Annotated in this window: 86 protein-coding genes (1 of these 86 running past the window's edge); 24 read left to right on the top strand and 62 right to left on the bottom strand. The window is 56.9% G+C overall.

The features are described 5' to 3' along the window. Window positions 1-257 precede the first annotated feature (257 nt). Window positions 258-1208: an aromatic acid exporter family protein gene (locus QWJ34_RS18930; RefSeq protein ID WP_302730489.1), complete on the bottom strand. Its 951-nt coding sequence runs from the start codon at window positions 1206-1208 to the stop codon at window positions 258-260. 166 nt (window positions 1209-1374) lie between these two features. After that, window positions 1375-2898 carry a carboxypeptidase M32 gene (locus QWJ34_RS18935; RefSeq protein WP_302730263.1) on the bottom strand — a complete coding sequence of 508 codons (1524 nt, stop codon included), beginning with the start codon at window positions 2896-2898 and terminating at the stop codon, window positions 1375-1377. Window positions 2899-3042: 144 nt separating this feature from the next. Here QWJ34_RS18935 and QWJ34_RS18940 point away from each other — a divergent pair, with 144 nt between their 5' ends. From QWJ34_RS18940 to QWJ34_RS18960, 5 genes are all read left to right on the top strand, one after another. After that, the gene (locus QWJ34_RS18940; protein WP_302730264.1) at window positions 3043-3399 is read left to right on the top strand and encodes an iron-sulfur cluster biosynthesis family protein; all 357 of its coding nucleotides are present in this window, start codon (window positions 3043-3045) and stop codon (window positions 3397-3399) included. 104 nt (window positions 3400-3503) lie between these two features. Further along, a complete protein-coding gene (locus QWJ34_RS18945) occupies window positions 3504-4103 on the top strand; it encodes a beta-class carbonic anhydrase (protein WP_302730265.1) in 600 nt (199 codons plus the stop codon). Window positions 4104-4298: 195 nt separating this feature from the next. Next, window positions 4299-4838: a PadR family transcriptional regulator gene (locus QWJ34_RS18950; protein WP_302730266.1), complete on the top strand. Its 540-nt coding sequence runs from the start codon at window positions 4299-4301 to the stop codon at window positions 4836-4838. A 160-nt stretch (window positions 4839-4998) separates the two neighbouring features. Then, window positions 4999-5463, top strand: a complete 465-nt coding sequence (locus QWJ34_RS18955; protein ID WP_302730267.1) for a hypothetical protein — start codon at window positions 4999-5001, stop codon at window positions 5461-5463. Between the two features lie 3 nt (window positions 5464-5466). After that, window positions 5467-5745 carry a YxcD family protein gene (locus QWJ34_RS18960; RefSeq protein ID WP_302730268.1) on the top strand — a complete coding sequence of 93 codons (279 nt, stop codon included), beginning with the start codon at window positions 5467-5469 and terminating at the stop codon, window positions 5743-5745. A 103-nt stretch (window positions 5746-5848) separates the two neighbouring features. Here QWJ34_RS18960 and QWJ34_RS18965 read toward each other — a convergent pair whose 3' ends face one another. Next, on the bottom strand, window positions 5849-6931 hold the full coding sequence (locus QWJ34_RS18965; RefSeq protein ID WP_302730269.1) for a glycoside hydrolase family 172 protein: 1083 nt from the start codon (window positions 6929-6931) through the stop codon (window positions 5849-5851). A gap of 132 nt (window positions 6932-7063) precedes the next feature. Here QWJ34_RS18965 and QWJ34_RS18970 point away from each other — a divergent pair, with 132 nt between their 5' ends. Next, the gene (locus tag QWJ34_RS18970) at window positions 7064-7957 is read left to right on the top strand and encodes an AraC family transcriptional regulator (protein ID WP_302730270.1); all 894 of its coding nucleotides are present in this window, start codon (window positions 7064-7066) and stop codon (window positions 7955-7957) included. Window positions 7958-8016: 59 nt separating this feature from the next. Here the strand turns inward: QWJ34_RS18970 and QWJ34_RS18975 are convergent, their stop codons facing one another. After that, window positions 8017-8730 carry a rhamnogalacturonan acetylesterase gene (locus QWJ34_RS18975; RefSeq protein WP_302730271.1) on the bottom strand — a complete coding sequence of 238 codons (714 nt, stop codon included), beginning with the start codon at window positions 8728-8730 and terminating at the stop codon, window positions 8017-8019. A gap of 162 nt (window positions 8731-8892) precedes the next feature. Between QWJ34_RS18975 and QWJ34_RS18980 the strand changes: the two genes are divergently transcribed. From QWJ34_RS18980 to uxaC, 4 genes are all read left to right on the top strand, one after another. Beyond that, a complete protein-coding gene (locus QWJ34_RS18980; RefSeq protein ID WP_302730272.1) occupies window positions 8893-9771 on the top strand; it encodes an AraC family transcriptional regulator in 879 nt (292 codons plus the stop codon). A gap of 263 nt (window positions 9772-10034) precedes the next feature. Beyond that, window positions 10035-11459: a tagaturonate reductase gene (locus QWJ34_RS18985; protein ID WP_302730273.1), complete on the top strand. Its 1425-nt coding sequence runs from the start codon at window positions 10035-10037 to the stop codon at window positions 11457-11459. Between the two features lie 7 nt (window positions 11460-11466). After that, on the top strand, window positions 11467-12954 hold the full coding sequence (locus tag QWJ34_RS18990; RefSeq protein ID WP_302730274.1) for a UxaA family hydrolase: 1488 nt from the start codon (window positions 11467-11469) through the stop codon (window positions 12952-12954). After that, window positions 12951-14423 carry a glucuronate isomerase gene (gene uxaC / locus QWJ34_RS18995; protein WP_302730275.1) on the top strand — a complete coding sequence of 491 codons (1473 nt, stop codon included), beginning with the start codon at window positions 12951-12953 and terminating at the stop codon, window positions 14421-14423. Before QWJ34_RS18990 ends, uxaC begins: the two co-directional genes overlap by 4 nt. Window positions 14424-14802: 379 nt before the next feature. Here the strand turns inward: uxaC and QWJ34_RS19000 are convergent, their stop codons facing one another. Continuing rightward, window positions 14803-17607 (bottom strand): FAD-dependent oxidoreductase, encoded by a 2805-nt coding sequence (locus QWJ34_RS19000; protein ID WP_302730276.1) that lies wholly within the window; start codon window positions 17605-17607, stop codon window positions 14803-14805. 180 nt (window positions 17608-17787) lie between these two features. Beyond that, window positions 17788-18666 carry an AraC family transcriptional regulator gene (locus QWJ34_RS19005; RefSeq protein ID WP_302730277.1) on the bottom strand — a complete coding sequence of 293 codons (879 nt, stop codon included), beginning with the start codon at window positions 18664-18666 and terminating at the stop codon, window positions 17788-17790. 222 nt (window positions 18667-18888) lie between these two features. On the opposite strand from QWJ34_RS19005, the gene QWJ34_RS19010 reads away from it, so the two are divergent. Continuing rightward, window positions 18889-20919, top strand: coding sequence for a beta-galactosidase trimerization domain-containing protein (locus QWJ34_RS19010; RefSeq protein WP_302730278.1), 2031 nt, complete (start codon window positions 18889-18891; stop codon window positions 20917-20919). Window positions 20920-20945: 26 nt separating this feature from the next. Here the strand turns inward: QWJ34_RS19010 and QWJ34_RS19015 are convergent, their stop codons facing one another. Further along, window positions 20946-21212 carry a DUF6809 family protein gene (locus tag QWJ34_RS19015; RefSeq protein WP_302730279.1) on the bottom strand — a complete coding sequence of 89 codons (267 nt, stop codon included), beginning with the start codon at window positions 21210-21212 and terminating at the stop codon, window positions 20946-20948. A 110-nt stretch (window positions 21213-21322) separates the two neighbouring features. Between QWJ34_RS19015 and QWJ34_RS19020 the strand changes: the two genes are divergently transcribed. Further along, complete coding sequence (locus QWJ34_RS19020; protein WP_302730280.1) at window positions 21323-21535, top strand: helix-turn-helix domain-containing protein; 213 nt, start codon at window positions 21323-21325, stop codon at window positions 21533-21535. A gap of 63 nt (window positions 21536-21598) precedes the next feature. On the opposite strand, the gene QWJ34_RS19025 is transcribed toward QWJ34_RS19020, so the two are convergent. Next, entirely contained in the window at window positions 21599-22450 is an 852-nt protein-coding gene (locus QWJ34_RS19025) for a LysR family transcriptional regulator (protein ID WP_302730281.1), read from the bottom strand. A gap of 113 nt (window positions 22451-22563) precedes the next feature. Between QWJ34_RS19025 and QWJ34_RS19030 the strand changes: the two genes are divergently transcribed. Beyond that, the gene (locus QWJ34_RS19030; RefSeq protein ID WP_302730282.1) at window positions 22564-23121 is read left to right on the top strand and encodes a DUF4865 family protein; all 558 of its coding nucleotides are present in this window, start codon (window positions 22564-22566) and stop codon (window positions 23119-23121) included. On the opposite strand, the gene QWJ34_RS19035 is transcribed toward QWJ34_RS19030, so the two are convergent. Further along, complete coding sequence (locus tag QWJ34_RS19035) at window positions 23109-24932, bottom strand: SGNH/GDSL hydrolase family protein (protein WP_302730283.1); 1824 nt, start codon at window positions 24930-24932, stop codon at window positions 23109-23111. The two genes, QWJ34_RS19030 and QWJ34_RS19035, sit on opposite strands and share 13 nt — an antisense overlap. Window positions 24933-25122: 190 nt before the next feature. On the opposite strand from QWJ34_RS19035, the gene QWJ34_RS19040 reads away from it, so the two are divergent. Continuing rightward, window positions 25123-26115, top strand: a complete 993-nt coding sequence (locus QWJ34_RS19040) for a D-cysteine desulfhydrase family protein (protein ID WP_302730284.1) — start codon at window positions 25123-25125, stop codon at window positions 26113-26115. A gap of 163 nt (window positions 26116-26278) precedes the next feature. Here QWJ34_RS19040 and QWJ34_RS19045 read toward each other — a convergent pair whose 3' ends face one another. The 7 genes from QWJ34_RS19045 to QWJ34_RS19075 form a co-directional block, all read right to left on the bottom strand. Continuing rightward, window positions 26279-27802, bottom strand: coding sequence for a sulfatase family protein (locus tag QWJ34_RS19045; RefSeq protein ID WP_302730285.1), 1524 nt, complete (start codon window positions 27800-27802; stop codon window positions 26279-26281). Further along, window positions 27780-30203, bottom strand: coding sequence for a helix-turn-helix domain-containing protein (locus QWJ34_RS19050; protein ID WP_302730286.1), 2424 nt, complete (start codon window positions 30201-30203; stop codon window positions 27780-27782). Before QWJ34_RS19050 ends, QWJ34_RS19045 begins: the two co-directional genes overlap by 23 nt. Window positions 30204-30249: 46 nt before the next feature. Next, complete coding sequence (locus QWJ34_RS19055; RefSeq protein ID WP_302730287.1) at window positions 30250-31128, bottom strand: carbohydrate ABC transporter permease; 879 nt, start codon at window positions 31126-31128, stop codon at window positions 30250-30252. Beyond that, window positions 31125-32126 carry an ABC transporter permease gene (locus QWJ34_RS19060; protein ID WP_302730288.1) on the bottom strand — a complete coding sequence of 334 codons (1002 nt, stop codon included), beginning with the start codon at window positions 32124-32126 and terminating at the stop codon, window positions 31125-31127. The genes QWJ34_RS19055 and QWJ34_RS19060 overlap by 4 nt, the downstream gene beginning before the upstream one ends. Window positions 32127-32148: 22 nt before the next feature. Next, a complete protein-coding gene (locus QWJ34_RS19065) occupies window positions 32149-33744 on the bottom strand; it encodes an extracellular solute-binding protein (RefSeq protein WP_302730289.1) in 1596 nt (531 codons plus the stop codon). Window positions 33745-33894: 150 nt separating this feature from the next. Next, on the bottom strand, window positions 33895-35178 hold the full coding sequence (locus tag QWJ34_RS19070) for an FG-GAP-like repeat-containing protein (protein WP_302730290.1): 1284 nt from the start codon (window positions 35176-35178) through the stop codon (window positions 33895-33897). A 114-nt stretch (window positions 35179-35292) separates the two neighbouring features. Beyond that, a complete protein-coding gene (locus tag QWJ34_RS19075; protein ID WP_302730291.1) occupies window positions 35293-35781 on the bottom strand; it encodes an SMI1/KNR4 family protein in 489 nt (162 codons plus the stop codon). 188 nt (window positions 35782-35969) lie between these two features. Between QWJ34_RS19075 and QWJ34_RS19080 the strand changes: the two genes are divergently transcribed. After that, the gene (locus QWJ34_RS19080; RefSeq protein ID WP_302730292.1) at window positions 35970-36374 is read left to right on the top strand and encodes a CBS domain-containing protein; all 405 of its coding nucleotides are present in this window, start codon (window positions 35970-35972) and stop codon (window positions 36372-36374) included. Window positions 36375-36468: 94 nt separating this feature from the next. On the opposite strand, the gene QWJ34_RS19085 is transcribed toward QWJ34_RS19080, so the two are convergent. Then, on the bottom strand, window positions 36469-37377 hold the full coding sequence (locus tag QWJ34_RS19085) for an MmyB family transcriptional regulator (protein ID WP_302730293.1): 909 nt from the start codon (window positions 37375-37377) through the stop codon (window positions 36469-36471). A 153-nt stretch (window positions 37378-37530) separates the two neighbouring features. On the opposite strand from QWJ34_RS19085, the gene QWJ34_RS19090 reads away from it, so the two are divergent. Further along, window positions 37531-38481 (top strand): zinc-binding dehydrogenase, encoded by a 951-nt coding sequence (locus QWJ34_RS19090; RefSeq protein ID WP_302730294.1) that lies wholly within the window; start codon window positions 37531-37533, stop codon window positions 38479-38481. A gap of 157 nt (window positions 38482-38638) precedes the next feature. Here QWJ34_RS19090 and QWJ34_RS19095 read toward each other — a convergent pair whose 3' ends face one another. From QWJ34_RS19095 to QWJ34_RS19120, 6 genes are all read right to left on the bottom strand, one after another. After that, window positions 38639-40540 carry a bifunctional homocysteine S-methyltransferase/methylenetetrahydrofolate reductase gene (locus tag QWJ34_RS19095; RefSeq protein WP_302730295.1) on the bottom strand — a complete coding sequence of 634 codons (1902 nt, stop codon included), beginning with the start codon at window positions 40538-40540 and terminating at the stop codon, window positions 38639-38641. Beyond that, on the bottom strand, window positions 40540-42978 hold the full coding sequence (gene metE, locus QWJ34_RS19100) for a 5-methyltetrahydropteroyltriglutamate--homocysteine S-methyltransferase (protein ID WP_302730296.1): 2439 nt from the start codon (window positions 42976-42978) through the stop codon (window positions 40540-40542). Before metE ends, QWJ34_RS19095 begins: the two co-directional genes overlap by 1 nt. A 466-nt stretch (window positions 42979-43444) precedes the next feature. Further along, entirely contained in the window at window positions 43445-44410 is a 966-nt protein-coding gene (locus QWJ34_RS19105; RefSeq protein ID WP_302730297.1) for a copper amine oxidase N-terminal domain-containing protein, read from the bottom strand. Between the two features lie 155 nt (window positions 44411-44565). After that, window positions 44566-45516, bottom strand: a complete 951-nt coding sequence (locus QWJ34_RS19110) for a DUF6612 family protein (protein WP_302730298.1) — start codon at window positions 45514-45516, stop codon at window positions 44566-44568. 262 nt (window positions 45517-45778) lie between these two features. Continuing rightward, window positions 45779-46126 carry an Imm51 family immunity protein gene (locus QWJ34_RS19115; protein WP_302730299.1) on the bottom strand — a complete coding sequence of 116 codons (348 nt, stop codon included), beginning with the start codon at window positions 46124-46126 and terminating at the stop codon, window positions 45779-45781. A gap of 61 nt (window positions 46127-46187) precedes the next feature. Continuing rightward, window positions 46188-47075: a LysR family transcriptional regulator gene (locus QWJ34_RS19120; RefSeq protein ID WP_302730300.1), complete on the bottom strand. Its 888-nt coding sequence runs from the start codon at window positions 47073-47075 to the stop codon at window positions 46188-46190. A 148-nt stretch (window positions 47076-47223) separates the two neighbouring features. Here QWJ34_RS19120 and QWJ34_RS19125 point away from each other — a divergent pair, with 148 nt between their 5' ends. Then, window positions 47224-48135, top strand: coding sequence for a DMT family transporter (locus QWJ34_RS19125; protein ID WP_302730301.1), 912 nt, complete (start codon window positions 47224-47226; stop codon window positions 48133-48135). A gap of 23 nt (window positions 48136-48158) precedes the next feature. On the opposite strand, the gene QWJ34_RS19130 is transcribed toward QWJ34_RS19125, so the two are convergent. From QWJ34_RS19130 to QWJ34_RS19160, 7 genes are all read right to left on the bottom strand, one after another. Then, on the bottom strand, window positions 48159-48797 hold the full coding sequence (locus QWJ34_RS19130; RefSeq protein WP_302730302.1) for a hypothetical protein: 639 nt from the start codon (window positions 48795-48797) through the stop codon (window positions 48159-48161). Between the two features lie 154 nt (window positions 48798-48951). Continuing rightward, a complete protein-coding gene (locus QWJ34_RS19135; protein ID WP_302730303.1) occupies window positions 48952-49560 on the bottom strand; it encodes a DUF4241 domain-containing protein in 609 nt (202 codons plus the stop codon). 270 nt (window positions 49561-49830) lie between these two features. Continuing rightward, on the bottom strand, window positions 49831-50352 hold the full coding sequence (locus QWJ34_RS19140; protein WP_302730305.1) for a MarR family transcriptional regulator: 522 nt from the start codon (window positions 50350-50352) through the stop codon (window positions 49831-49833). A 189-nt stretch (window positions 50353-50541) separates the two neighbouring features. After that, the gene (locus QWJ34_RS19145; protein ID WP_302730307.1) at window positions 50542-51606 is read right to left on the bottom strand and encodes a phosphotransferase; all 1065 of its coding nucleotides are present in this window, start codon (window positions 51604-51606) and stop codon (window positions 50542-50544) included. A gap of 54 nt (window positions 51607-51660) precedes the next feature. Next, on the bottom strand, window positions 51661-52026 hold the full coding sequence (locus QWJ34_RS19150; RefSeq protein ID WP_302730309.1) for a YhjD family protein: 366 nt from the start codon (window positions 52024-52026) through the stop codon (window positions 51661-51663). Window positions 52027-52059: 33 nt separating this feature from the next. After that, complete coding sequence (locus tag QWJ34_RS19155) at window positions 52060-52401, bottom strand: YolD-like family protein (RefSeq protein WP_302730311.1); 342 nt, start codon at window positions 52399-52401, stop codon at window positions 52060-52062. Next, window positions 52398-53642: a DNA polymerase IV gene (locus tag QWJ34_RS19160; RefSeq protein WP_302730313.1), complete on the bottom strand. Its 1245-nt coding sequence runs from the start codon at window positions 53640-53642 to the stop codon at window positions 52398-52400. Before QWJ34_RS19160 ends, QWJ34_RS19155 begins: the two co-directional genes overlap by 4 nt. A gap of 283 nt (window positions 53643-53925) precedes the next feature. Between QWJ34_RS19160 and QWJ34_RS19165 the strand changes: the two genes are divergently transcribed. After that, window positions 53926-54726 carry an SDR family oxidoreductase gene (locus QWJ34_RS19165; RefSeq protein ID WP_302730315.1) on the top strand — a complete coding sequence of 267 codons (801 nt, stop codon included), beginning with the start codon at window positions 53926-53928 and terminating at the stop codon, window positions 54724-54726. A gap of 183 nt (window positions 54727-54909) precedes the next feature. On the opposite strand, the gene QWJ34_RS19170 is transcribed toward QWJ34_RS19165, so the two are convergent. The 12 genes from QWJ34_RS19170 to QWJ34_RS19225 form a co-directional block, all read right to left on the bottom strand. After that, complete coding sequence (locus QWJ34_RS19170; RefSeq protein ID WP_302730317.1) at window positions 54910-56448, bottom strand: methyl-accepting chemotaxis protein; 1539 nt, start codon at window positions 56446-56448, stop codon at window positions 54910-54912. A gap of 247 nt (window positions 56449-56695) precedes the next feature. Further along, complete coding sequence (locus QWJ34_RS19175) at window positions 56696-57946, bottom strand: glycoside hydrolase family 88 protein (RefSeq protein ID WP_302730318.1); 1251 nt, start codon at window positions 57944-57946, stop codon at window positions 56696-56698. 68 nt (window positions 57947-58014) lie between these two features. Then, the gene (locus tag QWJ34_RS19180; RefSeq protein ID WP_302730320.1) at window positions 58015-61344 is read right to left on the bottom strand and encodes an alpha-mannosidase; all 3330 of its coding nucleotides are present in this window, start codon (window positions 61342-61344) and stop codon (window positions 58015-58017) included. Window positions 61345-61711: 367 nt separating this feature from the next. Continuing rightward, window positions 61712-64387, bottom strand: coding sequence for a heparinase II/III domain-containing protein (locus QWJ34_RS19185; RefSeq protein ID WP_302730322.1), 2676 nt, complete (start codon window positions 64385-64387; stop codon window positions 61712-61714). Between the two features lie 102 nt (window positions 64388-64489). Continuing rightward, window positions 64490-66121, bottom strand: coding sequence for an extracellular solute-binding protein (locus QWJ34_RS19190; protein ID WP_302730324.1), 1632 nt, complete (start codon window positions 66119-66121; stop codon window positions 64490-64492). Window positions 66122-66177: 56 nt separating this feature from the next. Then, window positions 66178-67053 (bottom strand): carbohydrate ABC transporter permease, encoded by an 876-nt coding sequence (locus QWJ34_RS19195; protein WP_302730325.1) that lies wholly within the window; start codon window positions 67051-67053, stop codon window positions 66178-66180. Between the two features lie 33 nt (window positions 67054-67086). Continuing rightward, complete coding sequence (locus QWJ34_RS19200) at window positions 67087-68049, bottom strand: ABC transporter permease (RefSeq protein ID WP_302730327.1); 963 nt, start codon at window positions 68047-68049, stop codon at window positions 67087-67089. Between the two features lie 1058 nt (window positions 68050-69107). Continuing rightward, the gene (locus tag QWJ34_RS19205; RefSeq protein ID WP_302730328.1) at window positions 69108-69377 is read right to left on the bottom strand and encodes a hypothetical protein; all 270 of its coding nucleotides are present in this window, start codon (window positions 69375-69377) and stop codon (window positions 69108-69110) included. Between the two features lie 9 nt (window positions 69378-69386). Next, the gene (locus QWJ34_RS19210; RefSeq protein ID WP_302730329.1) at window positions 69387-74369 is read right to left on the bottom strand and encodes an RHS repeat-associated core domain-containing protein; all 4983 of its coding nucleotides are present in this window, start codon (window positions 74367-74369) and stop codon (window positions 69387-69389) included. Window positions 74370-74392: 23 nt separating this feature from the next. Next, on the bottom strand, window positions 74393-76000 hold the full coding sequence (locus QWJ34_RS19215; protein ID WP_302730331.1) for a hypothetical protein: 1608 nt from the start codon (window positions 75998-76000) through the stop codon (window positions 74393-74395). Window positions 76001-76244: 244 nt separating this feature from the next. Next, window positions 76245-76547 carry a YtxH domain-containing protein gene (locus QWJ34_RS19220; RefSeq protein WP_302730332.1) on the bottom strand — a complete coding sequence of 101 codons (303 nt, stop codon included), beginning with the start codon at window positions 76545-76547 and terminating at the stop codon, window positions 76245-76247. Between the two features lie 268 nt (window positions 76548-76815). Then, window positions 76816-79677 (bottom strand): AraC family transcriptional regulator, encoded by a 2862-nt coding sequence (locus QWJ34_RS19225; protein ID WP_302730334.1) that lies wholly within the window; start codon window positions 79675-79677, stop codon window positions 76816-76818. A 476-nt stretch (window positions 79678-80153) separates the two neighbouring features. On the opposite strand from QWJ34_RS19225, the gene QWJ34_RS19230 reads away from it, so the two are divergent. The 3 genes from QWJ34_RS19230 (at window position 80154) to msrB (ending at window position 82757) form a co-directional block, all read left to right on the top strand. Continuing rightward, window positions 80154-80876: a cytochrome c biogenesis CcdA family protein gene (locus QWJ34_RS19230; protein ID WP_302730336.1), complete on the top strand. Its 723-nt coding sequence runs from the start codon at window positions 80154-80156 to the stop codon at window positions 80874-80876. 80 nt (window positions 80877-80956) lie between these two features. Further along, a complete protein-coding gene (locus QWJ34_RS19235; RefSeq protein ID WP_483314291.1) occupies window positions 80957-81526 on the top strand; it encodes a redoxin family protein in 570 nt (189 codons plus the stop codon). A gap of 13 nt (window positions 81527-81539) precedes the next feature. Next, window positions 81540-82757 (top strand): peptide-methionine (R)-S-oxide reductase MsrB, encoded by a 1218-nt coding sequence (msrB, locus tag QWJ34_RS19240; protein ID WP_302730340.1) that lies wholly within the window; start codon window positions 81540-81542, stop codon window positions 82755-82757. A gap of 92 nt (window positions 82758-82849) precedes the next feature. On the opposite strand, the gene QWJ34_RS19245 is transcribed toward msrB, so the two are convergent. Then, window positions 82850-83083 (bottom strand): DUF1450 domain-containing protein, encoded by a 234-nt coding sequence (locus tag QWJ34_RS19245; protein WP_302730342.1) that lies wholly within the window; start codon window positions 83081-83083, stop codon window positions 82850-82852. After that, entirely contained in the window at window positions 83080-84342 is a 1263-nt protein-coding gene (locus QWJ34_RS19250) for a HEAT repeat domain-containing protein (protein WP_302730344.1), read from the bottom strand. The genes QWJ34_RS19245 and QWJ34_RS19250 overlap by 4 nt, the downstream gene beginning before the upstream one ends. Window positions 84343-84484: 142 nt before the next feature. On the opposite strand from QWJ34_RS19250, the gene QWJ34_RS19255 reads away from it, so the two are divergent. Beyond that, complete coding sequence (locus QWJ34_RS19255) at window positions 84485-86041, top strand: ABC-F family ATP-binding cassette domain-containing protein (protein WP_302730345.1); 1557 nt, start codon at window positions 84485-84487, stop codon at window positions 86039-86041. Between the two features lie 323 nt (window positions 86042-86364). Here the strand turns inward: QWJ34_RS19255 and QWJ34_RS19260 are convergent, their stop codons facing one another. Both QWJ34_RS19260 and QWJ34_RS19265 read right to left on the bottom strand, forming a co-directional pair. Further along, window positions 86365-87264 carry a fumarylacetoacetate hydrolase family protein gene (locus QWJ34_RS19260; protein WP_302730347.1) on the bottom strand — a complete coding sequence of 300 codons (900 nt, stop codon included), beginning with the start codon at window positions 87262-87264 and terminating at the stop codon, window positions 86365-86367. Between the two features lie 271 nt (window positions 87265-87535). After that, window positions 87536-87733, bottom strand: a complete 198-nt coding sequence (locus QWJ34_RS19265) for a hypothetical protein (protein WP_302730349.1) — start codon at window positions 87731-87733, stop codon at window positions 87536-87538. 337 nt (window positions 87734-88070) lie between these two features. Here QWJ34_RS19265 and QWJ34_RS19270 point away from each other — a divergent pair, with 337 nt between their 5' ends. Continuing rightward, on the top strand, window positions 88071-89078 hold the full coding sequence (locus QWJ34_RS19270) for a BMP family lipoprotein (RefSeq protein ID WP_302730351.1): 1008 nt from the start codon (window positions 88071-88073) through the stop codon (window positions 89076-89078). 22 nt (window positions 89079-89100) lie between these two features. Continuing rightward, window positions 89101-90759: a methyl-accepting chemotaxis protein gene (locus QWJ34_RS19275; protein WP_302730353.1), complete on the top strand. Its 1659-nt coding sequence runs from the start codon at window positions 89101-89103 to the stop codon at window positions 90757-90759. Window positions 90760-90881: 122 nt separating this feature from the next. On the opposite strand, the gene QWJ34_RS19280 is transcribed toward QWJ34_RS19275, so the two are convergent. The 16 genes from QWJ34_RS19280 to QWJ34_RS19355 form a co-directional block, all read right to left on the bottom strand. Next, window positions 90882-93539, bottom strand: coding sequence for a glycoside hydrolase family 78 protein (locus tag QWJ34_RS19280; protein ID WP_302730355.1), 2658 nt, complete (start codon window positions 93537-93539; stop codon window positions 90882-90884). Between the two features lie 47 nt (window positions 93540-93586). Next, the gene (locus tag QWJ34_RS19285) at window positions 93587-95191 is read right to left on the bottom strand and encodes a response regulator (RefSeq protein WP_302730357.1); all 1605 of its coding nucleotides are present in this window, start codon (window positions 95189-95191) and stop codon (window positions 93587-93589) included. Beyond that, window positions 95188-96924 carry a sensor histidine kinase gene (locus QWJ34_RS19290; protein WP_302730359.1) on the bottom strand — a complete coding sequence of 579 codons (1737 nt, stop codon included), beginning with the start codon at window positions 96922-96924 and terminating at the stop codon, window positions 95188-95190. Before QWJ34_RS19290 ends, QWJ34_RS19285 begins: the two co-directional genes overlap by 4 nt. Before the next feature lie 134 nt (window positions 96925-97058). After that, complete coding sequence (locus QWJ34_RS19295) at window positions 97059-98360, bottom strand: ABC transporter substrate-binding protein (protein ID WP_302730361.1); 1302 nt, start codon at window positions 98358-98360, stop codon at window positions 97059-97061. Between the two features lie 121 nt (window positions 98361-98481). Then, window positions 98482-100923: a glycoside hydrolase family 3 N-terminal domain-containing protein gene (locus QWJ34_RS19300; RefSeq protein WP_302730363.1), complete on the bottom strand. Its 2442-nt coding sequence runs from the start codon at window positions 100921-100923 to the stop codon at window positions 98482-98484. Continuing rightward, window positions 100916-101992 carry a family 43 glycosylhydrolase gene (locus QWJ34_RS19305; RefSeq protein WP_302730365.1) on the bottom strand — a complete coding sequence of 359 codons (1077 nt, stop codon included), beginning with the start codon at window positions 101990-101992 and terminating at the stop codon, window positions 100916-100918. Before QWJ34_RS19305 ends, QWJ34_RS19300 begins: the two co-directional genes overlap by 8 nt. Before the next feature lie 43 nt (window positions 101993-102035). After that, window positions 102036-102716, bottom strand: coding sequence for a carbohydrate ABC transporter permease (locus QWJ34_RS19310; protein ID WP_302730366.1), 681 nt, complete (start codon window positions 102714-102716; stop codon window positions 102036-102038). Window positions 102717-102950: 234 nt separating this feature from the next. After that, window positions 102951-103901 carry an ABC transporter permease gene (locus QWJ34_RS19315; protein WP_302730367.1) on the bottom strand — a complete coding sequence of 317 codons (951 nt, stop codon included), beginning with the start codon at window positions 103899-103901 and terminating at the stop codon, window positions 102951-102953. 72 nt (window positions 103902-103973) lie between these two features. Then, entirely contained in the window at window positions 103974-105503 is a 1530-nt protein-coding gene (locus QWJ34_RS19320; protein ID WP_302730369.1) for an ABC transporter substrate-binding protein, read from the bottom strand. 280 nt (window positions 105504-105783) lie between these two features. Beyond that, window positions 105784-106197, bottom strand: a complete 414-nt coding sequence (locus QWJ34_RS19325; RefSeq protein WP_302730371.1) for a glycoside hydrolase family protein — start codon at window positions 106195-106197, stop codon at window positions 105784-105786. A 395-nt stretch (window positions 106198-106592) separates the two neighbouring features. Beyond that, complete coding sequence (locus tag QWJ34_RS19330; protein ID WP_302730373.1) at window positions 106593-108086, bottom strand: glycosyl hydrolase family 28 protein; 1494 nt, start codon at window positions 108084-108086, stop codon at window positions 106593-106595. Further along, window positions 108083-109636, bottom strand: coding sequence for an extracellular solute-binding protein (locus tag QWJ34_RS19335; RefSeq protein ID WP_302730375.1), 1554 nt, complete (start codon window positions 109634-109636; stop codon window positions 108083-108085). The genes QWJ34_RS19330 and QWJ34_RS19335 overlap by 4 nt, the downstream gene beginning before the upstream one ends. A gap of 139 nt (window positions 109637-109775) precedes the next feature. Further along, the gene (locus tag QWJ34_RS19340) at window positions 109776-110648 is read right to left on the bottom strand and encodes a carbohydrate ABC transporter permease (protein WP_302730377.1); all 873 of its coding nucleotides are present in this window, start codon (window positions 110646-110648) and stop codon (window positions 109776-109778) included. Between the two features lie 23 nt (window positions 110649-110671). Then, window positions 110672-111640 (bottom strand): ABC transporter permease, encoded by a 969-nt coding sequence (locus QWJ34_RS19345; protein WP_302730379.1) that lies wholly within the window; start codon window positions 111638-111640, stop codon window positions 110672-110674. A 218-nt stretch (window positions 111641-111858) separates the two neighbouring features. Further along, window positions 111859-114075, bottom strand: a complete 2217-nt coding sequence (locus QWJ34_RS19350) for a helix-turn-helix domain-containing protein (protein ID WP_302730381.1) — start codon at window positions 114073-114075, stop codon at window positions 111859-111861. Window positions 114076-114301: 226 nt separating this feature from the next. Then, window positions 114302-115343, bottom strand: the end of a protein-coding gene (locus QWJ34_RS19355; RefSeq protein ID WP_302730491.1) for a putative Ig domain-containing protein. The gene runs 2240 nt beyond the window's last position; 1042 of the gene's 3282 nt are visible here — the last part of the coding sequence; the start codon falls outside the window, past its right edge; its stop codon occupies window positions 114302-114304.

A 115343-nucleotide genomic window follows, 5' to 3' on the forward strand; every position in this document is an offset into this window, starting at 1 on the left:
CACCGGAAAGCCGTATGAGGGAAAACCTCACGTACGGTTTGATGAGGAGGGGCAGAAAAAAAATGGAGACGTTTTGATCTGCCTTTTACTCTAGTATGCGGTAGCGTTCGCCTTTGAAATCGGGAAATCTCCGCCTTAATCTCATCCAATTTCCCGATTTCAACACGCGACCTAAAGTCTTTCGAAGAAAGACACGCCGAAAGCATACGCTACGAATTTCTCCTGCAGCGCCCCTCCCAACCACCCAACCCAACTTTTCAAACATGATGAGGAGCCTTACTCCTCCTCGACATCTCCAAATACCCCTTCAATTCCCGGCACAACTGAAGAATCGCCGCCCGCACCTCGAATTCCTCGCGCGTTTCCGGCAGCTTCATCTCTTTAAATTTTTCCTCCAGCTCGTGCAGCATCGCCGCCGCTTTGCCCGTGTAATGCTCCTGCCTCACATCGCGCTCCAGCTGGTCGAACAATTCCGCCGTCAGTTCCGCCTGCGAAATCTGCTCGTATACCTGCGACACCAGCTGCGCCATCGTCTGGATCGATTCCAGCTGCTGCTTGCGCATATAGAAGTACACGCTCCAGAACTCGTCGGCTTTCATCAGCTGGTTTTCCAGCGAACGGTGCGCCAGGACCAGACCCTGCGCCACTTTCTTGTCCGCTTCGATCAGCTCTTTGCCGTCCCACAGATAATTGGGGTTGCGCAGCGTGCGGGCGAACTGGGCGAAGATCTTGGAGAAACACTGGTCCGCTTCGCTGCGCACTTTGGACAGCGCTTCTTCCGGATTCGGCATATAGACCAGATTAACCAGCATCGCCGAACCGAGACCGATCACCAGCAGCTCCACTTCCGTCAGCAGCACCGGCCACGAGATCACGCCGGCGTTGAACACATGGAATACCACGACCGCGTTGGTCACGATTCCGCCTTTGAACGAAGCGCGGACAATGAGCGGGAAAGCGAGCAGAATATAGATCGGCACCACCCAGTAGTGGAAACCCAGCAGACCGAACAGCGTACACGCCACGGCCAGGCCCACGATCGAAGCGAAAAAGCGGTCGACCACCGTTTTCACGCTGCGCTTGATCGTCGTGTCCAGGCCGAGAATCGCCAGCAGGCCGGCGGACGTCGCGGACGGAATGCCGACCCAGTGCGCGATCATAATGGCGGCGAACGCCGCGATAGCCGTTTTGACGACCCGAAATCCCACCATGCGACCACCGATTCCTTTCTTCTTTTTTCAGAAACGTTCACTGAATTTTCAAAAATGCCATCAGCCTGACATCCGGCGCGCGGAGACAAAAATCCCGCCGTCCCCTTATAAGGAATCGGCAGGATTTGTCAGAGCCGCGCGGCGGATGCCGCGGCGTTCGGTCCTACAGTTTCAAATTATACAGGCTCGCATACTTTTTCTCCAGATAATCGGCCAGATAATCCGGATTCAGTTCCTCGCCGGTTACGTCTTTGATGATTTCGGCCGGTTTCTTCGATTTGCCGAAACGGTACACTTTGTCCGTCAGCCATTCTTTGATCGGCAGCAGATCGCCCTGCTCGATCAGCTCGTCGATATTCGGCAGTTCTTTGCGCAGCGTGTTCATCATCTGGGCCGCGTACATGTTGCCCAGCGAGTAGGACGCGAAGTAGCCGAACGAACCGCCCGACCAGTGCACGTCCTGCAGAACGCCTTTAGAGTTGTTCGGAGGCGTGATGCCGAGGTAGTCCTCGTACTTCGCGTTCCAGACTTCCGGCAGCTTGTTCACATCGAGATCTTCGTTGAACAGCATCTTCTCGATCTCGTAGCGGATAATGATATGCAAATTGTACGTCAGCTCGTCCGCTTCGATGCGGATCAGCGAGTTCTCGACCCGGTTGGCCGCAAAATGGAATTTCTCCGGCGTCACGCCCGTCAGCTGGTCCGGGAACTGCCGCTGGAGTTCGCCGAAATACCGCTGCCAGAACGGCAGGCTGCGCCCGATCATGTTCTCCCAGAAACGCGACTGCGATTCGTGGATGCCCATCGACGTGCCCTGCGCAAGCGGCGTGCCCGAGAGCTTGGGATCGACATTCTGCTCGTACAGCGCGTGGCCGCCTTCGTGCAGCGAACTGAACGCCGCGCTGAGCAGGTCTTTTTCATGATAATGCGTCGTGATGCGCACATCGCCGATATTCAGCGTCGTCGCGAACGGATGCACCGTTTCGTCCAGACGGCCGGCGTCGAAGTCGTAGCCCATTTCATTCAGAATGTAATGGCTGAACGCTTTCTGCCCTTCGATCGGGTAGCTTTCGTCCAGGAACGGCAGTTCCGGGCGAATCTCCGAGGCGGCGATGGCTTCGGCCAGCGGCACGAGACGCTTCTTGAGGCGGTCGAACACGGAGTCCAGCTTCTCGACGGTCATATCCGGCTCGTACATGTCCAGCAGCGTATCGTAAGGCGTGTCTTTGGCGCCCCAGTAGCCGATAAATTTGCGCAGCGTGCCGACGATCTCGGTCAGGAACGGCTCGAACGAATCGAAATCGCCGCTTTCCTTGGCGTCTTCCCACTGCGTTTCCGATTTGGAGGTCAGGATGGTATAAGCTTTGAATTCGTTTTCGGGAATCTTGCGGTTTTGGTCGAAATCTTTTTTGACCGTATCCACCAGACGGCGATCCAGATCGTCAAGCTGCGCCGCGTTTTGCTGCTGCGTAAACAATTCCAGGTATGTACCCATCTCGTCCGACGTTTGCAGCTTGAATGCTTCCGTGGACAGCAGGCCGATCGTTTCGGCGCGCACGCCCGCTCCTTTGCGGGGCGCTCCGGTGCGCAGATCCCAGTACATCAAAGCGATCGCTTCGTTGTAGCTGCCGATCTTGGCCACCAATTCGCGAAATCCGTCCCACTGCTTGCTCAACTGTTGTTCCATGCGAATATTACCCCCGTCCGTTTGATCGTTACATAATTTTGGTAAAAAACAACACCCGCCTCTTGATCATACGTTTTAAGCGGGGTATAATCAATATCAACGAAAGGTTTTGCAAAATACAATTTCGAAAAAGGAGTCCTCATCATGCCGCTTACAATGAAACTGTCTCCCGAAGCGCAAACCTTGTTTGAACAAAAATTCGCCGGCCGCCCCGGTTATATCCGCCTCGCTTACGATAACGAAGGCTGCGGCTGCTCGCTGAGCGGCGCCATTGCATTGTGGCTGATCGACGCTCCGGTCGCGACGGACGAAGCCGTCGAATCCGCAGGCGGACTCCGATTTATCGTGGACAAGAACGACGCCGTGTATTTCGACCGGAATCTGTCCATCACGATCAGCGGCTTCGACAAAACGTCGGTGCGCCTCGCCAGCGACGGCCAATCGTACGGCTCCAGTATCCGCATCGAAGACCGCCGCGCGGGAGCCGAAGTCGGCGCCTGAAACGCATCCGGGATTTTTCGGCAAAATTCGGGCTTGAATTCTTCCCCGTTCTTTATGTAAAATTCGGAATAACGCTGCGAGGACCATAAAAGGGGGAACGGATTTTGAGTCAGATTAACGAGATTTTGGAACATAACCAGGCTTTTGTCGAGAACAAGGAATACGAAACGTTTATCAGCGGCAAGTTTCCGGAAAAAAAAGTCGTCGTGCTTACCTGCATGGATACCCGCTTGACGGAGCTGCTGCCCCGCGCCATGAATCTCCGCAACGGAGACGCCAAGATTCTGAAAACGGCCGGAGCGGTCATCTCTTCGCCGTTCGGCAGTATCATGCGCAGCATCCTCGTCGCCCTGTACGAACTGCAGGCGGAAGAAGTGATCGTGGTCGGCCATTACGAATGCGGCATGGCTTCGCTGAACGCCGAACATATCATGGGCAAAATGCGCGATAGAGGCGTGACCGAGGAAGTGCTGACGACTTTGGACCATTCCGGCGTCAATCTGGCCCAGTGGTTCAAAGGGGTGGAGAACGAAACGCAGGGCGTCATGCACAGCGTGAATATGATCTCGAAGCACCCGCTGATGCCGCCCGGCGTTCCGGTGCACGGCATGCTGATCGATCCGAAAACCGGCCAACTGGAGCTGGTTTCCGATGGTTACGAACGACTCAAAGGACATGAAACGGACTCCCCCGCTTCGGTTTGATCCATGCCTTTTCGAAAGTTCGGATTCACCCGGCGCGATTCCCTGCGGAATCGCGTTTTTGACGCGCCGTTCGCTTTCCGTTTCCTTCCTGTAATCCCCTTGGTTGCCGCCGCTCTCTTTTATGTGTACACTTGAAACTACGGAATGTGCTCGTCCGCACCGGAGCGCCTTCGAATTTAGAGAACGGGTGATTTCATGAATACACTTTCCTACGGCCTGCTCGCTCTGGTTTCGCGCAAAGAAGCTTCAGGCTACGATTTGATGCTCAAGATTCAGCCCTTCTGGCAGGCCAAACACAGCCAGATCTATCCGCTGCTCGGCGGCATGGAAGAAAAGGGATTGCTCAGCGCCAAATGGGTACAGCAGACCGACAAGCCGGACAAGAAACTGTACTCGATCACGCCGGAAGGCACCAAGATGCTGCACGAATGGCTGTCCGAACCGACTTCGGCTCCGGTGATGCGGGACGAATTCAATCTCAAATGTTTCTGCATTCATATGGCCGACCCGGCGGAAGTGCATCGGCTGTTCGTCGAACGCCGCAAGTATCATATCGACCGCATGAAGTACTACAAGGATATCCAGGAATCGATTCCGCCGGAACACCGCAATCCCGGTCATATCGCATTCGAAGATTACATTTTGCTGCAAAAAGCGTATATGCGCACCAAAGCGAGCGTCGATTGGATCGACTGGGTGGAAGAATTGGTCGGGCAGTGGCAACCGCAGGCGTAAACGGGAATCGATCGGGGCTTTTCCGCCCATTTTCGCGATTACACAAATTTATCCTTAAAAATTGAAACGTTAGCGAAGTTCCTTCGTATATAGACGAAGATGGATGCGAGGCTCAGGCCGGTCGTCCCTACTATCTGTCCATATGGGAGGAACTTTTTGTATGCGCAACCGATTCAAAAAAGGATTTACGATCGTTCTGTCCGCGCTGATCCTGTTCGGCGCTTCGGCGATCGCGCCGGATCAGGCCGATGCCAGACGCGGCGGGTTCAGCTCCGGTCCGAGATCGTACCAGAGCACGCCGAACAAATCGCAAAATACCGACAGCATCAACTCGGGCACCCGCTCGAACTCCAATACGTCGACCGGCAGCGGTTATAACCGTTCGACGACCAACAATCGCTCCGGCTTCGGCGGCGGACTGTTCCGCGGCTTGTTCTTCGGCGGCATCGCCGGTCTGATGTTCGGCAGCCTGTTCGCCGGCATGGGCGCGTTCGGCGGCCTGCTCGGACTGCTGGTCAACGTATTCGTCTTGTACATGCTGTTCGTTCTCGTTCGCACCGTATACCGCAGCGTCAAAGAAAACCGCCGGCGTTCGCAGGAACGCGAGCGCGAAGGACGCTTCTAAGACATGCGGCTGTCGATGGACGAGATCGTCAACGCCGTCTGCCTGAACGTCGCGGAGCGCCGGCAGATCCGGCCTACCGACGTTACCGTCGAGCTGCTGTGGGACGAAGAGCTCGGTTTCAGCGCCGAAGTGACCGTGCAGGGGCGCAGCTGGTATCTGGTCGAAGGCAACCTGATCGAAGCCATCCTGCGGTATCTGGGCACGGAGTACGGGATTCGGACGTTTCCGGACCGGGTGCGGCTGGAGCTGACGGACGAGATTGTGGCGGAAGTGGCGGAGTAAATAAAGTCGCGCTCCCCGAGCGCTTTCGGATACAAAAAAAGACTTCGGTTCCCGCTTCGGCGCGGAATTCGAAGTCTTTTTTTGTATGGATGCGAACCGGCGGTCAGATCACTTCGAGGCCGTCCCGTCCCGGCAGCGGCGGATAAGGGGTATGAGGCTCGGACTGGTACCAGAACGCGACCGAAGCGATATCGTCTTGAAGCGGCAGATAGCGTCCGCCCGACCGCCAGCCGAGCGCCTGGATCGTCACCCGCAGGTCGCGCTCGAACCGGATCGGGTCCATCACATGCCAGCGGTACATCCCGAAGCGCTGCTGGCTGCGGTACAGGCCGTCCGGCCGGGTCTGCTGGTGGAAGCCCAGATAAGCGGTCGAGTACGGCGCGTACCGCCCCTGCGGCTGCTCGAAGTTCCACGCCCCGCCGAAATAATCTTCGGTTCCCGTTCCGCAGATCGTCGGGTATTCGTCGTCGCCGTCCAGATAGAATTTGATCTCGCCTTCGCCCCACCATCCGTCGTTGTTGACCTGCCAGGCCAGATACGTCCCTACATAATGTCCTTGACCGGCAGCGTCGTCCAGGATTATGTAGGGTTCCCGGTAAGCCAGCGGATTGCTTCTTCTCCAGCGGGCGTGAAAATAAGCGGCGTCCTCCGGCACTTCCGTCAGCGTATAATCGACCTGGTAGTACAGAACCGCCGGCGCTTCCGCCCGGTTCTCGACCGTAATCCGGGCTTTGCGCCGAAACGGCATGATCCAGTAGCTGTTCATGCCTCCGGCCGGATTGACCGCGATCGGCAGGGAATTGACATCGCTGCGCTCGCACCAGCCGTTGCAGAAGAAATCGCCCAGCGGCGTTTCCACGCTCGGTTCGCTTTCTTCGTCCCAGTACATGCGGATAATCAGGTCTCTCCAGGTCTGCGGCGTACTGGTCAGCCAGATATGCTGAATCGCACCGGGGCCGTCGATATCCGCGAGCGTAAATACGCTTTCCGGCCGGATCTCAACCGAAGGCGAGACTTTCCATCCTTTGCCCAGATCGCGCGAAGCCGCGGCGCCCGTTCCTTCGACCGCCCGCGCTCCGCCGCCTTTGGCTCCGTCGAAGTTCTCCGCGCTGATCGACCGCGTTTGCGCGGACGACAGCCGAAACAAGTTTCCCAAATTCATGGCCAATCCGTTAAAATGAGTCATGATCCCCGTGTGCCTCCCGTCGAAGTAAGATGCCCTGCTTTATATTGTAGGCGCTTTCTTCCATAGAAGGGATGTCGGAACCGGGGAACCGTTATCCGATCTTGCTTTTTGCAAAAGGAGGTCTGTATCGATATGGATCAAGCAGCGCAGCGGGCGGCGGAAAGCCGGCAGTTGGCCCATCGGCTGTCTCCCAACGTCCGGATCGCCTGGAATCACCGGGTGCGCCGGATGAAGCTGAAATCGCGGATTATTTTCGATTACGAACTGCTGTATGTGGAAAAAGGCGAGCTGACCGTTCGGCTGGAACGAGAAACGGTGCTGGCGGGACCCGGCACCATTCTGCTGTTCAAGCCGGGTCTGGAGCACGAGTTTCTGCGCAGCGACGGCGAATGCTGGATGCCCCATATTCATTTCGACGCGCTGTACTACGAGGATTACGAGGAAGTGCCGATCGGCTTCAAGCAGCGGCACGAGTACAGCGAGCGGGAAATGAAATGGCTGCGTCCCGACGTGCTGGGCTCCGTATTCGAGTTTCCCAGCGTGTTTCGGATCGGGAATCACGGCGAAGTCCATCAGGCGCTGATGCAGCTGATCCATGCTTACGAGCGGCGCGACGCCGATTATCCGTTGATCCAGAAAAGTCTGGTACTGCGCATTCTTCATCTGCTGCAAACCGGTCTGCGGAGCGGCCGCGACGGCTCGCTCGGCCGGCACCGACCCGCGATGGAGCGGGCGGCTTCTTATATTGCGGAGCATTACAGCGAAACGATTGCGCTGGAGACCCTGTCCAAACAGAGCTGCCTCAGCGTGCATCATTTTTCGCGAATCTTCAAAGCGGTCTTCGACGTGTCTCCGCACCAGTTCCATATCCGCTGCCGGATCGAAAAAGCGAAAGAACTGATGGCGTTCAGCCCCATGTCCCTGTCTTCGATCGCCGAGCAGGTCGGCTACGGGAACGTCTATGCGTTCAGCAAAGCGTTCAAACGGATCGAAGGCATCTCGCCGAGCCGGTTTGCAAACCGGTAAAAAGCCCGGGCGCGCGCAGTGCTTCCACCATTTCTCCGAATTTCTTGTCCGATCTTAGGTCATGCGCGATTGCGTCCGGTCGATCCCGGCAAAGATTCCCGTTCGGGCGTATTCGACGTAATCAAACCGCAGCGTTCAAGCCCGTCCGCCACCAGCGCCGCGACGCTTCGCGCGCCCTGTTCGTTCAAATGCGTATTGTCCTGGATTCCGTCCGGATAGTTCGGATGTTCGCCCGGCTTGAACTGCGTGAACCATTCGCGCGACCGGGCGTCGCCCATTTCTTTGAACGCCGCCGCGCTGCGGCCGGTCAGGTCGATCAGCGGCACACGCTCGCGCACGGCCAGCGATTCGACCGCGCGCGGATAATCGCCGTGCGTCGGCAGCAGCAGTCCGTTTGCGTCGAAATAGCGGCGGCACAGCGGCGTAATCAGCACAGGCTGCGCTCCTTTGTCGCGCGCGCCGTCGATGTACCGCTTCAGCGTCTGCGGATACGTGCTCCACGGACAGGTATGCCGCAGCGGATCTTCTTTGTTGTCGTTATGCCCGAACTGGATCAGCAGCAGATCGCCGGGCGAGATGTGTTCCAGAATCCGGTCCAGCCGGCCTTCGTCGATAAAACTTTTGCTGCTGCGTCCGCAGATCGCTTCGTTGACCACCCGGACCGACGGCGGCAGGAACGAAAACAGCTTCGCTCCCCAGCCTTCCATCGGAGCACGGTCCGGCGTGTACGAAGCCATGGTCGAATCGCCCGCCAGGTAAAAGGTTTGCGTCATGCGCTTTCCCTCCTTCCGATTACTCGCTGTACAGACTCAGCTTATCCGAAAATTGCCGGGATTTCTCCGTTTATTGACGCTGTATCGACTCTACCCCGCTTTTTTTGCTACAATCGACGCAGCAGGACCGCCCTGCCACTTCCGCGACAAGGAGGATTGCCTATGCCGCTTAGACAGCTTCCCGACCGGCTCCAATTCGGCGAGCCGAAGGACGTACTGCGCGCCGAGTTCGACCGCCGAACCGGCCATTATTCGATGACGGAGAACCATTACCACCGCAATTACGAGTTGTATTATTTGTTCAGCGGCGAACGCAATTATTTTATCAAAGACAGCGCCTACCGCGTTCTGGCCGGAGATCTGGTGCTGATCGACTCGAACGCCGTGCACAAGACTTCCGATCTGGGCATACCGGATCACGAACGGGTCGTGTTTTATTTCGAGCCGCGGTATTTCGACGAGTATACGGAAAGCGAACGCGAACTGCTGCTGGCTCCGTTTACGCGGGATCAGCCGCTGATGCGGCTGAATTTGCAGGAGCGGCACCGGGCCGAAGAGCTGCTGCATTCGCTGCTGGCGGAGCTGCGGGACCGGCCGCCGGGCTATCGTCTGCATATTCGCCATATGGCGGGCGAGCTGCTGCTGCTGGCGGCGCGGCATTCCGGCGAACGGACCGAACGGACGCCGCGCGACGAGCCGACGCCGGTTCAGCGCAAAGTATCGGAAGTGGTCCGGCACATCAACGGCCATTTCGCCGAACCGCTCGAACTCGGCGGGCTGGCCCGGCGCTTTTATATCAGCCGAAGCCACTTGAGCCGGACGTTCAAAGAGGTGACCGGCTTCGGCTTCGCGGAATATATCAATATCACGCGGATCAAGGAAGCCCAGCGTTTGCTGCGCGAGACTCCGTACAGTGTAACGCGTGTGTCCGAGCTGTCGGGCTTCGACAACTTTTCGCACTTCGGCAAAATGTTCAAACGGCTGTCGGGCCTTGCGCCGAGAGAATACCGCAAGCTCAACCGGCGGCGTGAAGAACGTTGAACGAAGCGGCGATGAAGATTTTCGAGTCTTTATTTTACGTGCGCTTTTCCTGCCGCTCGCTTGACAACGCGCTTTTTCAATCCTAAACTGAAACCGTTAACAATACGATAATCCGAATGCACCGCAGCGCCTGAAGCGCAGCGAACCGGCGCGGGTCGGCTGCTTTTTCCACGGCGGACGAAGGCTGAAACTTTTCGGCTTTCGAACTTTTTTAAAGCAAAATGTTCACGTGTGCATTCTATCGAAACAAAGGAGCCTAGCCTATGAAAACGAGCTTCAAATTGTCCCGCAAGACCGTATCCGGCCTGCCGATCCATCCCGAGCGCGTAATCCAGTTCGGCACGGGCAATTTCATGCGGGCTTTCGTCGACTGGCAGCTTCAGCAGATGAACGACCGGGGATTGTTCGCCGGCAGCGCGGTGGGCGTCCAGGCGGTCTCCGAGCAGCCCGATCCGGAATTCGCCGCTCAGGATTATCTGTACACCGTGCTGCTCCGGGGGATTCAGGGCGGGGAAACGGTCGATACGGGCGAGATCGTTTCCAGCGTCAGCCGGGTAATCAGCGCCTATACGGATTACGAGCAGTTCCTGGCGCTGGCCGAAGACGAGCGATTGGAGTTTATCACTTCGAATACGACGGAAGCGGGCATCGTATACCGGCCGGAAGACCGGCTGGAAGACGCTCCGCCCGCCGGCTTTCCCGCCAAGCTGACCGTTCTGCTGCACCGGCGCTACAGGCTGGGCCGCAAAGGATTTACCGTGATCCCCTGCGAGCTGATCGACCGCAACGGCGAAAAGCTGCTGGAGATCGTAAAGCTTCACGCCGCCGACTGGGAGCTGGGCGAAGGCTTTCTGCGCTGGCTGGACGAGGAAAATACGTTCTGCTGCAGCCTGGTGGACCGCATCGTGCCGGGTTATCCGCGCGAGCAGGCCGAAGAACTGGAGCAAAACCTCGGTTATAAGGACGAGTTTATGGTTGCCGCCGAACCTTTTCTGCTGTGGGTGATCGAAGGTCCCGATCGCCTGCGCCAAACACTGCCGCTGGCCGAAGCCGGATTGAACGTCGTCGTGACGAGCGATATGACGCCGTACCGCGAGCGCAAAGTCCATCTGCTCAACGGTCCGCATACGGCGATGGTGCCGCTCGGCCTGCTGGCCGGGCTGGAAACGGTCGAAGAAGTCATGCACGATGCCGATCTGTCCGCGTTCGTCCTTGAGCTGGTCGAGCGCGAGCTGATTCCGATGCTGGATCTGCCGGAACCCGAACTGCGCGCTTATTCGGAAGCGGTGCTCGAACGGTTCCGCAATCCGTTTATCCGGCACGAACTGCGCTCGATCTCGCTGAACAGCATCTCCAAATTCAAAGCCCGCCTCCTTCCTCTTCTCCGGCGTTACGCGGCGGAACGCGGCGAGCTGCCTCCGCTGATTACGCTCGCGTTCGCGGCGCTGCTCCACAGCTATCGCGGCGGCAAGGTACGGCGGCAGGACGAAGCGCAGACGCTGGAGCTGTTCGACCGGGCCGCCGGCGATCCTTCCACATTCACGGCGACCGTACTGCGGCAGCAAGAATGGTGGGGAAGCGATCTGAACGAACTGCCGGGGCTTGCGGACAGCTTGAACGCAAGGATGGACGAAATCGGGCGGAGCGGCGTTCGTTCGGCGCTGCGCCGAATTCTACGGGGAGAGTGAACGGAAAATGAAACATTTGACGAAAATGAACGTCCGCGACAATGTCGCGGTGGCGCTGCGTCCGATCGGCGGCGGAGAACGGCTGGAGCTTGAAGGCGCGGCGGTCGAAACGCTGCAGGACGTGCCGCAGGGGCACAAGATCGCGCTGGCCGACATCGCCGAAGGCGGCCTCGTGCTTAAATACGGCGCTCCGATCGGTTATGCGACCGAGGATATTCCGGCCGGCAGCTGGGTGCATACGCATAATGTGCGCACGACGCTGGCCGGCGAAGAGCGATACGAATACGCGCCGGAGCTGCATCCGGCGGTGTATCCGCCTCGCGGCCTGACTTTCGACGGCTACCGCCGCGCGAGCGGCAAGACCGGCATCCGCAACGATCTGTATATCGTCCCGACCGTCGGCTGCGTCAACGGCGTGGCCGAGCTGATGATCGCCGACTACAAAGCGCTGCACGCCGACGACAGCCCGTTCGACAATGTCACCGTGCTCAAGCATCCGTACGGCTGCTCCCAGCTCGGCGACGATCACCGCATGACGCGCAGCATTCTGCTGGACGCGGTCAACCATCCCAACGCCGGCGGCGTACTGGTGTTCGGACTGGGCTGCGAGAACAATATCGTCGCCGAGTTCCGCGAGCTCCTGGGCGATTACGATACTTCGCGCGTCAAATTCCTGGTGGCGCAGGAGGTCGGCGACGAAGTGGAAGCGGGCCTGGAGCTGTTGGAAGAACTGCACGCGGCGGCGCTCGGCGACCGGCGTCAGCCCGTTCCGCTCAGCGAACTGAACGTCGGCCTCAAGTGCGGCGGCTCCGACGGTTTCTCCGGCATTACCGCCAACCCGCTGCTCGGCGCGTTCTCGGACTTCCTGATCGGCCAGGGCGGCAGCACGGTGCTGACCGAGGTGCCCGAGATGTTCGGGGCCGAGAAGATGCTGATGGCCCGCGCCGAGAACGAACAGGTCTTCGAACAAATCGTGTCGCTGATCAACGATTTTAAACAGTATTTCCTGTCGCACGGCGAAGTCGTCTACGAGAACCCTTCGCCCGGCAACAAAGCGGGCGGCATTACGACGCTGGAAGACAAATCGCTCGGCTGCACGCAGAAAGCCGGCACCTCGGCGGTCGTCGATGTGCTCCAATACGGAGAAAAGTTGTCCAAAAAAGGGCTCAGCCTGCTCCAGGCGCCGGGCAACGATCTGGTCGCTTCGTCCGCCCTGGCCGCCGCCGACTGCCAGCTTGTGCTGTTCACGACCGGACGCGGCACGCCGTTCGGCAGCTTCGTCCCGACGGTGAAAGTCGCCACCAACAACCAGCTGTTCGAGAAAAAAGGACACTGGATGGACTTCAACGCCGGTCCCCTGCTGGAACGGCCGATGGAAGACGTGCTGGAATCGTTTATCGCTTACATCATCGAGGTCGCCAGCGGCCGCCGGACGCGCAACGAGCAGAATCAGGTCCGGGAACTGGCGATCTTCAAAACGGGGGTTACATTATGAAAACGAAGATTCAAACGACAAACGAAACCGCGGCGAACGGAACCGCCGGAAACGGATCGGACGTTTTCCTGAACGAAAATTTCCTGCTGTCCACCGAAACGTCGCGCCGGTTGTTCCACGAACATGCCAAATCGATGCCGATTATCGATTACCACTGCCATCTGGACCCGAAAGAAATTTACGAAGACAAACCGTTTGCCAATCTGACCGAAGCCTGGCTGTACGGCGACCATTACAAATGGCGGCTGATCCGCGCCAACGGCATTGCCGAAGAACGCATTACCGGCGAAGTCTCCGATTACGACCGCTTCCTCGCCTGGGCGGAAACCGTGCCGAGAACGGTCGGCAATCCGCTGTACAGCTGGACGCATCTGGAGCTGCGCCGCTTCTTCGATATCGATACGCCGCTGAATCCGCAAAACGCGCCGGAGATCTGGGAACGCGCCAATGCCAAGCTCGCGCAGCCGGAATTCTCGCGCCGTTCGCTGATCGCGGGCTCCAACGTCAAAGTCGTCTGCACGACCGACGATCCCGCCGACAACCTCGAATATCACCGGCTGCTGGCCGAAGAAGAAAGCCGCTTCGCGGTTTTCCCGACGTTCCGGCCGGACAAAGCGCTGAATATCGATGCGGCCGGATTCCCGGATTGGCTGGCGCGGCTCGAAGAAGCGGCCGGACGCTCCGCCTCCACATTCGCCGAACTGACGGATATACTCGAAGAACGCGTATCCTTTTTCCACGAGCGGGGCTGCCGGCTGTCCGACCACGCGCTCGACACGCTCAAATACGGTGCGGCCGAACCGGAAGCGGTCGAAGACATCTATGCCAAACGGTTGACCGGCGCGGAACTGTCCGAAGAAGAAGTCGTCCGCTACCGCACCGCGCTGCTGGTCAGACTCATCGCCATGTACGAGCGCAAAGGCTGGACGATGCAGCTTCACCTGCACGCTTACCGCAACAACAATACGCCGATGTTCCGCAAGCTGGGGCCGGATACCGGCTACGACGGCCTGAACGATCTGCCGCTGACCGCCTCGCTGTCGGCGCTGCTGGACCGCGCCGAGACCGAATCCGGCCTGCCCAAAACGATTCTGTATTCGCTTAACCCGGGCGATTATCCGGCGCTGCTCGCGCTGATGGGCTGCTACCAGCGGGATGTGCCCGGCAAGATCCAGCTCGGTTCCGGCTGGTGGTACAACGATACCCGCGACGGCATGCGGCGTCAGCTGACTCTGCTGGCCGACAACGGGCTGCTGTCCCGCTTTGTCGGGATGCTGACGGATTCGCGCAGCTTCCTGTCGTATACGCGGCACGAATATTTCCGCCGGGTACTGTGCGAATGGATCGGCGAGCTGGCGCAGCGCGGCGAAGCCCCGGACGATATGGAGCTGCTGGCGGAGATGACGCGGGATATCGCTTACGGAAACGCGGCTGCGTATTTCGGGTTCAAGCTGCCGCAGGACGCTTGAGTCGGCTTTGCCAAGATAGCCTCTTGGGATACGCGCCGCTTAAATCGAATGTTGCGTAAGTGCATCATTTTCCCTATAGAGAGTTGATATTGTGCAGAATGTTGCGGTCGTGCATCATTTCCCGCCTTTTTTGGCCTTTGGAGCGGGAGAACGGTGAAAATGATGTACATGCGCAACATTTTCGAATAGATCGGCTATTTTCTATTAAGATGATGCACCCTGGCAACATTTCCTTACCACGCGCCTCTTGCAAGCTATTTGGCCCAGATCTTCTTTCAAAAGATATCCAAAAAACGCAAAACAAAAAGGCTGTCCTCCCGTTTAATTGAAAACGGGAGGACAGCCTTTTTTGCAATTTGTCTTCTCTCTGCCGCTTCGCTTACACTTTTTCGCGTTTGCCCGCTTCGACGCCAAACTTCTCCAGCATCCGCCCGGCGGTTTGGAGGCCGGATACGAAGCGCTGTTTTATATCGGCTTCTTCCAGTTCCCGTTCGAAGCCGGAAGCGCAGGTGTTTTCCGGGGAGCAGGGACGCGGTCGGTCCGCGATATAAGCGAGTACGGCGTTGGCCGGGACGGCGCCGGTCCGCCGCAGGGCTTCGAGCGCCGGCGGGACGAAAGCTTCCAGGCGGCCTGCCGCCCGGGAATCGCCGGAGGCCGACGGAAGGTTCCGGCAGATGTCGAGATAAGCTTCGCCCGGATAGAAACCGGGACGGAGGCGCACATCCAGCTTGTCCGCGCCGATCCGCACCGGGCGGCGGACTTCCTGCCCGCCGAGCTCGCTGTCGGCGTTCAACAGCAGCGCGGTCAGCGTGGCGCACTGCGTGCCGCTTTTCTCGGCCGTCGTACGGCAGTCCGCGCTCTGCCGGGCCATCAGCAGGGCCGGGCCGTTCTTGCCGGCGAGATGCAGCCGGGTTCGGCCGTCTTCGCCTGCTTCTTCGCTCAGTAGGCGATGTTCGTACAGCACGCTTACGCCCGCTTCCCGCAGCAGGCGGTCGACGGTCAGTTGAAGCCGTACCGGCTCGGCTTCGCCCGGATTGCGGATGCCGCCCAGTGCGCCTTCGGATCGCAGCCTTGCGATCCACGCGCCGAGAATCTCATGCTCCGGCGCGGAGAAATCTTTCTCGCCGGGAAAGCGGGTCATGCGCGATCCGGTAGTCTCCGTCAGCAGCCCGCTGCCGCTTTCGATCAAGACCGTGCGCATGCCCGCGCGCCCGAGCGTCAGCGCGCAGATCACGCCGGCCGCCGTTCCCCCGATCACCGCCGCTTCGAACTCGCCGAGCGTCGGGCCCGTGTCCGCTCCGCCTTCTTGGGACCGGTCTTCGCCGCCGTCCGGCAGCAGCTTTGCCGCGGCCAGCCGCACATAGCTTCGGCGGTTCGCCGCCGCGCGTTCCTTAATGGCGCGAACCGTTTCTTCTTCGCCCGGACAGCCGGCCAGAAAAGCCGCCGCCCGCAGCTCCAGGCTCCAGCGCAGCGACTCTTCCCGTTCGCCGTGCATCCGGTAATCGCGTCCCGTGCCCGGCCGGCCCAGCCACTCTTTGAGGCTGTATGCGGCGGAAGCCCGCTGAGCCGGAGCCAGGCGCGGCGAGATCGCGCACAAATAATCCAGCAGATACGTACTGTGCGCGGCGCTTGCGCCTTCCGCCAGAGCCGCCGCCGCTTCGGCCGCGGCCGCCGGGCTTTGCAGCAGGCGCAGCAGCACGAACGCAGCGATCCAGAGCGGCACGCATTTCGGATGATCGCTCAGCTTGCCGGGCAGCCGCGCGTTAATGACGCCGAGCAGAAAAGACGCCGCTTCGCTTCGTCCCAGCATGCACAGCACGATGGCCGCGCAGAACTGCGTTTCGCGATTCCCGCTTTCCAGTGTGCCGATCAGCCGCAGCACGGTATCCGGCTCGGCTTCGCCGCTGCGGGTCAGCAGCCGGATCGCTTTCCAGCGTTCGTCCGTATCGAGGTAACCGATCAGTTCCGGCACGCGCCGCGCCGTTCGATCCGGACTTTCTTCCAGGCCGGCCAGCGGGCCGGAACGAAAGCGCAGGTTCCGTCCCTGCGCCCGGTTCAGGTCGCCGGCTTCCAGCACGCCCAGCTCGACCAGCCGTCTCCGAAGTTCCTGCCGGCCCAGCTCCCGAGGCGTACAGCCCGCCCGAAGACCGAGCGCCGCCGCGACGCCGGCGGCTTCGCCGACTTTGTGCATGTCTTTTTGCATCCGCACACCCATCCCTACGTCCCGTTCGACCGACAGCGCCCGGCCCGCGACCAGGATACCGTCGAGTCCCCGGGGCAGCAGCGCGCCGTACGGAATATCGCACCAGAGCCCTTTGACGAACAGTCCCAGCACCCCGATCCACAGCTGGCTGAACGGACTTTCGCTGCCGGTGTCGAAGCCGTGGTTGTCCAGATGCGAATAGCTGCGGCAGATCGCATCGGGCAGCGGCGTGTCTTCGATATAGGCTTTGACGTCGAGCGTCGCGTCGCCTTCGATCAGCCCGCCTTCGCGGACGCCCAGCATGGACGAGATGCCGAAATAGCGTTTGCCCCGCGAAACTTCTGCTTCGATCCATTCCCGGCCGCGCTCGAACGCTTCCGACACATCCCACGGATCGTACGGATCGACCCAACCCGCGTCCAGATTGTCGTAACCGATCCGACCGTCGACCAGGCCGCGCGGAATCAGCGAATAATTGTGATAAATGCCGTCGAGACCGCGTCCGTACCGCAGCCGTCCTCCGGCCATACGGACCACATGCGCGTTGCCGGTGCAGTCGATCGTGACGCCCGCCCGGATCTCCAGCCGACCGGCCGGCGTCAGCGCGCGCACCCCTTCGATTGTACCGCCCCGCGCCAGTACGCCGTACACCGCCGAATCCGTATACACGCTTACGCCGCGTTCCTCGCACATCGCCGCAAGCACCGTCCGCTTCGCGTCGGGATGAAAACCTTTGGTCGTGCCGCCGAATACGCGCGCCGTTTCCTCCGCCCGCCGGTCGATCTCTTCCTGCAGTCCGCCCGGCGATCCGTAATAGTAACGGTGAATCCCGCCGCGCGTCGCCACTCCTCCAAGCGCGCAGTCGTACTCCGCCAGCACGACGGACGCTCCTTCTCCCGCCGCGGCCAGCGCGGCTACGCATCCCGCCGTTCCGCCTCCGACCACCAGCACATCCGTCCGAATCGTTTCTTCCCCATCCATGTTCCTCTCCCCTTTCGCGCAAAGAGACAAAAGCATACAAAACAGTAAGAAGAATATCTTCACAGCCTTTTTAACCCTTAATTTCGCGGCGAAATCACGATTTTCTTCCTTTCGGAAAAAGGAGCTGCCACGCGTCTTCTCCGGCTTTTCGCTTTGCGCCGCAGAAAGGATGCCGAAGCCTTATTCCTTTTGAAAAACGCCGTATCGGCGCCGGTATTCGCCGGGCGTCAGCCCGCTTTCCCGTTTGAACAAACGCGCGAAATAGTTGGGGTCCGGGAAGCCGCAGCGTTCGCCGATCCGGGCCAGCGGCTCGTCCGAATGCGCCAGCAGCCGCTTGGCCCGCTCGGTTTGCAAACGGTGGCGGTAAGCCAGCGGACTCAGGCCCGTGTACTGCTTGAGGCAGCGCGACAAATAATCGAAATGGTAATGCAGATCCCGCTCCATCTCCGCCGAATCGAACGGATGCTCCAGCCGCTCCGCCAGATACGCCGCCGCCTGCTCGCCGAGCCGTTCCGCGCGCGAACGCGGCGAAGACGCTTCTTTGCTTTTTTGCAGTTCGAGCAGCAGAAGCCCGAAGTTCAGGTGCAGCTCGTAGGAGCGCTGAATCGTCAGGTTGTCGCGCAGCTTCAGCATCTGCTTCAGCAGCGGACGGATCGCGTGGAGATCGACCGGACCGAATTTGGGAATCGAGACGGCGCCCGGGTACGGCTCGGTGTCCTGGTCGGTGCGCCGCTCCAGCGGCCGGCCCGGTCCGCCCCCGTTCTCCTGCGGCCGCCGGCGATCGCGCGCATGGCAAAAATGAATCCAGTACACTTCCGTTTCCGTATCGGTCGGGCGGTAGCCTCCATGCGTTAGACCCGGCTCGAGCACGAGCATCGAACCCGCCTCCACCTCGTAGCGTTCACCGTCTTCTTCCAGATACAGCGCGCCTTCCGCGCAAACAATCAGATCGTAGGCTTCAAATATCCGCTGCGCATGCGTCATCCCGCGCCGCCAGACGCCGTGCCCGATCGCCGCGATCTGCGGGATAGGCGGAACCTGGAATTCCAATACGCGCATCCTGTTTTCCTCCTCCCCGAGGGCCGCCCGCCCAGGCCGTATACGCAAACTCGGCGACGTGCATCTTTGCCTGCCTTCGGAGTATGCGTATACGCTCTGGATCGTTCAAGCGGCGCTCAAGATGTAGAGATTGTACGATACACGGTCGAGATTGTCAGCTCCGTTTGCGGTTTTTCTTTAGTACAGTGGTAGATATCGTACGATTAACAGGAGGTCCAATATATGCGATTACGCCAGGTTCATCTCGATTTCCACACGTCCGAACATATTCCGGATATCGGCCGCGACTTTTCCAGAACGCAGTTTCAGGACATGCTGAAGCTCGGCCGCGTCGATTCGATCACCTTGTTCTCCAAATGCCATCACGGCTGGGCGTATCACCCGTCGGACGCCAACGAGATTCATCCGAACCTCGAGTTCGACCTGCTCGGCGCCCAGATCGAAGCCGCGCACGAGATCGGCGTCCGGACGCCGGTTTATCTGTCCGCCGGACTCGACGAGAAGCTGGCCCGCCGCAAACCGCAGTGGCTGATCCGCGACCGGGAGGAGCGCATGAGCTGGACGGCGGACTTTATGCACCCGGGTTATCATCAATTCTGCATGAACACGCCGTATCTGGATATTCTCGCGGACCAGGTGCGGGAAACGGCCGGACGCTACGACGCGGACGGCATCTTCCTCGATATCGTCGGCGTGCGCGAATGTTACTGCCAGTCCTGCACGGCCGGGATTCGACGCCGAGGTTCCGATCCGCGTCATACCGAAGACATGCGGGCCATGTGGGAAGAAACGTATTTTCGGTACACAAAGCGGATGCGCGATGCGGTCGATTCCGTCAAGCCGGGACTGCCGCTGTTCCATAACAGCGGGCACGTTGCGCGCGGACGGCGCGAGCTGGCGCGTGTGAATAGTCATCTGGAGCTGGAATCGCTGCCGACCGGCGGCTGGGGCTACGATCATTTCCCGCTGTCGGCTCGCTACGCGCAGGGGCTCGGCATGGACGTGATCGGGATGACCGGCAAGTTCCATCATTCCTGGGGCGAGTTCGGCGGCTTCAAACATCCCAACGCGCTCCGGTACGAAGCGGCGCTGAGCCTGGCCAACGGAGCGGGCTGCTCGATCGGCGACCAGCTGCATCCGTTCGGCGCCATGGAGCCGGCGACCTACGCGCTGATCGGCGAAGCATACGCGGAAATCGAAGCCAAAGAAGAATGGTGCCGGGATACGGAGTCGGTGGCGGAGATCGCGCTGCTGTCGGCCGAAGCGGCGGGTTCGGACTTCGGACTGCGCGAAACGGGTTCGGCGGCGGGCAGCGAGTCGATCGCCGACGCCGGCGCGGTGCGGATTCTGCTGGAAGGCCATTATTTGTTCGACGTGGTCGATGCGGAGAGCGAGCTGGACCGTTACCGGGTTGTCGTGCTGCCGGACTGCATCGAAGCGTCGCCGGAGCTGGAACGTAAACTGCGCGGCTTTGTCGAAAAAGGCGGCAAACTGCTCGCGACGGGACGTTCGGGGCTTAGAAATGTACTCGAATCGGATCAAAAACCGTCCGGTCCTCTGTTGGCGTTCGCCTTCGATTTCGGCGCGCGCTGGGAAAGCGAATCGGCTTACGCTCCCTCGTATATCCGGCCGGATTTCGAACTTCCTTCGCTGCGCCCTTCCGCCTACGTGGTATATTCGGCAGGCCAGGAGATCTCGCTGAAGACCGGCGGTCGTCGATTCGGCAGCAGGGAGAATCCTTTTTTCAATCGCGAACTGTTCGCTTTCTCTTCCCACCAGCACACCCCGTCCAATCCGCAGGACGCCGGTCCAGGCATCACGGAAGGGGCGGACGGCATATATGCGGCGTGGAATCTGTTCGAAGAATATGCGCTGCACGGCAGCCTGCCGGTCAAGCAGATTCTGCTGCATATGCTGGATCGTCTGCTGGACACGGCCGGCGGAGCGCGCATCCTCCGGGCCGATCTGCCGGCGCAGGGTATCGTTACGCTTCAGCGCCAGCCGGCGGAGAAGCGCTGGATCAACCATCTGCTGTACGCTTCGCCGGTTCGGCGCGGACGGAATACGGAGATCATCGAAGACCTGCCGGAGCTTGAAGCAACCAGGGTCGCCCTGCATGTCGATCGGCCCGTTGCAGACGTGTATCTCGCGCCGCAGCGCACGCCGATTCCGTTCGAGCAGACAAACGGGCAGGTGTCTTATACGGTGCCTAAGTGGTCGTGCCATCAGATGGTCGTGGTGCAGTTCGGGTAGTCCGATCCGGGTACGCCGCTTCTTTTTTACTTCATGGATACTTCAACGATAAGCTTCGCCCCGTCGCGAAATCCGTGCATATAAGAAGAAGCCGCCTGTACCGAGATCATCTGGTCGAACAAATCCAGCAGCCGCTCCAGTTGTTTGAACTCCGTTTCCGGCAACCGCTTGCGCCATTGCTCCGTTTCCAAAGCGATCTCGCGGTTCAGCGAAAAATAATCCGGCGAGTCGGGAACCGGCCTTTCGCTCGGATTGATTTTGCCGTAATAAAGCTGCTCCAGAAATGTTTCCATCTCGTTCACCCTTTCTTCCCTCTGCCTGTATTTTTAAATTTTATACGAAAACCGCATAAATCTCAATATGCGCTTTTTGCATAAAGTAAGCTTGATCCAGGTGATGAGGGATGTATAGAAGAATTAGAGATTTGAGAGAAGACCGGGACTTAACCCAGCAGCAGGTAGCGGCCAGCTTGAATATCACACAGGCCACTTATTCGCGCTACGAAAACGGAATTCTCGATGTACCCAGTGTTATGCTGATCAAGTTGGCCGACTTTTACGGCGTCAGCATCGACTACCTGCTGGGCCAAACCGACTCTCCCAAGCGGCGAAAATAAAAACCGACAGAACGCTTCCTTTTGGAATGCGCTTCTGCCGGTTTCTTTTTGCCTGACAAACGGTTATGCGCGCGCTTGCGTCAGAATCTTCTCCAGCCCTTCCGCCAGCTCTTCGAAATCCGCCGGCTTCCTTCCCTCGCCGATCCAGATGCGGATAAACGTCTGCCGCAAACCGTCTGCTTGAAACACGCGCACCCGGCCGTTCTCCGGTACGGCGTGCGCCGGCAGCAGCGAAATCCCCGCGCCGAGCGACACCGCGCGGACGATGCCTTCCACCGTGTCGAACTCCATAATTTCCGGGGCAGCCGAACACTCCGAAACGTTCCAGTCCAGCAGCGCGTTCCGGTACGGACACGACGGCAGGCGGTTGACGACAAGCGGAAGCAGGCACAGTTCTTTTTCCGTTTCGCACGAAGCCGGCGCGACGATCCGCAGACGTTCCGGCATACGCCGAATTTCCCGCGAACGGGCAAACGAATGTATGCTGTTGGTCACGACGCAATCCAAACTTCCGTCGGAAAGCCGCCGCTCCATGTCCCGCTCGTCCGGCGTTTCGACCGACAGGCTTGCGCCGGGATGCTCCCGCCGGTAAGCGACGAGCAGCGGCGGCAGCAGATAACCCGCGATCGTCTGGGTAGCGCCGATTCGCAGCGACGACGCGGCGGGCTTGAACAGCGCGGCCGTCTCGTCCAGCAGACTCACAATCCGTTCCGCGCGCCGCAGCAGCTTTTCCCCGTCCGCCGTCAGCGTCACGCCCCGGTGATGCCGGATCAGCAGCGCGGCGTTCAATTCGTTTTCCAGCCTTTTCATATGCGCGGTTACGTTCGACTGCACATAGCCCAGCCGCTCCGCCGCTTTCGAGATCGAGCCCGCGCGCGCCACTTCCCGGAAGATCCGCAGTTCCAAACTTTCCATATCGCGTCCCTCCCATCATTTCCAATGATACCCGGTATCACAAACAGCCGCTACCGCCGTCCGCGGAGCGCGCGTACAATATCCCCATAAACTCCGAAAAGGAAGTGTTTGCGATGATCGCCATGCAGTACAAAATCGCTTTTCCCGACGATTACGATATGAACCTGATTCGCCAAAGAGTCGAACACAACGGCGCGAAAACCGACGGTTTTCAAGACCTGCTGTTCAAAGCGTATCTGATCGCCGACAAATCGCGTTCGCCAAAGTCCGCCAACGAATACTCGCCGCTGTACCTGTGGGCGGACAGCGGCGGCATGAATCGTTTTTTGTTTGACGGTTTTTACGACAATATCCTGAATTCGTTCGGCTGGCAAAAGGTGCAGATCGGCGTGCCGCTGAACTGCGAGCTGACCCCGCATTTTGCCGAATCCAGGTTCGTCGCGGAGATCGAACACGAAATTCGGCCGGTCGGGCGGATGGAGCGAATGGAGTTTTCCCCGGAGCCGGACGGCTGCACGGGCAAGATGCTCATTTACAATCCCGACAAATGGCGGTACGCCGAGTACTTTTTCTCCGCAAACAAACCGGAACTTCCCGCTTCGCCGGACGCGTCCGTTTACGAGGTGCTGCATCTGTCTTTGCCGCAGAGCGGCGCGCCTTATTCCGTATAGCCGAAGCACAGAATCGTAAACCGCTTGTCTTCGTCTCCGGGCGCGATGCGAATCTCCACCGTATGCTCGGCCGCAGTCTGCTTCATATACAGGATCGCGGGGTTGCAGTGCGTCCAGTTGTTCTCGTGCGGATCGGCGGTCAGCTTCAGCGCTCCGTCCACGTAAACTTCGGCCTTACCGAAATCCGTACTGCCGGAGTCTTTGAACACGAGCACCAGATTGCGGCTGCGGATCTTAAGGCGGAACGGTTCTTTATCGCGGCGCCCGGCCGAACCGTTATACATCCAATTGTGCGGAAACTGCGGCGTGCCGAGCGGATCGGCGTCGAGCTCGACCATTTGCAGCTCGGCGTCCGATTCCGCGAATCCGCCGGCTTCGATGATCGCCGCTTCCGCTCCGTTTGCGCGATCCAGCAGGCGTACGCGTTCGAAATCCGCGCCGTAAACCGGCTGCGGCAGTTCGGACCGCTCCGGCGCTGAAGGAGCTTCTTCCGCCGCCTGCGCAAACAATTCCGCCAGACTGTCCGCCATAATCCGGTGCCCGTCGTTGGTCGGATGATACGTATCGTAGAAAAACTGACGTTTGGAAATAACCCCGCCTTCTTCCCGCGTCAGGCCGAACTGCGGCACAATAGCATTTTTCACGCTGACCATCGGCAGACCGCAGCGTTCCCCGATCGGGATCAAGCGCTCCTGCAAATTCCAGTCGTTCATAAACACGCTGAACAGCAGCACGACGGCCGGACGGTTCGGCGCATTAAGAATGCTGCGGCAGAGACTTTCGTAGCAGATTCCCCGGGTCTCGTCGCCTTCGTCGTTGACCGCGAATTCCACAACCACAATGTCCGGCAGCACTTCCCCGCCCCGCAGCACATCGCGCTCGTAGCGGATCATCCCCAGCTGTGAAGGCGTTCCGCCGACTCCGGCTTTGACGAACCGGACGTTGGCGATTTCTTGCGAACCGGCTTCGCTGCCGCTCCCGAACGCCGCCGCGAAATCCCGGTACGACAAATGCGCATAGCATTCGGTATGGATCGGCTTGGCGCCGGCGCCCTGCGTGATCGAACCGCCGATGTATCCCAGCGTCACTTCTTCGCCCCGCCGCGCCCGGTCGATCGCCGCCCGCAGCCGTCCGGTGCGGTCATGTTGAATCAGCGAGCGCCGGATCATCGCCCTGTACGCCGCCGAGCCGGTTTCGACCGGCGGCTCCATCTGCGGTTCCGGGACGGCAAAGCCGTCGTTGAGGTAGAAAGCGACGCTGACTTTCGCCAGCTCGCCGGGCCGGTCGAACTCGAAGGCCAGCTTGCCGGGCACGTCGTCGTCTTCGTTCCACTCGACGCCGCCAAGCTCCAGCACGCGTTCCGCCCCGTCCGCCGGGCAGTCCATGCGCAGCGTCGTGCCGGTTTCGTAGCGGGAGGTACGGCCCCAGTTTTGCAGCACGAACGTGAGCGTATGTACCGAATCTTTCAAATCCCCGCCTTCCGTCTCCGCCGTAATCCCGATGCTGTGCACCAGCTCGCGAAATCCCGCGCACGTATGCAGCCGCTCCAGAACCGATTCGTCTTCGACGCCGCCGGTGAACCGGACTTTCTCGGCCAGGCGGCCGCTGTCCAGATACACTTCCTGCGACGGCCGTCCGGCCGCACGCGGCGTCGCTTCGATCTGCGCTTCAAACAGCACATAGCAGAAGCTGCGGCGCTCGGCGGGATCTTTCGGCGCTCTGGGCGCGGACTTTCCAGTCTGTGCGGTCTGTCCGGTTTGTACGGCGCCGCGTCTTCTTTGTTCGGCGATTGGGTTCGTGTTGCGCTCCATGCCATCATCTCCGCTTTCCGATAATTTCGGTTTGTTTCTTCCACTATACCGCCGGCCGCCGTCTGATGAAAAGGCTTTCTTCATAGAAACGCAAAACTTGTATACAAAGGAAAACGATGCGAAGCCGGCGAAAGAGGTTAAAAAAGGAAACAAGGCTTTTCGTCAATTGATCGCAAAGGAGCTGCAAAATATGACCAGAATGCCTTCCCGAATTTCTTTTGCCAATCTGCCGACCCGCATCGACAAGCTGGAGCGGCTGTCCAAGCGGCTCGGCGGCCCGGAGCTGTATATCAAGCGCGACGACCAGACCGGCACCGAGTGGTCCGGCAACAAGATCCGCAAGCTGGAATACTGCCTGGGCGAAGCGCTGAACGAACAGGCCGATACGCTGATTACCTGCGGCGGCATCCAGTCCAACCACTGCCGATCCACGGCCGCCGCGGCGGCGAAACTCGGGCTGCGAACGATTCTGGTGCTGCGCGGAACGCAGCCGGAAGCGCCGCAGGGCAATCTGCTGCTGGACCGGCTGTTCGGCGCGGAGATCCGCTGGATCGGAGGCGACGATTACCGCGACCGGCGCGATTCGATCATGGCCGGCATCCAGAACGAGCTGGCCGCGCAGGGCCGGCGCGCTTACGTGATCCCGGAAGGCGCATCGAGCGGACTCGGCGCGATCGGCTATATGCGGGCGCTGGAAGAGATCGCCGAACAGGAGCGGGAGCTGGGCATCCGCTTCGACGCGATCGTAACCGCGATCGGTTCGGGCGGAACGTACGCGGGACTGCTGCTGGGGCGCGAGAAGCTCGGGACCTCGCACGAGATCGTCGGCTTCAACGTCAGCGCCGACGCCGCCTATTTCGAGAATGCGGTCCGGCGCATTCTCGACGAAGCGGGCGCTTATCTGGACGAACCGCTGCCCCGGGCGGCCGAAGCCATGCGCATTGTGGACGGCTATGTCGGGCGGGGCTACGGCCTGGGGCGGCCGGAAGAACGGTCCCTGATCCGCGAAGTCGCGTCACTCGAAGGGATCGTGCTCGATCCGGTTTATACGGGCAAAGCGTTTTACGGACTGACGCGGGAGATCGAGCTGGGGCATTTTGCGCGCTTTAAACGCATCTTGTTTATCCATACCGGCGGATTGTACGGGCTGTTTCCGCAGCACGGGGAGTTTGCGGCGGAGTGACCGACGCACAACCGTCGGATTGGAGCGGTATGGGAGCGTTGAACGACGCACAAATTTCGGTCACACGGGAAAAACGCTTTTTGCCGGTTCGATCGTATCGGCGAAAAGCGTTTTTCGTGTTTGCCTGCTTCGTTCGGGATTCTTCGATCCGGCCCGCCAATGCTTATTCCAGCGGCTGCGTTCCCCGCCGGTCGTAGAACGCCGGCCCTTTCGCCCAGGCCGAAGCCAGGTACATCAGCAGCTCCGTTTTGAGCCGTTCGCGCACGCCGGCAAGCTCCGGCTCGTCGTATCGGTTATGCCATTCGTGCGGATCGGCGGTCAGATCGTAAAGCTCGCCCCTGGCTTGATCCGCGCGCGTTCCGGCTCCGCTCGACGGACCTTCCATATACAGAATCAGCTTCCACTCCGGCGTTCTCCACATATAGGCGGGCGCGGAATACGGCGCATCTCCGCCTTTGCCGTGGAATTCGCAGAAAGCGCCGGGACGCCTGCTTTCCGAGAGCAGATCCAGCCCGGGCAGCCGCGGATCGAGCGGCAGTCCCGCAGCCGCGGTCAGAGTCGGCAGAAGATCCAGCAGTTCCGCCGGACGGTCGTCCAGCGTCCCCCGCCTCTCCGGCGGAATCGCCGAGCCCGCCAGAATCATCGGCACCCGCACGCTGGAATCGTACAGATTGTATTTGGTGAACCGGTAGCGCCGTTCGCTCAACATCTCGCCGTGATCGGAAACGAATACGATCAGCGCATGCTCCAGGCGTCCCTGCGCGCGCAGTTTGTCCAGCGCCAGACCGAAATAATGGTCCAGCCAGGAGCAGTTGGCCCAGTAGCGCAGCGTAGTGCGTCTGCGTTCGAGCGGCGCCATCGCTTCCCAAATTCCGCGCTTGTGCAGATACCCTTCCCGGCTGGACGCATTGACTTCGTCCGCCGCCGATTGATGGGTGTCCGCTTCTTCTTCCCAGGGCGGCTGTTCGATATCCGGGATGTCTTCCAGCCTGTACAGCCGCTCGAATTCTTCCGGCACATTGAAGCCCGCATGGGGCTTGAGAAAAGACAGGTAGAAGAACAGCGGCCGATCCGGGTCGATGCCGGTATCGAGGAATTCCAGCGCCCTCTCCGCCACCCAGCCGTCGCGATGATAATGGTTCGGCAGCCGGCTGGTCGAGCCGATATAACCGTGCTCGTTCTCTTCCCCGCCGCCGAAATGCCCGGTCTCTGCCTGATAAGCCGCCAGCCGGTCGGGAGCTTCGTCGCCCATCATGAAGGCTCCGCTCTCGTAATGGCCGCTTTCCCGCGACAGCCCGATCGCCCGGACTTCGAATCCGCGCGAAGACGGTTCTTCGACGCCCTGCGCATGGTTCCAGTGCGTTTTCCCGAAACCGGCCGTCTGATAGCCGGCCCCTCGCAGCCGCTCCGGCAGGGGATCGCCCGGCAGCTTTTCTTCATCGAACAGTCCGCTGCCGTTGGTCAGCACGCCGAGCTGCGACGGGTAATAGCCGAACATCATCGAGGTGCGGCTCGGCACGCACATCGGCGCCTGGCAGACCGCCTGCCCGAACGTAATCCCTTCCTCCGCCAGCGCATCAAGCGCCGGCGTATGAATCCGGTCGTTGAAGCGCCCGATACAATCCCAGCGCTGCTGGTCGGTCATCAGGAAAATAATATCGGGCTTAGCTTCCCGCGCATCGGTCATCTTCTTGCCCACCTCCTTCTTCGTATTCTTCCCGGCCGCCCGGCTCCGGGGACGATTGCATCCGGCTGCGGTAGCGGCTCGGCGTCGTGCCTTCGAGCTTTTTGAACTGCCGGTTGAAATAGCTCGGACGATAGCCGACCCGTTCGGCGATCTCGTTGATTTTCAGGTCCGTTCCGGCAATCAGTTTCTTCGCCCGGTCCATCCGCACGCCGGTCAGATAATCGACGAAATTGATCTCGAACAGCTGACGGAACGACTTGCTCAGCGTATAAGACGTCACGCCGTAGCGGTCCGCAAGCTCTTCCAGACTAAGCGCCTCGGCGCAGTGCCGATCGATATGATCTTTGATCTCGATCAGCACCCGCTCGATCCGGCGCTCGTCCTGCTGCGCGGCTTCCCGGATAAAAGGAAGTACCGCCCGCGCGCGGAACCAGGGCAGCAGTTCTTCCGGGCGGTCCAGCTCCAGCAGCTCCTCCAGCGTTTTCAAACCGCCGAACAGCCGGACCGGATCGTGTCCCAGCCGGATCGCCGTATGCCGGATGCTGGAGAACAGCTGGTACAGACCGTGATGCACGGCCTGTTCGCCGTCCGCTTCGCCGCCGAGCCGCCGCACAAAGCGGGAGATCGCTTCCATCGCTTCGGCTTCGTCTCCGCCGCGCAGCGCTTCGAGCACTTCCTGCTCCAGCTCCAGCGGATAGACCGACGCTTCGCCTCCTCGAACCGACCGGCTGTCCAGCAGGTCGATCGCTCCGCCCGGCTCCGACAGTCCGTAGCGATTCAAAGCCGGCCGCGCCGCGGCGAACAGCGCCGGAATCCCCGCCAGCCTGTCGGCGTACCCGCCGACCGCGGTCGTCAGCCGGATCCCAAGCCGCTTCCGCGCTTCGCCGCTCCAGCCTGCCGCCGCTTTCAGAAGCCGGCCGCGAAGCACGGATCGCTCTTCTTCCCCGCCTTCCGCCGCAATCAGAATACCGAGCAGCGAATCGTGAAAATGCAGCAGTTCGGCAGACGGCTCCAACTTCCGCAGTTCGCGCTCCAGCCATTCGCCGACCGCGAAATCGAGCAGCTCGCCCTCCCGCGCGCCGCGCGTCGAAACTCCGGAAATCTTATACGCCGGGAAAGCCGGACGAAGCTTGACCGTCACGGCGACAAACGACCGGTCCCGCGACGGCCAATCGAGCTGTTCCAGCCGTTCGCGCAGTTCATGCTCGGGAACGGAATGCAAATGCCCCTGCGCAAGCTGGAGCAGTAGGCTGTGCCGGAGCTGCGGCCGATGCATTTCCAGCCTGTCGCGAAGATCCGCGCGTTCCTCCTCCATGCCTTTCCACCTCTTCTCCAGCTGTCGCAGCTCGTCGCGTCCGCCGCGTTTGACGGAGACGGACGCTTCGGCTTCCGCGTTTTCTTGAAGGGCATCCGACGCGCTCAGCGCGGCCAGCAGCCGGCGCAGGGGCGCGTACAGCCGCAGCGAACCCGCCCAGGAAAGCAGCAGCGCGATCAGCAGTCCGGCGATATTGACCAGCAGAATGATCCGCGAAGCGTTCTGCACCGGAGCGACGATCGCCGTCAGCGGAACCGCGGACACCACGGTCCAATCGGCGCCGGTTCGCCGGAACGTTTCGTACTGAACCGAATAAGTCAGGCCGCCGTCTTCGAGCAGCAGCGAACCTGCGCCGCCGGTGCCCGAATGTCCGGCCTCGCCGAGCATTTCGGTCAGCCTGTCCGTCAGTTCGCGCCGCTGCTCGCCCGAAGCGAACAGCACCTTGTTGTCGCTGCCGAGCAGCAGCGAGATTCCTCCGCCGTATCCGTTCAACGATCCGATCGCGGCGGAGATCCGGCCGCCGTCGAGCGTGGCGGTCAGCACGCCGAACGGACTGCCGCTTCCGCCGGACAACTGGCCGACCAGCAGCGGCGAACCGTCTTCCGCGGCGCTCCAGAATAAGCCGCGTCCGGCTTCCGTCAGCTCGTCGTATGCCCGGACCTGTCCGGGGTCCGTTATGTAATCGTAGCGGTCCGGCGCCATGACGAGCGGGGCCGGCGTTCGCAGATACAGCCGGACCCGCCCGATCAGCGAATCGGAATTTTGCACCAGCAGCAGCGAGCGGTACAGCTCGTGCACCTGTTTGTATTTGTAACGAAAGTCGATCCGGCTCAACCGGTCGTCGAACGCGGGATCGAACGCCCACTGCGAGAACGACAGCTCCAGATCGTCGAACTGCCGGGCGATCGACGCCATGCGCTGCTCGACTTGACGCGTGTGCATCTGCCGCAGCGCGCTCTCCATTTTGCCGCTTACGCCGCCGTAGACCGCAAGCCCGGCCAGAATGCCCGGAACGCAAGCGATCAGCAGCAGCAGCCGGAGGCTCCGCCGATAATACAGCCCCGCGGGAAAGATTTTGCGTTTCATTACGATCGGAACCTCCTTTTTTATCCCGCCCAAACGAATACCGGGATCAGCCTTTTACCGCGCCGACCATCGCTCCTTTGGCAAAATGTTTTTGCAGAAAAGGATAAACGGCCAGCACGGGCAGCACAGCCACGATTACCGCGGCCATTTTCAGCATTTCGTTCGGCGGCGCCTGCACCTGTTCGCCCGGCTGGGCCAGATCGACGTTCGAAGCGCTCAGCAGCATATTTTGCAGCAGCACCTGGATCGGCCATTTGTCCGCGTCGTTCAGGTACAGCAGCGCCGAGAAGAACTGGTTCCAATAGCCGACCGCGTAGAACAGTCCGAACGCCGACAGCGCCGGCATCGACAGCGGCAGCACGATCGAGATCCAGGCGCGAAACGCCCCGCCTCCGTCGACCGCCGCCGATTCGCCGATTTCCGCCGGAATACTGTCGAAGAAATTTTTCATCAGCAGCACAGTCCAGCCGTTCGCCAGCGATGGCAGAATCAGCGAAGCCAGATTGTCGATCAGACCCAGCTCGCGGATCAACAGATAATTCGGGATGATGCCGGGACTGAACAGGATCGTAACCATAATCAAGATCAGCACCGCGCGGCGCAGCATCATCCGTTTCTGGGACAGCGCGTAGGCGAGCGAAGCGGAAACGGCCAGGCTGCATGCCGTGCCGACCGTCGCCAGAAAGGCGCTGTTGCCGAGCGAGCGCGGAAACGCGTCGGTCGACAGCAAATACCGGTAAGCGTCAAGCGACCAGTTCCGCGGAAACCAGACGAATCTGCGCGCCAGATATTCGCCGGGATCGGTCAAGGAGACGACGAACACGTAATACAGCGGAAAGAACATCGCCAGCGCCAGCAGTCCCAGCAGCAGCGCGTTGAGAAACGAGCCTATTTTGTCCGCAAGCGAACGTTTGACGGTATTCAATAGACGCCCTCCTCTCCCATGCGTTTCGCCAGCCGGTTCGCCGCAATCACGAGCACCAGGCCGACCAGCGATTTGAACAGACCGACCGCCGTGCTGTAGCCGAAACGTCCCTGTTCGATGCCGGTGCGATACACATACGTATCGAACACTTCGGCCACCTGCGACACGGCTCCGTTGTACATCAGGAACACCTGCTCGAAGCCCACTTCCAGCACATCGCCCAGCCTCAGGATAAACAGCACGATCACGACGCCGCGAATCGCCGGCAGCGTCACATGCCAGATCTGCCGCAGCCGTCCGGCTCCGTCCATGCGCGCGGCGTCGTACAAGCGCGTATCCACGCCCGCGATTGCCGCCAGAAACACGATCGTGCCCCAGCCCGCTTCTTTCCAGATCGATTGGGCGGTCAGCAGCAGCCAGAACGTATCGGGATCGGTGAGCACGCCGACGCGGGCGAGTCCCATCGATTCCAGCGCCAGATTGACCAGTCCTCCGCTTTTGGCAAACAAGATCAGCGTGAGCGCGGCGATGATGACCCACGACAGAAAATGCGGCATATAGATCACCGTCTGGATCAACCGTTTGTAGAACACGCTTCGCAGTTCGTTCAGCGCAAGCGAGATCAGGATCGGCACCGGGAAAAACAAGAACAGATTCAGTGCGCTGATCGCCAGCGTATTGCGGAACAGCAGCGCGAAGTCCGGCGCGGAGAAGAATTCGGCGAAATTGTCCAGTCCGATCCACGGACTTCCGCTTATCCCCGCAAACGGCGAGTAATCCTGGAACGCGATCAGCAGACCCCACATCGGGACGTATTTGAAAAACAGGAAGAACGCGATGCCGGGCAGCGCCAGCAGATACAGCGAGCGGTCGCGGTTCAACCGGGCAATCGCCGCACGGGCGCGGCTCCTGCCGCCGGTCTGGCCCGCTTCGTCGTCCAGGCTCTCCGGCGTTCGCGGATTGCGGCGGCCCGGCTTTTCGTGGTGGATATCGATCATATGCAGCCCTCGCTTCCCGCCTTTACTCGGCGTTTCTGACTTGATACGCTTCGTTGATCTCCTCGCTCATTTTCTGCACGTCCGCACTGCTTTCCAGCGAACTCACAAATTCGTCCCAGGCTTCGATCGGCTCCAGCCCGAGAATAATCTTCGCTTTGATATCCTGCGTCCGCTTGTTGAGGTCCGGCAGAATCTTCTGTCCGGCGGCCGATTGCAGACCCGAAGACAGGTCGGCGACGCTGGTCGCGGCGCGCGCTTCGTCGATTTTTTTGAACAGCTCGTTGGCCTGCGTTTCTTCTTCGCTTTCTCCGGTCGGCTCCCACGGCATGTCGATCACGTTGACGATATGGTTGAAGTCCGAAGCGTTGTCGGCCGAAAGTTTTTCTTTGTCCGCGATCTTTTTGCCGTTCTCCAGCTTGTAATGCACGCCTTCCAACCCGTACTTCTGGATTTCGAACACGTCGTGGTTCATCCAGGTATCGACCAGCTTCAAGATGCGTTTCAGCTTGTCCTCGGATACCGTTTTGGGAATCGCCAGAATACCGTTGTAACCGGAGCCGAGCGGCGTGTAATCGTTGATAGCGGTCAGCGGATAGAAGTCGGTATACTTGAACGACGGATCGACCTTCTTCAACTCGTCGGCGTAGATGTTGCGCATCGTGCCCGTTTTGTCGACGATAATGCCCGCTTCGCCCCGCGTAAACAGTTCCCGCGCCTGGGTAAGTTTCAGCGACAGCAGATCTTCCGGGAGCAGTCCTTCTTTATACGCCTTCGCCAGGTATTCCAGCGACTCCCGGGTCTCCGGCAGAAATGCCGTATAGATCAGCTTCTGCTGCGACTCGTCCCATTTCCAGCTTCCGTTCGCCCCGGTAAACGAATTCTCGATCGCGTTCAGCGCGGGGCCGATATTGAAATCGTCCGGGCTGATGTACGAAGCGAGCGCGGTCGTATCTTTCTTGCCGTCTCCGTCCGGGTCGTCCTCGACGAACGCTTTCATCACCGTATACAGCTCGTCCGTCGTGGTCGGAGGCTCCAGCCCCAGATTGTCGAGCCAGTCTTTGCGGATAATAAAAAATGAAATATCGTCGACGGGACGCGGTCTCGGAATGCCGTAGCTGCCGCCGTCCGCCTGCTTCGTCGTTTCCCAGGCAATCTCCGGGATGCCGTTCGTCAGGTTCGGATAATCGTGGATGTAAGGGGAAATATCCCAGAACGCGCCTTGATTCACCATCTTGGTAAACGTGCTGCTGAACGGATCGTTGATCATAATCAGCTCGGGAATATCGCCGGACGCCAGCGTCAGGTTCAGTTTGTCGGCATAAATATTGTTGGACACCCACTGGATATTCAGCTTCGAATTCGTCGCTTTCTCGATCGCGCGCTTGATGACATTGTCGTCGGACGCGGGCGTGGCGCTCGGCGTGATGGTCATCACGCTTACTTCGAGCGGTCCGCTGTCGCCGCCGGACGCTTCCGACGATGCTTGATTCGATCCGCCGCAGGCGGACAGCATCAGCGCAAACGCAAGCAGCGGCGCCAACAGCTTCGCGTAACGCGTTCCCGGCCCGAAAGTTGAAAATCCGTTTGCTGTTCCGGTTCTGGTTATGATTCTTCGCATGATGCACTCTCCCTTTTTCTTGTTAACCCATGAGTTTAATCGGATTTAGATCGAAACGTTCCCGGCCGGGTAAGTTGTACCCCACTATACCGAATCCGCGGATTTCCTGCAATTACACTTTTTTGCCGGCCTCCGCGGGTTCGATTTCCTTCAATAAGGCGGAAGCAAACGATATTCGCCGCCCGGGTACAGTGTGGAGCGCGACAATCTTCTCGGCTGGACCAGCGGAACACCGGGGTTCGACGCCTTCAGTTCGCCTTCGGACGAAGCATATATAAATACGCCGTCCTCGTTATGCAGCAGCATATGCGTCCGGCCACTCCCGGTCAGATCGGCGTGAACCGCCAGCCCGTCCACGGGAAAAGTCAGCGCCTCGCGCAGATGCCCGTCGTACAGCGTGGGACGAATTCCGCCTCCCCGTCGGTAAGCGAGTATGTAATCCCGGCCGCTGTCGTCCCACCCTCTCAGCGTTTCCACAATAGTCAGCCACCCCGGAGTCCGCCTGGTTTCGGTCCACAGCTCGCGCCCTTCCCGATCCAGCAGGAAAATAGCGTCGCGTCCGCTCTCGCTCCAACTTCCATCGGTATCGCCCCGCACGATCCGGTCCAGACCCGCGACTTGAAGTCCGGGCATATCGTCTCGAAACCGGCCCAGCGACACATGCTGCGATTCGATCGAACCGTCGTAGCGCCAAAGCTCGGCCCCGAGGCGGTCCAGCATAACCGTTACGCTGCCGCCGATCACAATGCGTTCTTCGCCGCTGCCGTCGACATCTCCCGTCCAGATACAATCCGCATGATCGTCCAGGTCCCGGCAGGACCAGCGCACAGCGCCGTCCGGCCCGAGCATGTCGTATCCGGCCATTACTTCGTCGCGTCCGTCGCCGTCCCAATCGTGCACCCACGGAAAATGTCCCAGGTTCCCTTCGTGCGTCCACAGCAGATTGAAGTCCCGATCGAGCGCCCAGAGATTCCGGTAGCGGTCCTTGAGCAGAATATCCGACGCGTACTCGCCTCCCGACAAGTTGGCGATCAGGATGCAGTCGTGCGCTTCGGGGCCGGGCAGCGGAAACGAACGCTTCGTTTCGCCCGTCGCGCCGTCCAGCACAAGAAACCTTTTGTCCATGACGCACAGCACTTCGATGCACCCGTCTCCGTCGATATCGGCGATCTGGGCCGGGAAGTCGGAGCCGGAACGGCCCGGGTTTGCCGCGGGCCGCCCTTTTTGCCAGAGCAGCTTCCCGTCCAGATCGTAAGCGGTCAGGCACACGGTCTGGTGCGGCGCATAGCGGTCGTCGATCCCGCCGTCCGCCTGTACCATCAGCAGTTCCATCCTCCCGTCGCCGTCAAGATCGCCGACCAGCATTTTGTTTTGCGCGCCGGCTTCGGGCATTGCAAAAGAAGCCGGCAAAAAAAGTCCGTCTTGCAGTTTCATCGCTTCCTCCTCGCTTCCGGGTTCGCCGGTAGGTATTCGGATTGTTAGCCAGTATCGGCCAAAAGACGATTTCCTGCAATTGCACTTTTTTGCGGCTTCCCGCTTTCGAGTCGGTCAGGCGTTGTTTTCCGTCAGAATCCGATCCAAAAATCCGGCAAAGTCGTCCGCGTACACCTCGGCGTCGCCGCCCAGATGGTCGAAGCGCATTACGGGATACTCCGCCGGCGCGTCCGGCTCGCGGACCGGCTCCGATACGTCGAAGAAGAATTCTTCGTCCGTGTCCGGCACAAAAAGATACAGCCGTCCTTCCGGACGCCAATCGTCTTCCAGATTCAACCTGTGATTGTACAGCAGATCGTCGGACGCCAGCTCGCGATATTCCGGCGGCGCCAGTGTATACACTTCCGATCCGTACAACCGCAAAGCGCCGAATTCCTTCAGCCACCAGACGTAGGAATCCGGCAGACGATACCCGAGCTCCCGCTCGGCTTCCGCGATCCAGGGCGGCTCTACCTTGTCCTTTTCCCTCCGCCGGCTGCCCGGAAAAACATCCAATCTCCGGCTCAGCGATTCCCTTGCTTCGTTTGCGCGTTTCTCGAACATTTGCATTCACCCTTTCTTTAAAAGTTCGCAGGTTTCGAGCTGATATATCGCTTGTTTAATTGAACGTCTACCCGCCGCAAAAGGTTACGGTTTCGTCGTATAACCATGCAAGCGTTCAAATTGATCGGTAGATATGTTTTAATAGAAGGGAGGCTTTTTGAATTTACGGTTGAGGGGTGTAGACACATATGGAAGTTTCGCGTTTTCTGCTGCCCAAGGATCAGGTCAAATATATCCCTTCTTCTTCTTCGATGAAAGAAGCGATGGACCTGCTGGAAGAGAATCATTACTCGGCGGTTCCGATCATTAACGAAGAAGGGCGCTACGTTGGCACACTGTCCGAAGGCGATCTGCTGTGGAAGCTCAAAAATACGTTCAATTTCAATTTGGATGCAATGGGAGAAGTACCGCTCGACAGCATCAAGCGCTACCGGCATAACGAATCGGTCGTGATCGACGCGGACATGGAGGATATGCTGACGCTCGCGGCGGACCAGAACTTCGTTCCCGTGACGGATCACGACGGCATTTTCCTCGGCATTATCCGGCGCAAAGATATTATTACGTATTACAACGACGGGATTATGGACTGAGGGCCGGATCGGACAGAATCGGCAGGCGATTAGAAAAAAGAGCTTTCCGCGGCGTTTGCATCGGCGAACGCGCGGGAAGCTCTTTTTGTCGGGGTCAGAAAACGCCGTTTACCGCCGCGGAACCGCCCAGGCGTTCGAATACGCGGCGCGCCGGATCGTCCAGCGGCAGAAAAGCGAATATGTCCGCTCCCCGCCGACCGCCCGGATCGATCCGGACGCTCCGGTAGCGGATGCGCGTTTCTTCGCTTTCCCCGTCCATGCGCGCCCGCAGCATCTTCGAACGCGTCCGCTCGGCGGGCGGCTGCGCGGGCGGTTCGCTCCAGTAGCGGTCGAACGCGTCGTACCGCCGATACCGCTCGATTCGCGAAGCGAAGCGCCCGCCTCGTCCGGCAAAGCGAGGATCGCTTTTAAAAAAATGAATTTCGCTGCGCGCATGGCCTTCCCACAGCCCGAACGACTCCGCGTCGAAAACCGAGCGCTCTCTCACCGGCAGGTCGGCGTTGAAATGCAGATCGGCCATGCTCACCTCCCGCTGCGCCAGCAGATCGGGCGATAGTCCGAACAGCCGGGCAAACGGCTCGTTGAACGCCTGGATATCCAGCAGCTCGGTCGCGATCAGCGCGGGAACGGCCAGCGTGTCCAGTACGGAGCGCGCATCGTCGACCGCCCGTTCCAATTCCCGGCCGACGAGCGGCTCGTAGTCGGGAATATAATCGGCGGCCAGCAGCAGCGCGTTGCGCTCGTCCATACTGCACTCCAGATAAGCGGCGATATTCAGCACCGTATCCCGATCGGGCAGACGCGCGGAGCGGCCGGTCAGCCAATTCTTGTAGGTCGGACAGGCTTCGTCGTTCAGCTCCTGCTGGGTGAAGCGTTTGAGCGGCGGGCGGCCGTGTTTGGAAAGTTCGCGCTGACGACGCATTCGCATGGCTTCGATCTCGCGCAGCAGTGTTTGCAGCGTTGTATTCGTTTTTATTTTAAATGGTGTTTCGTCGGGTATCACGGCAGCTCCTCCTCTGCTTGATCCGCTGCGTCAGGTGCAGTTCTACTCTTGGTCGCCCGTGTACGCCCCAGTATACTCTTCCTTACAAGCCGTGAGCAAACGAACGAAGGCCTGCGCTTGATACTCATTACGGATGCTGGGAGGAAAGTGATCATGATACAGACTGTCGTTTACGATTCATCGGCTGCGGGAAACTTTACGTTAAAAGAAGCGGAAGAACCGAGGCCGTCCCGATCCAAAGCGGTTGTCCGGGTCGAAGCGTTCTCGCTCAACCAGGGAGAAGTTCGGGACGCCGCGAAGCACGGCGACGGCTTCCGTCCGGGCTGGGACTTTGCGGGCACGGTGATCGAAGCCGCGGCCGACGGCTCCGGACCGGCGGCGGGCAGCCGGGTCTTCGGCCTGCTGCTGTCGGGCGCATGGGCCGAAAAAATTGCGGCGCCGACTTCGCAGCTGGCGGAAATTCCGGACGGATTGTCGTTCAAGCAGGCGGCCGCGCTGCCCGTCGCCGGCCTGTCCGCGCTGTATACGCTGCGCAAAGGCGGACTGCTGCTCGGACGGCGCGTGCTCATTACCGGTTCGACCGGCGGCGTCGGACTACTGGCGCACCGGCTGGCCGCGCTAAGCGGCGCTTATGTAACGGGCACCGCCCGTTCGGAAGAAAAAGCGGCGCTGGTGCGCGAAGCCGGCGCTGACGAAGTGATCGTGGGCGAGATGCCGCCCGCCGGAGCGGCGGCGTTCGCGCCGTACGACCTGATTATCGATTCGGTCGGCGGCGAGACGCTGACGGCGCTTGTGCCCATGCTGATCCCCGGCGGCACGCTCGTTTCGATGGGCTACTCGTCTTCCCCGTCTTCGGCGCTCGATATTCGCGAGCTCAGCTCGGTCGGAGGACGCACGCTGTACGGCTTCTTTCTTGCCGAAGAATTGAACCGGAGCGCGGCTTCTCCCGGTCTGTCGCTGCTGGCCCGGCTGGCCGCCGAAGGCAAACTGACGCCGCATATCGGCGCCGAAGCGTCGTGGGAAGAAATCGGCCGTATCGCTCGCCGCCTGTTGAACCGGGAGTTCTCCGGCAAAGCGGTGCTGACCGTACGCAAAGCGGAGTAAAAAGCCGGTTCTTATTCAAGCGGAAACGTAAAAGCGCAGCTGCATTTATTCACAAAAAATGCACCCCCGAATGCTTGTCGGTCTGCCCGAAGGGTTTTCCGATTCGCATTTAAGGGGTGCATGTTGATTCTACGACGAAGTTCATGTCCCGGCGAATTTATTGCACAAGCCGGATATTCCGTTCTTTCCGCTTGGCCGCTTCGTGCACGTACCGCGTCAGTTCCGCGGACTGCTCGTAGCGCAGGAACGGGGTCATGATATACACGCCGCTGAAGTAATTCAGGATCGCGTCGATCAGGGAGCGGGAGATTGCCATGCCTTCTCGCATCGCGGCTTCCTTGTCGTGCTCGTGCCGCTGCATCCGGGCCAGGATTTCGTCGGTCAGGCGGATGCCGGGCACTTCGTTATGCAGGAAAGCCGCGTTCTGCGCGCTGACCAGCGGCATGACGCCGATAAAGATCTGCTGCTGCAGATGTTTGGTCGCATGGTACAGTTCTTCGATCCGGCGCTCGTCGTAGACTGGCTGGGTCATAAAGTAATCCGCGCCGGCCGCGATCTTCTTCTCCAACCGCTGCACGCCTTTATCCAGATGGCGCACGTTCGGGTCGAACGCCGCGCCGACGGAGAAATTCGCCCGCAGGCCGAGCGAACGGCCCGACGGCAGGCGGCCTTCGTTGAACTGCTTGCACAGCTTGATCAGGTCGAACGAATTGTAATCGTACACCGAAGTCGCGCCCGGCACGTCGCCGACTTTGGACGGATCGCCGGTGATGGCGATCATCTGGTTGATGCCGGACGAAGCAAGTCCCATCAGATGCGACTGGAGGCCGATCATGTTGCGGTCGCGGCAGGCGACGTGCACCAGCGGACGGACGCCGTACTTTTCTTTGATTACCGAAGCCAGCGATTCGTTGGCGATCCGCGGACTGGCGAGCGAATTGTCCGCCATCGTCAGCGCGTCGATGCCCGCTTCCTTGAGCGCCTGGACGCCTTTGAAAAAGCCTTCCGTGCGCAGGGTGCGCGGCGGATCGAGTTCCACGATGACCGAATGGCCTTTGGCCGCGGTCATTTTGTGGAACGGCACTTCCGGCGGCGGTCCTTCTTCGTCGTCCGCCGAACCGACCGGATCGCGGACTTCGATGCGGCTTTGCAGCGCGGCTTCGGCGCTTTGAAGCGTCTCGACGACTTTGTCCGTGACCGGCTCCGCGCCTTTGACGGCGGCGGCCATCGCCGCGACATGCTCCGGCGTCGTGCCGCAGCAGCCGCCGATCAGGCGAACGCCTTCGCCGCGCAGTTCCAGCGCGCTGCGTCCGAAATAATCCGCGCCCGAACGGTAGCGCAGCCGGCCTTCGTTGTACTCCGGCAGACCCGCGTTCGGGTACGCCGACAAGAAAGCGTGCTTGGGCAGCGGCACCTGCTTGAGATAGCGCGTCATATGGAACGGACCGAGCCGGCAGTTCAGCCCGACGACGTCGGCGCCCAGATCTTCAAGCACCGCGAAGATCTCGGTCAGCGTGCTGCCGTCCTGCAAATACCCGGAGTCCTGCGTCGATACCTGGGCGACGATCGGCAGATCGGTTTTCTTGCGGGCGACCGACAGCGTCGCGCGCAGCTCCTCCGGGTCGTAAAACGTTTCCAGCAGCAGGCCGTCCACGCCTTCGTCCAACAGCGCGTCGATCTGGCGCTCGTTGCTGCGCTTGATCTCCCCGATTGTCGCTTCGCCCGGCTTGGTACTGCGGATGCCGCCGATCGTGCCGAGCACGTAAGCGCCCGTGTCTTCCGCGGCGGAGCGGGCCAACCGCGCTCCGGCGCGGTTGATCGCTTCCAATTCGTATTCCAGGTTGTATCGCTTCAGCTTCTGGTCGTTGGCCGCATACGTATTGGTCTGGATGACTTCCGCCCCGGCCGTCAAATAAGCCTGGTGGATCTGGCGGACCTGCTCCGGACGGGTCAGATTCAGCTCTTCGAAACAGCGGTCGATCCCGTTCAGATAGAGCAGCGTGCCCATTGCCCCGTCCGCAACGACGACTCTGCGGCGCAGTTCGTCGAGCAGCCCCATTAGCCGTTGCCGCCGGACGCGCCGGCGCCTCCCTGAGCCGCGCCCGCTTTGGCGAACTCTTCGCGCAGCGCGGCTGCCGCGGCGACCATCGTTTTCAGCGAAGGAATGACTTCTTCTTCGCGGCGCGTCTTGAGCCCGCAGTCCGGGTTGATCCAGAACTGGGCCGGATCGAGCACGTCCAGCGCCCGCTGCGCGATGGATTCGATCTCCGAACGCTCCGGCAGACGCGGGCTGTGGATATCGAATACGCCGAGGCCGATGCCTTTGTCGTACGTATGGTCTTCGAACGCGGAGACCAGGTCGCCGTGGCTGCGCGCGGCTTCGATCGAGATCACGTCGGCGTCCAGGTCCGAGATCGCCTGGATGATATCGCCGAATTCGGCGTAGCACATATGCGTGTGGATCTGCGTCTCGTCCTGCACGCTCGTCGTTGCGGCGCGGAACGCGTACACGGCGTCGTCGAGGTAGCCCTGCCAGTCTTCGCGCTTGAGCGGAAGTCCTTCGCGCAGCGCCGGCTCGTCCACCTGGATCATGCCGATGCCCGCTTCTTCCAGCGCGCTCACTTCGGAACGCAGCGCGAGCGCGATCTGGTTCTGCACGACCGAACGCGGCAGATCGTCGCGGACGAACGACCAGTTGTAGATGGTGATTGGGCCCGTCAGCATGCCTTTGACCGGCTTGTCGGTCAGCGACTGCGCATACGCGCTTTCCGTTACCGTCATCGGGCTGAGCAGCTTCACGTCTCCGTACAGGATCGGCGGTTTCACGCAGCGCGAACCGTACGATTGGACCCAGGCGAAGCCGGATGTCGTAAAGCCGGACAGCTGCTCGCCGAAGTATTCGACCATGTCGTTGCGCTCAAACTCGCCGTGCACCAGCACGTCGATGCCGATTTCTTCCTGGATGCGAATCCATCTTTCCGTTTCCGCGTGCAGGAACTCTACATACTGCTCCTCGCTCCACTCGCCTTTTTTCCATTTGCTGCGCGCCTGGCGCACTTCGGTCGTCTGCGGCAGACTGCCGATCGTCGTCGTCGGCAGCAGCGGCAGCGGACGGCGCTTGGCCTGCACATCGCGGCGGACGGCGTAAGCGGACAAACGTTCCGGACGGCGGTCGTCCAGCTTGCCCAGCGCGTCGCGCACGGACTCGTCGTTGCGGTCGGCCGAAGCGTTCAGCGCCGCCACGGCGTTGACGCTTTCCGCGATCTGCGCGGATACCGACTCTTCGCCTTCGTTCAGCGCTTTGACCAGCACCGCGATCTCCGTCAGCTTCTCGTCGGCAAAGCTCAGTCCGTCCTTGATCTTCGCTTCGAGCTTGTCTTCGCTGCGCGTCGTGACCGGCACGTGCAGCAGGCTCGACGAAGGCTGAACGAACAATTCTTTCGGCGAAGCGGCTTGTTGAATACGGCGCAGCAGGTCCAGCTTCACCTGCAGATCGGAGCGCCAGATATTGCGTCCGTCGATTACGCCGGCGCCGAGGATTTTGTCCTGCGGAAAGCCGTGCTGCTCGATCGCCGCCAGATTGCGTCCGCGGTCGTGCACGAAGTCCAGGCCGATCGCCTGCACCGGGAGCTGCACCACTTCTTCGTAGCGCGCTACCGATTCAAAATACGTTTGCAGGAGGATATTCAGTTCCGGCGCGGCCGCGCGGAACGCTTCGTACACTTTGCGCAGGCGCTCGATATCTTCGTCGCTCGTTTCCAGCACCAGGATCGGCTCGTCGATCTGTACCCACTGCGCGCCGGCTTCGCTCAGTTCTTTGAGCACCTGCGCATACAGCGGAGTCAACTGGTCGAGCAGGGTGTCGAAGCGGTCCGCTTCCAGGCCGCGCGCCAGCTTCAGCAGCGTCAGCGGTCCGACGATCACCGGCTTGCCGTCGATGCCCAGCTCTTCTTTGGCTTCCAGGTACAGGGCGAGCGGACGGTTGACGGTCAGCTTCGGTTCAAGGCCCTGGAGTTCCGGTACGATATAATGGTAGTTGGTATCGAACCATTTGGTCATCGGCGAAGCGGTGAACGCTTTGGTGCCGCGGGCGACCGCGAAGTATGCGTCCAGCCCGTAAGCGCCGTTTTCACCCGGAGCGAAAGCTTTGACATCGGCGTCCTGCGCGGAAGCCGTTTCTTCGCCCTGCGAACCGTGCGCGCAGTTGCATGCTTCATCGTGTTTAACGTTCGCTCCGCCGGTGAAACGCTGCGGGATCAGGCCGAACGTGAACGCCGTGTCGAGCACGTGATCGTACAACGAGAAGTCGCCGACCGGAATCAGATCCGCTTTCAGGTCGCGCTGTTTGCGCAGGTAGTCGAGGCGCAGCTTTTTCGTTTCGCTTTCCAGCTCCTGTGCGTCGATCCTGCCGGACCAGTGCGACTCCAGCAGTTTTTTCCATTCCCGTTTCTCGCCGATGCGCGGATATCCCAGATTCGAACTTTTTACTTGACTCATATTGGTAATGCCTCCCTGTCGGATGTTGGTATCGGAGAGGTCCGCCTCCCGGACGGCCCGTCCTGTTCTTGAGTACGATCATAGGCAGACGGCGGACGGGTGTCAATGAGTCGAAAAAGCGTAAAAATGCCGAATAAGACTCAATTCCTTCTCTCCTTATCGGATTTGGCGATAGCCGCAAGTGAAAGACTTTTTGCATCAAATGCGTTCAATCCCTTGTCCCGCAAGGCTTCTTGCATTTCCTGCCCGGATTTTTTCGCCCAATGGTTATCAACCGTCTATATCCTGAGGCTATGACTTACTATAGTAAACGGGCATAAGGCGAAGAGCGGCCTTGAAGCGGGAAACGGGGCGTTTTCAAGCGTTCGTCATTCATCGCGCGTCAAAAAGACGCTTTCGCAGGCGAATGGAACATCGCCGCTTTCGCGTCTTTTAGACTTCTCGTTGCCTCGGATACCGTTCCTTTTTACCACTTCGTCCGGCTGTCCGTACGTTTCTCTCCGTCCAGCGTATACACAATCCGGCCTTCGCTCCGGCTGAGCTCTCCGCCGATCAGATACTCCGAACCCAGGCTCGTGTACGCGCCGTCCGGCTCGACCCTTAAACTGCTGCGCGACGTGCCTTCTCCGAAAATATGCGAAGCATACGCCAGGTAAGGCTTTTCGATGGCCGGGAAAACGCCCGACGTATCGCTTGTGCGTCCGCCCAACAGCTGCCGGAAGCTTTGTTCGTTTTCCTCGATATGCCCCTGCGCAATCACCACCGGATAGCCGCCCTTGAATTCGACCAACTCCGCTTTATTGCCAAAGAGCATATAACAGCGCAGCGCTTCGCCTTCGGGGAACATAAAGACCAAGTCGGACACTTCCGACGCTTGCTCCTCAAGAGGCGGATATTCGGAGCGCAGCAGCCTTCCCTGGGCCAGCGTCATAGCCGTACGGCGCGCTTCCGTCAGATTGCCGGTCAGCAGGACTTTCTCGGTTTGCGCGCTGAGCGGCGACTTGAGGGTAATCTGTCCGGCTTCGTATTCGACCGCATAGCTCATGTTTCGCAAAAAAGCCGTCTCGACGTACAATCTGCCGTCTCGCATTTCAACGGCTTCATGCAGTTTTTGTCCGTATACGTTTTTCCCGTTGATCGTATAATCGCGCTGCCCGGCGGTAAACGTATAAACGTTCGACCACTTCCGCAGCTTCGCTGTGCCGTTTTGGGGCTGCCAGGTCAGCTCTGCTCCGATTGCCCGCGCCAGATCGCGCAGCGGAATCTGCGTCAGGCCGGACTTGCCGTCCAGCTGGATCTGTGTCGTCACTCGGCTCGTAGGCGTAACGATTACACCGGTCTGCGCCGATGCCGCCGCAGGCTTGCAGGCGTCGGCGGCCAGCAGACCCAGGCATACGGCAAAAATGGCCGCGGCGTTTTTTCTTTTGTTCATATTGTTTTGTCGCCTCCCGGATTGTGCGTATCGATATCTTTTCTGAATAGACTTCCGACGTTTCGAAAAAGTTTTGCCCAAAATGTGCGACCGCAAAAAAAACCGGACGCAAGTTTGCGCCCGGTCTTCCGCTGTTCGGTTCGATCGCGCTTCGCTTACTGCGCGCTGTCGGTAACTTCCTTCGGAACGGTAATTTCTTTGATTTCGTTATGCTTGGAGATCGTGCTCTTCATGACCATGTTCACGGAAATGTTCATGTCTTCGCCCTCCGGCGCTTCCGCTCCGGCTTCGGCCAGCGCTGCGCCGTCCATCGTCATCGTCATATCGACGTTGGTTTCGGTCGGATACGACGTTTCTTTGTCGATGGCGTAAACCATGTGCATTTTCTCGATATTCATTTGCTCCAGCATAGCCGCCACATCGGTTCCGCCCGACTGCTGGGACAGCATTTCGCCGGCCATCTTCTTGAGATCTTCGCCGGACAGGTCGGCTGTCAGGACGTAGTTATTGCCTTCTTCGGTCACTTTCATGTCTTTGGCGACCGACTTGAACTGCTCGAACGAAGTGTCGAGATCGGCCGTGCCTTCCAGACTGCTCATGACCTGAGCTTTGTTTTCTTCCGGCAGCTTGGTCCATTGATCGCCCATTTTGGTGTAGATATCGTCCTGGGTGATGTACTGCTCGATCTCGCCCGTAGCGCCGGCATCGGTCGTGATGATCTGGTGGGCGCTGATCGGATCAAGGAAGATATCCGTGCTCAGTTTGGTCTTGGAAGCTTGTTCCTGACCGCCCATCGACATATTTTGCTCGATATCGGCCACCATATTGTAACTTTTCAGTTCTTTGCTGGCTTCCTGGGCTTTATTGAGCAGCTCCTCGGCCGACATCGAAGACGCTTCGCCGGTCGTTTCCGCAGGTTCCGCCGCTTCTTCGGCCGGAGTCTCGGTCGTCGTTTCGGCCGGAGTCGTTTCCGCAGGCGTCGTCTCGGCCGGCGCCGTCGCCGTCGTGTCGGCTGCCGGAGCTTCCGCTTCTTCCTTATTGTTGCCGCAGGCGGTAATGCTTGCCACCAGCATGACCGAACACAAAGCCATCCACATCTTTTTCATTGTATGTACCCCTCCTGAGTTTGGACTTCGCGAGTCCTGTAAGTCTGTCTCCCTGGGTTATTAACCCAAATCCGCTTCGTTCTAACGGCTTTCGGATAATTCACTCGGCAAGCCGCCAAAATCCAAAGCCCGTCTATCGTAACAAAACGAACGGCGAGGAAACAACTTACATTTGAACGAATTAACAGGAGGGCTTTGTACTTAAAAAAACCGGGACTTTTCTACGAGACGCGGTCCGCAGCCCGACTCCGGCATGTCCGGATCAGTCCAGCTCGGCGCGCGAGAACAGATCGGCAATCAGCGCGTCGTCCTCGCACGCTTCTTTGAAGCCGAGTATGAAAAGATCCAGCGATTCCGGATCGTCCGAATACGCCGAAAACATGTCGCCTTCGGGATCGAACTTGATCCGATCGGCCAGATGCGGCATTTTTTCCTCCAGAAAAACAGCGGCCAGCGACGTCCAATCGTATCCGCTGCCTTCGAATCCTTCTTCCGCCCGGGTCGCAAAGATTTCGTCCTTGTAAATGCCCGCCGTCAAAATGATCGAGGCTTTTCCTCCTTCGTGCTCCACCCATTTGAAAGGCTCCAGACTTTTCTGCTGTTCCGTCATTGGTTCGTGCTCCCTTCCTCGCGTTAAGTAGTGGCGAATCCAAAAGATCTTCTCCGTTTATTTATACTACGGATACGTCCGCTTCTGCAAAAAGCCGCGCGGCCGTTTCGATAAACAGCCTCACCGCGGGCGATACGTCTTCCAGCGAAGGCACCCCGACGCCGATGCCGCGCACGATCGGGGGCACGATCTCGCGGACTTCGAGCGCATGCGGATGCATCGACAGCGCGATCTCCGAGATGATCCCGATCCCGAGGCCCTGCGATACCATGCCGACCATCGTGCTGACGTTCTGGGTCGTAAACGTGATCTTGGCCCGGCTGCCCGCCCGTTCGAACGCTTCCAGCACCGCCACTTCGTGACCGCCCCGGCAGAGCAGCAGATCCTGGCCGTCCAGATCGCGAATCGACGCCCGCGGCTTGTCTCTCAGCGGATGCCCGTCGGGCAGAAGCAGCATCATCCGGCTCTCGACCAACGCAACGGTGTCGAGGCCCGGAGCCGGCAGCAGAACGAGGCCCGCGTCGAAACGGCGTTCGCCCAGCCCTTCGCGGATTTCGTCGGCTGTGCCTTCATGCAGATCGAACTGCAAATTCGGATAATTCTCGCGGATTTCCCGGATAAGCGGCGGCAGAAAGTAAGCCGAGGCCGACGGAAACGCGCCGACCGATACACGCCCCACTTCGATGCCTTTTTCCGCCGCTATCAGCTGCCCGGTCTTGTCCATGCTCTGCAGCACGGCCCGGAACTGCACCAGCACTTTCTCCCCGAGCCCGGTCAGCTTCACGCCGCGCCGGCGGTCGCGCAGCAGCAGCCGCGTATCCAGCTCCGCTTCGATCGCGGCGATCGCATGGCTGACGGCCGGCTGGGTCATATGCAGTTCTTCGGCCGTCCGCGTAAAGCTCAGCGTCTCGGCGACCCTAACGAAGATGGCAATCTGCGTAATGGTCATAACTTTATCGTTATCTCCTTTATGCGAAAGATTCATTTTATTTATGATAAATTTTATTATACGCTTGATTGACCGGACAAAAAAGCGGCGTTCCGCAGAGGACCCGCCGCAGTACAACAAGATTTCCGCTCGGAAAGGATGATTGCCCGTGACAAATTTATCTCCGAAAAAAACGCTGGGCATGGTCCTGTTTCTTGTCCTGATCTGGGGCATCAACTGGCCGCTGACCAAAATGGCGCTGGACCATACGCCTCCGCTGCTGTTCTCCGGCATGCGCACGCTGCTCGGCGGACTGATTCTGCTGCCCGTCGCGCTGCTCACGCGGCCCGGAAAGCTTCGCTGGAAGTCGAACGCCGGCATCTATATCGCGCTGGCTCTGCTCAATATCGTCGGCTATTACGGCCTGCAAACGATCGGCATCGGCTACCTGCCCGCCGGTTTGTTCTCGACCCTGGTCTTTCTCCAGCCGATTCTGCTCGGCATCTTCTCCCGGTTGTGGCTCGGAGAATCGCTCGGCCGGCTGAAAGCCGCGGGACTGCTGCTCGGCTTCGCCGGCGTCGGCGTCATCAGCCTGGGCGGACTGGAAGGCCGTCTGTCGCCGCTCGGGATCGCGCTTGCGCTGCTGTCCGCCCTGTGCTGGGCGCTGGGCACGATCTATACGAAAAAGCAGGGCGCCCGCATCGACTCCGTCTGGGCCGTAACGGTGCAGCTCCTGCTTGGCGGAACGGCGCTGATGCTGCTCGGCAGCGGAACCGAAAGCTGGAGCGCCGTGCAGTGGACGCCGGACTTTATCGGCATCCTGCTGTTTATCTCCGTCTTCGTCATCGCCGGCGGCTGGATGATTTACTTCCTGCTGATCGAAAACGGCGAAGTGAGCACCGTCGGCGCGTACACGTTTCTGATTCCCGTGCTGTCGAACGTATTCAGTATCGTACTGCTGCGCGAATCGGCGACGATCACGCTGCTGATCGGCCTGTTGATGATCGCCGGCAGCATCATGCTGGTCAACCGCCGGACGCGTTCGGGCGGACCGGCCGGGATCGAACGCGCCTCCGATTGACGCCCCGGTTCCCGCTTCAAGCTTTACGGTCTTCCGTTCCCCGCCGGAACGGACAGTTTCTCCAGCCGCTTCCCCAGCTCGCGGGGAAGCGGCTGTTTGCGCAGTTCGCTCAGCGCGGCTTCATCCGCGCCGTATGTATGCAAGTAACGTTCCAGCAGCTCCGCTTTGCCGGTTCGGCCCATCAGCGCATACGCCGCCCACCAGATCTCGGGACTGGCGATGCGCAGACCGCCCCAAACGCCTCCCGGCAGCGAAGGCAGACGGCAGATTCCTTTGTCTGCGCGAATCGCAAACTTCCCGATGATCTCCACTTCCGGCTCCGTGCCCGCGACCAGCAGCTTATAGCCCGTCGCATAGAAATCGCTCGGGCCGCCGGTGTCGATCAGCTCCAGGCCGGCAAGAGCCCGGCGAATCTCCGATTCGTCCGCTTCCGTGGTCAGGTCCCAGTCCCGGACCGAATCGGCCAAGCCGAGGCCGAGCAGCATGCCGCTTCCGCCGATCGTATAATCGACGCCGGCTCGTTCCAATCGTCCGGCGATTCCGCGCAGCGTTTCCAGTTTCCGCCGCATCTCCGGTCCGAAAACTTCCCGCAACGGCGCTTGCCGCTCTTCGCCGCCCGCCGGCTCCGCTTTCCGTCCGGTTTCTGTGGATTCATCCCCCATATTTCCCGCCCCTTTCGCGTCTCTTCCGCTTCGCCGCCAAGCGCGGCGCCGCGCTTTCATGCATTGTACCATGCGAATAAACGGGCGCAAGCCAAAAAGCGGAGAAAAGGATGTCTCCCTTCCTCCGCTTGCGGCCGGTCGGCTGTGGGCAAAATTACTCGACGACCTGAAAGTCCGTCAGCAGCGCGACGACATTGTCGTTCTCGTCGATGCCCCAGTAAGAAGCGTAAACGCCGTCGCCGTATCCCGAACGGAACATCACGACGTTCAAACCGCTTTCTTCGTCGGCCGTCAGGTTGCCCCATACGTCGTCGTGCTCTTCCAGCACATCCGCCACCAGATCGTCGTAAAGACTGATATATTCGTCGCCGAGTTCTTCCTGCAGACGCTGATCGAGCGCTTCCGTCGCGCGAATCGCGTCTTCGTCGGCAAAGCTGCCCAGTCCGGCATCCACCGGATACCCGAAGATTTCATCTTCTTTAAGCGAAGATTTGTCCTGGCCGGGACGGACGGCCAGCTCCCATCGCACCGGCCGGTTGTCGGAGAAGCGGAGCTCGGCTCCGGCAATCGCGCCCTGCTGCTCGCTGTGCCAGGCAAATACCGGATACGTGCCCGGCGCCACTTCGTATTCGAAAGCTTCGACAGGGTTGGCCAGCGGATCGCAGGCGACGATCCGTCCGGACACGATCTTTACCGGGTCCAGCGGCTGCGGACGCAGCGCGCCGCCCGAAGGTTCAAGCAGACGTTCCACTAATTTAGACATCGAATCTCTCCCTCTCTTGTTCGATATAGACGGCGTTTTTTTCCGCCAAAGCTTTGCCGCCGCAAAATAGGTAAACGCTTCAACAATTTATGTATACCCCGTTTCAAGCTTTTCCCAACTCCAACCAACTGCTCTTGACGCGAAATCCGAGCGCGGCATAGAACGCGGCCGCGTATTCGATCACCGGTCTTTCTACAATTATGACGCAAAAAAACCGACGCGCCAAGACGTTGTCCGTCCCGCGTATCGGTTTAAGTATCGAGCCGAGCGTTATCTCGCCTGCTCCAGCAGCGGTTCGTGCCGCTGGCGTTCGAATTCCGCGCCCGCGTGCCGAAGAAACTCGCCGACAAATGCAAGCTGCTCGCCGCTGTATCCGTCGAGGAAAGTACGGAAACTGGCCGCTTCGCTGGCGTGCAGCCGCTGATGCGTTTCGAATACATCGCGGCCTTCCGGCGTCAGGCGGTAGTAGATCTCTTTGCGGTTGTGCCGCATGCGTTCGCGCTTCACCAGACCTTCGCGCAGCAAACGCGCGCCGATCTTCGTAATGCCCGCCCGCGACAGCTCGACTTTCTCCGCAATGGTCGTTCCGTTGATCGGCTCGAAACGCCCGATGCAGTCGATCACGCGCACCACGGTCAGATTCCCGACGCGGCTGCCCGCTTCTTCGTCGCCGATCATCGCCCGAAGTCGGGACGGTTCGGTCTGTTTATGATTTTCATACCGGTGGAGAAAGTCCTTGATCTGCTCGTAGAGCTCCGCCGGTGCCGGTTGACGATACATACTGGTTTCCATGCCATCCGCTCCTCGCCGATAGAATTTAAAAGAATCGAAATCTTTTTACTGTGAACAATATATCCTAATTGAGAATGATAATCAACTAGATATTTTAAAAAATTTCGGTCCGCTCTGTTCAAAAAAGCGGCTAAAAACAACAAAAACCGGCTGTATAAGCCGGTTTTTTCATTCTCAATAAGCTTTTATTCAGTTAAAAAAATTTTTGATTTCACGTTCCCGATTCTCAATCGTTCTCAATTCCGCGCACAGCGGGCGGACGATCTTCAGCAGCGCGTCCGGACCTTCGACCCCCTCCAGGTAACGGGTCAAGAAGTGCAGAAATACATCCACTTTGCGCAGCCGCATCAGCAGCGGCAGCGCGGCGATCTCTTCGCCGGTCAGCGGCACGCTTTGCTGCCAGCCCAAACAAAACGAGCGCGCCGTCTCCGCCCATTCTTCGCCGGCTTCGGATGCATCGGGCTCCGGCAGAGCGGACAAAACGACCGCCGCTTCCATCGCCCGGACATCGTACGTGCAGAATTCAAAGTCGAGCAGCGCGGCGATCTCGCCGGGCGCCCCGCCGCCGACCAGCACGTTCGACGCGTTGAGATCGCCGTGCACCAGCTGATGCGGCAGACGGCGCAGCACTTCCAGTTCGCCGACGATTTCTCCGTAAGCGGCTGCAAGAATATTCAGTTCCGCCCGCGCTTCCGCCAGCTCGGCCGGCGGCCGGGCGCAGAACGCTTCCACCGCTTCCCGCGCGCACAGCGGATAAGCCGCTTCCAGTTCGTAATACGGCCGGTAAGCCGGTTTCAGCGGCAGCCGGATACGCGCAAGCGCGGCGCTCAATTCCCCCGCCGCTTCGCCCAGCCCCCGGAAGATCCGCGCGTCTTCGTCGCCGGGCCGCACGCCTTCGATATAACCGAACAAGCAGGCGTATCGTCCGTCGCTCAGCTCCGCGATATCCGCGCCGTCCGCCGTCTTGACCGGCACCGGCGTGCAAAAAGACAGCGGCAAGCCGGCGAGTTCCCGCAGCACCGCCTGTTCGAATTCGATCCGGCTGCGGTCGCGATGCGTCTCGTAAACCCGCAGCACATACCGCCGGCCTGCTCGCGCGACGAACCTTGTCGTATTGTTCCAGCCGCTGGCGCCGCGCTCCGTCGTCCCTTCGTAATCCGGCCAGAACAGCCGGACGGCCGCCGCCAGCTCCCGTTCCGGCTCCTTTTTATTCTCCGCTCCCATAGTGCCCGCTCCCGTCGTTTTTCTTCCCATTATACCGGCGGAACTCCGGCCCGACCAGACGCCGCGCCGGGCGGCGGTCGTCCGTCAATATCGTGCGGCGGGGCCGGCGCCCAGTCCCGCCTCCACCCGTTCTTCCACGTCGCATTTGACCCGGCTCCACATCAGGATCATCCGGTCCTGCCGCCCGCGGCAGATATACTCCGCGGTCATCCGGTCCTCCGTCCGGGTCTGCCGGGTAATCTTGATTCCGCGCATATGCAGCATCTGCCGCACATCGCGCATCTCGTGCCGCGCGTCTTCGCGCAGCCCTTCGAAGCGCCGGATCAGCGCCCCGCGCGTACGCAGCGGGCTGCTCTCGATCCGCTTCATATCGGCATCCAGCACCTTGATGACAAATGGCAGCTCCAGCATCGTACGGATCAGCACCATCTCTTCCTGCGTCGCTTTCATCGCCTCGCATCCTTTCGCCGCGCCAGGCCCCGCTCAGCGTTCCGCCGGCTCCGCCCCGATAATATCGCTATAGGCGATCCTGCGTACGCCTTGCGCGCTTCGCAGCTTCAATACGCCGCTCATCGGGCTGGCGTCGATTACGACTCCTTCGGCAAATTCGCCGCCGTATTCGCCGTGCAGCTTGAGCCGGACCGCGCGCCCGGCGGCAAGCGAGTGCTTGAGCGCTTCCGCGATATCTTCCAGCGCGTCCTGATGCAGCTCGGGACGAGGCGCACGGATACTCTCCCGGCTCTGCCGTTCGATCCGCGCGCGGTATTCGGGCAGCAGCATCCGGCTCGATTCCCACAATCCGTTTCCTTCCAGCTTCTTCGTCATTTGTAATGTCCTCCGATCTTCCCCGCCCGGTCTTTGGCGCGGCCGGCTTCCGTAAACGAGCTGCCCCTTACGATCGCGGTCTCGCCGAAACGGTCTTTGATCTCGTCCATGGCGGCGTCGATCGCCCGCTGCCGCTCGCGGCCTTCCAGATCCAGCAGCGACAGCTGATATACGTCCGCCCGCACCAGCCCCGACAGCGACAAACCGATCCGCTTGACCGGCAGACCGCTCCAGCCTTCCCGGAACAGCGTACGCGCCGCCGCGTGCAGCTCCGAGGTAATATCGCTGGGTTCCGGCAGCCGCATGCGGCGGCGAAAGCTTCCCGCGCGCCCGCTTTCGCCGCCGACGCCGAGCGAAAGCGTACCGCCCATACGCCGCATCCGCCTGGCCCGGCGGCCGATCTCCGTGCACAAATCCAGCAGCACGGTCTCGATCTCCCTCGCTCCCCGGTACGCCCGCGGCAGCGTAATCGTGGTGCCGACTTCTTTGGTTTCCCCGGCTGCCCAGGGCTGCACCGGCGAATCGTCCAGCCCGTTCGCCGTCCGCCACAGCACTTCCCCGTTGACGCCCCATTTGGCACGCAGCCGGCTCAGCGGCGTGCGGGCCAGATCGCCGATGGTCATAATGCGCAGCGCGTGCAGCTTGCGTTCCATTCGCCGCCCCACTCCCCACATCCGGCGGACGGGTTCGTTCCAGATCGCGCTCTCCAATTCTCGCGTATGTAAAGTAAAAATCCCGTCGTCCGTGCGCTTCGCCACCAGGTCGCACGCCAGCTTGGCCAGCACTTTGCTGCTCCCGATGCCGAACCGCGCGCGCACGCCGGTCTCGATCGCGATACGCTGCTGGACCAGCTTCGCCAGCTCTTCCGGCCCGCCGCCGTACAGATGCAGCGTGCCCGTAAAGTCCGCGAACATTTCGTCGATCGAATACGGCTCCACCAGATCGGTATACGCCTCCACGATGCCCGCGATCTGGGCGGACACCTCGATATACTCCGCCATACGCGGACGCACGGCCACCAGATCCGGGCATTTGGACAGCGCAATCGACAGGCGTTCTCCGGTACGAATATCATGCCTTTTGGCAATAGGGCAAGCCGCCAGAACCGCACTGGACGGCACCGACGGGTCCCCGGCCACTACGAGCGGCATATTACGATACTCCGGCCGCCGCGCTTTCTCGATCCCCGCGTAGAAACTTTCCATATCGATCAGCATAATCACGCGTTTGCGACCCGGCATCGTTTCTCCCTCCCGGCATTCGCATATTGGGAATCCGCCCGCGCGGTGCGCGGCGAGATTCTCTACTTGTATTATACACCGAACACGCGTTCTGTAAACGGTTTTTCTGTCCGGCTTGCATGATTAACGCCGCCGGCACGCGGGTAAATCGACTACGACTCCTTCAGCCGGGATTGAACCGGGATTGAACGCAAAGCCCGTGCTGATCGGTCGGGACATCCACGAAACCGGTACCTCGCCTTTAGCGCGGACAAGGTACCGGCAACTACGAGGAGGAATCGGCATGGCTATTTTTTCGAATAAAAAAACGATCTTTATTACCGGCGCGGGCAGCGGGCTCGGCAAAGGAACGGCGATCGGGCTCGCGCGGGCCGGACACAAAGTCATCGCGACCGTCGAAACGATCTCCCAGGTGCCGGAATTCCGCGAATACGCGAAATCCGAAGGACTGGATATCGAAGTATTCAAATTGGACGTGAACAATCCGCTCGACCGGGCGCAGGTGGAGGAACACGACTTCGATATTTTCGTCTCCAATGCCGGGATCGGTCAAACCGGACCGTTCGCGGAAGTTCCGCTGGATAATGTGCGTCAGGTGTTCGAAACCAACTTTTTCAGCGCCATCGAACTGGCCCAGATCGCGGCGCGCAAATTCGTCGCGAAAAAGAAAGGCAAAATCGTGTTTACCAGCTCGATCGCGGGCCTGAGCGTCAATCCGTTTCTCGGCCCGTACTGCGCGTCCAAGCATGCGCTCGAGGCGCTTGCGCAGGCGCTGCAGCAGGAGCTTGAAGACTACGGCGTACAGGTCGCGACAATCAATCCGGGACCGTTCAAGACCGGCTTCAACGATATGATGTTCGAGGAAAAAGAAAAATGGTACGACGAAAAAACCAACTTCACGAAGCGTTCCGATCTGGTCAAAGGCGAGAAAATGCTGGCGCAGCAGTTCGATCCGCAGGAGATGATCGACAAGATGGTCGAAGTCATTCCGCAGGACAAACACGCTTTCCGTACCGTCTGGCCGGAAGCTTCGGAGCAGCAGGTCAAAGAGTATCAGGAAAAAATGTGGAATCAGAAGATTTGACGGAGTTCGGCGCCGCGGTTTCAATTACCGGCTTCGAAGATCCGGGCCGGCGCAATCCGCGAACGGCGAACGTCAAAAAGGAAGGGAACCGGCTGCGGTTTTCCTTCCTTTTTTTGCGCTGCGCTTCGTTTGCCCGAAAGCGGCTGCTCGGCCCGGCGGCCGAAGGCTCGCCGTTCGCCGCTTTCAAGCCCGGAACCGCTCCTGCACTTCGCCCGACAACCGCTTCAATTCCTGAAGTTCTTCGTTGACGGCAAGGCTGGCTTCGACCTGCTCGCCCGCCGTATGCCCGAACGAGCGCAGCGCCTCCATCGTGCGGCCGGTGACGGACGAGACTTCGTGCATCTCGCCGGAGATCCGGCGCGTACGGTCCGTCATCTCATCCACGCGTCCGTTGATAACGTCCACGGCCCGGACAAGCTCGGCCGCGCTGCCGGCGGCTTCGTCCAGCAGGCGCACCGCTTCGTCCGCCTGGTTTAACCCGGCCTGCGCCAACTGCCGGCTGCCGGCCATCCGCTGCGCCGAACGCTGCGTTTCTCCCCGGATTCCGAGCAAAATGCGGTTCACGTCTTCCGCGCTGGCGCGGCTTTGTTCGGCCAACATGCGGATCTCGCCGGCCACGACCGCAAAGCCTTTGCCCTGCTCGCCCGCTCTGGCCGCTTCGATCGAAGCGTTCAGCGACAGCAAATTCGTCCGCTCCGCCACTTCGCGGATCGCCAGCAGCATCCGGTCGGCCTGCCGCGTCGATTCGTCCAGCCCGCCGATCGCTTCCGCCGTTTCTTCGACCGCTTCCGACAAAAGTTCCATGTCTTCGTGGAGCCGCCGCATTTCGCGGATCGCGTCCGGCAAAGCGGTGCGCGTACGGTCCGCATGGCGTACGGCTTCCCCGGACGCTTCGCGGGTTTCTTCGACGATTGCATAAATATCTTCCAGGTTCCGCCCCGCGCGGGCGACGGATTGCCGCTGCCCGTCCAGTTCGCGGGCCGCCGTCCCGAACGACGCCGTCATGTCGCGGCCCGATTCGCAGATCGCTTCGGAACGGCCGACGACGGCTTCAAACGTCCCGTCCAGACGGGCCGACATCCCCCGCAGCGTGTCGAACGCCGTTTCCAGTTCGAGCCGCTTCTGCTCGCGTTCGCGTTCGACCTCCTGCGCGAAGCGCTTTTTCGAAACGATCTGCCAGGTAACGGCTCCGCTTGTCAGCAGGAGAAACACCGCGTGCAGCAGCAGCATCGTAAATGTGTAATTCTCGCTGCCCAGATACAATTCCGTCATCCAGAACAGCGCGGCAACGTGGACAATCGCAAAGATCGCCGTCATAACCGCCACCAGCGTCACGCTTTCGTAGAAAACGAGGAACGCCACGACCATAAAAATCGAAAAGTGGAACTCCACATAGCCGCCTCCGCCCGCCGTGATCGAGATGCTGCCGAACGTCAGCGCAAGCGTATTGAGCAGCGGCACCGCCGGGTGAAGAGCATCGCGCGCGTGCAGAATCCAGGCCGCCGCAAGCAGCAGCGCCGGAATCGCAAGCAGCGCATTGAGCACAACCGGATGATCGGACGCGCCCGCGGACGCGTGATTCATCATGGACATGGCCATGCCCGAATCCCGCATCAGCCGGTCGAAGACGCCGAGTCCGCGGTTCAAGTAATGAATCAAAACGGACAACAAGAACGTCCCCGTTGTCAGATAAAGCATTAACCGATTTTGTTTGTCGCGCATGGCGAGCCTCCGTCGTCGAATAATATTTTGCATAACTTAATTGTGTAATCTATTATTCGACAGTTAGCGACAATAAATCAAGTTAATTTTGTCGAAATGCAGTATAAATTTTCCATATGTAACTCTGTACGTATGATTTGAATGGAGCAAGGCATCGCTGTTTATCTCAAAAAAAGCCCGCGCAGGCCGCGTCCAACCGGACGTTTGCCCAGCATGGGCTTGACGGAAAGAACTTCGAGCGGCCGGATCAGGGTGTCCACTCCGGCTTCAACACGCGCACCAGCGCTTCGAAATAGTAGTAGTCGCCCCAGATCGTGCACTCGTCGATACCGATGCCGCGGGGCTTGTTATAGACGCCGTGCTTGAGTACGCCGTTCGATTGCGGCAGGTCGCGCGTCGTGTACCCGGCGTCCAGCGCCAGCAGGATATCGAGCGCCTGACGGCGCGCCGCCGCCCGGCCCGGATCGCCGCCCGGCAGCTGCCGCGACAGCTCCAGCAGGCCGCAGGCGGCAATCGCCGAAGCCGACGAATCGCGCTCCTGTTCGTTTCCCTGCACGAACACGAGATCCCAGTACACAACGCCGTCGCCGGGCGTGCGCTCTTCGAAATAATCGCCCAGCGTCCGGACCACATCGAGCAGTTTGGCATCGCCGGTGCCCAGATAGCTCAGCATAAACCCGTAAATGCCCCAGGCCTGTCCGCGAGACCAGCAGGAATCGTCGGCGTACCCCTGATGCGTGGTGCCGTACTTCGGCGCTCCGCTGTTCGCGTCCATGTAATACGTATGATACGTCGTCCGGTCCGGACGGACCAGGTAATGGGCCGACTGCCGGACGTGGCTGAGGGCGCAGTCCGCATAACGCGGATCGCCCGACTGTTCGCCCGCCCAATGCAGCAGCGGCAGATTCATCAGGCAGTCGATAATCATCCGTCCCCGCTCGGCCGGATCGTTCAGATCGCCCCAGGCCTGAATAATGCCCGCCTGCGGCAGATAGCGGGAAATCAGCAGCTCCGCGGCTTTCAGCCCCGTATCCCGCGCTTTGGGATTGCCGGTGATCCGGAATTCGTTTACGGCCGACAAAGTGTACAAAAAGCCCAGATCGTGCGTATTCGTCCCGAGCCGCTCGTCGATCCGCCGCGTATAATCGGGAAGCTGGCTTTCCGCGGCCCGGCGGTACTTGGCTTCTCCGGTCAGTTCGTACGCCAGCCACAGCATACCGGTCCAAAAGCCCGACGTCCATTCGAAATTGGCGATCGCCGGATAGACGTGGTTCGTGCTCGACGGAGCCGGGTAGGACGACGGGCCGAAAAGGTCCAGTCCCCGGTCGATCTGCCGCAGCACATAATCGGCGGCGCGGGCGAAAGGCACCGTGTCCGGGTTTTCAGCCGGATGTTCGCCGCCGACCGTTTCCGCTCTTCCTCCGTCCGCTTCACGCCCGGTGTCCCGAGCCGTTTCCTTTTCCGCTGCCGAAGTCGTTTGCGGCCTGTGTTTATCCATCGCTGTTCCCTCCTTCTGTCTGCTGCCGGTCTTGCGCCGCCGCTTCCGCGCGCCGTAGGCGGCTCCGTTTACATGCGGCCCGCGAAATGCACCCGGTACGTGCGGATTTCGAACGGTTTGATCGCGCAGCTCCATTCTCCTTCGCCGCTTTCCCCGATCGGACGCTCCATCAGGTCGGTTTCCCGCCAGCGTTCGATATTCAGGCACGACGAGAAACGAATTTCCCCGCTTCGGCCTTCGCACTCGTGCACGCGCACGATAAAGCCGTCGCCGTCTTCCGCGCGTTTGATCGCGTCGACCGCTACATGCGGCGCGGACACACTCAGCAGCGACTGCCCGTCCAGCCCGGCTTCTCCCGTCCACGCGATCGGCGGGCTGTTGAGGTTCCACGCTTCCGCCGCCGTACCGCCTTCGGTCCAGTCGCCGGAATGCGGCAGCAGCGCGTACGTAAATTCGTGCAGCCCCAGATCCGCGCCCGGGTCGGGATACTCCGCGGACTTGATCAGGCTCAGCCGCAGCGTATGGTCTTTCACGTCGTAGCCGTATTTGCAGTCGTTCAGCAGACTGACGCCGTAGCCGCGCTCGGACAAATCCGCCCATTGATGCCCCACCGTTTCGAAGCGCGCGTAATCCCAGCTCGTATTCCAGTGGGTAGGCCGCTTGACGCTGCCGAACTGGATGTCGTACGTCGCTTCCGTCGCCCGCACATCGACCGGGAACGCCGCTTTGAGCAGCTGCCGCCGTTCGCGCCAATCGATGCTCGTGACGAAGTCGATCCGGCGGCTGCGTTTGTACACCCGCACTTCCTGCCGGATCAGCGAATCGCCGTACGCCCACTCCAGTTCGACCGAGGCGCGCAGCGGACCGTTTTCCGTCAGCCGCAGACTGCGCAGATCTTCGACCGTCCGCGTCTTCTCCGTATAAAAAAGATCGATATTCCAGGCGTCGAACTGGATCGGCTTGTCTTCGAACACCTGGAGCACGTTGCCGGATTCGCCCGGGGCCAGCACTTCGCGCCGATGTTCCCGGTCGTGCAGACGACGCAGCCGCCCCTGTTCGTCCCACTCGATCTCGTAAAAAGGCGTGGTCAGCTTGTTGGGTTCCCAGACGAAGATCTGCCGCTTGCCGCTGCCGCCCGCCTGCGGACCGCCGTTCGATCGGCCGGCGCTCGGCGCAGAACGGTTCTCGCCCGCCGCCGGCTCGAACGACAGCTTCGCAAAGCCGAGCGCCGGAATCACTCCCGCGTCGACCAGCCAGCCGGAATCAGTTGGCTGCGCGTCAAGCGCTTCGCCCGAAGCGCCGCGCCAGATTCCGTTTGGACGGCGCGGCTGCCCGGCCGTATTCCAAGCGCGGCTTTCCGCCGCCGTCGCGGAGACGTCCGGCGCATCCGCATCCGGCGAAGCGTCAGGATCGAAACCGGGGATTTCAACGATGCCCGTACCGGCCCGGGACGAGTCGTTAAACAGCGTATAGGTTTGTACCGCCGTTTTTCCGCCTGTACCGCCCGATTCCATTGCCCCGCCGCCGAGCGAAAAAGCATCCAGAATCGCCGGTCCCGCTTCGCCGAGCAGCCGTTGCGCTTGCGCATACTCCTCGCGCGCGTCCTCGTACACTTCCGCGATCGACGAGCCGGGGATAATATCGTGAAACTGATTGCGCAGCGCGATCTTCCATACTTCGCGAAGCGCTGCGGCCGCCTTCTCCCCGTCAAATCCTTGCAGGACCTCGGCCGCCGCGGCCATCATTTCCGTACGCCGCAGCGTCAATTCCAGTTTGCGGTTCGCTTTTTTGATCCAGGCCTGACTGGTGTAAGTGCCCCGGTGGTTCTCCAGGTACAGCTCGCCGTCCCAGGTATGCACGTAAGCGTCCGTTTCCTTCACCGTGCGCTCCAGCCGTTCGAAATACTCGTCGGCGCGGCCGGTGACGGTCTTCGGCAGCCCGGGCATCCGCTCCAGTCTGCGCCGCATCTCCAGCATGTCCCGGTTGACCCCGCCGCCTCCGTCCCCGAAGCCGTAGCAGAGCAGCAGCTCGCGGTTCATCGGTTTGTCGCGGTACTGGTCCCAGATGCCCTGCACCGTTTCCGGGACGATATAGCCGTTGTAGGTATAATACTTCTCCTGCGGAAACTCGATCTCGGGCGTGGTGATAAAATGCGTCAGGATCTCCGAGCCGTCGATGCCTTTCCAGATAAAGCTGTCGTGCGGCATCCGGTTGTACTGGCTCCAGCTGATCTTGGTCGTCATAAAGGAGGTAATGCCGGACCTGCGCAGAATCTGCGGCAGCGCCCAGCTGTAGCCGAACACGTCGGGCAGCCACAGATAGCGGTTCTCGATGCCGAATTCTTCGCGAAAAAAAGCCGTCCCGTACAGAATCTGCCGCACCAGCGATTCGCCGGAAGTCAGGTTGCAGTCCGCTTCGAGCCACATCGCCCCGCCCGCTTCCCAGCGGCCTTCGGCTACCCGTTCTTTGATGCGCGCGTACAGTTCGGGATAATCGCGTTTGACGTAGTCGTACAGCTGGGGCTGCGTCTGGAGAAACAGATAGTCCGGGTAATGCTCCATCAGCTCCAGCACGGTGGAAAAAGACCTCGCCGCTTTCTCCCGCGTATGCCGCAGCCGCCACAGCCAGGCCACGTCGATATGCGTATGGCCGACGCAGCGGACGGTAACGGGATCGGCCGCTTCGGGATAATCGGCGCGCAAAGCGTCGAGGCTGCCGCTCAGCCGCTCCAGCGCCTGCTCCGCGGAAGCGTAAAAGCCGTCCGAGCCCGGACGCGACCAGTCCAGCAGGTTCAGCGCCCGGTTGAGCGCGGCCAGCAGCCCGTGCCGCTCGGGCCGGTTGTCGGCCAGCCCGAGCGCCGTTTCCAGCGCGGCGCGGGCGGTGTAGTACAAATCGTCGGCCGCGAGATGGAGCAGCGCGATCTCCGCCTGCGCCAGCACATGCTCCTGCGGCGTTATCGGGCCGCCGCCTTCAAGGCCCGACCACAGCCGGAAGCGCAGCTCGGCGCGTCGGCCGGCGAAGTCGTCCAGAAAGACTTCGCGATGGTTGGAGTCGACGCCCTGGCGCGGGGCGCCGTCGATAAACAGCAGCGACTCGAAGCCGCGGCTGCTGCCGTGATGCGTCCGGCCGAAGTCGAACAGGCCGACGAGCTTATGGCCGGCCGGCGCCTGCGGCAGATCGGCCGACAGGCGCAGCCACAGATAGCGGTCGCGGCCGACCCAGCGGCCGCCGATGCGCAGGGTCGTCCAGCCCGCCGCGTCGCCTTGCGGCGGAGCAGCCCCGATCTCTCCGTCCTCGTCCTCGCGGACGCCGAGTTCGTCGAAGTGCAGCAGCGGCCGGTGCCGCAGCGCCGCAAGTTCGATCAGGCGCGCCTCAAGCTTTGCTTCCGTCATAAACATGACGCGAACCTCCTTATGGTATTGAAGAATGTAGCGCCCCTGATAAGCGGGCAGCCGGTTGCCCGGTTGCGTCTATTGGAAAAAGTTGACGTTTGGTCAACAAATGACCCGTCAATCGCCGGCGACCGGTAGAATGTTGACTTTTCGACCACATTTCAGCCGAAAAATCCGTCGAAATTCGTTTTCGGCCGCAAAATGTTGACGCCGCGTCAGCATTTTGCGAAATCGCCGGGATCTATGGGCAAAATGTTGACTTTACGACCGCATTTGCTGCAATTCTGTGCGCGATGCGCCGGAGAATCATGCTGCTGCGGGATCTTGGCGGCCTTGATGAAAGCCGGCCTTACGATCCTGCCGCCCCGCAGCTTTACAGCCGCGTCCCGCCCCCGCTCCGGCTGAACTCCAGCTTGAAGCCGGACTGTCCCGCTTCCATCCGGCGCTTCCACAAGCCGGAGTCGGGATCGTGCAGCAGGCCCTGCTTGCGGGCCTCGATCAAGCTTTCGCCGGGGAACTCGTCGAAGCGGCGTTCGCGCGCATTCGGCTTCGTCCGCGCATCGCCAGGCCGCGTTTCTTCCGGCCGCGCCGGATCGGGCGCGAAATAGCACCAGGCCGGCGCGGACAGCGCCGCGCGGCATTCCAAACCGGCGCGGTAATCCAAGACCGCGTCCGCTTTGAGCAGCGAGCTGAACAGGCAGCGGCCGTCCAGCTTCAGATAGCTGCCGTTGTGCACGCTCGCGCGGACCAGGACCCGGTCCGCGTCGTAAGACAGCGTGCACAGAAACGCGTCCGTTTCCAAGCCGCCGAAGGAAACGCCGCTGTTCTCGTGCATGATGCGGCCGTCGGCCCGCGTATTGCACAGAATGTCGGTGTATCCGCCGCCGGCTTCGCGCAGGCGGAGGGCCAGAACCGGGCCGCCCGCGCTTTCGGCTCCCGCCGCGGGCGCGCCGCTGCTCGCATTTCCCGCTCCGCGAGCTTCGCCGTCCGCGCCGCTTCTTCCGTGCATTCCGCCCGCTTCACCCGACCCGCCGCCTCCGCGCGAAGCCGCAAACTCCGCTTCGCCCAGCCGCTCCGCGCCGAATTCGCGCTGCCGCTCGCCCGGCAGCAGAAACACGCTGACGAACTTGATCCGTCCGTCCGCCGAATCCGCGCGGACTTTGACATAGTCCGCACGGGTAAATTCGTCTTCCATCCCCGTATTCCGGTGATGGCCGCCCAGATAGCCGGACCCGCGCGCGTATTCACGCTCCCGCGGATACGGATGCAGCACGTTCATCGTCCGCCCTTCGCTGCGGACCGCGATATACGGTTCGCCTCCGCAAGCGGCCGGATTCCCGGCCCCGCCTCCGGCGTCCGCTTTATCCGGCGGAGCGCTTCTCCCGCTGTTTGCTTCCGGTCCGTCCGCCTGCCCGTCCACGATTTCAAACGTCTCCGGCACATGCAGCAGCCACTCGAACGTCCCGCCCGCTTCGCCCTGGAGATCGTCGATCAGCACGATCGCGCCGTCCAGACACAGAAAATGCCGGTAGAACCGCCGGTACAATCCGGCATACGGACCGGTACAGTCCGCCAGCAGGTATTTGCAGCCCGGCGCGTCCAGATGCTGCGCGATACGACCGGGAAACTTGGTTCCTTCTTCGATCAGCTCGAACGGCTGCCCATGTCCGTTCAGCAGCACGACGTTATGCGCTTCGGAGCGGCGGTAGTATTCGTTGTACAGCGGCTTGGAATACGCGCAGTGGCCCGAATCGTCGGCAAAAACAATTCCGTCGTGCGCCAGAATAAACGTCCCGGCATCCAGATGATTATGGTTCCAGCTTTCGCCCGTTTTGACCGCAAGGACAGTGTTCGCGCCGCGGATTTCTCCGACTGCTCCGTTCGATTCTTCTGTCTTTTTAGCCTGGTCCATCCCTTCGTCTCCGCTGTTCCACCGCACAAACCCGTACCCCGAGTGCTCCAGCACTTTAATCCCTTCCCGCTGGCTTTCTTCCAGCGGCTTCGGCGACAATCCTTCGGGATAAAAAGCGAATTCCGGCGCGTCCGACGGATCGCCTTTGATCGAAGCGAACAGATTCAGCAGCTCGCCGCGCTTCAGTTCGCCGGCCAGGCGCAGCCAGACGTAATTGTGCAGCAGCCGGTCGCCGTCGTCGCCGAAGTGGAATGTACGGACTTCGCCGCTCCGCAGATAGACCGTTTCCAGATATACATCCGGTATCCGCTCCAGCACCGGCAGCCGCCGCAGCGAGTCGTCGCCGCTTTTTGCCCGGTACGCCGATTCGAACGCCAGGAAGTTGCCGAGCGCGTAATCCAGATAACCCATCGTCTCGACATAATCGCCGTCAGAGCCGAAGTTGGGCTGTTTGTTTTGCAGCACATTGCCCGGATAATCGAACCATTCCCGAATTCCTTCGACGATCGCGTGCAGCGCGCTTTCCGCATGAGGAACCCGGCAGCCGATCGACAGCAGCACCAGGCCGGCTCCCGCCACGCAGACGATCCACCAGTTGTGGCCCATCGTGTCGAGCGCGTGAATCTTTTTCGCCGGATGCAGCCAGTCTTCGTACAGCGGCAGATAAGCTTTGCGGTACAGCGCTTCTTCGATCTCTGCGCGTTCTTTTTCGCTGCACGTTTCCCGCACCGAATCGTAAGCCGCCGCCAGGAACACGCCGATATCCGCCGTCCACAGATCCGCCTGCCGCCCGCCGCCGCTCTGGTAGACCCACCGCTCTTCCTCGCCCAGCAGCCGGATCAGCGTTTTGACCCGCCGCGCCGCTTCCTGGCTGCCCGTCATTCGGGCGTAAAACGCCAGATTCTGCGCTTCTTTCGCCAGATCGCGCACTTCGTTGCCGAGCGTAAACCGCTTGCTTCCGCCAAACTTCAGCCAGCGATCCCGCAGATGCGCGATCCGCTCGCCCGCTTCCCGCAGCCAATCTTCGCTCCGCGTTTGCATCCGCGCCGAGAACGCGTCCCAGCCGCGCCGCACGGAAGGGTTCGTATCGATCAGCCGCCAGACGCGTTCCAGCGTTTCTTCGTCGTATATCGTCATAAGTCTCCTCCCATCAAGCGGCTTCGGAGCGGCGTGCCGTCCGAAGCCGTGAGTGTTCGGTATGAGATTGGGCTGCCCGTTATCCGCTATGGACCCGGACTTTTACTCGAACTTCATCGTGTACAGCTGGTCCATAAAGATCCACGAATCCTTGTTGTCCTGATACCACTGTTTGTACCAGTCTTCGAGCGCCTGTCCGCCGGAACCGTACCACGACTTCTGCACGTCCGCCACGCCCTGCTCGACCGTGTAGGAATCGCCGCTGACCACCGTTTTCGCCATCGTGTCGTTCATATTGTTCCATCCGTCGTTGAAAGTCGTGGTCATCGCTTTATCGAGCGAAGGACGGAACTTGGCGTGCGTGAAGCCCGGATGCGGATGCTCGGGATCGAGATACAGCTTCTCCATGTCTTTCGCGATCGCGATCCATTCTTTGTCGACCGGATCGGTCGAATCGAGCGGACGTCCGTCGATATCGTTCTCTTCCAGCTGATAGGTCGGCATGAACATCCGGTAATCATTCATATAGCCCATCTGCGTTTCGTTTTTGTCGGCGTCGATGATTTCGTGCTTGCCGTCCGCGGTTTTCTTGTAGTTCTCGCCTTCGATGCCGTAGGCCAGCGTTTCGACCGTCGACGGCGATACGATAAAGTCGATATACTTTATGACCGCTTCCGGATTCTTGGCGTTGGCGTTGACCGCGCCCGTCATTTGCAGCGACGGATTGAAGTCGGGGCCGAAGCGGCCGAATTCCGATTCCGGGAACGCCATCGCCGTGATTTTCGCGTTCGGGTCGGTGTTTTTGAGCGTATCGAAGTTTTTGCTGATGACCGATTCGTACGCCAGATAAATGCCCAATTTGCCGCTGGCGAAGTCCTGCTCGGCTTTCTGGCCGTTTTTATCCGACAGGAAATCTTTGTCCACCACACCGTTCTCGAACAGCTTTTTCTTAAAATCGTACGCCGGCTTGATCCGGTCGAACTGGCGGATCAGCTGGCCGTCTTCGATAATGAACATCTCGTTCTGGAACATGGCGTCGACGTAGTAGGAAGCGAACTGGCTCAGGTTGATGCCGTACGTATCTTTGACGCCGTTGCCGTCCGGGTCCTGGTTGGCGAACGCGTCGGCCACGGTATACAGCTCGTCGATCGTTTGCGGGACTTGAAGTCCGAGCTTGTCGAGCCAGTCCTGCCGGATCACCATCGCGCCGAGCACCGCCGGTTTGCTCACCTGGCCGATCTCGTACAGCTTGCCGTCCGGCTTGGTGCCGAGCGTCTTGAGCGCCGGAATCTTCTCCAGCAGCGCTTTGTACTCCGTGCTGTGCTGCTCGATCAGGTCGTCCAGCGGCAGCAGCTGCTTCTGCGCCCAGAGCGAGTTCAGGAAGTCCGTATCGTATTCCAGCACGAGGTCCGGCGCGTCGCCCGAAGCGAACAGCATGCTGTATTTCTGCTGCGACTCGTTGCGGGGAATCGGGACGTATTTGACGCCGACCGGCCCGTTTTCGTTGATCCATTTGGTCCAGCGGTTGTCCGCGTACGTGCCTTCTTCCTTCGGAATCTGGCCGCGGTCGTAGATGGAAACGGTGATCGTATCGGCCTTTTTGCCGTCTCCGCTCTGCGCGCCTTCTTTCTCGCTCGTGCCGCAGCCGCTCATTCCGACCGCAAGCACCGTGGACAGCGCCGTGACCGCCGCAATTCCGCTTGCCGTTTTTTTGCTCCAATTCCGTTTGCTCATCCTTTAACCCCTCCGCTCTTTTTATGGTGAAACAACCGTACTTCGACTTCCGCCGATCAGCCTTTGACCGAACCGATCAGCATGCCTTTGACGAAATATTTTTGCAGAAACGGATACACGACCAGCATGGGCAGAATCATGACGATAATCCCGGCGGAACGGATCGACTCGGGCGTCAGCTTGCGGAACGCGTCCGGGTCGAGCTGGGCCAGCTCCGCCAGCAGCGACTGGCTCTGGATCATATTCTGCACGAGCACCGACAGATTGAAGCGCTCCGGGTCGTTGATATAGATCAATACGTTGAAAAAAGAGTTCCAATGCGCCACGCCGTAAAATAGTGCGATGGTCGCGATCACCGGCACGGACAGCGGAATCACGATCTGCAAAATGATGCGCCACTCCCCGCTGCCGTCGATTCTCGCCGCGTCTTCCAGCTCTTCCGGGATATTTTCGAAAAAAGATTTCAGCACCAGCAGATTGTATACGCTTACGAGTCCCGGAAGCCACAGCGAACCGTAGTTGCCGACCAGTCCGAGCGACTTCGCCAGCAGGTAGTTCGGGATCAGCCCCGCGGTGAACAGCATCGTGAATACGATCGCAAGCGTCAGAAAGCGCCGGGCGTAGAAATGTTTGCGCGACAGCGGATAAGCGGCCAGGATCGTAAACAGCATATTGAGCGCCGTGCCCACAAGCGTAATCACCACACTGTTGCGAAACGCGCCGACGATATTCGTGTCTTCGATCAGCTTGCCGTACGCCGTCCAGGTAAAGTCCCGCGGCCACAGCCCGACTTTGCCGAGCGTGATCGCTTCGTTGCCGCTGAGCGACAGCGCCACGATATGGATAATCGGCAGCAGACAGCTCAGCGCGGCCAGCGCGAGGATGAAGTAATTGACGCCGTAGAAGACTTTTTCGCCGTTTGTCGGTTTCATGCCTGTTCTCCTCCTTTCATGCTGCGCGCTCCTTTACCACAGTCCGCGGCCGGAACGGCGCGCGATCGCGTTCACGATCAGCACGAGCGTCAGCCCGATCAGCGATTCGAACAATCCCATCGCCGTCGCGTAGCTGAACTGTCCCGAACCGAGGCCGACTTTGAAGTTCCAGGTGCTGATGACTTCCGCCACATTGATGACAACCGAATTCTGGAGTACGTACACCTGGTCGAAGCCCACGTCCATCACGTTGCCGATGCTCAGGATAAACATCAGGATCACGGTCGGCATCAGGCTCGGCAGCGTGATATGACGAATCTGCTTCCATTTGTTCGCTCCGTCCATGCCCGCCGCTTCGTACAAACTCGGATCGATCGACGTCAGCGCGGCCAGATAGATGATCGCGGACCAGCCGGCTCCTTTCCAGATGCCCGACGCGACGAAGATCGAGATCCACGAACCTTCTTTGAACAGAAACGGATACGTGCTGCCGGTCAGGCGCTCCAGCATATTGTTGACGAAGCCGGTCTCGATCGAGAACAGCATCAGCACCAGCCCGCCCACGATGACCCAGTTGAGGAAGTGGGGAAGATACAGCAGCGTCTGCGTCCAGCGTTTGAACCACGACCGCCGCACTTCGTTCAGCAGGATCGCCAGGATAATAGGAAAAGGAAAACCGACGAACACGCTCAACGTGCTCAGTACGAGCGTATTGCGGATAATGCCCAGCGTGCCGGGATTCTGGAACAGATAGCGGTAGTTGTCGAAGCCCACCCACGGACTGTGCAGAATGCCGTCGGCGAAGTTGTAATCCTTGAACGCGATCACGAAGCCGAACATCGGCACGTACTTGAACAAGATAAAGAACACGGCGATCGGCAAAAACATAATCAACAGCGGCTTGTTCATATTCCAGCGTCTTCGTTTGCCCAGAGCGCTGCGTTCCCTGATGCGAGTCTCGCGATCTTTTTTCGCTTCCATTTCCAGGCTGCCCATCGCTTCACCTCCGGTTGCTTGAGATTCGGTATATCCAATGAAGATTCGACAAGAAGGAAGCGCTTTCCGTTTTGGAGTTCGTTCACGGGCATGTGTGGAAGAACAAAGTCGGGTGAGCCGTGTGCAGGATGTCGATTACGGAAAGCGCGATCCTGCGCTGCTCCATCACTGTAAACGAGGAGCGGCGATTCCCGCAATTGTCAGGTTTCGAGGCGGTAACGATTTTTGCGATTGGGGGTGTTAGAAGGCGTGAAAAAGCGAAAACCCGCGCAGCGGCGCGGGTTCACGTTTTTTGACGGGGTTGCGATTTTTGTGGTGGGAGTAGAAAAGAGCAGCCGGAATCGGAACCGGAACAGGTACCTTACTCCTTTTTGTTCATTTAAATACCTATAAAAGCGGAGAAGTCGGCATGCAAGATCTCTTGAAGCAGCGCCAGCGTAAATAGCAAAACAAATGAAATCCCTATGTATTTTAATATTTTGCCACAAACGGCCGTCAAAGAAAGATGCTCTTCCGCCAAAGCATAAATCCCGTTTCCGGCTACCAGCATAAAACAAAAAGCGACGACTTTGACGGGGATGAGGTAATACCAGTACGGAATACCGGTTCCCCATAACGAAATGAGCACGCCGATCAGGTAAGTCGTTCCGTAGTATTTAAGCAGTTTACGGGTGATAGGTATCCCTGCTTTCTTCAGATTATTCTCGATAGAACCGGATTCCCCGAGCGATGAAACCGGTTTGCATAAGATTATCCATATTCTGTATAGAATTGCTCTCGCTTTCTTGAAAACTGAATAATAGATCCGTCAAAAGTTCAAGATCCCCTGGACGGTTTTGAAAAATCCTATTGATAGAATAAGTCGACATTTCTTGCTCATTTGGTTGAACTCTACTCCTTTTATTCTAAATAAAAATAAATTTTAAATTTCCGCTTATAATCAAGTAGGTAGAAGGATGTAGATTAAAGAAGAGACTGTTCCAGTTATAACCTTTTGGAACAATCTCTCTGATGCATTCTAGATAAATAAAGTTCGTTTAAATCTTCTTGAAATTTGTTTATTTCTTTTTGTAATCTCTCGGAGTGATATCTTCCTTATTCATATTCCACCAAAATCTATCCTTACTATAAATTTGATATGCCCAAAATTCAGCAGTTTCATGGTAAACAATATCATCATCATCTGTAAGAACGTTACGACTCCAAAAGGCGTTAATACGTCCAACTGCCTCTTCTTTAGAGATCTTAAAAATATTTTGCATTTCTTCCGCAATCCATTCACAATATTCTTGCGATTTTTCATTTACCGGAAAATAAAACTTAATCATATTAACCTCCTAATCGTAATATCGTACACCAACGTACCCTCTTAAAAATTCTGCAGCTAGGGCTGGATTATGAATGCTTAATTGGTCTCCGCTAAGCTGATACAAAGTTTTAGGCGTCGGAACAGGTTTTTTCCCTCCTTTACCATCTGATACCTTTGTTAAAGGATTGAGCAAGTAGCGCCCTGAAACGAAATCATAATTATGTTTCATTCCTCTACGGCTGTCATAAATAAAGTCCGCTGTTTCACTAACTGATTTCAAGAATAACCCATTATACTTATTGAAAGCTTCTTTATCTATCGCAAATACTATGATAGCTCCTTCCCCATCAAATTTATTCTCCACCCACCTCTCAGCTTGTCCAGGATTCCTAGTCACATAAAATCCTTGTCCAAAATCCACATTTTTTCTTCCCGCTTCAAGATTTATTCCGTCTAATATAGAATCTACGCTATCAACAGCCGTAGCATGATAAAAAAAGACTTTGTTGTTGTTTTTTTTATTTCTCATTGCTTTATTGGTTATATACGAAGTAGCGGCAAGTGAAAATCCTTTAAAAAGAGCATCTTCTAGTTTTTTGATTCCGGGTACAGTGTTGGTCCAGCCAATAATGCCACCGCCACCGCCGCCACCGCCAGAGGGAGCCATTTCCTGTTTATGTCCACTGGGATCATTATGAGTCAGCGGATTCCCCTGCACATAAGCATACAAATTCAAGGTCCCAGGCTGCGCCTTCTCACCTTCATACGTATCTTCATTAATAAATCGCCCGATATTCGGATCATACCATCTCGCCCGAAGATATTGAAGTCCCGTTTCGCCATCCCAATACTCGCCCGAGTAGCGCAGCACGTTATCGGTGGTTTCTTCCTCGATAATCGGATTTCCCCATACATCGTACGTATACTGATTCAGCGTCTTACCTGCTGCGTCTTTAATCTCCGTAATATCTCCATGAGCATTGGTCCAATAGGTTTGCAACTCGTTCTCTCCTGGAATCTGACGCGCTTTGATCTGTCCGTTTGCGTCATAGACATAACCCACAGTAATCGTGACGCTGCCACCGGCATCCACTGTTCCTTCCGCCACAAGCAGTGAACGATCGTCATAATAATAGCGAGTTTTCTTCCCGTCTTCTCCGGTACGTTCGGTCATCAGACCGTCACCGTTATAGCGGTAGCTTACATTTCCGGTTTCTGTTTTTACATTCGTCAGACGATCACGAGCATCATACGTATAATTCGCTTCGCTGAAATCCGGTTCGCGTTCGGATGTCATTTCGCTGCGGTTGCCGCGCGGATCGTAAGCATAAGATTCGTTGAACAAACTGGAAGCCTTCAAACGGTTCAACGCATCGTAACCGAATGTGTGGGTTTCGCCATTGTCCGTTTTCGATACGATATTACGATTATTGTCGTAGCTGTATGCATAGCTTCCGAATATCGTACCGTTGTCGCTTTGTTTCATACCAGCCAGATTTAGTCCATCATAGCTGTACGTCTGAACAAGACCGCTGCCGCTTGAAATATCAGATAAGGTATTGTTTTGTCGATAGCTGTAGGTATAACTACCAAGCTTGGCTCCATTTCCACTTTCCGCTGACATTGTGCTTAGCGTAGACGTATTAACGTTATAGCTTTGCTGCAATTTAAGTTGAAAGCTTCCGGAGTTAAATGTCTGAGCACTTCGTAATCCACGCACTTCATAATCCATTTTCAGACTTGATCCATCTGGATAAGTTGTGCTTGCCAACTCACCAACAGCTGTATATTCATAGCCTGTAGTGCCAGTCCCGTCTGTCATCTTTGTGCGTCTTCCAGCAGCATCATAGACATAACTTATTGTTCCATCAACAGCATTATCACTAATCAGGAATCCTCGTGTGTTATAAAAGTAAAGACGCTTTTTTCCATTACGATCCGTGTAACCAGTAAGATTATCTGCGCTATCGTATTCAAATGTCTCTACTTGTCCCAATGGGTCAGTCTGACGCATCAAGCGACCGGTTTCGTCATACTGGTACTTCATTTGCTTTCCATCGGCATAAGTCAGCAGCGTATTATTCCCAAACAAATCATAAGTATAAGTTGTTTTTTGTCCAAGCGCATCAGTCACAGCCGTTAAGAGACCGAGTGTGTCGTAAGCATAGTTCGTCGCGTTCCCGTTAGCATCTGTCGATCTTGTCAGGTTCCCGGCGGTATCGTAAGCCGACGTTCCAATTTTTACATTTCCAGAGCTCTTTAGCTCTTCAATAAGAGTCGGCTGATCCAAAGCGTCATAGGTTGTGCGAATTTTATTGCCTACTGCGTCGGTCGTTGTAATCGTTTTATTCGCATCGTCATAGGCGTACTCTGTTCTTGCGCCTCTGACAATTTGTTCATCTAAGCGCCCTAGTTTATTGAAGTAATAGAGATCGAAACTTCCGTTGTAATCAAGTTTGGTTCTCAAATTCCCGTAGGAATCGTAATGATAGTTCACCGATCCTCTAGCATTGGTTTCACGGTCAAGCTGTCCAAAAGGTGTAAAGTGATTTTGCACTTTACGACCTGTAGGATCTGTAATCGTAATTTGATTGATGGTATCTTCATAGACTGCTTTAGTCTGAGTTCCGTCTGCGTACGTTTCTGTCAACGGACGGCCAAGCCCGTCGTAAGTATAAGCAGTCTTACTACCATTGCCATCCGTGAATGAAGTCATTTGGGCATTATAAAAATCGTAAGTCGCCCGGACTGTTTTAGTTTGACGCGTACCGTCTGCTTTTGTTGTCTGTACAGTCTGTGAAGTAAGTTGAAAACCATTGTATGCACCGAATTCCTGCTGTACGATGGTATCTTTGCTCTCGCCTTTAAGCACAATCTGAGTTGCATTTCCATTGACATCGTACGTGTAATTTGTTTTTTGAAGCAGTTTTCCAGCTTTATTGTTAGAAGTTGAGCTCAGCAGATGACCGTACCCATCAGAACCGTATATAGAAGTTGTGATAACTTGATCCGAGTTACCGACATCTACAGTTGTTTTGATTGGAGCTGTAAGGTAGCCGCCATGAATCAACGGAATTTCTTCATACTGATAGGTTGAAGTTAATCCTCTGGCGTCCGTGATCGAGCCGACTAATCCCCATTGGTTAAAGCTCTGGCGAGTCGTTTGAGTCGTAATCAAACCGGATTTACCCAGACTGGAAATACTCGAAGAAGTAGGTTCAGGATTTCCCAATGATTCGTTATATGTGTACGTACTGATTAATTGAGGTGTTGTCTTATCAGATGGAGTAGTGACTGTTCTCATCAAATAGAAAGAGTCCGGTCTACGATCATTCCAATGTCTGCGTGTATAAGAGTAGACCGTTTTATAAGGCCCGTCCACTACAGGTACAGTAAATGAAGAAGAGCTGTAACCGTAGGGTCCCATATAATTACCGTTTAGCTCAAGCTTGGTTTCCCGGCTTTCTTTCATACCGTCTGAACTATATACATTCTTTCGTTCCGTATATCGAATGTTCATTTCAACCGAACCTGGTCCGATATCCGTATATCCCATATTGGTTGTATAGTAGGTCATCGCTTTAGTCGGATGTTCAATGCTTGACAGGTACATCCAATCCTGGTAACCCCAATAAGTATACTGATTGGTACCTGTATAATTCCTATACTCTGGGATGAGGTTGAAAGGAAGCATTTGAGATACACCGTAAGTGTAACGTGTCGAACGGCCAGCCGGATCAACGACTTCCGTCAACGTCTCTTTTTGCTTGCCATTCATGGAAGTCTTACTTTTTTTATACGTAACCTGCTTAGTACCAATAGAAGCGAGAATACTTGTATTGCCGGTATAACTGAGATACAAAGTATTATACTGGCGGCCGTCCGCTGTGGATGTTTCGACTTGCTGAAGATGCTTGTCGTTATATCCATTGATATAGCTATAGGAAAAGCGGATTTTATTCCCCGATTGATCTCGCATTTCGACCAAATTGCCTTCAGTATTAAAAAATTGAATTGTTCCATCCTGATAATTACTCAGCTGATAAATGATTGTGTCATTAATATCCGGCGGAGAATAATAAACTTGTTGAAGCTTGTAGTAGTTGTAAGGAAACCCTTCCATACCGCTTTGGCTGTCTCGAGAAATCTTGAAAGTACCTAACCCAGCGATTTGCATAAATGGACTGCCGGGCTGATCGACGACAACACGTGAAAGATTCCAGGACCATCCTTTACCGAGCGCAGAATATCGATCTACGTAAGAGTCTTGAATATCGTTAATATAATTGTTCACATACAGCTGTCTTACATAAATATCATCCTTGCCGGCAGAACTGTTGTATACTCGCGTCAATGGAAAATCAAAGCCGTTGGGTCCGGGTAATACAAGGTCTGTCTGACTAATGCTAAGCGACCCGTCTACTGATGAAATTTGCCCATCCTGGCCTCCAAGGCTATACGGGGCTTGATCGTATTTTAAAGCCTTGCGTTCAAGAGCAACCTTATCGTAACTATTGCTTGACTGCGCAGCAATCGAAGATTGAGCTTTGGATTTATTCGATTTAGCTGGATGATTTTTACGATATGCTTTTACTTTCTCTGCTTCTTTCTCTTGAAGCTCCTGAGACGTGACTTCTCGGCCTGGGTACTGCTCCTTCATATAAGCTTCGTAATCTTTACCGGACTGCTTTTGCAGAAGTCCCTGATAGATAACATGCAGATCGTAGCCTTTGGCCACTTCTTCCGCGATCCAGCTGCTATTTACACTGAATCGCTTTGCTACAGAGCTAATTGTAATAAGATTTTCTTCAGGTATTGAAGTTTGCAGTTCATCCGTATCCGCCCGGTCCTGGATCATTTGATCGAGATCGGGATTTGCAGCCTCTACGGAAGTTTCCGCTGCAGCCGTCGACGTTCCGATAAACGAGAAATTGGCCGGCAGCAGCGAAGTAAACAGGGCTACAATAAGCAAAACAGCTATATAAGGGCGAAATGTTGTTTTACGTTTCATGATATTCTCCTTTTACCTGTTCATTAAGAATTGGGATTAAGAACTTCGATATGCAAAGTCGTCTCCAAAGTGTGGGTCGTACCGTCTTTATGATGAATAACCGCAGTTACTTTGTAGTCGCCTTTTTCGAGCGTTTCGAAAAGGCTCCCCAAATCAAGGGTGAATTTAAAGCCCGGTGCATGGTTCTGGTATTGCGGATAATTAAAATAAGTCGTTTCATCGGATAATCCGTAAGCGGTCTCTCCCAAAAGCTTTTCTTCGTTCCAGTAGTACTCGATTTTTTCAACCTCTTTTTCACTCAAGTACCAGCCTTTAAAGGCAAGCCTTACGCCCTGCGTATACACTTTGTTTTCTTTTCCGTATAAGGTGAAAGTACCGCCTCCGCGCAGTTCTCCCAATTCAGGCAATGCTTCTTGTACGGGTTCTTCCTCCTCGATCGGCGGCTGCGGCGCAGGGGTTTTAATCACACCTTCGCTCGTTTTTGTTAAAAGATTGCCGTTAGCGTCGTAGCCGAATTTGAGTTTCCCGCGCTCCGTGTCGACACGGGTCAACCGCCCGTTGGCGTCATATGTATATTTGTAAGTGGTAGGCCCGCTCGGCTGTTTTACCGGAGGCTGTGTTGATTCGTTTAAAATATTGAAACTGGCTTTTCTCACATCGACTACATCGCCTGCACCTGTTTTACCGCCTAGAACCAGTTGGACTCTAACGTAAGCGGTATTAGGCGGTGTTTCTCCTTTTTGCGCTACCTTTTTTGTCTCGGGATTTTCTAAAGTTTTCTTATCGATAAGCTTATGATCGGCATCCAAAAATAACACTTCCCAATCTGCAAGAACTCCGCTGCTTAAAAGAACATGCTCGGCATTCCAACTATAGGGCTGCTTACCGGCAACGCTCGCTTCCTGCCATAACCGGACCTGATTGCCTTCCTGCAAGTCCGTAACGACGATTCTTTGTTTCCAGGAGAGTTCGGGCTGAGCATCGTTTACCAGAGGCAGTGCGCCGCTTGGTTGATCTTGTTCAAAGGTCCAATGGCTGGCCGTGGAGTCGCCCGCTTGAAAATCGGAAAAGCTTCCGTTCTGCAAAAGTTCTCCGTAAGAATGTACAGCTGCGGCTTTAGTCATAGCGGAAGCGCCAAACTGATTTTTCGCTTTGAGGGTGAAAGAGTAATTTCCTCCGCCTGCCAGCCTTTCAACGGTATAAGAAAGACCGGACGTCTCGCCGATCAATGCGCCGTTCTGATAAATCTCGTAACTCAAACCGCTATTGTTCTTGGGCTCTTCCCACTTCAAGGAAACCGACACGGCATTTAATGGCTGCGCAATCAACCCGGTTGGCGTGTTTGGAAGATCGCCTTGCACCGCAGCAGCTTGTCCTTCGTCCTCTGTTTTAGATTCTTGCCCGCCCGGCTGAAGATTCGAATCTTTGGCTGGAGTAATCGGCTCTTCCAAAGAAGGTTGAGTGGCTGCAGTTTCCTTTTCGTTGCTGTTCTTTTCCTTGTTTGCTTCTTGATTGCTCGGTTGAGATGACGAAAGCGTATCCGGTTGTGTAGCCTGCGCGTTCATTGTAATCGTCAACACACCAGCAGCCATTAATAGAACGGTTATCTTTTTTACGCTCAAAAAATTCATACAAACCCTCCGCTGTTAGAATATAGTAGATTTCTTACTCAGTATAAGCAAGCAGGATGATTTTGAAAAGAAGTGTAAAATGTCGAAAAATAAGATCTTTTCTAAAAAATTGTATAAAAAACCTAGAAATGTTGCTTAATCGTGAACAAACAAAAAAAGACTTCGCATCCACACTCAAGTGGAATACGAAGTCTCACTATCTCATACATTAGGTTAAAAGCAGCAAATAATCAGGTTATTACTTTTAAGATCTAAACCCCTGCACCTCGGACTTGATCTCCGATGCCGCGGATTTGGCTTCTTCCTTGAACTCCTGGACGACTTCCATCGACTCCTGGAGCACGCCTTTGATTTCTTGTCCTTTTTCTTTGAGCTCGCCGCTGCGTTCGCTGATCAGCGTACCCTGTTCTTTGAGCAGGTTTACGGTGTTCATGAACTTTTCTTTGAGGCTGCTGCCTTCCTGCGCGGCGACCAGAACGGCCAGGCCGGCTCCGATCAGCGCTCCGGCAACCGCTCCGACAATGATGGTTCCTTTTGTTTCTGCCATTGTAATTTCTCCTCTCGCTCGTCCATATTTGCTTGATACTCGCCTTCTCCCTTAGATATTACCCACTCTTCGCCGTTTTGCGCAGATTCTTTTTAAGATCGTGGTCCATAGCGATAAAATCGCGGCTTGCGGCAGTGCTAACGGATTCAGGCGGCACTTAAAGCGAAATAAACGCCGCCAAAAAAAAGCAGGCCAAGGCAGCGTCTAAAGACTATGCAATTCGTTATGAAGCAGAGCCTATCGAAAAATTCCCGCCGCGCCCCCTCCGTCACCCCGCCCGGCTGCGGCTGCGATATTCGCCCGGCGTCGACGCGGCGACTTTCTTGAACGCCCGGTTGAACGACATGTAGTTCGTGTAGCCGACTTTGAGCGCAATCTCCTGGATCGCTTCGTCGGTCTCCCGCAGCAGCCGCTTGGCGCGATCGACGCGGACGTTCGCCAGGTAATCGACGAAGTTTTCGCCGAATTCGTCTTTGAACAGCCGGCTGAGGTAGCTCGGGCTCAAGCCGAAGCGTTCGGCGATCAGGGACAGGGAGAGATTGGGGTCGTCGAACCGGCCGTCGATAAAAGCGCGGGCTTCCTGAAGCGTCAGATGGCTGCTCCGGCTTTCGCGCAGCGTTTGCAGCCGCTCCGCGTATTCGTCTAGCAAAGCGCGCAGCCCGTTTTCCAGTTCATCCAGCGTATCGAACCGCTCGGCCGCCGCGCTCAGCCTGGGCGCGGCTTCGCTGCGCCACAGTTCGCGCGCTTCGGCCGGAAGCTCCATCATCTCGCGCAGCAGCTGATAAGCCAGTACGTTAATCAGGCCGGACAGATCGTCCTTGGGGAGCACCGCATCGCGCAGCTCGCCGAGCAGCGCGTCGAGCCGCTCGCGCCAGACCGGTTCGCCCAGCCGGTAGGACTGGGCGAGTTCGCGGATAATGCGCAGCACGCCGTACAGTTCGGCGCCCTGTCCTTCGCGCAGCTCGCCGCGCTTGATGACGCGCCCTCCGCCGAGCGACGACTTGTAGCCCATCGCTTCGGCCGCTTCGCGGCAGCCGCGCGCAATCTCTTCCGGCGAAGAGATCTGCCGGCCGAGCGCGACCGTCACCGTGCAGTTCAGGTGCGCGGCGACCCAGCCGATCAGCTCGGCCGCGATGCCGGCCGCGCCGGCGACGGCATCCTGGGCCTCCGGCGATGAAGATTCCGGAGGCGGGCCTGCTTTCCCGGGCGCAGCCGCAGCGCGCATAGACCGCTCCAATGCCGCGGCCGCGACGCTGCCTGCGGCGGCAGGCGCCGGTTCGCTTTGCGGCTTCGCTCTCTCTGCGGCAGCGGCCGCCGCAGGCTCGCCCGCCGCTTGCGCCGGCTTTTCTTCGCCGGCGCGCTGCGCTTCGCCGCCGCAGCCCGCGCAGCGCAGCAGCAGGCCGAGCCGCCCGTCGGGCAGCCACTCGGCCCACAGCCGGGCGCCGCGCTCCTCGGCCAGCTCGCCTGCCGCGCTGGCGAGCGCGTAGCGCAGCAGCTCGCGGCTGCGCGCGGAGTACGCCCGGCTGAATTCATCCGGCCGGTCGATCTCCAGCAGGCCGACGACGGCCGGCCCGAACCCTTCGACCTGCGGCCCCGCGCTGCGCGGCGCGGTCGTCCCTCCCGCTTCTTCGCGTTCCTCCCCGGACATTCCCGCGCTTTTTCCGCCGTTCGGCCCCGCGCTGCGCGGCGCGGTCGTTCCTTCCGCTTCTTCGCGTTCCGCCCCGGACATTCCCGCGCTTTTTCTGTCGTTCGGCCCGGCGCTGACCGCCGCCGATCTTTCCCGCGCGGTTACGCTCTCCGAATCGCCGCCTTTCCCGCCTATCGAATCGGCCGGCCCGCGCCGCGGCTCCGAAGTCCCGTCCGCTTCCAGCCGCCGCGTCTCCGCTTCCCACTCGTCCGCGCCGACGACGCGCGAGCCTTCCAGCAGCTCGCGGAAGAATTCCCGCCGCCGGTAGACGATGTCTTCCCGCTGCCGGCGGCGGTCCGCGTCGGCGCGCTCGATCATCGCGCCGATGGTCGATTCGATCCGCGCGAACTCGTCCGGCCGCTGCGGACGGCGAAACCGCCGGTCCCAGCCGCCCGGCGGCACACGGCTTCGCTCTCGCGCCTGCGTCTCGGCGGCCGATTCTCCCTCTTCCGCTCCCGCCGCCTCCGTCCGCGCCGCGGCCGCTTCGGCCGTGCCGGGCGGAAGCGCGTCGAGCCGCTGGAGCAGCCGCACCACGGGTTCGTAGTTCCGGCGCGAGACCAGCGCCGTCCAGGCGATCCCGAGCGCGATGGTCAGCACGGCCGCCCCGATCCAGATCATCCAGATATTCGTCAGCACCTGCGACAGCGAACCGCCGACGATGCCGCTGCGCACTTCCCAGCCGGTATACGCCGACTCTACCGAAGACAGTTCCCGCTCTTCGGCCGCCGCTTCCGCTTCTTCTCCGTCCGGCAGAGCCGCAAGCGCCGAAGCGGATAGGTCGTTTTCGGTGCCCAGCATCAGCGTCCCGTCAGCGGTATAGAGATGGATAAAGCTCGTTTCCTCTCCCGTCATATCCCGCAGCAGATCGCGCACGGAATCGAGCGAGACGTTGACGACCATGATGCCGCGTTCGCCCGTCAGCAGCGGAATGCCGCGCGTCAGTGTCACCACTTTCTGCGAGGGTTCATTGTAAGCGCTTGCCGCTCGCGGAGCCGACCATCCCGTCGGCAGCGTTCCTTCAAGCGTCCGCTGCACGAATTCGCGATCCGGGAAATCTTCCAGCGTTCCGATCGACAAATTGCTCAGCACCGTCCCGTCCGACAGCCGGTACACGTACAGCGAATCGATCAGCGGATTGGACAATTTGATCCGGCCCAGCCGCGACGAGACTTCGTTCGCCGACAGATACGGATTGGCCGACGCGGAGAAAAAAGGCGTAAATTCGTTCGACAGGATCTCCCGGTTCATCATCTCGCTGATCGAACGGAACGAATAATCGAGCGACTGCACGGCCTGGCGCGAGAACACTTCGTTCGCTTTGGCCGTTTCTTTCTTCGACAGCTCCGCCGAACCGATAAAAAACAGGATCATCAGCACCGCCGGGACAATAATCAGAATCGGCAGGTACGAAAACATCAACCGATTGAACCAGCTCGTTGGCACGGGCAACCCCTCCTAGGGCATGTCTTCAAATTTCGAAGGCAGCAGATTTTGCCGAATTTTCGTTTCTGGCAAGAAACTTTTTCGAAGGCGTGCCGGGGCACGTCAAGGGGAAGTGACGCTGCTAGGGGCGAAAAGGCGGTAAAAGATGCACTTCAGCGAATTTGAAAACATGCCCTAGTCTTACTCTAAACTTACATACTTTCTCAATTATCGCAATCCTTTTCACTCTCCTTTTGCAAAAAAATCCCCCAGGGCGTTTTGTCGCTCTGGTTTACCGCCCGCGAGCAGCCGATCCTCGGGTTTTACTCGCCTGCCAACTGCTAATATTTCACAGAAAATATTCCAAAAAACTAATCCAAAACTCATCTTTTTGCGTACAATAGGTTGTAGAAAGGTTTTGAATAATCCCAATTTGAAACTTGACGAGCCGGCTTATGCGCGGTTCCATCCTGTACTTTCATCGGAGGTGACGGTTCTTGCCTGCGGAATCCCTATATGTCGGAAGCGTGCTGGCGGCGGGAGTACTGTCCTTCTTCTCGCCCTGCATCTTCCCGATGCTGCCTGTTTATTTCGCTTTTCTCGGAGGCTCCGAAGCCGGACGCGCTCCCGGACTTTCTTCCGAAGCTCCGCCCAAATTCCGGGTCGATCCCCGGCTGATCGGGCGTACGCTGCTGTTTATTCTCGGACTGTCCACCGTCTTTCTGCTGCTCGGCTTCGGCGCGGGCGCGCTGGGCGGGGTAATCAACAGCTCCTGGTTTATGATCTTTTGCGGCGCGGCCGTGATCTTGTTCGGCATTCACCAGACGGGCGTCGTCAACCTGATGTTTATGCAAAAAGAAAAGCGCCTGACTTTCGACTCGAACAAACGGCGCGGCGGATTCGGCGCGTTCCTGCTCGGGTTTACGTTCAGCTTCGGCTGGACGCCGTGCATCGGCCCGGTACTTGCGGCGGTGCTCGGCGTCGCGGCCGGCGGCGGTTCTCCCGCATACGGCGTCTGGATGATGGTCGTGTACACCGCCGGAATGGCGGTTCCGTTCCTGATTCTGGCCGTATTCTCGGATTTGCTGCTGCGCCGTCTGAAAAATCTCTACAAATATATGGGCGCGCTCAAAGCGGTATCGGGCGTGATCCTGATCGTGATGGGCATCCTGCTGATGACCAACAATCTGGCCGTGATTACGGCGGCTTTCCCGGTCTGAAGCGATTCTCGAACTCCCGTTCCGGCCGGACTTGAATCCAATGCCATACAAGACGATATAAGCCAAGCTTTATAAAGGAGATGACCCGCTTGAATACGTTTAAAAAGAAAACTTTTCCCCTGCTGACTCTGCTGAGCGCGATCCTGCTGCTGTCCGCCTGCGGGCAGACCAGCGGCAGCGGAGCCGCTTCGGCTTCCGGCGCGGCGGCCGGCACTGCCGCTTCGGCGAGCGCCAAACCGGCGCCGCAGTTCGATCTCAAAGACCTGAACGGCAACGATGTCAAACTGGCCGATTTCAAAGGTCAGAAAGTCTACATTAAATACTGGGCTTCCTGGTGCTCGATCTGCCTCGCCGGCATGGAAGAGTTGAACACCCTGGCCGGGCAAGACAACGACTTCAAAGTCATCAGCATCGTCGCGCCCAACTTCAAAGGCGAGAAATCCGAAGCCGACTTCAAGAAATGGTTCGCAAGCATGGACGAGAAAAATACGACCGTACTGCTCGATCCGGACGGCAAATACGCGCAGCAGTTCGGCGTCCGCGCCTACCCGACGTCTTTTTATATCGATTCGCAGGGCGGATTGTCCAAAACGGTCCCGGGACATAACACCAACGACGTGATCGCCGCGAATTTCAAAGACATCCCTTAAAGGAGGTTTGGACATGAAGAAAATTACCCGCATGGCCGTCTGGGCGCCGCTTCTGCTGCTCGCCCTGATGGTCTCGGCCTGCTCGTCGTCCGGGCTTGCGCTGAACGCGTCCGGTCTGCCCGGAACTTCGGAGCATGTGACCGCCGCCAGCATTCCCAACCCGAACGACGGCGTCGATTATTCGAAGTCCGATCTGAAAAAGGTTTACCTGGCCGGCGGCTGCTTCTGGGGCGTCGAGGCGTATATGGCCCGTATTTACGGCGTGCAGGACGCGGTGTCCGGCTATGCCAACGGCACGGGCGAGAATCCGTCTTACGAGGATGTGGTCAAAGGAGACCGGGGCTTTGCGGAAACGGTCGAAGTGACCTACGATCCGGCCATCATTTCGCTGGAAGACCTGCTGAAAGAATTTTTCAAAGTGATCGATCCGACCAGCGTCAACCAGCAGGGCAACGACCGCGGCATCCAGTATCGCTCCGGCGTGTTCTATACGGACGACGGCGAGAAAGCCGTGATTCAGTCCGTGATCAAGACCGAGCAGGAGAAATACAATAAAGATATCGTGACCGAAGTGCTGCCGCTGGACAATTTCTATATGGCGGAAGAGTATCATCAGGATTATCTGAAAAAAAACCCGAACGGCTACTGCCATATCGATATGAGCATTCTGGAAGACCAGGAGATTCCGGCCGACCAGAGCGGCGCCGCGAACGGTTCGGCGGCTTCCGTCACCAGCGCCAAGTCGACCGCGGCCAGCAAAGCGGCAGGCAAGATCGTTATCGAAGCGGCCGACTATCCCAAGCGCAGCAAGGAAGAACTCAAAGCCACGCTGACCGACGCGCAGTATAAAGTCGCCGTGGAACAAGATACCGAGCATCCGTATTCGAACGAATACTGGGATACGTACGACCCGGGCATCTACGTCGATGTCGCCACCGGCGAGCCGCTGTTCGCCAGCGAAGACAAATACGACTCCGGCTGCGGCTGGCCGAGCTTCACCAAGCCGATCGTGCCCGAAGTCGTCACGTATGACAAAGATACCGCCTACAATATGGTCCGCACCGAAGTGCGCAGCCGTTCCGGCGATATCCACCTGGGCCACGTCTTCGACGACGGCCCGGCCGATAAAGGCGGCAAACGCTACTGCATCAACAGCGCCTCGATCCGGTTCGTGCCGGTCGCCGATATGGACGCGCAGGGATACGGATATCTGCTGGACGTAGCGAAATAATCGATTGTATCAAGCAAGAAAACAGGCCGCTCCCGGTCGAGCTGTTCCGGGCCGCGGCCTGTTTTTCTTTGACACTTTGCTTTATGCCGATCCTACTTCTTCCCTTTCTGTTCGATCGCTTTCTCCAGCTTTTTCACCAGTTTCTTCGGCGTGTCCGCGCGCACGATCTCGCCTTTGACGATCGCAAAAGGCTCCGCCCGGCACAGCCGGCATTCTTTGAGGCACGATTCTTTTTTGAGCTTTACGTCGTCGTGCCGGCCTTTGAGCGCTTTGTAAGCCGGTTTCGAGAAGCGGTCCAGGTTCTTTTCGCAAAATTTGATCTTCATCGCGATTCCTCCATCATTTCCCGCAGTATGATCCGCACCCGGGGCAGCCCGGCCGGAACGCCGCGCTCGATCAGCTGCGGCGTGTGCAGTTCGTATTCTCTCAGCCGATGACGCACGTTGACGGGAATATCGTGTTCGTCCGTCGGATGCTGCTCCAGCAGCCGTTCGTAAACGGGCAGCAGCAGAGGCAGCGGATCGACGCCGGCCGCTTCCAATAGATAGCCGAGAAAACGGAACGTTTCTTCATCTTCTTCGACCGGGACCAGACGCTGCGCCGCCTCGGCGAACGCGCCGGCTTGCGGTTTACAGTACCAGTGAATCAGCTGCGCGGCGGTTCGGCGTTCTTCTTTCTTCCCGCTGTTCAGTCCCGCCATCAGCAGCGGATCGGCCAGATCCGGCGCATGTTTGGCCAGCAGGGTGAGCGCCCAGTACCGCACGCCGTCCGCCGGATCGGCCAGCGCCTGCCGCGCGAGCCGGATCGATTCTTCGCCGGGCTGCGGGAGCCGCAGCAGAGCTTTCAGCGCTTCTCCGCGCGCCGCCGCTTCGTCCGACCTCGCCATTTCCAGCAAAGTCTGTTCGCTGCCGCCCGGCGTCGTGCCGAACCAGTGAATTTCGAAGCCCGCGATCACTTCGTCCAGCCAGCGTTCGTACCAGTCGAGGAAATTTTTTTCGTATACAAAAAAAGGCTTCTGGTATTCCGTATCCATATAAAGCACGCGCCCGCGGTGCTCGCCGGCGACGATCAGCCGAATCTCCCAGCTGCAGCCCATCGTCCCGATCTCCAGCGTTCCGCGCAGCAGATCGGCAATCGCTTCGTCGTAAGCCTCATCGTCCAGGTCTTCGCCTGGCACGTACTCTTCCGGCGCTTCGGCCATCCAGTCCTGCGTTTGCGGGCAAAGCTCGAATACGGCAGGCTGACCGAGGCGAGACTTATCCGGCTTCATGCTTTCCGTCGCATAAATGCCGTAATACGGTCCCGCGCCGCCGGTTCGTCCCGGTCCCCCGTCGCCGACTCCGGTCAGGAAAACCGCGAACGCATCCGGCAACGCGATTCCCCAATCCCGTTCAAGCCGGTCCAGGTCGCGCGTCGTCAGCGGTTCGTTCAGCCGGTATTGATGCTCTTCCGCGCCGAATTCCCGCTTCGCTCCGGGCGACTGCGCGGCAAGCGCTAGTTTTTCGCGAATACGCGCAACCTGTTCGTCGTATACCCGCAGACTGCGATTTTCGCTGTTTATTGCGTTTTTTTCCGCCCCGTTCATCTCGTCCCTCCTTTTTTGCATGAAAACTTTCCGCGGATTTACATGTTTCCATTGAGTTGTACGCCGTTACCTTTTATAATGAAACGGAAAAATGTCTAAAAACGTCTAACCGAAATCTAACAGAAAAAGGTGCCTTTCATTAATGAGTATACTAAATGTAGAACGACTGAGCCACGGTTTCGGCGACCGGGCTATTTTTAAAGACGTTTCCTTCCGTCTGCTGAAAGGCGAGCATATCGGCCTGATCGGCGCAAACGGCGAAGGCAAATCCACGTTTATGAACATCGTGACGGGCAAACTCCAGCCGGACGAAGGCAAAGTGGAATGGTCCAAGCGCGTACGCGTCGGCTATCTCGATCAGCACGCCGTGCTGGAGAAAGGGCTGACGATCCGCGACGTGCTCAAAGGCGCGTTCCAGTACCTGCTGGACATGGAACAGGAAATGAACGATATGTACGGCCGCATGGGCGAAGTGTCGCCCGAAGAACTGGAAGACCTGCTGGAGCAGGTCGGCACGATCCAGGACACGCTGACGGCGCAGGACTTCTACCTGATCGACGCCAAGATCGACGAAACGGCGCGCGGCCTCGGTCTCACCGATGTCGGCCTGGACAAAGACGTCAACGATCTGTCCGGCGGACAGCGCACCAAAGTGCTGCTGACCAAGCTGCTGCTCGAGAAGCCCGACATCCTGCTGCTGGACGAGCCCACCAACTATCTGGACGAAGTGCATATCAACTGGCTGACGCGTTACCTCCAGGAATACGAGAACGCGTTTATCCTGATCTCGCACGATATTCCGTTCCTGAACAGCGTCGTCAACATCATTTACCATATGGAAAGTCAGGAGCTGAACCGCTACGTCGGCGACTACGATTATTTCCAGGAAGTCTACGCGATGAAAAAGCAGCAGCTCGAATCGGCGTTCAAGCGCCAGCAGCAGGAAATTTCGCAGCTCAAAGACTTCGTCGCCCGCAACAAAGCGAGTGTCGCGACGCGGAATATGGCGATGTCCCGGCAGAAGAAGCTCGACAAGATGGACGTGATCGAACTGGCGCAGGAACGTCCGAAGCCGCAGTTCAACTTCAAGCTGGGCCGCACGGCCGGCAAGCTGATCTTCGAAACGAAAAACCTGGTCATCGGCTATGGCGAACCGCTGTCCCGCCCGCTGGACCTCAAGATGGAACGCGGCCAGAAGATCGCGCTCGTCGGCGCGAACGGCATCGGCAAAACGACGCTGCTGCGCAGCATCCTCGGCGAGATCCAGGCGCTCTCCGGTACCGTCGAACGCGGCGAGCACCAGCAGATCGGCTATTTCGAGCAGGAGATGAAAGAAGACAACGGCAATACCTGCATCCAGGAAGTATGGAACGAGTTCCCTTCCATGAGCCAGTTCGAAGTGCGCGCGGCGCTGGCCAAGTGCGGACTGACCACGAAGCATATCGAGAGCAAGATTGTGGTGCTCAGCGGCGGCGAAAAAGCCAAAGTGCGTTTGTGCAAACTCATCAACCGCGAAACGAATATTCTTGTGCTCGACGAACCGACGAACCACCTGGACGTCGACGCGAAAGACGAGCTGAAGCGCGCGCTGCAAGCGTATAAAGGCACGATCCTCATGATCTCCCACGAACCGGAATTTTACCGCGATATCGTGACGGAGACTTGGAACTGCGAGAGTTGGACGACGAAAGTATTTTAAGGTTGAGAGGACTCCCTGAATCGGGAGTCCTTTTTGTTTTTGTGAAATTCCTATTCGTAAAGAAGCCTTAAAGGCTGCGAAGAAAATTCGTTACGGTCGCTTGTTGAAACCAGGAAGACTAATTAGATTTTATATGTATCTTCCCGGTTTCAAAGGCGAACACTATCGTTCCTTCACTGAATTTTCTCCTCCGCTTATTGACTTTTTTACAAAACAGACTTCCTCAACACAAGCAGGACTCCCTAAATCGGGAGTCCACTTTTGGGACGGGCGGGGAGCGGAAAGGCAGAAAGAAAAAGGAACAAGAACAATTACAGTTATGCTTACCCGGCCTGGCTGCCGATGCGGTTGGTCAGCTCGCCCAATCCTTCAATGCGGATGGTAATAGTGTCGCCGTCTTTCATCCAGACGCGGTCGGGTTCTGGCTGGCCGAGTACGACGCCTTCGGGGGTGCCGGTCAGGATCACGTCGCCGGGTCTGAGGGTGAAATGGCGGGACAGGAAAGAAATCAGCTGTTTGCAGGAGAAGATCATATCCGACGTGTTGGAGTCCTGCACGGATCGGCCGTTCAGTTCCGCGGAGATGCGCAGGGAGTTGGGGTCGGGAATCTCGTCGGCGGTGGCGATAAACGGGCCGAGCGGCGCGAAGCCTTCGCCCGTCTTGCCGAGCAGCCACTGGCTGGACTGCATTTGCAGATCCCGCGCGGAGATATCGTTGGCGCAGCTGTAGCCGAATACATAGTCGAGCGCTTCCTCTTCGGTTACGTTCGACGCGGCTTTGCCGATTACGATCGCAAGTTCGGCTTCGTAATCGAGCTGCTTACTCTGCGCGGGCAAAGGGATAAGGTCCAGATGTCCGGCCGCGGAATCGGAGAATTTGCTGAACACGACGGGATGCGACGGCAGCGGCATGCCCGTTTCTTCCGCGTGCCGTCTGTAATTCAGCCCGATGCAGATCAGTTTGCCGGGATTCAGCACCGCCGGCAGAAAGCGGACGCCGCCGATCTCCTGCATCAAACTCTCCCGTTCGCCCGCGCTGCGTTCCCAGGCGGCCGCGATCTGCGCCGTTTTCTCCGGCGATCTCAGCAGTTCGTCGGTCGTCGCCGGCGGAAAGCTCCAGCCTTCTTCCAGCCAGGGGGCCAGCCCGGTCAAAGGCAGTACCCGGTCTTCGGATACGATGCCGATGGCGGCGGTTCCGTTCCACTCGATATTCGCAAATTTCATTGTCGGTTTCCTCCCGATTCGTTCGGATCGCGATGAACGGACCCGCTTGTCCGCGCAGCCGTTTCGATCGCGACCGTTTTTATTCATACCCGGTTATTATACCGCTCTCATCCGTTTTTTGGCTGTGCGGATTTGGAAATCGAAGCGTACAAAAAGCGCCCGCTCTGCCAAAGCAGACGCGGGCGCTTCCCGTCGTGCGAATCCATCTTCATGCTATAAGAAAAGAATTCCCGCGGTTCCCTGCCTGCGGTTCGATTCTTTCCGCTCGTGCTCAGCTCTCTTTGGAGTGCCAGGCTTCGATCTTCTTCTTGCGCTTGCGCTTCAACCAGCGTTCAAGCATACTTCCCGATTTGCGTTCTTCCAGCGTTTTCTTGATTCCTTTCAGAATCAGTTTGGAGCGATCCTCGTCGCCGCGGTCCAGTTCATGGAGGTCCTTCAGAAATTCATCGTTCATATTATGCATCCCCATCTAAAAAGGTCTCCTCTCATTATAACGAACATACGTTCCTTTGTCGAGTTTTTTCGCTCCGGTTGGTTATCGGCCGGCTATCCGCGTTTTTCCCTTTTCCCTGTTTGTACCGTCGTTGGCTGTGTATAGGGTCGTACTTATATATAACCAAATACAGAGAGTTCCTTTGTAGACGCATAGCCCCCGGGAAGCCGCATTTCACCTTGGCCTGAGCTGGATTGGCCGTAATTCCCTTTCGAAAACGTTTACTGTGCACAAAATAAATATCTCCCTAATAAATAGCCAGCGACCTGACGATAAACATGAAGATGTCCAGACAATAAAATGGGGGAAAACCATGAACAGAAAGAAAATGATTCGCACGATGAAAAACATTCTGCCGGCGCTGTCCATCCTGCTGCTTGCCGCTTGCGGCTCGCAGACGGGATCGAGCGCCAAAGCGGCCGAGCCGCTGGAAGTCGGCGTCGTGCTGTCGGATGTCGGTCTCGGCGACCAGTCTTACAGCGACGCGGCGTTCCGCGGTCTGGTCAAAGCCCGCGACGAAGACGGCATCTTGTTCGATTACCGGGAGATCGCCCAAACCGATACTTACGACGAAGCGTTCAAACAGCTGGTCTTGCAGGACAACGATCTGATCATCGGGCTCGGTTACATGGTCAAAGACAGCCTGGAAGCGGCCGCCAAGACTTATCCGGACCGCCAGTTTCTGATCGTGGACGATACATCCGATCTGTCCAACGTGTCGTCGATTACATTCAAGGAAGAAGAAGGCAGCTTTCTCGCGGGAGCGGCGGCGGCCATGTCGAGCAAGACCGGCCATATCGGCTTTCTCGGCGGCGTCGAGTCGGACCTGCTGAAAAAGTTCGAAATGGGGTATGAGCAGGGCGCGCAGAGCATCGATCCGCAGATTCAATTGAAAGCCGTTTATGCCGGCGACTTCGGCAAAGCGGAGCTCGGCGCTTCGCTGGCCGCTTCGATGATGCAAAGCGACAATGTGGACGTGGTATACGCGGCCGCCGGCCTGACGGGTATCGGCGCGCTTCAGGAAGCGCAGAAGTTGGGCAAGTACGCGATCGGCGTCGACACCGACCAATTTTTTATCGCGGAAAAAGCGGTGATTACTTCCATGGTCAAAAACGTCGATACCGCGATCTTTACGGCCGTTCAAACGTTCGAACAAAGCGGCGGCAAATTCCCGGAGAAAAATATGGTGTTCGGCCTCAAAGAAGACGGGGTCGGCCTGGCTCCGATCCATGTGGTCGACCTGACCGATCAGCAGCAGAAGCGGCTTGAAGAGCTGCGCGGCGGTTTGATCTCGGGCGAAATCAAGATTGAGCTTCCTTAAATTTGGACGGAGGATTTTTATTATGAAATTACAAGGCAAATTACTGCTTAACGCCATCTTGTCGCTGGCCGCCGCGCTGGCGCTTGTCGGCTATATTATCGCCCAGCTGCTTCAGATCAATTCGCAGAATCAAACGCTTGTGCCCGATATGCTGAACGTTCAGCAGCTCAAAGCGGATCTGGGACAGGTCAGCCAGTCGCTCGACAATTATTCGTTTTCCATGACCGAAAGCAACAAATCGGCGGTATCGTCCAGGATCGCGACCGCTCAAGCGACGCTTGCCCTGCTGACGGATCAGAGTCTGGATACGCCGCAGCAGCAGCGCTGGCACGCCTCGATCCAAAACAAATTCGCCGAATTGTCGCAGGAAGCGCTGGAGGCGGTCGACCAGCGGAACAGCCCCGAAGCCAAGCGCCAGGCGGCCCGCATCCAGGGGATCCAGAACGACGCTTACCGCCTCGATCTGCTGACCAAAGCCCGCTACGACGCATACACCTCCGATCTGACGCACAGCATTCGGCTGACCTGGCAGATCGCGCTCGCCGGCGCCGGAGTACTGCTGATTGCCGCCGGCTGGTTCAACGCCCGCTTCGCCCGGCGTCTGGCGCGCCGGACGCGGCTGTTGAAAGAAGCCGCGGTGCGCATCGCGGACGGCGACCTGACCGTCAATGTCCGCCAAACGAACGGCCGCGACGAACTGGACGAATTGAATAATTCGTTTGTCGTCATGGTCGACAATCTGCGCGGCATCGTACAGTCGATCGAGTCCAGCGGCGGCGTGGTCGACCGGGTGGCCGAAGAGCTCGACGAGCAGAACGGCCGGATGCGGGAGATCGTATCGCAGGTCGCCACTTCGACCGAGGAGCTGGCGATCGGCAGCCAGCGCATCGCCGAAGATCTCGGCCAGACGGTCGAGGTCGTCGACGAGATGCAGCGCAGATTCGACGAGAATCTGGCCGAAACGGAAGAATCCGCCGCCGCGACCGAGCAGGCGCTCCGGTTTGTCGAGCACGGGGAAAGCGTCATGCGCGAACAGCTGCGCATCGCGTCCGTCAACCGCTCGGCGATGGCCGAAGTCGAAGCCACCGTGCGCGAGCTGGAAAACAGCGCGGCGCGCATCTCCGACATGACCGAGCATGTGGCGCAGATCGCCAAACAGACCACCCTGCTCTCGCTCAACGCTTCGATCGAAGCGGCGCGCGCCGGGGAAGCCGGCAAAGGCTTCGCGGTCGTCGCCGGCGAAGTGAACAAGCTGGCGGATCAGTCCGACACCGCCGCCAAAGAAATCTTTACCGCGGTCGGGCAGATCGCCGCTTCGATGACGCGGGTCAAAGGCTCCGTCGGGCAGAGCCTGGAATTGCTGCGCGAACAGGAGCAGGCGGCCGCTTCGACCGAGCAGTCGTTCTCGTCGATCAGCGGCCGTGTCCGGCAGATCGACGCTTCCGTCGGCAAGCTGGCCGACGATATGGCCCGGTCGCGCCGCCTCAGCATCCAGGTACAGCAGGCGGTCGAGAATATCAGCGCCGTCACCGAGCAGTCCGCGGCGGGCAGCCAGGAGATCACCGCTTCCACCGACGAGCAGCAGCGCGCTTTCGAAGAAATCGGCGGCAAAGTCAAAGAGCTGCTGCGCATCCGCGAAGAAATGCAGCGCGAGCTTCAACGCTTCCGGCTGGAGGGCTGAATATATCGTTAAAACTGAGGTTCGCTGTTTACTTTTAGTATTCAAATAGTGTACAGCAAAAAAAGACATACCGTTCGAAGAAATTGAACGGCATGTCTTTTTGATTTGTTTCTAAAGGTTATTCATATTGAAAACGTGAAATTGTAATTACCCGAACCGAGTAGTAATTTGTAGCCGAAGTCGTAGCGTACTAATTCATGTATCCCCTCTACATCCTCCAATATCACGTTATTTTCTCGAATTCCTTCTTGACCTTCTGAAGGGATAAATACTTCCGCCCTTGTATTAGCAGGAATTGTCACGTTTATTTCCGCAACGTTATCATCCGTTTTCTTCCAGGAAGATTCGATCGTGCCGTATACCGAGTCGAAAGAAGTCTTGACCCAGGATAGGTGTCCGTTTATGCGAGGCTGGATTTGAATGCGCTTATACCCCGGTTCAAGCAGATCGATTCCGCCAGCTACCCGATAAAGCCAATCTCCGATTGCTCCGTATGCATAATGATTGTAAGAATTCATATGATCGCTCCAGAACGTTCCGTCCTGCTTGATGCCGTCCCAATGTTCCCAGATCGTAGTTGCCCCCTGAAGCACGGAGAACAGCCACGACGGGTATTCCTGCTGCAGTACGAGCCGGTAAGCCAGATCGGTATACCCGAATTTCGACAGTACCAGACACAGATAAGGCGTACCGACGAAGCCGGTGGTCAGATGCGTCCCATTGGCTTCAACATGATCGGCCAGCATACGCGCTGTCCGAGCCCGGTCCTTCTCTTCCAGCAGATCGAACATGAGCGCCAGCACATAAGCGGTTTGCGTTGGCGAAGCCACACGGCCTCTTGGCGTTACGAACTCGCTTCGGAACGCTTCGACGATATTCCGGTGCAGATTCTCGTATTCGAGCGCCTCATCGGCAAGATCGAGTAACGCAGCTGTTTGGCTCAGCAATCGGGTGGAATGGGCGTAGAAGGCGGTAGCGATCAAATCTGTCGGAGTCGCTCCCACATAGCTGTTCTCTTTGGCATCCAGAGCCAGCCAATCGCCGAAGTGGAAGCCCGTATTCCACAGGAACTCCTCTTCCCCTTCGCCCCGGATATATTCGATCCAGGCTTTCATGCTCGGATACTGCGTCTGCAGAACCCGAAGATCGCCGTAGCACTCATACAAGGTCCATGGACAGATTACGGCGGCATCGCCCCAGGCAGAAGAACCGTACCCTGCGACCGGGACATCGGGAATGACATGCGGAACCCGTCCGCTTTCTTCCTGATCCGCCGCCAAGTCCTTCAGCCATTTTTCAAAGAACGGAACGACATTCATATTAAACGCCGCTGTCCGGATAAAGACCTGAGCATCGCCCGTCCAGCCAAGCCTTTCATCGCGCTGCGGACAATCTGTCGGAATATCCAGGAAGTTGCCTTTTTGCCCCCATAAAATGTTGCGCTGCAGCTGATTGATCAGCTCATCGGAACAGCTAAACCTGCCTGTCTGCATCAGATCCGTATGAATGACGCAGCCGATAACGCGTTCCAACAGTTCCTCTGCGGGAATTCCCGTCACTTTGACATAACGGAAGCCTTGGAAAGAGAGATACGGTTCAAAGATCTCTTCCCCTTTGCCCCGGCAAATATAAGTAACGGTTTGCTTGGCCGAGCGAAGATTGCCCGTATAGAAGTTCCCCGCCGCATCCAGCACTTCCGCATGTTGAAGTTCGATTACGTTCCCCTCTTCCTCTTCGACCGTAAATCTGGCCCAACCAACCATATTTTGTCCCATATCCAGAATCGTATCTCCTTCAGGGGTCCGGATAACCCCGACAGGACGAATCGTCTCGACAATGCGCGTAGGTTCATTCTCCTGCGCAACCAATGCGGAAGCGGGGGCATCGATTACCCGCGCCGCTTTCCAAGCGCTGTCGTCAAAGCCGGGAGACGACCAGCCGTCCATGGTCAATCGGGCATCATACGTTTCGCCATGATACAGTTCGGACATGAGCAGCGGCCCTCCGGAGAACTTCCAGTGTTCATCCGACGCGATGATCCGCTCCGAGCCGTCGGCAAGCGTCACATGCAGTTGCAGCCGCAGCGCACGCTTGTGGCCAAATAGATTGTTCTGTCCTTCCCAGGCAAGATTCCCCTTATACCAGCCATTCCCCAGGATGCAGCCGAGTGTATTCCCGCCTTGTGCAAGCAGTGTGGTTACATCGTAAGTCTGATACTGGATCCGCTTGGTATAACTGGTCCAGCCAGGATTGAACAGGCTGTCGTCAGCCGGATTGCCGTTGACATACAATCTGTACATACCAAGCGATGTGGCATAGATACGCGCTGATACGATAGGCTGAGGCATCGCAAAGTCAAAGCGTATGTAGTCGGCTGGCGCATCGTCGATGTCGTCCTCTGGAGTCGGAGCGCCGATCCACTCCGCCTGCCACTCTGCTTCGGACAGCAATGCCGTTTCCCAATAAGCCGGTGCGCTCCATTCGGATGCGTCCCCCTCAAGATTCCATACGCGCACCCTGACATGATATCGGGTACGGGATTGAAGGGGCTGGCCCGCATACTCGATATGCACGCTTGCATCGGAATCGACTTGTCCGGAATCCCACACAAGGTCCGAGCCAAAGTCGGAAGTTCGCGCAGCCTGCAACTGATAGCCGCCTTGGATAAATCCACGATTTGCCGACTCGGTCTGCCAGCTAAATCTCGGTTTGACGTCATCGATTCCCACCGGATTCTTCCGGTAATTGACACATAGACGGGTCGTACTGAATTTTACCATTTCCATCTCTCCTGTTCATTCTGCTTCATCGCCTTGCGGTCATTCTTTTATGGACTAACCGAATTGCCCGGAACAGGCTTTTCGGGAGCCTTCGCTTTTCTCAAACTTGCCGGTGAACATCCTTCGATTTTTTTGAACACCTGTGTGAAATAGATATAGTCGGCAAAACCGATCTGTTCGCTGATTTCGTACAACAGGTCGTTGGTGTGCAGAATCAGTTCTTTGGCTTTTGCAATTCTCAGACGGGTCACATATTCTTTGAAAGACACTCCGAATTCGCGCTTGAAGCGATGGCTGAAGTAATTGGGGGTTTTCCCAACATGTTCGGCCAGCATTTCCACGGTCAAATCTTGAGTGTAATGTTTGCGAATGAATTCTTCCGCCCGGATCATCACGGGACTCAATTCCTTGGAACGTTCCAGACCGACTTGTTCAAAAGTGGACAGTGCAATCTTCCGAAAGTCGTCGAGAGTCAAAATATCCAGGTTTCCGTCGATTATGGCTATGTGGGCATGAATCTGCTCGACGGCATCGCCTGGAATATGTCTGGCTGCCACCAGCACAAATTGAAGAAGGCTTCTTACATACGCGGCAATACTGTTCCTACTGTATTCGCGCCCGGTCCGGAGCCGTTCAAATTCCGCCGCGATCCGATCGATCAGCGAAGAGAAATCGCCTTGCGACAAGGCCGACACGAAGCGTTCGTCTTCCAGAAGACCACCAATCGTCTCGTCTTTCAGTGCCGCCGTATCTCCTCTTGCCTGGATGGATCCTCGCCCTTCATACAGTTTCAAAGCCAGGGCCTGTTCGGCCTGTCGCTGCATGTCAGCAAAGTCGGCCGCATTTCCGTAACCGCTTACACCGGCGGAAAAAGAAAATCCCTGCGTCTGCATTTGTTTATTCCATCCCCGCAGTTGATTCAGCAGCTCGTTTACAGTTTGCGTAAAATAAAGGTACGAAGGCGTTTCCAATTTAAAGAGAAGAACGATGCTATCCTTTTTGTAAGTTAAAGCAATCCCTTTTTGTCCCCATTCACGCTTCTCGAATATTTGGCAAAAAGTATGCACGGCATGCTGCACACTTTCGGCATCCGTATGCGCGTCCCGGTCGATCTGGATCGCGGCACAGAGTAGACTGCCCGTTGCATCGAAATTATAGTACTGCTGCAGTCCTTCCAGAATAATCAATCGATCCGTAATGCGGCCGGCCAGCAGTTCTCCCTTGAAGCTGCGTTTATAGGACTCCAGATATTTATGAAATTCCTGCTCGGTCATCTGTTCCCGAACGATATTTTCTCTGACCTTCTTGATTAAGGCGACCAGATTCCGTGCGCGAATCGGCTTCATCTCGTAATCGACAGCGTCGAGTTGAATGGCCGTTTTCAGATATTGAAAATCGTTATAGCCGCTCAGAATAATGACCTTGGTCTGCGCCCTGACCTGCTTGATTTGTCGCAGCAATTCCAAGCCGTCCATGCCGGGCATTCTCACGTCGGTTAACACGATCTCCGGGAAAAATTCATTGAATTTCTGCAAAGCTTCTATGCCATTTGACGCTGTGATTACCTGTTCGATATTCAGAGAATGCCAATCGATTCCCTGCTCGATGCCTGTCCGAATTTGATCGTCGTCATCCGCAATCAGCAGCTTCATTCCAATCCCTCCTTCGCTTCCTGCTCCAAGTACGGGATATAGACTTCGACCTGTGTGCCAACTCCGGCACGACTGGCAAAGTGCAGCCCGTATTCCGGCCCATAACTGATCTTGATTCGATCGTCTATGTTTTTGAGCGCAAATACGTTCTTGGCTTCTTCTTCGTGAGCCATCATCTGATGGATTCTCGCCTCGTCGGTTCCCAGCCCGTTATCGGTTACGGTAAACCGAATTCCCGGTCCGGCCCGGACGATCTCCACCTGGATCAGGCCACCTTCAATCACTTCTTCCAGACCATGTATGATGGCATTCTCCACAAGTGGCTGCAAAACGAGCTTGGGCATCCTGCAGTTTAGCAGCTCTTGGTCCGCTTCGATGCGCAGCCTGATTCGGGAGCCATACTTCCGCTTTTGGATCAGCATATAGTTCTCCAGAAACTCTACTTCCTGCCTGACGGTAATGAATGGCTCTCCCTTGTTCAACGTATGCCTGAAAATTTCGGCCAATGCTTCAATCTGCTCGCTGACATCGTAATTTTTCTGTTTGAGAGCAAGCCAGTGAATCGAATCCAGCGTGTTATATAAAAAATGCGGGTTGATCTGGGATTCCAGCGCTTTGATCTCGGCCTCTCTTTGCTTGATCTTGCTGACATATACATCGTTAATTGTTTCTTTAAGCTGGTTCACCGTTCGCAAGAAACCGCTGCTGATTTCTCCGATTTCATCTTTGGAATCGCTGGCAAGAGCCATATCGAAATTACCGTTTTTCAGCTTGGTCATTTCCGCTCTCAGTCTTTGTAGCGGTTTCAATAAATACTGGTGCTGTACAAAAGAAAAAACGATGCCAAACGAGATGGACAGCAGGATTGCAATGAATAACACGATATTGATCGTCCTGCTAAGCGTCGAGAACGAAGCCTGCGGGGTGAGCTGGATCAATTTCCATCGGGGTTCGTCGATTGTGTAGTAAAAAGCGACTTCCTTGCGCCCCTCCACCTCGGTTTCCAAAAAACCTTCTTTGGTCTCGGTAATTTGACGGATATAGGCTTCATCCTTGAATCTCTGTCCGATCTCGTTTCTTTCCGTCGAAGATAAGATATGACCTTCAGCGTCCAGCAGAAAAATTCGCGAGTCGGCGTAGGAACGAAGAGTTCCAAATATCCGATACAAAGCATTCTCATCCAAATTGAATCTTTCAATTCCGATCATGTTTCCATACTTGTTTAAGTCCATAATGCCCCTATAGTACTCGATGCTGCCGGAAGAAGTGGACCAAAATCCCTTTCCCCGCAGACTTAAGGTGCGCTCCTTAATCAGCGGATCGATAGCCGACACCTGCCGCATCCCTTTTTGAAAAATAACTTCCTGGTTGGAATATAAAGTGATCGACTCATACAGCTGCCGAGAACCCAGAATATCGTCCATCCAGTTATTGATATTCCAATAGATCTTGTCGTAATCCGTGATTCGATTGTATTTGCCGCTAGCGAAGTCCTGAATCAGTTCATTGGATAAAATTCGCTTCGACTTATCGTTGGTATCCGACATAATGGACTCAAAATTCTGCCGCGTTTGTTTTAGAGTTTCCAGAACCGTATCGTATGTTCTTTTTTGCGCCAGGTCCGCAAATTGGTAATTCACATACACACCCAGCAAGATCAAGGGGAAAACGATGAATGCCGCGATACAGGAATACAGCTTTTGCTTTAAAGAAAAATCTTTGAACTTGATCATGTTTTCCCACTCCCCCGTACTGCTTAGACGAAATCTCCAATCAGTCAACAGGCGTTACATTTAGTATACGAGTCCTGTTTGCCGCCAAGCATAAAAAAATCTACAAATACTTTATCTTTTCCACTCGACATTCCTTATTGCCGCTGGGCATCCAGACGCAGCTTCTCCAGATCTTCAATCGCCTTCATTCCATAAAACAAAAAGTTGGCAGGCATTCTGTCGCCGATCTCCTGCGAGATCGAAGAAGAGAGCGACAGGATTTCTTTTTGTTGATAAAAATTCGCAATGTCCTTGGCATACTCCGAAAATTCCGGATCATCCGACATCACTCCCTTAATCGCAACCGGAGCCCCATTGTTTACCCGATGCTGCAGAACTTCCGGACTGGTCAAATATTTGAGGATTTCAATGGATACTTCGGGATGCCGTGCATTGACCGGAATCATATACCCGTTGAATCCTCCAAGAACCTGGGTCCGGGTTCCCATATGGGGCCAACTCAGAATGCGTACATGTTCCAATCCCGACTCTCGGATCGATTGTGCGGACAGTACATTCAGGTTGGCTTTGACGGCAATTTGACCGCTGTCAAAGGCCTGGTCGATTTGTTCCTGGGACATGGTCAAGGCTCCTTGCCCCGGATAGACATACCCGTTCGTGTAAAGCGATTCTACTTCTTGAAATACGCGAACGACATTCGGATCGGTAAAAGGAATTTTCCCTTGCGACCATTCGAGCAGCTTGCTTTCATCGGGCCAAACGGAATACAGCAGCTCTCTTACCGGCCATGAGGTCCAATTCTTTTGAATGCCCAGCGGCCTGATTCCGGTTTGTTCCTTAATCGTTTGCAGCATCTGCTTGAACTCATTCCAATCGACGGTATCGCCGGAAAGCCGAATGCCCGCTTGATCCAGAATATCCATATTGACTTCAAGCAGCGGATAGATTGGGGCATTGGGTACCGCAAAGACTTTTTCCTTGTAAGTCCCCGCCCCCAGCACACCCTCAATAAAAGTCGCCTTCCATTGCCCGTCATTCGCCTCAAGATAAGGGGTCAGGTCCAAGGCCAGATCTCCATTTGCGAAACGGTCGATTTCTCCGGGCCAATACATGGCAAGATCAAGCGGTTCTTCCGAGGCAATCGACGTCTTAATGACCTTCTCCGCGTTGGAGGCTTCCCAGGTCTTGAAAGTAAGGTCATACCGGTCCGCGAAATGACGGGCCACCATCTGTTGTTCCCGCTCGGAATTCACATCCTCCGGTCCGGCGATCATAAGCGTTAGTCTGATTTTGTCGTTGGATGCGGCTTCTTCCTGGATTCTTGCCTGTCCGTCAAGAGTGCCAAACGAAATATGCGATTGACCTATCCAGACGCATACGATGAGCAGGAGTCCCAGGCTGATGAATACAATCCTTTTGTTTGTCGAAACTTTCATGGTGTCCCTCCGGCAGATCGGAATTCCAAACGAAAAGCATACACTTTGTACTCTTTCATTAGAGCAAATAAAGGAAAAGAAGGTCAACCCGGTGGGCCGACCCTCCAATCCCGAAAGGTACTTACAACACTTCTGCTTTTGCGTTGAAGCTTCTCGATTTGCCGTCAATGAATAAATCGGAGATGATGCGGAAACGGCCCGTCTGCCGAATATCCTGACAGGAAGCGCCGATCAACAATTCCATCTCGCCGGCTTCGATCTTCCACTTCATATCCTTGTCGAGAAACGCAAATTGGCTCGGATGCATGGTAAACGAAATTTTCTTCGTCTCGCCGGGTGCAAGCGCCACTCGAATAAATCCGACCAGATCCAGGTTCGGACGAACCATACTGGCATACAGGTCCCGAATGTAGAGCTGAACGACTTCTTCACCGATCCGATCACCGGTATTCGTGACCTCGACGGTAACGGCCACGTTCCCGTCTGGTTTCACTTCCGCCCGCTCGATCTCGAAGGTCGAGTAGTCAAATGTCGTATATGACAACCCATGTCCGAAATAATAGCGGGGTTCGCGTGGGCAATCCACATAGCTCGTAAAGGCCGTGTCCGTTCCCACATGATAGCTGGCTCCATTATCATGATTATAGAAGAGCGGTGCCTGGCCGGCATTATAGGCAATGGTGACGGGCAGCCTTCCAGCCGGATTGTAGTCGCCGAACAGGACATCGGCAACGGCTTCCGCCCCGTATTGTCCGGGGCTCCAGACTTCTAGGATCGCATCGATATGCAGATCAGCCATATCGCTGGAAATCGGTCTTCCGTCGAAATGGACAGCCACGGTCGGCTTGTTTAACCCGGCGAGCTTGCGGATAAATGTCTCCTGACAGTCCGGAATCTGGATGTGGGTTGCATCGATGCCTTCGCCCGTTGTGCAGGCGGTTCCCCAACCGAACTTGCCGCCCAGTGTGAGAATGACGATATCCGCTTCTTCAGCAGCCTTCAGCGCCTCCTGGTGCATCGAAGTATCGCTGCCGGCATAAGCGTAACCATACGCATACGTGATCTCCGCCTGTGGATTCTCTGCTTGAATCTGCTGCAGCAGCGTCCGAATTTCCGGATAGAGCTGCTGCAGCCGCTGGTCTACAGCAGGATTCTCGATCTGGATCTTGCTGCCCGGATACGTATAATGGCCTCGGTCCATCGTGAATTCTTCTTTGTTCAAATTCGATATTTTCTCAAAATCCACCCCGGCCATCGTATTGCCGACTCCGGACATAGCTTCTACCAAACTTGCGAATGAATAGCCTCCAAACAACGCCCGAATCGACTGGGCATGATGACCGATGACCGCGATCTTCTGTTGCTTGCGCTTCAATGGAAGAACACCGTTATTTTTCAGCAGAACCAGCGATTGCCGCGCCGTATGAACCAGCAGCTTATGCATTTTTTCGCCGCCGAATGATCCTTCCCCCGTATATTCAGGTTCCGGGAACGGCTGCTCAAACAAGCCCAATTCAAATTTGGCAATCAGAACATTCCGCACGGCGCGATCAAGTGCGCCAATGTCCGCGCTTCCGTTCCTGAAGCGAAGCATCAGCTCGTCGTTATAGCAGTCCTTCGCTGGTAGCTCCACGTCCATTCCGGCTTGAAGCGAGTGTTCACCGGTGTCCGTCTTGCTCTCGAACAGCCGATGCCGGGTGTGCTGCTCCGAGATCGAAGAGTAATCGGATACGACCACTCCGTCGAATCCCATTTCTTCGCGCAGCAGCGTAGTAAGAATCTCATACGAACCAGCTGCGATCTGACCGTCGATCGATCCGTAAGAATTCATGATAGACCGCATGTTTGTATCGGTAATGGCAGCCTGGAACGGCTTCGCATACACTTCTCTGAGGATTCTCGGCGGGACTGCTGTTGAAGCGGCATGAATGCCACCTTGAGTAGCATGGTAGCCGAGGAAATGCTTGGCGCAGGCCAGTACGCCTTTCTTCAGGTTGCCATCATGCTGTAATCCGGCAATATAAGCTGTTCCGATGGCCGACACCAACGTCGGATCTTCACCATATGTTTCGCCCTGTCTGCCGAAACGCGGATCGCGCGCCACGTCCAGTACCGGAGCAAACGCATGGGTAGCCCCCGCTATCCGGGCCTGCCTGCCCACGATTTTGCCCAGTTCACGGATCAGTGCAGGATTCCAAGTAGAAGCCTGTCCGATGGCGGAAGGTAGACTTGCCGCTTCCGGCATCATGCCGCCTGTCAACGTCTCCATGTGGAAAATAGCCGGAATCTGGTGTTCGCTCAGTTTCATAATTTGCGTCTGAATCTGTATGACTTTGTTAATCAGGGCTTCTTTGTTGTCAAGTTCACCGGCAAACAACATGGCAACCTCGCCTACACCATGCGGATAATTTTTTTCCAACAGCTCGAAACTGCCTTTCTCCGGCATGTACCCGACAATCTGCCCCATTTTTTCTTCCAGACTCATTCTTCTCAGCAGGTCGTCGGCGCGTTGTTCGGCCGAGAGCGAAGGATTCAGATAATCGGCGCCCATCGCTTTACTCATAATCTTCAATCCTCCATTCTTCTCTCCAATCCAGATAAGCCAGCCTGCCATCGAAGCGAACCGGCAGCCATACATAATCCGCAACGGAGGTATCGATATTCATGTCCATCGAGTAATGCGGTCGTTCCAAGGCAAAGTCAATGTCGGGATTAAACATCTTTCTGTAGATCTCCGCCGTTTCTGCATAACCTTTCCCGGTCGCATAATTCTCCCCCGCCAGCTCGGGCAAATTCGGTATCCATCTATCCGCCAGCGCAATATAGAGATCTTTCTTGAACGGATGTTTGAATACGGAAGTGATTTGCGAATTGTAGGACGTTCTGGATGCATCATTTGGATGCGGATCGCCCAGTACCTCCCAAGGTCCATGGAAACTCTTGGCTACAGCGACCTCGGAAGGATTCGAGTGGTAGCCCGTCGTTCCCGAGGTAAAGAGATAATGCAGCCCTTTTCTGAAGAAATAAGCAGGGGCTTCACGGACGTCTGGTGGCTGAAGCTGTGGAAAATGTGTGGAATAGTAGCCGGTAATATCCGTATAATCTGCCGTCAAATCCGCGCAGATCATCTCGCTATGCACTCTTTCAAAGTAATAGTAAGCCTTGCCGTCCGCAGCCTCGACCAGATCGAAATCGCCCGCGCTCATATGAAGCGGACGAAGATCACTTTGGACCATCGTATACGGCCCCAGAATGTCATCGGCCGTCAGAACGGTCGATTTCTGTGTGCCGTCCTTCTGCATCACCTTCAGCCAGCAGACGAACTTTTGCGTGTGGCGGTTGAAGAGAATATGCGGTCGGTCCATATACTGTGAAGGATGCAGCGGCGAGGCTTCATCCTCTTCATTTGGAGGAATGATCACGCCTTTATCTTCCCAATTGTATAAGTCAGTCGAAGCGTAGCATCTGACTCCCCAATGCCAGATTCCGTTTCCCGGCTTTGTCTTTTCTTTGTTCTCGCCATACCAGTAGAAGACTTCTCCAACGGCAATAACGGAGCCTCCATGTGCCTGAATCCGTTTGCCTTGTGTATCGAGCCATACCTGCCCGGGTTTGATCGAATGATAAGTCATTTATATCCTCCTTGAATCGCTTAAATGTCCACCGCAATTCCTTCTACTCTTTGACTCCGCCCAGCGTGATTCCCTTGACGAAATAGCGTTGGAAGAACGGGTACAGCACGAGAATCGGCAGGATCCCGATTGTGGCAATCGCCATTCTTATCGTGGTCGAAGGAAGCTCCGCTACATTGGCTCCGATGGCCTGCGCCTGTGAAGCATTTTGCAGAAGCACCTGAATATTCTCATTGATATTGTTCAAAATAATCTGGATGGTATATAAGCTGGCACCGTCGCGTCCGGACAGGTAGTACAGACCGTTCTGCCAGTCGTTCCAATAAGCCAGTCCTGTCATCAACCCAATCGTAGCGATAATCGGGAGGCTGAGCGGCATAATAATTCTGGCAAAAATCTTGAATTCGCTCGCACCGTCGATGGTAGCCGCTTCCTTAAGCGCTCCAGGAATGCTGTACGACATATAATTTTTTACCAGGATGACATTGAACGCGTTCATCAGCAGATTCGGAATCAGCAGCGCCCAGATCGTGTCTTTGAAGTCCAGGTAATGGACGTACATGTAATAAGTCGCCACCAGACCGCCGTTGAACAGCATGGTGAAGATCATCAGAAAATTGACGACTTTCATGCCCGGAATATGATTCTGGGAGATCCCGTAGGCGAACAGCGCCGTGATCGATACACTGACAACGGTTCCTGCGAAAGTAACAATCAACGTCATTAGATAAGCCTTCCCGATGGTATCCCACTGCACTGCAATATACTTGTAGGCTTCAAGACTGAACTTCTGTGGAAAAAAAGAATATCCATGTTCGGTGGCCCAGGATTCGGAAGTAAACGAAGAGATAATCAGCAGCAAAAATGGAAGAATCGCACACAATGCAATCAGACCGCAAAAAACGTGGGCGACAATTTGGGTAATTCTGGACTCGCTTGTCTTCATCTCCATCCCCCTCTAAAACAGCGCGTTTTCCCGGTTGTATTTTTTGATAAAGAAATTCGCAGCCAGGATCAACACAAAGCCCACAATCGATTGATAGAAGCTGGCAGCACTGGACATGCCGTAATCGCTGTTGCGCAGCAGTGCTTGATACACGTAAACATCCAGTGTTCGCGTAACCGAATACAGCGCTCCGCTATTCTGCGGCATCTGATAAAACAAACCAAAGTCCGAGCGAAAGACTTGTCCAACAGCCAGAATGAACAGCGTGATAAAGGTAGGCTTCAACAGAGGGAGCGTAATATGGCGGATCTGCTTCCACTTGCTGGCCCCATCGATCGTCGCTGCTTCGTAATAATCCTGATTGATTCCGACGATACTCGCCAGGTAGATGATCATGCTGTAACCGATACCTTTCCAGGTATTGACAAGAATCAGAATCAGCGGCCAATACGTCTTATCCATATACCAGTTAATCGACTCTTTGCCCAGCGGCTGCAGAATGGAATTGTTAATCAGTCCCGTTTCCGAAGACAAGAAGGCATAACCGAGATAGCTTACAACGACCCAACTCATCAGAAACGGCAGCAGGGTCAGGCTCTGGTAGGCTTTTGAAGCAAACTTGCTGCGAATCTCGTTGATCAACACGGCCAGCGTAATCGCCGAAACCGTTCCGATCACGAAGAAAGCAACATTGTACAGAATCGTATTTCTTGTGATAACCCAGGCGTCATTTGTTGCAAAGAGAAACTTGAAATTATCCAATCCGTTCCATGGACTGCCGAAGATGCCTTCAGAGAAATTCAGCTTTTTGAAAGCGATAATCACACCGAACATCGGGATATAGTTATTGATCAAAAGGTAAAGAAGTCCCGGCAGAATCATGAGATATACCGGAAAATATCTTTTCCAACGGTTTTTCTTCTTTTCACGAGCGCTCGCTCGTTTGACTTCAATTGCCGTCATGTGAAGCTCCTTTCCTGACAAGCGGTCAGGCTGCCGATTAGCAGCCCGCCACCTGTGCGGACGATTCGCAATCTATTTCCCGTTGCTCTGTTTCCATTCGTCCAACTGCTTCTGATTTTCCTGAATGATCTTATCGATTCCGGCGGATTTCAACGCATTCAGGAATTCCGGCAGTGACTTGCTCGGTTCAAGCGCCCCACTGTTGAAGGCCGGTGTATACTGCTCGATGACTGTAGAAACGGCTGCAATCTCCGAAGATACCGACGCCTGCTTGAAGCTGTAGCCCAATGCCGGCGAGTATCTCGATTGAGGGATATTATCGTCGTCTTCTTTCAGAACTTTGTTTTTGTTGATCGGTTCTGGCGATACAACGGGCCATTGAAGCCGATTGCCATAAATGCCGTATCCCTGATAATAAGGGAGCTTGGATGTATCCGGGTCCATAAATTCAATTGAAGTCCCTTCATCCGTCTGCTCCAATACTTTGTAGGACTTTCCTTCCAGACCGAATTGCAGCAGCCAGGCAGCATCTTTATTTTTGTAAATGTAGTTCAGCACTTCCATGGCTTTCTCGGGATGCTGGGACGAACTTGTAATATTCCACATGATGCCCTGACCGCCATTATTGGATACATAAGGCTCGATCATCGGAATCCCGGTGAATTCAATGCCGGATGCGGCACTCTTTGAGCTGGCCGACAGTCGATCGTTCCAGTAGAACATACCCAGATATTTCTTCGTTGCAAGCAGCGAATCGGGTGATTGCTTGGTGATGGCTGCATCGGAAGAAATGTAGCCCTTTTTCGCCCAGTCATACATTTTATTCACATATGTCGCATATTCGTCCGTAGCGAACAGATTGCTTACCGTCGTATCGTCGAATCCACGATTCAGCATCAGTACGCCTGCGGCAAGCGAACCCGTTACCTTGTCATATTCGATATAGGAGTTGTTCAGCGGGTCCTGAGTCGTATTCCATGGAATCGTGGTATAAAAGTCTTTGCCTTCGCCGGCTTTTACTTTGGCGAAAATCTCGTCCAGATCATCCATCGTATACTTTTTCTCGGGATCGATCGTGATATTGTATTTTTGCAGAAGGTCCGTTCGAGCCAGATAGCCGTAAGTATTGCCTTTGATATAGACCGGTGGGACGCCGTAAGTTTTGGAGTCGTATTTGGCTCCATCCAACAGGACCCCTGCCTGTTCCTTAATGTCCTTGCCCTGCTGCTCCAGCAGATCGTCGAGAGGCACGATCATCCCGCTGTCAACCGAAGGTCCCAGACTTGTAAAAGCGGTAAGCATGATATCCAGCGGTTCGCCCGAAGCAACGGCGAGAGAAGCTTTTTTCGTGGACTCGCTCAATCCGACAGGCTCGAATTTCACACGCGCCCCGACATCCTTTTCCAACATTGCGTTGAACGCATCTTCAACCTCTTGGAACCCCGACCCCAAATTTCCCGGCGTCGGATACTGCCAAACGATTGTCGGAATTTCTTCCGCCGTACTTCCTTCCTGAGCGCCCTTGCTGTCTTTGGCATTGTTTGAACATGCAGTTAATGCGGACAAAGCAGCAACCAATACCAGTGCAATCGCTTTTTTCATGTTTGCTTTCCCCTTTGTTCTGGTTTAAGTCGGTTTTCTCTCTCTCCTACCTGGTGAATATGGAATGCGCGCGCTTTCATTTGCAATTATATAAAGAGTGGACTGAACAATATATTTGGAAAAACTACGATTAGTTTAGTTTTTAATTGGTAGCGCACAAAATATTTCTTTTTAGCATGATACATAATAAAAAAAGTTCTCTCCAAAAAGATTAATTTTGGAGAGAACTTTTTTATCAAAATAATATATACTTAAAGAGTTAAAAATCATATTTTTTTGTTTAGCATTCAAATAAAAAGGAAAGTCCATTTCCTTGCGGAGTGAATCTGGCGTAAAAATTTAATACGGGATGACTGAAGTCGAATTCAATTGGTAGAAATACATAACTGGAATCATTATATTCATGACTGTTCCAGCGGTCGGAAATATACAGAAATTGTTCTTCCGAGCACTTTAACACAAACGCCGGTTGCGTGTTATAAGTAGTAGCATCACCAAAGTCTTCCAACATGCTCCATTTCCCTTCTATTGCATCGGCCGAAGCAAACTTGCATTGGTTAGGCTCCCAACCAGTACAAAAAGACGAGAGCATATAATATTTATTTTTTCGCTTGAACACAACTGGCGCTTCGCGATATTCACCCTGCCAAAGCTTATGGATGAGACGCTCGACATTCAGATAATCGTCGGTCAAACGGTAGACATGCAGGTCAGCGTTGTCGCGTGCCGCTGAAATGAAGTAAGCCGTTAATAAAATCTGCAGTCATGTCGATCTCCCTTCTCCTACAAAATAAACCTAATCTTCAATCTTCGCTTGAGCCCCTTGTTATCAGAATCCAGTCTTAGGAATCTCCTCCGATTTTTGATCGAATGGCGCGATGACCCGTTTTCGGACGGCATACATGCGCTGGTGCGCCGTTTGTACAGCTCCAACGAATTCGGCATATAGCGTCCGTCTTCGGCTCAAGTGGCGAGAGAATTTTTGAGTCTGCTTATGCTCTGGTGCAGGTTGATGAAATTCAATTTTGCATATTCAAAAGCCGTTCCGACAGAAGAATACCTCTTCCGTCGAAACCGACTTTTACCATTCTATCTCCACTGAACTGCGATTTCCCTTGTATATTCGCCTATAAGCAGGTGACGTGCCTCCGATGTGAGCACTTCGTCTCCCAGTGTCACGTTCTCGAACGCGACGTCTTCCACCATTCGGTCCTCGTCGTAACCGGAGATATGCGACGGGTTCGGGCAGGCCGCATCGAAGCGAATGTTGCGAAACAGAACCCGCTCGATCCTTCTGCCGGGAGCCGGGTTGTATTTCTCGTTCTTCAGCACCCGGATGTTGAACGGTTCACCCAGCTCGAACGTCTCGACGCGAATGTCTTCAAACACGACGTCCCGTACAATATTATGGTCGCCCGCATTGATCGCCATACAGCCCCAATAATCCGGCTGTGGCTCGTGGTGTTCCAGTATATCCAGCTTGCCAAAATGCAGCCGTTCGATGACAGTGCCCGCTCCTGCGTGATCGCCATGGGTGCCGATATTGATTGGATGGGCAACATCCGCCCACAGAATTGTCCCGCGTACGCTAATATCCCGCGCATCGCCGCAGAATTCACCGCGTGACGCATACACCGCAATGCAGTCGTCCGAGGTACGCAGAAATCCGCCTTCGATCGTCACGTCCCGGCAGGCCATCATATCGATGCCGTCGCACCAGCCACGCGAACTGAACGTTTTCAGATTGGAGATACGGATGCGCTCTGACTGACCAAGCAGCACGCTGTAATGTGGCGGATCGATCATGGCAATCCCTTCGATGACGATGTCCGAAGAGTAACGCACATCGACGCCGCGATAATACGTGTTTTTGGCAAAAGACGACAGATCCAGAACACCGCGTCCGCGAATCTCCACGCCGCGCACCTTGTCGCAGACCAGACCGCCGCACAGCACGGCACCACCCGCCAGATATACCGATGTATGCGAGGGAAGATACAGCCGATCGTCTTCCAGAAGATGCACGCCCGGCTCGAACCGGACGATGCGGCGCTGTTCTGCCGTTCTTGCCTTGCCGGTGTCCGCATCCGTTCTGCTTCCGTTATCCAGCCGCTGCCGAATATCCGCTCCCCGATGTAATCCCGGCCGCAGCGTCAGCACGCCGTCGCCATCCGGTTCCGGCGCGTTCTCTTCCGCCGGATTGGCGAAAATATGCAGATTGCGGAACCGCTCGCCGTTGACTTCGAGCGAGAGCAATCGCGGCCCGTCCAGCTTGAGCCGGAGCGCTACTTCGTCTTCTTGATCGTCGCAGCGCAGCCCTGCCGACAGTGGACGGACTACGGTATCCGTCACCGCTCCGAGCCGATGTTCGATCTCAAGCTCGACCGGACCGCCGCAGCTGAAAGTAACCATCGAAGCGTAACGAACATCGTGCATGTCAACGGCAGCCCGATACACGAACAGCTGCTGCCATTCCGCTCCCGGCTCCCGGACACGGACTGTATAATCCGGGCTTTCTTCCAGGCCTTCGGGTATCGGGTAGACGGCAAGTGTGCTTACTTGACCGTATTCGCCTCCGCTCATCCCTGACGCGCCTCATAGATCTGCTGCGCTTCGTCGAGTTCCGCCTGACCGCCGGAATTCAGCCACTGTGCCTTGAAGTCATCGAAGCCTTTATCCGTATTCGCTTCCCCCGTAATCGCCTTGATGTAATACTGCGCTTGCAGCGTAGTCAGGATCGCTTCATATTGCGCCTTGGTGGACATGACTGTCGACTGCATCAGATCGGTCAGGATGGTAAGTCCATCTATGTTCGTATACTTGTCGCGGAAGGCAATCTTGTCGGGCGAGAAGTGGTATTTCTCCATCGCCTGCACCTTGCCGCCGAACGGATTATAGAAGCTGAGGCCCCATTCTGCGGCTTTGATGCCTTCTTTTAGTACGGGCAGGCCGTCCTGCATGTCATACGACTGGCCTTCTTCGCCGAACAGCGTCGTCAGATAACCGGTATCGTCCGTTGCCACATATTCCAGCATTTCGAGAATCTTCTGCCGCTTGGCCTCGTCCTTCTCAAGCTGTACACCAAAGAACAGCGGCGGCTGAAGCGCACCGTTGGACATCGCATATTTCTGACCGTCCGGACCGGCAACCGGGGTTCCCGGCACCAGCTCAATGCCTTTGTCCGCCGAGACCAGACCGAAATAACCGTCCTTGTACAGATGATGCCACATGCCGGTGTCCAGCATGCCGGTACGCAGGCTGATGAACTTGGTCTGAATTTCGCCGTTGCCGTCCGTAATGAATTCCGGATCGATAATGCCGGCCGTATACCATTTGTTGAGCAGTGTGAGCGCGGCACGCGCTTCTTCCGTTACGGCGCCGTATTCGACTTTTCCGTCCTTGCCGAGCTTGAACTGGTAAGGATTGACTCCGTAAGCGGCGAACACGGAATTGAACATCTGTGTCTGTGCATCTTTTCCGCGTCCGGTCATGCCGTAGGTATCTTTTTTGCCGTTGCCATCCGGATCTTCGAGCGTGAACTTGGTCAGCACATCCTCAAGTTCGTTCAGGTTCTGCGGTGGTTGATCGTATCCGATCGCCTTCAGCCACTGACCGTTATATGCGGGCATGAAGCCCGTCGAACCATTGGACCAGACCTTCGGCACGCCCCAGTTCTTGTCGTTGTAGCTTCCGGCTTCCCAGGCTTTCGGATCGACGCCCTCCACATCCGCCGTGTACTTCGGCATATACTGCTTGATCTCGTCGACGGAGATGTTGGCAATCACGCCCTGGTCCGCCCACTGCACCATATCGCCCACCGTGCCGTCGACGGCCAGAATATCCGGAATGTCGCCGGAAGCGAGCATTACGCCAAGCTGTTCTTTCCACGTTTCCGTTTCAAATTTGACGTTCTTGATCTTGATATTGAATTTCTGCTCCAGATATTTCTGCACGAAATTATTGTCCGCTTCCGGCGCTCCCCAGTTGTTTGCGATTGTAACGGTCATCGGTGCATTTGTATCGGTGGCCTTTCCGGCCCCGCTCTCTTCGGACGATCCTCCGCAGCCGCTCAGCAGCGCGGAAGCGGCGAGCATCAGTGCGGTCAAGCCGGTAAACCCGATTCTTTTCTTCACTTCTGTTTCCTCCCTTTTGTCTGTTTGTCTGTTCTAGTACCTTGACCGCATCAAATCTAAGGTTTACGTTCATCGGAAACACGCACGGTTCAAGCGGGTTTTCGGGGAGCGTAACCTAACCTCTTAAGCGGTCAAGGTACTAGCCTTTAAGCGAACCGACCATGGTTCCCTTAACGAAATATTTTTGCAGGAATGGATAGACAACGATGATCGGCAGCGCGGTGAACATCAGCGTGGCCGCCTTGATCGGTTCCGCATAGCCCAGAACCGCGCTCTGCGAGTCCGAAGAGAAGATCGACACGTCTTCGCCCGTGATGACAACCCTGCGCAGGAAGGTGGTCAACACCTGCTTGGCCGGGTCCTGGATATACAGTACAGCATCGAACCAGGCATTCCAATGCCCGACTGCCGACCAGAGCGACAAGGTTGCCAACACCGGCAGCGACAGCGGCATGATGATGCGAAACAGAATCTGCAGATCGTTCGCTCCGTCAATCTTGGCCGAATCTTCCACTTCTTCGGGAATGGCCTGGAAGAAGTTGCGCAGAATGAGCATGGAGAAGGTGCTGATTAGACCCGGAATGATATAGACGAGCCGAGTATCGATCAGACCCAGATTTTTAATCAGGAAGTAAGTCGGAATCAACCCCCCGCTGAAGAACATGGTGAACACGATCAGCATGGTGAAAAAGCTGCGATGCGGCAAATATTTGCGAGACAGCGGATAAGCCCCCATCGACATGAACACGATCGAACAGATCGTCCCGACCACCGTGCGGAATACACTGTTGCCGAAGCCGATCCAGATGTCGCTGCGCGACAGCACACGTTCCCACGCATAGAAGGAAACCTCTCTCGGATACAAATGGATGCCGGTTCGCAGTGATTCCGCCGGCGTGCTAAGCGAGATCGACAGCATGTGTACGAACGGATACAACATGACGATGCAGAGTAGAATCATAAATACAATCAATACGGCTTGAAAAATTTGATTTCCCCTTGTCGGTTTCACATTCGATACTCCTTTTCATGAACTTAGAACAGCCCCTCCTGGCCCAGCTTCTTGGCGACATAGTTGGTCATCAGTACCAGCGTGAATGCAATCAGGTTCTTGAACAACCCCACGGCCGTCGTCAGACTGAATTGGAAATTCTGCAAGCCTACCCGGTAGACGTAGGTATCGAGAATATCCGCAACCTCATAGGTTGCCGGGGAATACAGATTCAGAATCTGATCGAAGCCCGCATCCAGAATGCCGCCGGTGCGCAGGATGAACATCAGCACCACTACCGGCAGAATGGACGGCAGCGTAATCTTGAGCGTCTGCTTCCAGCGGTTCGCCCCATCCATGACGGCGGCTTCGTACAGATCCGGCGAGATGCCCGACAGAGCTGCAAGGTAGATGATCGTTCCCCAGCCGATTTCCTTCCAGATCGCCGACGTGACCAGTGTGAACCGGAAGTAGTTTGGATCGCCGAGGAAATAGATCGGTTTGAGACCGACCAGTTCGATCAGATAATTGACTACACCCGTCGAGGGCGACAGCAGCGTCAGCAGAATCCCGGACAGGATGACCCAGGAGAAGAAGTGTGGCAGATAGGTCAGCGACTGCGTGATTTTCTTGAACTTGCTGAAGCGAATCTCATTGATAAGCAGCGCAAGAATGATCGGAGCCGGAAAGCCGAAAATAATATGATAGAAACTGATAACTACCGTATTGCGCAAAATCTTGAAGAAGTCGGGCGAATGGAAAAATAGGAACTCGAAATGTTTGAAGCCCACCCACGGACTGTTCCAGATGCCCTCCATAATGCGAAAATCTTTAAAAGCGAGCTGGATGCCGTACAACGGCGCATATGCGAATATCGCGTACCAGATCAGTACGGGAGTAAGCAGCAGAAACAGATACCTGCACTTTTTGTATTCCTTCCACGTCTTCGCAAGTTTCGACGGCTTTCTGGTGACGGCCTGGCCGCCGGATTCCGGGGAAGTAACCGGGTTCATCGTCTTGCTCCTTTCATTGTGTGTCATGGATGTCCCCGAGCGGCGCCGCCCGGTTCACATGTCCCACTTTAGAGCTTTTGTAAGCGTTTTTTCTACGGTAATTTCATTCGATTTCGTATCATTTCTTTCGATTTGGCAAAAAAAATCCCGTACCGCAGCGGTATCGGGAGTCAAAGTGGCAGGCTGCGGACTGTCTTGCGAAAACCCGGCATAGTCCGTCAGCCGTTCAAGGGAATCCAGTCGCCATCCTCCCGTTTCGCTTTGCGATATTGAACCGGAGTTACGCCGTAGCGGGCCTTGAACTTGCTGTGAAAATACTGCGCATTGCGGTAGCCGACCTGTTCGGCGATTGAAGCCACGGATAGGCGCGGCTGTTCGATGAGCAGATCGGCCGCTTTCTCCAGCCGCAGCCGGGTCACATATTCGGTAAACGAACTTTTGGTTCCTTCGCTAAACAGGGTGGAAATATACGCGGGAGCCAGCGAGACTTCGCGCGACAGGATCTGCAGCGACAGGTCTTCGTGCAAATGCTCCTCGATATATGCCTTGATCGTGCGGATCACTTCCGCATGCGCCTGATTGCTGTCGGCGTTGCGGCATTCCGCCACCCGTTCGGACAGCTCCAGGATGCGCCGCGCGGTCTGATCCAGCGTGTCCGCCTTCAGTTCTTCAAACAGCCCGGCTTCGGGCAGAAGCTGCTGAAGCTTCAGTTCTAGCAAGCATTGATACAACTGCGTAATCAACTGCAGCACGGCCAGTTCCACCGTCTCGATCTGCAGATTGCCTCTTTTTAGCGATTCCGAAAAGTCAGCGATAAAAGTAGTAATTGCGCTGCGGTCACCCGCTTGGAGCGCATTGCGATAATGCTCATAATGGAACAGCAGCGGCTCGGCGCTCAGCCCATCGAGTGAATCGTACACAATAATCGTATCTTCGCCCTGTACAAAATGATAACGGGCCGCCTGTAGCGCAGTACGGTAAGATTCGGCAATCTCGCTCTCCCCATCGGCAAGCACACCGACGGCAGCACGGAACGATGCTTGATCTTCGACTTCCTGCATCAACTGCCGCAGCTCTCCGATAATTTCGGCGCAGCCGGGTTCATCGTCGGGCGGAAAAACGTACAGAATCGCCGCTTCCCGATCGTTCAGGAAGATCCATTCACCCGAGATCGAGCCGTAACGGTCACGGACACGTTGGAGCGTCTGCATATCACCTGCGGTTATGCGCAGATAGACCGCCCGATAGCGCCCGCTCTCCGGCAGCGCTGCCCGAGTGTCCCCAGCCGGCTGCATGCCAAGCAGCAGGCCAAGCCGCTCGCTGCGCCGAGCCTGCATTTCCAGATCGACGATCTTCTCGTTCATAAATGAAAACGTATCTCCGATCAGCACATATTCGTTGACATAAGCCGAATGCGGCGGTGCGGGCCTCACGCTGCGCGCTTTGTTCAGCAGCCCCTGCACCGGCACATACAGCTTTTTCGAGAAGAAGAACGACATCAGCATGCCGAACAGGACGATGATCCCACAGGCGCTCAGAAGCCCGGCCGTAAGCCGGTCCGTTAACAGCGCGACGGAATGGAGCGGCCGGTACATCACATAAGTCCAGCCGTGGATGGAACCTTCGGCAGGGAGCTTGGAGACGATACCCGCCCCGTCGTCGTCCCGAACCGTCGTGCCGCCGGAAGCCTTGGAACGTGCGGCCTCGTTCAGTGCAGCCGTCACAGAAGCCTCATCGCTTCCGATTGCGAACAGCTCCTCCCCGTTTCCATCCGCAATCAGCAGCCGATCGCTTGTGGTACTCAGCATCGGACGAATGGCTTCCTGCAGATAACGCACATCTACGTCAATCAGGAAATAACCTTCCGGCTCGGCGTTCGCCGCAGCATAGGGAAGCTTAATCATATAGGAAAGAACCCGGTTGCCTTCCGCATCATTTCTTGCCATCCAGTGTTTGAACGGCTTCTGCTTGATCGACGCGAAATAACCGGCTTCGGGAGAATTGGCCGTCTTCATATAGAAGCGCTCGGCGTCAATCATATAATCCTGCTTGGGGAAGTAGACGCTGACGTTCATCACGCCTTCGTTCTCCAATCTGAAAAACTCCAGATCGCTGCGGAAGGAAGCCACCCGGCTCAAATTGCCCTTCCATCCTCCATACAGCAGCAGATTCAAATTGCTATTATTCTGGATAAAACGAACAGCCAGCGCCTTGTTCTGCAGATTATCTTCATATTTCTTGAGCAGCGTAGTCTCGATAAAAGATTGGGCCGAATCGATCCGGGACAGGCTTTCCTTGGCAATCTCGCGATTCATGACCTCGTTCGCTTGAACATAGCCGTATCCGCCTATGGAACCGACCAGAAGAATGGATAGCACGGTGTACGACAAAATCAAATGGTTGAATACCGTTTTCTTGATCCCTCTTCTTCTCATTCTGTCATCCCCTCACTGGTCTCCCAAGCCGATCCCTTCTGCATTCGCATCATTTGAAGCGCTTACACAATGAATAGATTGAAAGTGCCGGTCTCTCTGTCTCTTCTTCAAATCCAAGGATACCAGATCGTCCCCGCTGCGGGTATTGTAAAATCTTTCGATTTGTTCTGTTATGTTTAAAAAAGCGCTCCCCGCCGTATCGGGAAGCGCTTGGCACGGCGGTTATTCAACCGCCACCCTGAGTCTCGCCGTGCAAACGCAGCTCGGCCATATTGCCGTACCAACTGCTGCCATTATAAATGCGGATATACCGATAAGCCTCGGAACTCTGCGCATTCAGCGTCTGCCATTCGGCCGTCTTGACAGCGGCGGGCGTCAAGGTTGTCCAGGAAACGCCGTTATGCGATCCCTGCACGACCGTGCCGCCGATTCGGGTATAATAGTTGTCCTGTCGGGCCAACAGTTCCGCTTGGGAGAGCTTCACGCCGTCCGAACCGAAATCGAACCGAATATATCCTCCGCTTCCGCTGCCGCCCACGCGGAAATCAGTAATCGTATTCGGTTTTCCGTCGAACAGCGCAACGGCCGTCTGCAGCAGCGCCTGTGGGCTTCTGCCGCTCGAATCCTGAAGTTCGGTGATCGACAGAATATCGCGGATCAACCGGCTCTCGTCGGCGACCGTCAGCGAAGAGCCGTCGGTGGTCAGTGTCGTGTCCGGCGCTTCCTCGCCGGCAGCCGTCAGATAGGCGATGCGGAATCGAACCGCGCCGGATTCCGTGTGTTCATCGACCGGCAGTTCGGCCGTCCAATTCCGCGCATCGTCCGATTGCGCCTGCACTTCGAGTCCCTGGATAGTCGTGCGCACATTAGCAATCGGTTCGGACGAGCGGAAGTTCAGCAGGATCGAAGCCCCTTCGGATACGCGATCGCGAACATCTCCCTGCGCACCCAGTGTCACCGTTTCCAGCTTGTTGACCGTCTCGCGGCGCTGTCCGAAAATTCGGAATTCCGACAGCTCCAGCATCGTACTGGAAGGCTGCACCATGCGAATCTGCAGGAAGCGGAACGGCGTGGTGCGGAGGCTCGGATTGACTTCGAGCCGCTGCATGTCTTCGGACACCGCCGTCATGCCCGGTGTCAGCCGGGTCCAATTCGATTTGTCGTTCGAGCCAAACAGCGTCGTACCGCCAACGCGTTCGGGGAAGCTTGCGCGCACCTGCAGTTCAAACGCGTCGGCCGTAATGCCGAAGTTCGGGCCAAAATCGAAT

It is taken from the genome of Saccharibacillus sp. CPCC 101409 (assembly GCF_030518235.1).
In the GTDB taxonomy this organism is placed as follows: Bacteria; Bacillota; Bacilli; order Paenibacillales; family Paenibacillaceae; genus Saccharibacillus.

Excerpts from the sequence above, each read along its gene's own strand:
- QWJ34_RS18935 (WP_302730263.1), bottom strand. The coding sequence starts at position 2,898 with ATGGAACAACAGTTGAGCAAGCAGTGGGACGGATTTCGCGAATTGGTG.
- QWJ34_RS18940 (WP_302730264.1), top strand. The coding sequence starts at position 3,043 with ATGCCGCTTACAATGAAACTGTCTCCCGAAGCGCAAACCTTGTTTGAA.
- QWJ34_RS18950 (WP_302730266.1), top strand. The coding sequence starts at position 4,299 with ATGAATACACTTTCCTACGGCCTGCTCGCTCTGGTTTCGCGCAAAGAA.
- QWJ34_RS18955 (WP_302730267.1), top strand. The coding sequence starts at position 4,999 with ATGCGCAACCGATTCAAAAAAGGATTTACGATCGTTCTGTCCGCGCTG.
- QWJ34_RS18960 (WP_302730268.1), top strand. The coding sequence starts at position 5,467 with ATGCGGCTGTCGATGGACGAGATCGTCAACGCCGTCTGCCTGAACGTC.
- QWJ34_RS18965 (WP_302730269.1), bottom strand. The coding sequence starts at position 6,931 with ATGACTCATTTTAACGGATTGGCCATGAATTTGGGAAACTTGTTTCGG.
- QWJ34_RS18970 (WP_302730270.1), top strand. The coding sequence starts at position 7,064 with ATGGATCAAGCAGCGCAGCGGGCGGCGGAAAGCCGGCAGTTGGCCCAT.
- QWJ34_RS18975 (WP_302730271.1), bottom strand. The coding sequence starts at position 8,730 with ATGACGCAAACCTTTTACCTGGCGGGCGATTCGACCATGGCTTCGTAC.
- QWJ34_RS18980 (WP_302730272.1), top strand. The coding sequence starts at position 8,893 with ATGCCGCTTAGACAGCTTCCCGACCGGCTCCAATTCGGCGAGCCGAAG.
- QWJ34_RS18985 (WP_302730273.1), top strand. The coding sequence starts at position 10,035 with ATGAAAACGAGCTTCAAATTGTCCCGCAAGACCGTATCCGGCCTGCCG.
- QWJ34_RS18990 (WP_302730274.1), top strand. The coding sequence starts at position 11,467 with ATGAAACATTTGACGAAAATGAACGTCCGCGACAATGTCGCGGTGGCG.
- uxaC (WP_302730275.1), top strand. The coding sequence starts at position 12,951 with ATGAAAACGAAGATTCAAACGACAAACGAAACCGCGGCGAACGGAACC.
- QWJ34_RS19000 (WP_302730276.1), bottom strand. The coding sequence starts at position 17,607 with ATGGATGGGGAAGAAACGATTCGGACGGATGTGCTGGTGGTCGGAGGC.
- QWJ34_RS19005 (WP_302730277.1), bottom strand. The coding sequence starts at position 18,666 with ATGCGCGTATTGGAATTCCAGGTTCCGCCTATCCCGCAGATCGCGGCG.
- QWJ34_RS19010 (WP_302730278.1), top strand. The coding sequence starts at position 18,889 with ATGCGATTACGCCAGGTTCATCTCGATTTCCACACGTCCGAACATATT.
- QWJ34_RS19015 (WP_302730279.1), bottom strand. The coding sequence starts at position 21,212 with ATGGAAACATTTCTGGAGCAGCTTTATTACGGCAAAATCAATCCGAGC.
- QWJ34_RS19020 (WP_302730280.1), top strand. The coding sequence starts at position 21,323 with ATGTATAGAAGAATTAGAGATTTGAGAGAAGACCGGGACTTAACCCAG.
- QWJ34_RS19025 (WP_302730281.1), bottom strand. The coding sequence starts at position 22,450 with ATGGAAAGTTTGGAACTGCGGATCTTCCGGGAAGTGGCGCGCGCGGGC.
- QWJ34_RS19030 (WP_302730282.1), top strand. The coding sequence starts at position 22,564 with ATGATCGCCATGCAGTACAAAATCGCTTTTCCCGACGATTACGATATG.
- QWJ34_RS19035 (WP_302730283.1), bottom strand. The coding sequence starts at position 24,932 with ATGGAGCGCAACACGAACCCAATCGCCGAACAAAGAAGACGCGGCGCC.
- QWJ34_RS19040 (WP_302730284.1), top strand. The coding sequence starts at position 25,123 with ATGACCAGAATGCCTTCCCGAATTTCTTTTGCCAATCTGCCGACCCGC.
- QWJ34_RS19045 (WP_302730285.1), bottom strand. The coding sequence starts at position 27,802 with ATGACCGATGCGCGGGAAGCTAAGCCCGATATTATTTTCCTGATGACC.
- QWJ34_RS19050 (WP_302730286.1), bottom strand. The coding sequence starts at position 30,203 with ATGAAACGCAAAATCTTTCCCGCGGGGCTGTATTATCGGCGGAGCCTC.
- QWJ34_RS19060 (WP_302730288.1), bottom strand. The coding sequence starts at position 32,126 with ATGATCGATATCCACCACGAAAAGCCGGGCCGCCGCAATCCGCGAACG.
- QWJ34_RS19065 (WP_302730289.1), bottom strand. The coding sequence starts at position 33,744 with ATGCGAAGAATCATAACCAGAACCGGAACAGCAAACGGATTTTCAACT.
- QWJ34_RS19070 (WP_302730290.1), bottom strand. The coding sequence starts at position 35,178 with ATGAAACTGCAAGACGGACTTTTTTTGCCGGCTTCTTTTGCAATGCCC.
- QWJ34_RS19075 (WP_302730291.1), bottom strand. The coding sequence starts at position 35,781 with ATGTTCGAGAAACGCGCAAACGAAGCAAGGGAATCGCTGAGCCGGAGA.
- QWJ34_RS19080 (WP_302730292.1), top strand. The coding sequence starts at position 35,970 with ATGGAAGTTTCGCGTTTTCTGCTGCCCAAGGATCAGGTCAAATATATC.
- QWJ34_RS19090 (WP_302730294.1), top strand. The coding sequence starts at position 37,531 with ATGATACAGACTGTCGTTTACGATTCATCGGCTGCGGGAAACTTTACG.
- QWJ34_RS19095 (WP_302730295.1), bottom strand. The coding sequence starts at position 40,540 with ATGGGGCTGCTCGACGAACTGCGCCGCAGAGTCGTCGTTGCGGACGGG.
- metE (WP_302730296.1), bottom strand. The coding sequence starts at position 42,978 with ATGAGTCAAGTAAAAAGTTCGAATCTGGGATATCCGCGCATCGGCGAG.
- QWJ34_RS19105 (WP_302730297.1), bottom strand. The coding sequence starts at position 44,410 with ATGAACAAAAGAAAAAACGCCGCGGCCATTTTTGCCGTATGCCTGGGT.
- QWJ34_RS19110 (WP_302730298.1), bottom strand. The coding sequence starts at position 45,516 with ATGAAAAAGATGTGGATGGCTTTGTGTTCGGTCATGCTGGTGGCAAGC.
- QWJ34_RS19115 (WP_302730299.1), bottom strand. The coding sequence starts at position 46,126 with ATGACGGAACAGCAGAAAAGTCTGGAGCCTTTCAAATGGGTGGAGCAC.
- QWJ34_RS19120 (WP_302730300.1), bottom strand. The coding sequence starts at position 47,075 with ATGACCATTACGCAGATTGCCATCTTCGTTAGGGTCGCCGAGACGCTG.
- QWJ34_RS19130 (WP_302730302.1), bottom strand. The coding sequence starts at position 48,797 with ATGGGGGATGAATCCACAGAAACCGGACGGAAAGCGGAGCCGGCGGGC.
- QWJ34_RS19135 (WP_302730303.1), bottom strand. The coding sequence starts at position 49,560 with ATGTCTAAATTAGTGGAACGTCTGCTTGAACCTTCGGGCGGCGCGCTG.
- QWJ34_RS19140 (WP_302730305.1), bottom strand. The coding sequence starts at position 50,352 with ATGGAAACCAGTATGTATCGTCAACCGGCACCGGCGGAGCTCTACGAG.
- QWJ34_RS19145 (WP_302730307.1), bottom strand. The coding sequence starts at position 51,606 with ATGGGAAGAAAAACGACGGGAGCGGGCACTATGGGAGCGGAGAATAAA.
- QWJ34_RS19150 (WP_302730309.1), bottom strand. The coding sequence starts at position 52,026 with ATGAAAGCGACGCAGGAAGAGATGGTGCTGATCCGTACGATGCTGGAG.
- QWJ34_RS19155 (WP_302730311.1), bottom strand. The coding sequence starts at position 52,401 with ATGACGAAGAAGCTGGAAGGAAACGGATTGTGGGAATCGAGCCGGATG.
- QWJ34_RS19160 (WP_302730313.1), bottom strand. The coding sequence starts at position 53,642 with ATGCCGGGTCGCAAACGCGTGATTATGCTGATCGATATGGAAAGTTTC.
- QWJ34_RS19165 (WP_302730315.1), top strand. The coding sequence starts at position 53,926 with ATGGCTATTTTTTCGAATAAAAAAACGATCTTTATTACCGGCGCGGGC.
- QWJ34_RS19170 (WP_302730317.1), bottom strand. The coding sequence starts at position 56,448 with ATGCGCGACAAACAAAATCGGTTAATGCTTTATCTGACAACGGGGACG.
- QWJ34_RS19175 (WP_302730318.1), bottom strand. The coding sequence starts at position 57,946 with ATGGATAAACACAGGCCGCAAACGACTTCGGCAGCGGAAAAGGAAACG.
- QWJ34_RS19180 (WP_302730320.1), bottom strand. The coding sequence starts at position 61,344 with ATGTTTATGACGGAAGCAAAGCTTGAGGCGCGCCTGATCGAACTTGCG.
- QWJ34_RS19185 (WP_302730322.1), bottom strand. The coding sequence starts at position 64,387 with ATGACGATATACGACGAAGAAACGCTGGAACGCGTCTGGCGGCTGATC.
- QWJ34_RS19190 (WP_302730324.1), bottom strand. The coding sequence starts at position 66,121 with ATGAGCAAACGGAATTGGAGCAAAAAAACGGCAAGCGGAATTGCGGCG.
- QWJ34_RS19195 (WP_302730325.1), bottom strand. The coding sequence starts at position 67,053 with ATGAAACCGACAAACGGCGAAAAAGTCTTCTACGGCGTCAATTACTTC.
- QWJ34_RS19200 (WP_302730327.1), bottom strand. The coding sequence starts at position 68,049 with ATGGGCAGCCTGGAAATGGAAGCGAAAAAAGATCGCGAGACTCGCATC.
- QWJ34_RS19205 (WP_302730328.1), bottom strand. The coding sequence starts at position 69,377 with ATGATTAAGTTTTATTTTCCGGTAAATGAAAAATCGCAAGAATATTGT.
- QWJ34_RS19210 (WP_302730329.1), bottom strand. The coding sequence starts at position 74,369 with ATGAAACGTAAAACAACATTTCGCCCTTATATAGCTGTTTTGCTTATT.
- QWJ34_RS19215 (WP_302730331.1), bottom strand. The coding sequence starts at position 76,000 with ATGAATTTTTTGAGCGTAAAAAAGATAACCGTTCTATTAATGGCTGCT.
- QWJ34_RS19220 (WP_302730332.1), bottom strand. The coding sequence starts at position 76,547 with ATGGCAGAAACAAAAGGAACCATCATTGTCGGAGCGGTTGCCGGAGCG.
- QWJ34_RS19235 (WP_483314291.1), top strand. The coding sequence starts at position 80,957 with ATGACCCGCTTGAATACGTTTAAAAAGAAAACTTTTCCCCTGCTGACT.
- msrB (WP_302730340.1), top strand. The coding sequence starts at position 81,540 with ATGAAGAAAATTACCCGCATGGCCGTCTGGGCGCCGCTTCTGCTGCTC.
- QWJ34_RS19245 (WP_302730342.1), bottom strand. The coding sequence starts at position 83,083 with ATGAAGATCAAATTTTGCGAAAAGAACCTGGACCGCTTCTCGAAACCG.
- QWJ34_RS19250 (WP_302730344.1), bottom strand. The coding sequence starts at position 84,342 with ATGAACGGGGCGGAAAAAAACGCAATAAACAGCGAAAATCGCAGTCTG.
- QWJ34_RS19255 (WP_302730345.1), top strand. The coding sequence starts at position 84,485 with ATGAGTATACTAAATGTAGAACGACTGAGCCACGGTTTCGGCGACCGG.
- QWJ34_RS19260 (WP_302730347.1), bottom strand. The coding sequence starts at position 87,264 with ATGAAATTTGCGAATATCGAGTGGAACGGAACCGCCGCCATCGGCATC.
- QWJ34_RS19265 (WP_302730349.1), bottom strand. The coding sequence starts at position 87,733 with ATGGGGATGCATAATATGAACGATGAATTTCTGAAGGACCTCCATGAA.
- QWJ34_RS19270 (WP_302730351.1), top strand. The coding sequence starts at position 88,071 with ATGAACAGAAAGAAAATGATTCGCACGATGAAAAACATTCTGCCGGCG.
- QWJ34_RS19275 (WP_302730353.1), top strand. The coding sequence starts at position 89,101 with ATGAAATTACAAGGCAAATTACTGCTTAACGCCATCTTGTCGCTGGCC.
- QWJ34_RS19280 (WP_302730355.1), bottom strand. The coding sequence starts at position 93,539 with ATGGTAAAATTCAGTACGACCCGTCTATGTGTCAATTACCGGAAGAAT.
- QWJ34_RS19285 (WP_302730357.1), bottom strand. The coding sequence starts at position 95,191 with ATGAAGCTGCTGATTGCGGATGACGACGATCAAATTCGGACAGGCATC.
- QWJ34_RS19290 (WP_302730359.1), bottom strand. The coding sequence starts at position 96,924 with ATGATCAAGTTCAAAGATTTTTCTTTAAAGCAAAAGCTGTATTCCTGT.
- QWJ34_RS19295 (WP_302730361.1), bottom strand. The coding sequence starts at position 98,360 with ATGAAAGTTTCGACAAACAAAAGGATTGTATTCATCAGCCTGGGACTC.
- QWJ34_RS19300 (WP_302730363.1), bottom strand. The coding sequence starts at position 100,923 with ATGAGTAAAGCGATGGGCGCCGATTATCTGAATCCTTCGCTCTCGGCC.
- QWJ34_RS19305 (WP_302730365.1), bottom strand. The coding sequence starts at position 101,992 with ATGACTTATCATTCGATCAAACCCGGGCAGGTATGGCTCGATACACAA.
- QWJ34_RS19310 (WP_302730366.1), bottom strand. The coding sequence starts at position 102,716 with ATGACGTTGATTGTTACTTTCGCAGGAACCGTTGTCAGTGTATCGATC.
- QWJ34_RS19315 (WP_302730367.1), bottom strand. The coding sequence starts at position 103,901 with ATGACGGCAATTGAAGTCAAACGAGCGAGCGCTCGTGAAAAGAAGAAA.
- QWJ34_RS19320 (WP_302730369.1), bottom strand. The coding sequence starts at position 105,503 with ATGAAAAAAGCGATTGCACTGGTATTGGTTGCTGCTTTGTCCGCATTA.
- QWJ34_RS19330 (WP_302730373.1), bottom strand. The coding sequence starts at position 108,086 with ATGAGCGGAGGCGAATACGGTCAAGTAAGCACACTTGCCGTCTACCCG.
- QWJ34_RS19345 (WP_302730379.1), bottom strand. The coding sequence starts at position 111,640 with ATGAACCCGGTTACTTCCCCGGAATCCGGCGGCCAGGCCGTCACCAGA.
- QWJ34_RS19350 (WP_302730381.1), bottom strand. The coding sequence starts at position 114,075 with ATGAGAAGAAGAGGGATCAAGAAAACGGTATTCAACCATTTGATTTTG.